89 protein-coding genes and 2 pseudogenes are annotated in these 109,368 nt (G+C 61.5%); 17 read left to right on the top strand and 74 right to left on the bottom strand.

What is annotated here, in order from left to right; genetic code table 11:
- Positions 1 to 254: 254 nt before the first annotated feature.
- Complete coding sequence (nrdR, locus tag IDH44_RS15010; RefSeq protein ID WP_190918995.1) at positions 255 to 737, bottom strand: transcriptional regulator NrdR; 483 nt, start codon at positions 735 to 737, stop codon at positions 255 to 257.
- A gap of 103 nt (positions 738 to 840) precedes the next feature.
- On the opposite strand from nrdR, the gene IDH44_RS15005 reads away from it, so the two are divergent.
- Entirely contained in the window at positions 841 to 1,059 is a 219-nt protein-coding gene (locus IDH44_RS15005) for an alpha/beta-type small acid-soluble spore protein (protein ID WP_190918994.1), read from the top strand.
- Between the two features lie 76 nt (positions 1,060 to 1,135).
- Here IDH44_RS15005 and IDH44_RS15000 read toward each other — a convergent pair whose 3' ends face one another.
- The 7 genes from IDH44_RS15000 to IDH44_RS27210 form a co-directional block, all read right to left on the bottom strand.
- Positions 1,136 to 1,705, bottom strand: coding sequence for a lytic transglycosylase domain-containing protein (locus IDH44_RS15000; RefSeq protein ID WP_190918992.1), 570 nt, complete (start codon positions 1,703 to 1,705; stop codon positions 1,136 to 1,138).
- Positions 1,702 to 2,301 carry a dephospho-CoA kinase gene (coaE, locus tag IDH44_RS14995; protein WP_190918991.1) on the bottom strand — a complete coding sequence of 200 codons (600 nt, stop codon included), beginning with the start codon at positions 2,299 to 2,301 and terminating at the stop codon, positions 1,702 to 1,704. The genes IDH44_RS15000 and coaE overlap by 4 nt, the downstream gene beginning before the upstream one ends.
- A gap of 179 nt (positions 2,302 to 2,480) precedes the next feature.
- On the bottom strand, positions 2,481 to 3,344 hold the full coding sequence (locus IDH44_RS14990) for a manganese efflux pump (RefSeq protein WP_317890192.1): 864 nt from the start codon (positions 3,342 to 3,344) through the stop codon (positions 2,481 to 2,483).
- Positions 3,345 to 3,549: 205 nt separating this feature from the next.
- Positions 3,550 to 4,455 carry a DNA-formamidopyrimidine glycosylase gene (gene mutM / locus IDH44_RS14985; RefSeq protein ID WP_190918987.1) on the bottom strand — a complete coding sequence of 302 codons (906 nt, stop codon included), beginning with the start codon at positions 4,453 to 4,455 and terminating at the stop codon, positions 3,550 to 3,552.
- Between the two features lie 107 nt (positions 4,456 to 4,562).
- Positions 4,563 to 7,214, bottom strand: coding sequence for a DNA polymerase I (polA, locus tag IDH44_RS14980; RefSeq protein WP_190918985.1), 2,652 nt, complete (start codon positions 7,212 to 7,214; stop codon positions 4,563 to 4,565).
- A gap of 126 nt (positions 7,215 to 7,340) precedes the next feature.
- Positions 7,341 to 8,522 (bottom strand): EAL domain-containing protein, encoded by a 1,182-nt coding sequence (locus tag IDH44_RS14975; RefSeq protein ID WP_190918983.1) that lies wholly within the window; start codon positions 8,520 to 8,522, stop codon positions 7,341 to 7,343.
- Entirely contained in the window at positions 8,519 to 10,003 is a 1,485-nt protein-coding gene (locus IDH44_RS27210; RefSeq protein ID WP_190918981.1) for a GGDEF domain-containing protein, read from the bottom strand. Before IDH44_RS27210 ends, IDH44_RS14975 begins: the two co-directional genes overlap by 4 nt.
- Before the next feature lie 201 nt (positions 10,004 to 10,204).
- Here IDH44_RS27210 and IDH44_RS14965 point away from each other — a divergent pair, with 201 nt between their 5' ends.
- Positions 10,205 to 10,987, top strand: coding sequence for an arylamine N-acetyltransferase family protein (locus IDH44_RS14965; RefSeq protein WP_190918979.1), 783 nt, complete (start codon positions 10,205 to 10,207; stop codon positions 10,985 to 10,987).
- Positions 10,988 to 11,116: 129 nt separating this feature from the next.
- Here the strand turns inward: IDH44_RS14965 and phoU are convergent, their stop codons facing one another.
- The 6 genes from phoU to IDH44_RS14935 all read right to left on the bottom strand — a co-directional run bounded on the left by phoU (position 11,117) and on the right by IDH44_RS14935 (position 16,238).
- Entirely contained in the window at positions 11,117 to 11,776 is a 660-nt protein-coding gene (phoU, locus tag IDH44_RS14960; protein ID WP_190919012.1) for a phosphate signaling complex protein PhoU, read from the bottom strand.
- A 37-nt stretch (positions 11,777 to 11,813) separates the two neighbouring features.
- Entirely contained in the window at positions 11,814 to 12,569 is a 756-nt protein-coding gene (gene pstB, locus IDH44_RS14955) for a phosphate ABC transporter ATP-binding protein PstB (RefSeq protein WP_190918977.1), read from the bottom strand.
- Between the two features lie 17 nt (positions 12,570 to 12,586).
- Entirely contained in the window at positions 12,587 to 13,345 is a 759-nt protein-coding gene (gene pstB / locus IDH44_RS14950) for a phosphate ABC transporter ATP-binding protein PstB (protein WP_190918975.1), read from the bottom strand.
- A 15-nt stretch (positions 13,346 to 13,360) separates the two neighbouring features.
- The gene (gene pstA / locus IDH44_RS14945) at positions 13,361 to 14,248 is read right to left on the bottom strand and encodes a phosphate ABC transporter permease PstA (protein ID WP_190918973.1); all 888 of its coding nucleotides are present in this window, start codon (positions 14,246 to 14,248) and stop codon (positions 13,361 to 13,363) included.
- Positions 14,245 to 15,147, bottom strand: coding sequence for a phosphate ABC transporter permease subunit PstC (pstC, locus tag IDH44_RS14940; protein ID WP_190918971.1), 903 nt, complete (start codon positions 15,145 to 15,147; stop codon positions 14,245 to 14,247). The genes pstA and pstC overlap by 4 nt, the downstream gene beginning before the upstream one ends.
- A 95-nt stretch (positions 15,148 to 15,242) precedes the next feature.
- Complete coding sequence (locus IDH44_RS14935; protein WP_190918970.1) at positions 15,243 to 16,238, bottom strand: phosphate ABC transporter substrate-binding protein; 996 nt, start codon at positions 16,236 to 16,238, stop codon at positions 15,243 to 15,245.
- A 181-nt stretch (positions 16,239 to 16,419) separates the two neighbouring features.
- On the opposite strand from IDH44_RS14935, the gene IDH44_RS14930 reads away from it, so the two are divergent.
- Positions 16,420 to 17,295, top strand: coding sequence for a LysR family transcriptional regulator (locus IDH44_RS14930; protein WP_190918968.1), 876 nt, complete (start codon positions 16,420 to 16,422; stop codon positions 17,293 to 17,295).
- Positions 17,296 to 18,797: 1,502 nt separating this feature from the next.
- Here the strand turns inward: IDH44_RS14930 and IDH44_RS27205 are convergent.
- Positions 18,798 to 19,994 (bottom strand): methyl-accepting chemotaxis protein, encoded by a 1,197-nt coding sequence (locus IDH44_RS27205; protein WP_317890191.1) that lies wholly within the window; start codon positions 19,992 to 19,994, stop codon positions 18,798 to 18,800.
- A gap of 87 nt (positions 19,995 to 20,081) precedes the next feature.
- The gene (locus tag IDH44_RS14920; RefSeq protein WP_190918966.1) at positions 20,082 to 20,939 is read right to left on the bottom strand and encodes a sugar phosphate isomerase/epimerase family protein; all 858 of its coding nucleotides are present in this window, start codon (positions 20,937 to 20,939) and stop codon (positions 20,082 to 20,084) included.
- Between the two features lie 124 nt (positions 20,940 to 21,063).
- Here IDH44_RS14920 and IDH44_RS14915 point away from each other — a divergent pair, with 124 nt between their 5' ends.
- The gene (locus tag IDH44_RS14915; RefSeq protein ID WP_190918964.1) at positions 21,064 to 21,936 is read left to right on the top strand and encodes an AraC family transcriptional regulator; all 873 of its coding nucleotides are present in this window, start codon (positions 21,064 to 21,066) and stop codon (positions 21,934 to 21,936) included.
- Positions 21,937 to 22,135: 199 nt separating this feature from the next.
- Here the strand turns inward: IDH44_RS14915 and IDH44_RS14910 are convergent, their stop codons facing one another.
- From IDH44_RS14910 to IDH44_RS14875, 8 genes are all read right to left on the bottom strand, one after another.
- Entirely contained in the window at positions 22,136 to 22,660 is a 525-nt protein-coding gene (locus IDH44_RS14910; RefSeq protein WP_190918962.1) for a DUF420 domain-containing protein, read from the bottom strand.
- Positions 22,661 to 23,127: 467 nt separating this feature from the next.
- Complete coding sequence (locus IDH44_RS14905) at positions 23,128 to 24,216, bottom strand: NAD(P)-dependent alcohol dehydrogenase (protein WP_223869693.1); 1,089 nt, start codon at positions 24,214 to 24,216, stop codon at positions 23,128 to 23,130.
- Positions 24,217 to 24,367: 151 nt separating this feature from the next.
- Positions 24,368 to 24,865: a cation:proton antiporter regulatory subunit gene (locus tag IDH44_RS14900; protein ID WP_190918960.1), complete on the bottom strand. Its 498-nt coding sequence runs from the start codon at positions 24,863 to 24,865 to the stop codon at positions 24,368 to 24,370.
- Positions 24,866 to 24,893: 28 nt separating this feature from the next.
- Positions 24,894 to 25,781, bottom strand: a complete 888-nt coding sequence (locus IDH44_RS14895; protein WP_223869702.1) for a YitT family protein — start codon at positions 25,779 to 25,781, stop codon at positions 24,894 to 24,896.
- Positions 25,782 to 25,840: 59 nt separating this feature from the next.
- Positions 25,841 to 27,076, bottom strand: coding sequence for a cation:proton antiporter (locus tag IDH44_RS14890; RefSeq protein ID WP_190918956.1), 1,236 nt, complete (start codon positions 27,074 to 27,076; stop codon positions 25,841 to 25,843).
- Between the two features lie 3 nt (positions 27,077 to 27,079).
- Positions 27,080 to 27,571, bottom strand: coding sequence for a cation:proton antiporter regulatory subunit (locus IDH44_RS14885; RefSeq protein ID WP_190918954.1), 492 nt, complete (start codon positions 27,569 to 27,571; stop codon positions 27,080 to 27,082).
- 160 nt (positions 27,572 to 27,731) lie between these two features.
- Complete coding sequence (locus tag IDH44_RS14880) at positions 27,732 to 28,037, bottom strand: hypothetical protein (protein ID WP_190918952.1); 306 nt, start codon at positions 28,035 to 28,037, stop codon at positions 27,732 to 27,734.
- A gap of 123 nt (positions 28,038 to 28,160) precedes the next feature.
- Positions 28,161 to 28,994 (bottom strand): helix-turn-helix transcriptional regulator, encoded by an 834-nt coding sequence (locus IDH44_RS14875; protein WP_190918949.1) that lies wholly within the window; start codon positions 28,992 to 28,994, stop codon positions 28,161 to 28,163.
- Positions 28,995 to 29,193: 199 nt separating this feature from the next.
- Here IDH44_RS14875 and IDH44_RS14870 point away from each other — a divergent pair, with 199 nt between their 5' ends.
- Complete coding sequence (locus IDH44_RS14870) at positions 29,194 to 30,615, top strand: family 4 glycosyl hydrolase (RefSeq protein ID WP_190918947.1); 1,422 nt, start codon at positions 29,194 to 29,196, stop codon at positions 30,613 to 30,615.
- Between the two features lie 231 nt (positions 30,616 to 30,846).
- Here IDH44_RS14870 and IDH44_RS14865 read toward each other — a convergent pair whose 3' ends face one another.
- The 8 genes from IDH44_RS14865 to IDH44_RS14830 form a co-directional block, all read right to left on the bottom strand.
- Entirely contained in the window at positions 30,847 to 32,430 is a 1,584-nt protein-coding gene (locus IDH44_RS14865; RefSeq protein ID WP_190918945.1) for an FGGY family carbohydrate kinase, read from the bottom strand.
- A complete protein-coding gene (locus IDH44_RS14860; RefSeq protein ID WP_190918943.1) occupies positions 32,427 to 33,374 on the bottom strand; it encodes a transketolase family protein in 948 nt (315 codons plus the stop codon). The genes IDH44_RS14865 and IDH44_RS14860 overlap by 4 nt, the downstream gene beginning before the upstream one ends.
- Complete coding sequence (locus IDH44_RS14855) at positions 33,371 to 34,222, bottom strand: transketolase (protein ID WP_190918941.1); 852 nt, start codon at positions 34,220 to 34,222, stop codon at positions 33,371 to 33,373. Before IDH44_RS14855 ends, IDH44_RS14860 begins: the two co-directional genes overlap by 4 nt.
- Positions 34,223 to 34,235: 13 nt before the next feature.
- On the bottom strand, positions 34,236 to 35,669 hold the full coding sequence (locus tag IDH44_RS14850; RefSeq protein ID WP_190918939.1) for an L-fucose/L-arabinose isomerase family protein: 1,434 nt from the start codon (positions 35,667 to 35,669) through the stop codon (positions 34,236 to 34,238).
- 843 nt (positions 35,670 to 36,512) lie between these two features.
- Positions 36,513 to 38,408 carry an ABC transporter permease gene (locus tag IDH44_RS14845; protein ID WP_190918937.1) on the bottom strand — a complete coding sequence of 632 codons (1,896 nt, stop codon included), beginning with the start codon at positions 38,406 to 38,408 and terminating at the stop codon, positions 36,513 to 36,515.
- A complete protein-coding gene (locus IDH44_RS14840; protein WP_190918935.1) occupies positions 38,383 to 39,153 on the bottom strand; it encodes an ABC transporter ATP-binding protein in 771 nt (256 codons plus the stop codon). The genes IDH44_RS14845 and IDH44_RS14840 overlap by 26 nt, the downstream gene beginning before the upstream one ends.
- A gap of 142 nt (positions 39,154 to 39,295) precedes the next feature.
- The gene (locus IDH44_RS14835) at positions 39,296 to 40,294 is read right to left on the bottom strand and encodes a sensor histidine kinase (RefSeq protein ID WP_190918934.1); all 999 of its coding nucleotides are present in this window, start codon (positions 40,292 to 40,294) and stop codon (positions 39,296 to 39,298) included.
- Positions 40,291 to 40,998: a response regulator transcription factor gene (locus IDH44_RS14830; protein WP_190918932.1), complete on the bottom strand. Its 708-nt coding sequence runs from the start codon at positions 40,996 to 40,998 to the stop codon at positions 40,291 to 40,293. The genes IDH44_RS14835 and IDH44_RS14830 overlap by 4 nt, the downstream gene beginning before the upstream one ends.
- Before the next feature lie 245 nt (positions 40,999 to 41,243).
- Here IDH44_RS14830 and IDH44_RS14825 point away from each other — a divergent pair, with 245 nt between their 5' ends.
- Positions 41,244 to 42,710, top strand: a complete 1,467-nt coding sequence (locus IDH44_RS14825) for a DUF5605 domain-containing protein (RefSeq protein WP_190918930.1) — start codon at positions 41,244 to 41,246, stop codon at positions 42,708 to 42,710.
- 321 nt (positions 42,711 to 43,031) lie between these two features.
- Here the strand turns inward: IDH44_RS14825 and IDH44_RS14820 are convergent, their stop codons facing one another.
- From IDH44_RS14820 to IDH44_RS14805, 4 genes are all read right to left on the bottom strand, one after another.
- On the bottom strand, positions 43,032 to 43,751 hold the full coding sequence (locus IDH44_RS14820) for a response regulator transcription factor (RefSeq protein ID WP_190918927.1): 720 nt from the start codon (positions 43,749 to 43,751) through the stop codon (positions 43,032 to 43,034).
- Between the two features lie 112 nt (positions 43,752 to 43,863).
- Complete coding sequence (pnpS, locus tag IDH44_RS14815) at positions 43,864 to 45,669, bottom strand: two-component system histidine kinase PnpS (protein ID WP_190918926.1); 1,806 nt, start codon at positions 45,667 to 45,669, stop codon at positions 43,864 to 43,866.
- A gap of 4 nt (positions 45,670 to 45,673) precedes the next feature.
- Positions 45,674 to 46,651, bottom strand: coding sequence for a bile acid:sodium symporter family protein (locus tag IDH44_RS14810; RefSeq protein WP_190918924.1), 978 nt, complete (start codon positions 46,649 to 46,651; stop codon positions 45,674 to 45,676).
- A gap of 1 nt (position 46,652) precedes the next feature.
- On the bottom strand, positions 46,653 to 48,194 hold the full coding sequence (locus IDH44_RS14805) for a FumA C-terminus/TtdB family hydratase beta subunit (RefSeq protein WP_190918922.1): 1,542 nt from the start codon (positions 48,192 to 48,194) through the stop codon (positions 46,653 to 46,655).
- A 114-nt stretch (positions 48,195 to 48,308) separates the two neighbouring features.
- On the opposite strand from IDH44_RS14805, the gene IDH44_RS14800 reads away from it, so the two are divergent.
- The gene (locus IDH44_RS14800; RefSeq protein WP_190918919.1) at positions 48,309 to 49,445 is read left to right on the top strand and encodes a YfbR-like 5'-deoxynucleotidase; all 1,137 of its coding nucleotides are present in this window, start codon (positions 48,309 to 48,311) and stop codon (positions 49,443 to 49,445) included.
- A 122-nt stretch (positions 49,446 to 49,567) separates the two neighbouring features.
- On the opposite strand, the gene IDH44_RS14795 is transcribed toward IDH44_RS14800, so the two are convergent.
- The 5 genes from IDH44_RS14795 to IDH44_RS14775 form a co-directional block, all read right to left on the bottom strand.
- The gene (locus tag IDH44_RS14795; RefSeq protein ID WP_190918917.1) at positions 49,568 to 49,924 is read right to left on the bottom strand and encodes a hypothetical protein; all 357 of its coding nucleotides are present in this window, start codon (positions 49,922 to 49,924) and stop codon (positions 49,568 to 49,570) included.
- A 311-nt stretch (positions 49,925 to 50,235) separates the two neighbouring features.
- Entirely contained in the window at positions 50,236 to 53,130 is a 2,895-nt protein-coding gene (locus IDH44_RS14790; RefSeq protein ID WP_190918915.1) for a DEAD/DEAH box helicase, read from the bottom strand.
- Complete coding sequence (locus tag IDH44_RS14785; protein ID WP_190918913.1) at positions 53,127 to 54,698, bottom strand: SWIM zinc finger family protein; 1,572 nt, start codon at positions 54,696 to 54,698, stop codon at positions 53,127 to 53,129. Before IDH44_RS14785 ends, IDH44_RS14790 begins: the two co-directional genes overlap by 4 nt.
- Positions 54,699 to 54,902: 204 nt before the next feature.
- Positions 54,903 to 55,988: a hypothetical protein gene (locus IDH44_RS14780; RefSeq protein WP_190918911.1), complete on the bottom strand. Its 1,086-nt coding sequence runs from the start codon at positions 55,986 to 55,988 to the stop codon at positions 54,903 to 54,905.
- Positions 55,989 to 56,024: 36 nt separating this feature from the next.
- Positions 56,025 to 56,696, bottom strand: coding sequence for a tetratricopeptide repeat protein (locus tag IDH44_RS14775; protein ID WP_190918909.1), 672 nt, complete (start codon positions 56,694 to 56,696; stop codon positions 56,025 to 56,027).
- A 138-nt stretch (positions 56,697 to 56,834) separates the two neighbouring features.
- Between IDH44_RS14775 and glsA the strand changes: the two genes are divergently transcribed.
- Both glsA and IDH44_RS14765 read left to right on the top strand, forming a co-directional pair.
- On the top strand, positions 56,835 to 57,785 hold the full coding sequence (gene glsA / locus IDH44_RS14770; protein ID WP_190918907.1) for a glutaminase A: 951 nt from the start codon (positions 56,835 to 56,837) through the stop codon (positions 57,783 to 57,785).
- Positions 57,786 to 57,959: 174 nt separating this feature from the next.
- Positions 57,960 to 58,502, top strand: a pseudogene (locus IDH44_RS14765) (SDR family NAD(P)-dependent oxidoreductase); the annotation flags it as partial.
- A 20-nt stretch (positions 58,503 to 58,522) separates the two neighbouring features.
- Here IDH44_RS14765 and IDH44_RS14760 read toward each other — a convergent pair.
- From IDH44_RS14760 to yicI, 7 genes are all read right to left on the bottom strand, one after another.
- Positions 58,523 to 59,035, bottom strand: a complete 513-nt coding sequence (locus IDH44_RS14760) for a thiol-disulfide oxidoreductase DCC family protein (RefSeq protein ID WP_190918906.1) — start codon at positions 59,033 to 59,035, stop codon at positions 58,523 to 58,525.
- A gap of 157 nt (positions 59,036 to 59,192) precedes the next feature.
- Positions 59,193 to 60,944 carry an ABC transporter substrate-binding protein gene (locus IDH44_RS14755; protein WP_190918904.1) on the bottom strand — a complete coding sequence of 584 codons (1,752 nt, stop codon included), beginning with the start codon at positions 60,942 to 60,944 and terminating at the stop codon, positions 59,193 to 59,195.
- Between the two features lie 85 nt (positions 60,945 to 61,029).
- Positions 61,030 to 61,863 (bottom strand): carbohydrate ABC transporter permease, encoded by an 834-nt coding sequence (locus IDH44_RS14750; RefSeq protein WP_190919005.1) that lies wholly within the window; start codon positions 61,861 to 61,863, stop codon positions 61,030 to 61,032.
- A gap of 87 nt (positions 61,864 to 61,950) precedes the next feature.
- Positions 61,951 to 62,814, bottom strand: coding sequence for an ABC transporter permease (locus IDH44_RS14745; protein ID WP_190919003.1), 864 nt, complete (start codon positions 62,812 to 62,814; stop codon positions 61,951 to 61,953).
- A gap of 249 nt (positions 62,815 to 63,063) precedes the next feature.
- Positions 63,064 to 63,963, bottom strand: coding sequence for a response regulator transcription factor (locus IDH44_RS14740; RefSeq protein WP_317890190.1), 900 nt, complete (start codon positions 63,961 to 63,963; stop codon positions 63,064 to 63,066).
- Positions 63,956 to 65,749 carry a sensor histidine kinase gene (locus IDH44_RS14735; RefSeq protein ID WP_190918902.1) on the bottom strand — a complete coding sequence of 598 codons (1,794 nt, stop codon included), beginning with the start codon at positions 65,747 to 65,749 and terminating at the stop codon, positions 63,956 to 63,958. The genes IDH44_RS14740 and IDH44_RS14735 overlap by 8 nt, the downstream gene beginning before the upstream one ends.
- A 379-nt stretch (positions 65,750 to 66,128) precedes the next feature.
- A complete protein-coding gene (gene yicI, locus IDH44_RS14730; RefSeq protein ID WP_190918901.1) occupies positions 66,129 to 68,441 on the bottom strand; it encodes an alpha-xylosidase in 2,313 nt (770 codons plus the stop codon).
- 132 nt (positions 68,442 to 68,573) lie between these two features.
- Here yicI and IDH44_RS14725 point away from each other — a divergent pair, with 132 nt between their 5' ends.
- The gene (locus IDH44_RS14725; protein WP_190918899.1) at positions 68,574 to 69,443 is read left to right on the top strand and encodes an AraC family transcriptional regulator; all 870 of its coding nucleotides are present in this window, start codon (positions 68,574 to 68,576) and stop codon (positions 69,441 to 69,443) included.
- A gap of 66 nt (positions 69,444 to 69,509) precedes the next feature.
- Here the strand turns inward: IDH44_RS14725 and IDH44_RS14720 are convergent, their stop codons facing one another.
- Positions 69,510 to 72,218, bottom strand: coding sequence for an alpha-L-rhamnosidase (locus IDH44_RS14720; RefSeq protein ID WP_190918898.1), 2,709 nt, complete (start codon positions 72,216 to 72,218; stop codon positions 69,510 to 69,512).
- Positions 72,219 to 72,384: 166 nt separating this feature from the next.
- Here IDH44_RS14720 and IDH44_RS14715 point away from each other — a divergent pair, with 166 nt between their 5' ends.
- The 3 genes from IDH44_RS14715 to IDH44_RS14705 all read left to right on the top strand — a co-directional run bounded on the left by IDH44_RS14715 (position 72,385) and on the right by IDH44_RS14705 (position 74,299).
- Positions 72,385 to 73,251: an AraC family transcriptional regulator gene (locus IDH44_RS14715; RefSeq protein WP_223869698.1), complete on the top strand. Its 867-nt coding sequence runs from the start codon at positions 72,385 to 72,387 to the stop codon at positions 73,249 to 73,251.
- A gap of 66 nt (positions 73,252 to 73,317) precedes the next feature.
- Positions 73,318 to 73,470: a hypothetical protein gene (locus IDH44_RS14710; RefSeq protein WP_190918895.1), complete on the top strand. Its 153-nt coding sequence runs from the start codon at positions 73,318 to 73,320 to the stop codon at positions 73,468 to 73,470.
- 604 nt (positions 73,471 to 74,074) lie between these two features.
- On the top strand, positions 74,075 to 74,299 hold the full coding sequence (locus IDH44_RS14705; RefSeq protein ID WP_190918893.1) for a helix-turn-helix domain-containing protein: 225 nt from the start codon (positions 74,075 to 74,077) through the stop codon (positions 74,297 to 74,299).
- Positions 74,300 to 74,391: 92 nt separating this feature from the next.
- On the opposite strand, the gene IDH44_RS14700 is transcribed toward IDH44_RS14705, so the two are convergent.
- The 17 genes and pseudogenes from IDH44_RS14700 to IDH44_RS14630 form a co-directional block, all read right to left on the bottom strand.
- Positions 74,392 to 75,225 carry an N-acetylmuramoyl-L-alanine amidase gene (locus IDH44_RS14700; RefSeq protein WP_190918892.1) on the bottom strand — a complete coding sequence of 278 codons (834 nt, stop codon included), beginning with the start codon at positions 75,223 to 75,225 and terminating at the stop codon, positions 74,392 to 74,394.
- 40 nt (positions 75,226 to 75,265) lie between these two features.
- Positions 75,266 to 75,730, bottom strand: a complete 465-nt coding sequence (locus tag IDH44_RS14695) for a phage holin family protein (protein WP_223869697.1) — start codon at positions 75,728 to 75,730, stop codon at positions 75,266 to 75,268.
- Between the two features lie 112 nt (positions 75,731 to 75,842).
- Positions 75,843 to 75,968 (bottom strand): CD1375 family protein, encoded by a 126-nt coding sequence (locus tag IDH44_RS26975; RefSeq protein WP_263364390.1) that lies wholly within the window; start codon positions 75,966 to 75,968, stop codon positions 75,843 to 75,845.
- On the bottom strand, positions 75,965 to 76,258 hold the full coding sequence (locus IDH44_RS14690; protein WP_190918888.1) for a hypothetical protein: 294 nt from the start codon (positions 76,256 to 76,258) through the stop codon (positions 75,965 to 75,967). Before IDH44_RS14690 ends, IDH44_RS26975 begins: the two co-directional genes overlap by 4 nt.
- 17 nt (positions 76,259 to 76,275) lie before the next feature.
- Positions 76,276 to 80,748, bottom strand: coding sequence for a hypothetical protein (locus tag IDH44_RS14685; RefSeq protein WP_190918886.1), 4,473 nt, complete (start codon positions 80,746 to 80,748; stop codon positions 76,276 to 76,278).
- Positions 80,749 to 80,891: 143 nt separating this feature from the next.
- Entirely contained in the window at positions 80,892 to 81,455 is a 564-nt protein-coding gene (locus tag IDH44_RS14680) for a hypothetical protein (RefSeq protein ID WP_190918884.1), read from the bottom strand.
- Between the two features lie 61 nt (positions 81,456 to 81,516).
- On the bottom strand, positions 81,517 to 84,138 hold the full coding sequence (locus IDH44_RS14675) for a phage tail protein (RefSeq protein ID WP_223869692.1): 2,622 nt from the start codon (positions 84,136 to 84,138) through the stop codon (positions 81,517 to 81,519).
- A 69-nt stretch (positions 84,139 to 84,207) separates the two neighbouring features.
- Positions 84,208 to 84,504: pseudogene (locus IDH44_RS27535) on the bottom strand (hypothetical protein); the annotation flags it as partial.
- 17 nt (positions 84,505 to 84,521) lie between these two features.
- Positions 84,522 to 85,301: a distal tail protein Dit gene (locus IDH44_RS14670; RefSeq protein ID WP_190918881.1), complete on the bottom strand. Its 780-nt coding sequence runs from the start codon at positions 85,299 to 85,301 to the stop codon at positions 84,522 to 84,524.
- Positions 85,302 to 85,337: 36 nt separating this feature from the next.
- On the bottom strand, positions 85,338 to 90,227 hold the full coding sequence (locus IDH44_RS14665; RefSeq protein WP_190918880.1) for a YlbF family regulator: 4,890 nt from the start codon (positions 90,225 to 90,227) through the stop codon (positions 85,338 to 85,340).
- Positions 90,228 to 90,309: 82 nt separating this feature from the next.
- On the bottom strand, positions 90,310 to 90,744 hold the full coding sequence (locus IDH44_RS14660; protein ID WP_190918878.1) for a DUF1617 family protein: 435 nt from the start codon (positions 90,742 to 90,744) through the stop codon (positions 90,310 to 90,312).
- Positions 90,741 to 91,274, bottom strand: coding sequence for a hypothetical protein (locus IDH44_RS14655; RefSeq protein WP_190918877.1), 534 nt, complete (start codon positions 91,272 to 91,274; stop codon positions 90,741 to 90,743). The genes IDH44_RS14660 and IDH44_RS14655 overlap by 4 nt, the downstream gene beginning before the upstream one ends.
- A gap of 495 nt (positions 91,275 to 91,769) precedes the next feature.
- Entirely contained in the window at positions 91,770 to 92,540 is a 771-nt protein-coding gene (locus tag IDH44_RS14650; RefSeq protein WP_223869691.1) for a hypothetical protein, read from the bottom strand.
- Positions 92,541 to 92,574: 34 nt separating this feature from the next.
- Positions 92,575 to 93,138, bottom strand: coding sequence for a hypothetical protein (locus IDH44_RS14645; protein ID WP_190918875.1), 564 nt, complete (start codon positions 93,136 to 93,138; stop codon positions 92,575 to 92,577).
- A 328-nt stretch (positions 93,139 to 93,466) separates the two neighbouring features.
- Positions 93,467 to 93,745, bottom strand: coding sequence for an HU family DNA-binding protein (locus IDH44_RS14640; protein WP_190918874.1), 279 nt, complete (start codon positions 93,743 to 93,745; stop codon positions 93,467 to 93,469).
- A 203-nt stretch (positions 93,746 to 93,948) separates the two neighbouring features.
- A complete protein-coding gene (locus tag IDH44_RS14635; RefSeq protein ID WP_223869690.1) occupies positions 93,949 to 96,510 on the bottom strand; it encodes an RNA dependent RNA polymerase in 2,562 nt (853 codons plus the stop codon).
- 137 nt (positions 96,511 to 96,647) lie between these two features.
- On the bottom strand, positions 96,648 to 97,283 hold the full coding sequence (locus IDH44_RS14630; protein WP_190918872.1) for a YhcN/YlaJ family sporulation lipoprotein: 636 nt from the start codon (positions 97,281 to 97,283) through the stop codon (positions 96,648 to 96,650).
- Positions 97,284 to 97,405: 122 nt separating this feature from the next.
- Between IDH44_RS14630 and IDH44_RS14625 the strand changes: the two genes are divergently transcribed.
- On the top strand, positions 97,406 to 98,179 hold the full coding sequence (locus tag IDH44_RS14625; RefSeq protein WP_190918870.1) for an alpha/beta hydrolase: 774 nt from the start codon (positions 97,406 to 97,408) through the stop codon (positions 98,177 to 98,179).
- A 919-nt stretch (positions 98,180 to 99,098) separates the two neighbouring features.
- Positions 99,099 to 100,106 (top strand): ketoacyl-ACP synthase III, encoded by a 1,008-nt coding sequence (locus IDH44_RS14620; RefSeq protein ID WP_190918868.1) that lies wholly within the window; start codon positions 99,099 to 99,101, stop codon positions 100,104 to 100,106.
- A gap of 6 nt (positions 100,107 to 100,112) precedes the next feature.
- Here IDH44_RS14620 and IDH44_RS14615 read toward each other — a convergent pair whose 3' ends face one another.
- Entirely contained in the window at positions 100,113 to 100,820 is a 708-nt protein-coding gene (locus IDH44_RS14615) for a glycosyltransferase family 2 protein (RefSeq protein WP_190918866.1), read from the bottom strand.
- A gap of 199 nt (positions 100,821 to 101,019) precedes the next feature.
- Between IDH44_RS14615 and IDH44_RS14610 the strand changes: the two genes are divergently transcribed.
- Entirely contained in the window at positions 101,020 to 102,093 is a 1,074-nt protein-coding gene (locus IDH44_RS14610; RefSeq protein ID WP_317890189.1) for a glycosyltransferase family 4 protein, read from the top strand.
- A 112-nt stretch (positions 102,094 to 102,205) separates the two neighbouring features.
- Positions 102,206 to 102,964 (top strand): sulfotransferase domain-containing protein, encoded by a 759-nt coding sequence (locus IDH44_RS14605; RefSeq protein ID WP_190918864.1) that lies wholly within the window; start codon positions 102,206 to 102,208, stop codon positions 102,962 to 102,964.
- 95 nt (positions 102,965 to 103,059) lie between these two features.
- Here the strand turns inward: IDH44_RS14605 and cysC are convergent, their stop codons facing one another.
- Genes cysC through wecB form a run of 7 tightly spaced genes read right to left on the bottom strand, consistent with a single transcriptional unit; the run spans position 103,060 to position 109,181 of the window.
- Positions 103,060 to 103,584, bottom strand: a complete 525-nt coding sequence (gene cysC, locus IDH44_RS14600; RefSeq protein ID WP_190918862.1) for an adenylyl-sulfate kinase — start codon at positions 103,582 to 103,584, stop codon at positions 103,060 to 103,062.
- A gap of 25 nt (positions 103,585 to 103,609) precedes the next feature.
- Positions 103,610 to 104,629, bottom strand: a complete 1,020-nt coding sequence (locus IDH44_RS14595; protein WP_190918860.1) for a glycosyltransferase family 4 protein — start codon at positions 104,627 to 104,629, stop codon at positions 103,610 to 103,612.
- The gene (locus IDH44_RS14590; RefSeq protein WP_190918858.1) at positions 104,626 to 105,354 is read right to left on the bottom strand and encodes a glycosyltransferase; all 729 of its coding nucleotides are present in this window, start codon (positions 105,352 to 105,354) and stop codon (positions 104,626 to 104,628) included. Before IDH44_RS14590 ends, IDH44_RS14595 begins: the two co-directional genes overlap by 4 nt.
- 33 nt (positions 105,355 to 105,387) lie before the next feature.
- A complete protein-coding gene (locus IDH44_RS14585) occupies positions 105,388 to 106,293 on the bottom strand; it encodes an NAD-dependent epimerase/dehydratase family protein (protein ID WP_190918854.1) in 906 nt (301 codons plus the stop codon).
- Complete coding sequence (locus IDH44_RS14580) at positions 106,290 to 107,117, bottom strand: SDR family oxidoreductase (RefSeq protein ID WP_190918852.1); 828 nt, start codon at positions 107,115 to 107,117, stop codon at positions 106,290 to 106,292. Before IDH44_RS14580 ends, IDH44_RS14585 begins: the two co-directional genes overlap by 4 nt.
- Positions 107,114 to 108,100, bottom strand: coding sequence for a polysaccharide biosynthesis protein (locus IDH44_RS14575; protein ID WP_190918850.1), 987 nt, complete (start codon positions 108,098 to 108,100; stop codon positions 107,114 to 107,116). The genes IDH44_RS14580 and IDH44_RS14575 overlap by 4 nt, the downstream gene beginning before the upstream one ends.
- Positions 108,093 to 109,181 carry a non-hydrolyzing UDP-N-acetylglucosamine 2-epimerase gene (wecB, locus tag IDH44_RS14570; RefSeq protein WP_190918847.1) on the bottom strand — a complete coding sequence of 363 codons (1,089 nt, stop codon included), beginning with the start codon at positions 109,179 to 109,181 and terminating at the stop codon, positions 108,093 to 108,095. Before wecB ends, IDH44_RS14575 begins: the two co-directional genes overlap by 8 nt.
- Positions 109,182 to 109,368 lie beyond the last annotated feature (187 nt).

Genomic DNA, 109,368 nt, shown 5'->3' with positions numbered 1-109,368 from the left:
CATTTCACCGTGTAGCCTCACTTTTTGCGCTTATTTCCGCCTCCGGAGCTCATTTCGCCGTGTAGCCTCACTTTTTGCGCTTATTTCCGCCTTCGGAGCTCATTTCGCCGTGTAGCCTCACTTTTTGCGCTTATTTCCGCCTCCGGAGCTCATTTCACCGTGTAGCCTCACTTTTTGCGCTTATTTCCGCCTCCGGAGCTCATTTCGCCGTGTAGCATCACATTTTGCGCTTATTTCCGTCCCGACTGGCTGGTTCAGCTCGGGCTGTCTCCGCCCGACATCGGATGCCTGGACAGGAGCGTATTCAGCTCCTTCATGAACATGTTGATGTCCTTGAATTGCCGGTACACCGATGCGAAGCGCACGTAGGCGACCTCGTCCAGCGGATAGAGATGCTTCATGACGAGCTCGCCGATTTCGTTGCTTTCGACTTCGGCCTGGGCCGTCGTGCGCAGCTCCTTCTCGACATCGGAGACGACCACCTCGAGCTGCTCGACCGAGATCGGCCGCTTCTCGCAAGCGCGGATCAGCCCGCGCAGCATTTTATCGCGGCTGAATTCCTCGCGGCTGCCGTCTTTTTTGACGACCATCAGCGGCGCTTCCTCGATCATCTCGAACGTCGTGAAGCGGCGGCTGCAGCGCTCGCATTCCCGTCTGCGCCGGATCGACTTGTTTTCGTTGGCCGGTCGGGAATCCAGCACTTTCGTTCCTCCGTGATCGCAATACGGACATTTCATCGCTATCTACGCCTTTCCGCAAAAAAGTTTCCATACCTTACCTGTCATAGCCTAATGAATAACGCACATAATACAGTTACCAACCGCGAGGAGGTGAACGACAATGGCTCAAAATCGCAGCAGCAATCAACTGGTTGTACCCCAAGCGAACGCAGCCCTCGACCAAATGAAATACGAGGTTGCACAAGAACTGGGTATCGCGATCCCGCAAGACGGGTACTATGGCAACATGGCAACTCGCGACGCTGGCTCCCTGGGTGGTTACATCACTCGGAAGCTGGTCCAAATCGGCGAGCAATCCCTGGCCGGTCAATTCAAATAATACGCATTAATTACAGAAAGCTTTGGCATTCGCTTCGGCGAAGGCCAAAGCTTTCTTCAACCTGCCAACGCTTTTTTCAAAAGCTCGGATACAAGTCCTTGTACTTATTATAATAGAACATTACCCGTCGTACATAATGCCGGGTCTCGCCGTACGGCACCTCGTCAAGCGAGTCGAGCTGCCCGTCCCAGACGCCGTCCGAGAGCCAGGAGCTGACCTTGCCCGGACCGGCGTTGTAGGCGGCGACGACGGCGACGCGATTTTCGCCGAACTGCTTTTGCAGCGATTGAATGTACCAGGCGCCCATCTCGATGGCCACATCCGGCCGATGATGCACGTCGTCGAGCGTGACCGTAAAATCGGCCTGCTCGGCGATCCAATTGGCCGTCTCCGGCATTATTTGCATCATCCCGAGCGCGCCCTTGCGCGATTCGCGTCCGGTCTGGTAATTCGACTCGGACCGGATGATCGCAGCGACCAAGTGCGGCTCGACCTCGTAATTCTGAGCGCTGATGCGGATGTCGTCGCGGTAGTAGACCGGGTACATCCACCGGCCGATCCACTCCGAATTGATGAGCAGGACGACGACCAGGCCGACGACCAGGAGCAGCAGGATTCTTCTTCCTTTGCGCCGGCGCTTCTTCATAGCTCCATCATCTCGCGCCACAGCGCGTCGAGCTGCCGCCGGGTCTCCTCGCGCGTGCCGCTGTTGTCGACCACCCAGTCGGCCCGGCGGCGCTTCTCCTCAATATCCATCTGCAGATCGACGCGCGCCGCCGCTTGCTCCGCGGTCAGCTCCGGGCTGCGCGCCGCGAGCCGCTGCACCTGCACCTCGCGCGGCACGTAGACGACGAGCACGCGGCCGTAGGCGGCGGCTTGTCCCGTCTCATACAGCAGCGGCACATCCGCGATGTGCAACCGGCCCGGGTCCTCCGCCTCGAGCTGATCCAGCCGCTCCCGCATCCGCTGCCGGATCGCCGGATGCAAGATGCCCTCGAGCTCCGTCAGTCTGACGCGATCTCCAAACACGATGGCGCCGAGCGCCTTGCGATCGAGCGTCCCGTCCTCGTGCAGCACCGATGCCCCGAAGCGCCGCGCGACCTCGGCCAGCGCGGGCTCGCCGGGCAGCACGACCTCCCGGGCGAGTTGATCCGCATCGACGACGACCGCGCCGCGCTCGGTCAGCAGCGCGCCTACCGTGCTTTTGCCGCTGGCGATCCCGCCGGTCAGTCCGATCTTCATCGGTTCACCTCACTATTCGCCTTGCCCCGCCCGCGCCGCGTCGGACGCAGGCCAGGCTGTGGCCTTGGTATGTGTTCTATCGTAGCCTATGCGGCATGTCCTTATCCCTATACCGCCTGTCGTCGCCGTCAATAGTCTCCCGCTCCGGAGCCGTCCGCAGTATACGCCGAGTCGAGCGATCACGTGAGCAGCCGGCTGATCCCCATCGCCACCAGGATGAGTCCGGGCACCAGCGTCAGACCCCGCATCGCTCGCGAAGCGGACAGCCGGCGCCCGATCTGCAGACCGAGCAGCAGGAAGGTCGCGCTGGCGACCGTGATCAGCAGCGCCGTGCCAAATGGCGACAAGCCGAGCAGCGCCGCCCCCAGCCCCGCGCCGAACGCGTCGAGCGACAGCGCGCAGCCGAGCAGCACCGCCTCCGCGGCCGAGATCGTGCCCGAGCGGTCCATATCCGCCGCCTGCGGCGTGCGCAGGATCTCGATGACCAGCCCGATCCGCTTCAGCTCCAGCCGCAGCATCTGGCGCGGCGCGGCGACCTGCCCCGTCGCCGTCGCCGCTCCGTCGCCCTGCTCCTCGCCCTCGCGCCTCGCCGCTCCGTCGGCGCCTTCGACTGCGAGGCGCGCAGCCCCAGCATCCGCGGGAGTACCGCTCGCCGTGTACGGGCTGTCAGGACGACCGCTCGCCGCCAGCGCCTCGGCCTCGTTCGCATCCGGCCCCAAGCCGGCCTCCATCTCACCGCTCCGCTCCGTCGCGCCGCGCGACTCCTGGCGGGCGCGACTGCGCCAGAACTGTGCGATGGCGTAGCCGCCGATGCCGATCAGCAGCACAGCCCCGATCGCATTGGCCGCTACCGGCTGCAGCACGCCCGACAGCACCGCCCCCGCCGCCATCGACAGCCCGATGACGACGCCCGAGCAGCAGGCGATGATCACGACCGACAGCAGCGGGATGCGAATCTTGCGCAGCCCGTACGTCACGCCGACGCCGAGTCCGTCCAGACTGACGGCCAGCGCCAGCAGCAGCAGCGTTCCCAGATGTACCACACGCACGACCTCCCTCCGATAGCCCATATGAGAGTATCATATGCGCGGGCGGCGGAAGATTGTGCATAGGCAGATCATAGACAGTCCGGCGCTTGTCGGCCGGCTCGGCTTGGACGTGTAGGTCAATTTGCCCGTCAAGGGTCAATGTTCGCCGCCTTTTCGGCTCCCTGCTGTCATGCTTCTATTTGGCTTGACTGGGCACGGTCTACTCCCCCGCCGACCCGGTCTTCTTCGCGCTCCGCCTGCCGCCTGCAGATGCCGTGCGCGAAGGCTTGCGCGAGCGCTTGAGCGGCTGGCAGCGCAGGCACAGATGGGTGCCCCGGCCGACGACGACCGTCTTGACGATCGACTCGCCGCAGCTCGGACACGCCTGCTGCTGACGGCCGTAGACGGCAAGGCTGTGCTGGAACATGCCCATTTCGCCTTGTCCGTTGACGTAGGACTTGATCGACGAGCCTCCGGCCTCGACCGCGCGCGCCAGCGTCGCCACGATCGCCTCGTGCAGCCGCTCCCACTCCGCCTTGCGCAGGCTGTCCGCTGTACGCTCGGGATGAAGGCCGGCCAGGAACAGCGCCTCGTCGACGTAGATATTGCCCAATCCCGTCACATAGGCCTGGTTGAGCAGCAGCGGCTTGAGCCGCGACGACCTGCGACCGAGCAGCGCCCGCAGCGCTTCCGCGGTGAACGCCTCCGACAGCGGCTCGATGCCGAGCTTGTTCAGCGGCGGCGCCGTCAGCTCCTCGCCCGGCAGGAACAGGTGCATCGTGCCGAATTGGCGCACGTCCTTGTAGCGCAGCTCTGTGCCGTCCGTGAAGGCGAATACGACATGCGTATGCGGCTCGACCGCTTCTCCCGCTTCGTAGACGCCGTACCTTCCTTCCATGCGCAGATGCGAGACGAGCGTCAGCCCGTCCAGCAGGATACGCAGGAACTTGCCGCGCCGCTCTACGCGCTCGATCGTATGCCCGACCAGCATCGCTTCAAAGTGGCGCGAATCGTCCGGCCGCTGGATGATGCGCGGCAGCGTCACTTGCACGCGCGCGATGGTTCGACCTGCGACAAGCGTATTCAGTGTCCGTCTGACCGTCTCGACCTCCGGCAGTTCCGGCATGGCTGATCCCTCCCTGGTGATGAATGACCCCGGGCGCCCTCGCAGCTGCCCGTCGAATTCTTCTTGCTATGCGTGAGCCTGAGCTCACGAGCCGCATCTAGCGACATTCACTTCGCCTCGTACCAGTTGGCGCCGCCGCTGACGTCCGCGCGCAGCGGCACGTCCAGCTCGATCGCCGAGGCCATCACCTGCGGCACCAGCTCGCGCATCGTCTCCAGCTCCTCCTGCGGCACCTCGAAGACCAGTTCGTCATGCACCTGCAGCAGCATCCGGCTCTGCAGGCCGCGCTCGCGCAGCTGCCCGTCCATCTGCACCATCGCCAGCTTGATGATATCCGCCGCGGTCCCCTGGATCGGCGTATTCATCGCCGTGCGCTCGGCGAACGAGCGCAGATTGTAGTTCGACGCCTTGATCTCCGGCAGATAGCGCCGGCGGCCGAGCAGCGTCGTCACGTAGCCGTCCTGCCGGGCCTGGGCGACGATGTCGTCCATATACTTGCGCACGCCTTGGAAGGCCTGGAAATACTGCTCGATGAACGAGGCCGCTTCCTTGCGCGTGATCTTGAGATTCTGCGACAGGCCAAAGTCGCTGATGCCGTAGACGATCCCGAAGTTGACCGCCTTCGCCTGGCGGCGCATGTTCGCGTCCACCTCGCCCTCGCCGACGCCGAACACATCCATCGCCGTCTTGGTGTGAATGTCCATCTCGCCGAGGAAGGCTTCCTTGAGCCCCTCGTCCCCGGAAATATGCGCCAGCACGCGCAGCTCGATCTGCGAATAATCCGCCGCCAGGATCGACCAGCCGTCCTCGGACGGCACGAACGCCTTGCGGATCTTGCGCCCTTCCTCGAGCCGGATCGGGATATTCTGCAGATTGGGGTACTGACTGCTGAGCCTGCCCGTCGCCGCGATCGTCTGCCGGAAGTACGTGTGAATCTTGCTCGTCTCGGGGCGAATCTCCTTGAGCAGCCCTTCGACATACGTGGACTGCAGCTTGGTCAATTGCCGATAATGCAGGATCGACGGAATAATCTCGTGATACGGCTCGAGCCGGTCGAGCACGTCGGCGTCGGTCGAGTAGCCGGTCTTGGTCTTCTTGATGACCGGGAGGCCGAGCTTCTCGAAGAGCACCTCGCCGAGCTGCTTGGGCGAATGAATGTTGAACTCAGCCCCCGCATGATGGTACACCTCGTTCATCGCCGCCGTGATCCGCCCCTCGATCTCGCTGCCCAGCTCCCGCAGCGTCTCGGCGCGCACGACGATGCCCTGGCTCTCCATGCCGGCCAGCACCGTCGACAGCGGCAGCTCGAGATCGTCGAACAGGCTGCGCATGCCGCTCTCCTCCAGCTGCGCATGCAGCAGCGGCGTCAGACGCAGCACGGCGTCCGCCTTGCGCGCCAGATGCGGATGGAGCGTCTCGTCCTCCGGCACCTTGAACTTGGCCCCCTTGCCGTAGACGTCCTCGTCGGCCGCCAGACCGCCGGCGCCGTAGCGGCGCGTCACGCCCGCCAGCGTCGGCGAGGCGTCGGTCGGGTCGAGCAGGTACGCCGCCAGCTGCGCGTCGAAGGCGCAGCCGCGCAGCGCGATGCCCTGCCAGGACAGCACGAGCGCCGTCTTGTGCATATCGTAGCCGGACTTGGGCGCTGCCGCGTCCTCGAGCCACGCCCGCAGCGGCGCGCCCGCCTCGCCGAGCAGCGTCTGCGGCGACAGCGCGTACACCGCGTCCGCCGTTGCGAACGCCGCGCCCATCAGCTCGGCATGATGCGGATTGTCGCCTGCCGCCTCGATATAGATCGCCTCGATGTCGCCGAGCTTGTCCGTCAGCAGTGCGATCGAGTCCGCGTCCACGCTCACCGTCTCCAGATCCGCCGCCTCGGCCTCTTCTTCGCCGGCGCCCTCGCCGGGCAGCTCCAGCCGCTCCAGCAGCGACTTGAATTCCAGCTTGCGGAAGGCGTCCGCCAGCGCGGCCGGCTCGTACCCGTCGTACTTCATCTCCTCGGCTCCGCGCTCCAGCGGCACCTCGCGCAGGATCGTCGCCAGCTCCTTGCTCATCGCGGCGTCTTCCTTGTGCTGCTCGACCCGCTCCTTGAGCTTGCCCTTGAGCTGCTCGGTCGCGGCCAGCACCTGCTCCACCGAGCCGTATTCGTGCAGCAGCTTGAGCGCCGTCTTCTCGCCGACGCCTGGGATGCCCGGAATGTTGTCCGACGAGTCGCCCATCAGCCCCTTGAGGTCGATGATCTGCAGCGGCTTCAGACCGTAGCGCTCCTCGATCTCCGGCGGCGCATAGCGCTCCAGCTCGCTGACGCCCTTGCGCGTCAGCGCGATCGTCACATGCGACGAGGCGAGCTGCAGCATGTCCTTGTCGCCGCTGACGACGAGTGTCTCCACGCCGGCCTCGTCCGCCTGCCGGGTCAGTGTGCCGATGATATCGTCGGCCTCGTAGCCGCTCAGCTCATACTGCGCGATGCCGAAGGCCCCCAGCAGCTCCTTGATCAGCGGGAATTGCTCGGACAGCTCCGGCGGCGTCTTGGCGCGCGTGCCCTTGTAATCCTTGTAGCTCTCCGTGCGGAAGGTCACCTTGCCCGCGTCGAACGCGACGAGCATATGCGTCGGCTTCTCCTCCTCGAGCAGCTTGAGCAGCATCGTCGTGAAGCCGTATACGGCATGGGTATGTAAGCCGGCCGCGTTCGTGAGCGGCGGCATGGCATAAAAAGCCCGGTTGGCAATACTGTTGCCGTCGATCAAAATCCACTTGTCCATACGACACCTCACCTTGTTCTACTATCTTCTATCATAGCACAAAAGCAGGGCCGCTTGGTAACGGCCCTGCCCGATTCCCGCGCCTTGGCGGCATTTACCTGATCGCGATTCCGCCCCCTGGCGAATCTAGCCCGGCATGCGCGCCGGCCGGCCGAGCAGGTAGCCTTGCGCATACGCGATGCCCATCTCCCGCACCTGCTCGAGCTCCGCCGGCTCCTCGATCCCCTCGGCGATGACCTCGATCCCCATCTTGTCCGCGAATTGCACGAACGTGCCCAGCACATGGCGCTTCATCTCGTCGCGATGCAGCTGCCGCACGAGCGAGCGATCAACCTTGATGTAGTCGGGGCGCAGCTCCACGATCGACTCCAGCGACGAGTAGCCCGCCCCGGCATCATCGATGGCGATCTGGTAGCCTTGGCGGCGATAATGGGCGAGCAGCCGCTTCGCGCCGGCGAAGTCCTCGATCGAGCTGCGCTCGGTAATCTCGAACACGACATCCGTCGGTGACAGGCCGTACCGCTCCAGCAGCGGCAGCGTGCGCCCGGGCGTGAAGTGCGGGTCGTTGATGATGCTCGCCGTAATGTTGAGGAAGAGCTTCTGGCCCGGCTGGAGCGCCCCGCAGCCCGCCAGCGCCTTCTCCCGCGCCAGGCGATCGAGCGAGTAGATCGCCCCCTCCTGCTCGGCGAAGGAAAACAGCGCCAGCGGTCCGTCGAACCAGCGGTCGTCGGCGCACCGGGTCAGCGATTCGTAGCCGAGCGGCCGCTGCTCGCGCAGACTGATAATCGGCTGATACACCGCGTAGATCGAGCCTTGGCGCAGCAATGCCTCGAAGGCGCGGCGCCGCAGGGTGCGCTCGACGCTGCCGGCCGCCTGCCCGTGCAGCAGCGCCCGCTTGAGGCCCTCGTACCAGCGGCTGCCCGTCTCCTGCCCGTCGAGCAGCGATACGCCCGCACGCAGACTGCCGCTCCCCAGCCCGTCGATATGCGGCTGCAGGAGGCGCTGGAAGCGCAGCGACGTCTCCAGCAGCCACTCCTCGTGCCGTGCCTCCTCGAGCTCCCCCGGAAGACGCAGGAACAGATAGACGTCGTCGGCGAGCCACTGGGTATGGAGATGGCCAGCCTTGGCCGCTGCGACGCTCCCCGCCGCTCCGCCAAGGGCCCGCTGCACAGCGCTTCGCCAGCTCAAGCTCACCTTGGACCGGACGTCGCTGTCCCTGTCCCCCTCCGCGCCTTGCCAGGCATAGTACAAGATGCCGATCGACGGATCGTCGCGATCGTCCCCGAGCCTCATCTGCTGTCTGTTCATAATCGTCCCTCTCCATGTTGATTCCCGCCGACCCGCCCAGCTACATAGACACTGCCGTGCTCCGCCTTGGCCCGCTTCTTGAGCGCCGCCGCCTCGCGCGAGATGCGCTCCGGCGTGGGCCTCTCGCTCCCGCCTCCGCCGCATGCGAGCAGGGAGAGCGATAGCGCCACGCCATTGCGGTCCAGCGCCCGCCCCTCCCGATCGGTGGTCTGGGGCAACGGTCCAGCGCCGTAATAAGCCCCCACTCCCGCTTCGAAGCGTCGGATCGCCTCGCGGCACGCCGCCTCGCCGTCCGCCGCCGCGAGCACTGCGATGAAGTCGTCGCCTCCGATGTGGCCGAGGAAGGCGCCGCTCTCCGCCGGCAGCGCCGCCTGCAGCACCCGGGCGGTGAAGCGGATGAGCTCGTCTCCGGCGTGGAAGCCGAAGCCATCGTTGTACCACTTGAAGCAATCCAGGTCGGCGTAGATGACTGCGAACGACTCCGCGCCGCGAATGCGCCGCTCCAGCTCCATGCGAATCGGCCCATTGCCGGGCAGTCCGGTCAGCGGGCTCGCAGTGCGCGCCGCCTCGGTGCGAAGGCTCGTGATGCTCTCCAGGATCGCACGAATGGAGGCTGCGCCGATCAGGCGCTCCGCCCGGGTGATGAGCACGATATCATACAGACGCCCATAATCCCGATCCATCGCCAGCTGCGACACCTGCTCCACCGGCGCAGACGCCTCCACGATCAGCGGCTGCTTGTCCATGATGCGCGACACCGGACGGTCCCAATATAGCGACAGTCCGTACTGCCCCGCGAGCAGCTGATGAAGCTTCTCCTTCATGACCAGTCCGATCGGGCGCCTGTGCTCGGCGATGACCGCGCCCTGAATGCGCGCATTGCCCTCGAACAGCCGCGCCAGCTCGGACACGCGCGCTTGCGGCCCGAAGGTGGGCACTACCGCAGCGAGCGAGCCGATCTGGGCGCCGCCCGGCGCGGCGCTCCGATCCGGCCACAGACGGCTGCTGTCAAGCGCTTCGCCTTCGGCCGCTTCGCTGCCCGAAGCGCCGCCCCCTGCCGCTTCCTTCGCCGACTCGGCCGTCCGCAGCGCCCGGGCACGGGCCCGAATGATGCCCTCCAGCACCTCGCGCTCCGGCGAATGCCCGCGGCCCGCATGGGCGATTACCGTATCGCCGAGCAGCGGCGGCGCATCGAGCGCCTGCAGCCGCGTGCCCAGCGTCAGGCGCGAAGCCTGCAGCAGCGCAGTCAGCGCGCGGTTGTCCCGGCCGGGTACATGGAGCAGCAGACAAGCGTCCGCCCCCATATCGCCCCACCAGAACAACTGCGGCTGCTCCCGCGCCCATTCGCGAATGATCGTGCGGCCGTTGTCGCCACCACCGGCCAGCTGCACATACAGCAGACCGACCGTGCCGCTCGATTGCCGCAGCGCCAGCTCGCGCAGCAGCTTGCGGTCGAGCAAGCCGTTTCCGTATTTTTTCACGCCTATCCCCTCGCTGCGGCCAATCGTCATGTTTCTATCGTAGCAAGCAATTGTGAAGGCGGATGTCAGACTTTGTAAAACAGATGTAAAGCGTGTAAAACGTGACCCTGCTGCCCCACCACGACCCGTCTGCTGTATGGTAGAATGATGAAAAACGGCAGGCTCAGTCAAAGCCTGAATGGGAGATGGACTTGAGTGGAAATGAAAACCAAACCCTTCGACCCGGAAATCCGGGCTTATCTCGACCGAATCGGCTTCGAGGACGAGCCGGACGGCAGCGTCGGGGACTTGTTCCGACTGCAGGATGCCCATCTGCATGCGGTGCCGTACGAGAATCTGGATATCCTGAATGGCATCCCGCTGTCGCTGGAGATCCGCGACCTCTACGACAAGATCGTGACCCGCCGGCGCGGCGGTTTTTGCTTCGAGACCAACGCCTTGTTCGGCTGGCTGTTGCAACGGCTCGGATACCCCACCCGGCACTATTTCGCCCGCTTCTGGCGCGACGAACCGAACCCGCCGCCCAAACGCCGGCATCAGGTGCTGTGCGCGGAAGCGGAGGGCAAGCGCTATCTGTGCGATGTAGGGGTGGGCGGGATCGTTCCCCGCACACCGCTGCTGTTGCAGCCGGGGCTGGAGCAGGTGCAAGGGGACGAATGCTACAAGCTGGAGGAAGATTCCGACTACGGATGGATGCTGCTGGAACGCAAGCACGGCCAATGGCACCGGATCTACTCGTTCACCGAAGAGCCACAGCTCGCCAAGGACTACCTCATGGCCAGCTACTGGTGCGAGCATGCTCCGGACTCCATCTTCCGCGCCGGCGCGATGGTCGCGATCCGCACCAGAGAAGGGCGCCATACGCTGGCGGGCGAAGAGTTTCGCCTCTTCACCTCGGACGGCGTGGAGACCTTCACGCCTCAGACGCCCGAGCGGTATCGTCAAGCGCTGCGCACCTACTTCGGCATTGAGCTGGAGCGCTAGACCGCGCCCCCGCTTGCGCTGCGAGGACAAGGCGGCAAAACACGGGCAAGCCGTCTTTTGCGGCGTGGCAAGTTAACGGCAAAAAACCGGCCAAATGGCCGGTTCTCCCCTTCCTGTGCCGCCGCCGTATTACTGATTGAGGTCCGGCCGCTTCGCCGTCACGAGATAGACGACGCTCTCGCCGATGTTGGTCGCGTGATCGGCGATCCGCTCGATATAGCGGCCGACGAAGCTGAGCAGCGACGCCTGCGAGATCGTCGCCGGCTTCTCGACCATCAGCGCGAACAGCTCGCGGATGATCTGGCCGTAGAGCGCATCGACCTGATCGTCGTCCTTGCCGACCTTGTACGCCAGATCGACATTCTCCTGAATGAAGGCCTGGATCGACTCGTACGTCATCGTCAGCGCCGTCTCCGCCATCCGCGGCAGATCGAGCAGCGGCTTGATCAGCTCCTGGCCCTCCATGCGCAGCACGACCTTGGCGATGTCGACCGACAGGTCCCCCATCCGCTCCAGGTCGCTCGCGATCCGAAAGGCCGCCAGGATGCGCCGCAGATCCTTCGCTACCGGCTGCTGCGTCGCGATCAGCTTGGCGCCGATCTCGGTAATCCGCTCCTCCAGCGCGTTGAGCTGCGGATCCTCCGCAATGATCACGCGCGCCGATTCCGTATCGATGCGCTCCAGCGCCTGCATCGCGTTGCGCAGCGCCGATTCCACATGTTCCCCCATGTTGACGAGCAGCTCATCCATTTGCTGCAAGCCCTGATCGAATTCCTTGCGAATGGTCATCATCGTCAGCCCCCCATTGACTGCCGGACGCCGGCTGCTAGCCGAAGCGTCCGCTGATATAATCCTCGGTGCGGCGATCGCTCGGCGTGGAGAACAACGTCTCCGTGTCGGCGTACTCCACCACTTCCCCGTTCAAAAAAAACACCGTCTGATTCGAAACGCGCGCCGCCTGATGCATGTTGTGCGTCACCATGACGATCGTGTATTCGTTTTTCAGCTCCTGGACCAGCTCTTCGATCTTCAGCGTCGAGATCGGATCGAGCGCCGAGGTCGATTCGTCCATCAGCAGCACATCCGGATTGACCGCGAGCGCGCGCGCGATGCACAGCCGCTGCTGCTGGCCGCCGGAGATGCCGAGCGCCGAGCGCTTCAGGTGATCCTTGACCTCGTCCCACAGCGCCGCCGAGCGCAGGCTTTTTTCGACGAGCTCGTCCAGCTTCTTGCGCTGGTTTATGCCGTACAGGCGCGGACCGTACGCCACATTTTCATAGATCGATTTCGGAAACGGATTCGGCTGCTGGAACACCATCCCCACCCGCTTGCGCAGATGCTCCACATCCATCCCGGACGTATTGATTTCCTCGCCTGCGATTTTGATCGAGCCTTCGATGCGCGTGCCCGCGATCAGGTCGTTCATCCGATTAAGCGAGCGCAGCAGCGTCGATTTGCCGCAGCCGGACGGTCCGATGAAGGCGGTGACCGCCTTTTCCGGGACGTCCATCGAGATGCTTTTGAGCGCCTGGAAGTCGCCGTAATACAGGTCCAGGTTTTCGATTTCAATTAATGCCGTCATCTGACCCTCTCCTCACGCTAACCGAACCTGCCGGAGATGTAATCGCTCGTTTCCTTCTTCTCCGGATCCGTGAACATCTTGTCCGTCTCGTCGTATTCGATCAGGTCGCCCATCAGGAAAAACGCCGTCTTTTCCGAAATGCGCGCCGCCTGGTGCATGTTGTGCGTCACAATGATGATGCAGTATTCCTGCTTGAGCTCGGTGATCAGCTCCTCGATCTTGGCCGTGGATACCGGATCGAGCGCCGAGGCCGGTTCGTCCATCAGGATGATGCTCGGCTTGACCGCGATCGAACGGGCGATGCAGAGCCGCTGCTGCTGGCCGCCGGAGAGCGACAGGCCGGACTTGTGCAGCCGGTCCTTCGTCTCCTCCCAGAGCGCCGCCTTGCGCAGCGACTGCTCGACAATTTCGTCGAGCTGCTTTTTGTTCTTCACGCCATGATAGCGCGGGCCGAAGGCAATATTTTCATAGATCGATTTGTGGAATGGGTTCGGCCGCTGCCACACCATGCCGATCCGTTGGCGCAGCGAGACGACGTCCGTCTTCGGATGGTTGATATTCTCCTCGCCGATCCAGATCTCGCCCGTGACCTTGGCGCCGTCGATCAGATCGTTCATGCGATTGAGACTGCGCAGGAACGTCGACTTGCCGCACCCGGAGGGACCGATCAGCGCCGTGACCTGCTTGTTGGCAAAATCGAGCGATACGTTTTTGACGGCCTGTTTCGGGCCGTAGTAGACACTCAGGTCTTTTGCGGATAATCCGTATTGTTGCACGCTGTGCCCTCCTTATCACTTGGTCGCGGTGAACTTGCGGTACATGAACCGGCCCAGCCAGCGGGCCGCGAGATTGAACAGCAGCACCGTCAGCACGAGCACCGCGGATGCGCCGGCCGCGATCTCCGCCGCGTCGGGCGCCAGCCCCTCCGCATTGACCTTCCAGATATGCACCGCCAGCGTCTCGGCCGGACGCATCGGATTGAGCGGCGAGAACGGGCTGAGCGGATTCCAGTCGGTGAAGTCCAGCCGCGGCGAGCTCATCCCCGCCGTGAACAGCAGGGCTGCGGCCTCGCCGAACACGCGCCCGGCGGCCAGGATCGTCCCGGTCAGGATGACCGGGATCGCCACCGGCAGCATGATCGAGCGGATCGTCTTCCACTTGGACAGGCCCAGCGCCAGTCCCGCTTCTTTTTGCTCCCGCGGCACGCTCTTCAGCCCCTGCTCGGTGATCCGCACCATGAGCGGCAGGTTGAAGACGGTGAGCGCCAGCGCGCCGGCGAGCAGCGAGAAGCCCAGGTCAAATGCATTGACCAGCACCAGCAGGCCGAACAGGCCGACGACGATGGACGGGAACGAGGACAGCACTTCCACGAGCAGTCGGATAAAATCGGTGAACTTGCCCGGACGGGCGTATTCGCTCATATAGATCCCCGCGCCGAGCCCGAGCGGGATCGTGATGAGCATCGTCAAGACGAGCAAAAAGATTGAATTGAACAGCTGCGGTCCAATGCCGCCGCCGGCGCGGATCGTCTCCGGCGGCGAAGTCAGGAAGTCGTAGCTGAAATGACCGAGCCCGCGCACCATGATATACCCGAGCAGACCGGCCAGCAGCAGCACGATGAAGCCCGAGACCGCGACGATGATCGCCGTAGCGATGCGGTCCGCCAATTTGGCATTCATATTTTGGACCTCCCCTCAAGCCAGCGCACGATGAAGACGAAGACGAACGTCATCAGCATCAGGATCAGCGCGAGCGACCAGAGCGCGTTGTTGTGCGCCGAGCCCATCACCGTATTGCCCATGCTCTGCGTGATCGCGCTGGTCAGCGTCGAGGTCGACTCGAACAGCGAGCGCGGAATATGCGGCGCATTGCCGATGACCATCTGCACGGCCAGCGCCTCGCCGAAGGCGCGGGCGATGCCGAGCACGATGCCGGTCAGCAGCGCCGGCAGCATCGTCGGCAGCACGATGCGATAGATCGTCTGCCAGCGGGTAGCGCCGAGCGCATAAGAGCCCTCCTTGAGTCCGGACGGCAACGCGGCGAGCGCGTCGGTGGCGATCGTCGTGATCGTCGGCAGGATCATGACGGACAGCACGAGCGCGCCCGCTGCGATCCCGATGCCCTGCCCAGGGAAGATGTCCCGGAACAGCGGCACGATGACGCTCAGGCCGACGAAGCCGTAGACGACCGACGGAATGCCGGCCAGCAGCTCGATGACCGGCTGCAGGAACTTGCGGCCGAAGCCCGGCATGATCTCGACCATGAAGACGGCGGCGCAAAAGCCGAGCGGACCGGCGATGAGCGCCGCCAGGATCGAAGTGCTGAACGAGCCGAAAATGAACGGCAGCGCGCCGAACAGCGCCGGCTCGCCGCCGGGGTTCCATTTCAAGCCGGTCAACAGCTCGAGCGGATTGACGCCGTCCCCGATGAAGGTCCGCAAGCCGCGCGAGGCGACGAAATAAACCATCGAAAAAATGGCCACAATCAAAATGAAGATACATATTCCGGTATATACGCGCCCGACCCATTCTTCGGCGATATGCGGTTTTGGTTGCTGGACTTTTGTTGACTGAGCCATAGACCTCTCCCTCTTGAAACTGCCAACAAGAGGCAGATTATCTGCCCCTTGCTCGCGTAGAATCATTCGTCACGCTGCATCACGTTGCTTCGCGTTTATTTTTCGGTTACGTTACCGCCTTGATCGCGCTCGATTTGCATCAAGCTCGAAGGAATATAGCCCAGTTCGACGACGTCGTCCTCCTGCACGTCCGGGCTCATCATGAATTCGAGGAATGCGGCTACGACTTCGTTCGGTTCGCCGTTCGTGTACATGTGCTCGTACGCCCAGATCGGATACGTGCCGTTTGCGACGTTTTCCTCGGTCGCGTCTACGCCGTCGTATTGCAGCGTCTTGACCGAATCGTCGAGGTAGGACAGCGCCAGGTAGCCGATTGCGCCCGGCGTCTCGCCGACTAGCTTGCGCACCGTACCGGAGGAATCCTCTTGGATCGAGCCTTGCAGATCCTCGGTCTTCATGCCCAGCGCGTAGGTCTCGAAGGTGGCGCGGGTGCCGGAGCTGGACGGGCGGTTGACGATCTGGATCGCTTGATCCTGTCCGCCGACTTCGCTCCAGTTCGTCACATTGCCGCTGAAGATGTCGATCAATTGCTGCTTCGTCAGGTTGTCTACCGTCACTTCCGGATTGACGACAGCCGCCATCGCCACGACTGCGACTTGATGGTCGACCAGCTCGGCCGCTTTGTCGGCATCCAGCTTCTCCTCGGCGTATACGTCGGAGTTGCCGATGTCGACTTGTTTTTCGGATACTTGCGCCAGGCCCGTACCGCTGCCTCCGCCTTGTACTTGAATCGTGACGCCGGGGTTCTCATCCATGAACTTCCTGGACGCCTGGTCGACGAGCGGCTGCAGCGCCGAGGAGCCGGACGCGATGATCGAGCCGCTCAGCTCGCTTGCTGCGTTGCCTTCGTTCGCCCCTGCATTGCCTTCGTTCTCCGCGTTGCCGCCAGCATTGCCGCTGCCCTGCGTCGCGTTATTTGTCGTGTTGCCCCCGTTGCCTCCGTTATTGGTTCCGTTGTTGTTGCTTTGACCGCACGCCGCCAGTACGAACGTGAGGACCAAGGCCATCATGACGATTGCTGCCTTCTTCATTGCTTGGTTTCCCCTTCCTCATCCACATATTTTTGTTTACATGTCCTATTCTAGAAGGCGGGGATTAATGGGATGTTTTCTTTATGTAAATTACGCGCTAAATATGTATAGACATCACGAATAATGGTGTTATATTTATAGATAATAACTATACTCAGACAGAAGGAGCGGCGAATCTGTTATGCGATTATTAAAACTGCGCATTCTGGTCCTGATCGACCGTCTCCATCAGGTGACTGCGGTGGCGCAGGCGCTGCAGATGAAGCAGCCGACCATCAGTGTGCATATGAAGAAAATGGAGCAGGAATGGGGCGTGAAGCTGTTCGCAGCGCGGCCGGGGCGCATCGTGCTGACCGAGGCCGGACGGGCGTTGCTGCCGTATGCCGCCTCGATCGTCGCGCTCTATGAAGAAGCGGAGGAAAAGGTCGTAGCGCTTCGCGACAGCGGGCGCCAGCGTGTGGCGATCGGTCTCACGGATGCGGCTGCGGTCTGGCTCGCCGGCTCGGACTGGCTGCAGCGCTGCGCGCCGGAGGAAGCGCTGCTGCTCGCCGTCGAGTCGGGCGCGGAGGAGGAGCTGCTGCCGGCGCAGCAGCAGGGGCGGCTCGATCTGATCGTATATGGCGTCGCCCCTGCAGAGTCGGCCACCGCCGAGGCGCAGCACCGGCTGCGGCTGGTCGAGTCGCCGCTGACCTTGGCAGTGCCGGCCGATCAACCGCTGGCTGCAGCGCCCCCCGCAGCGGCAGCCGAGCTGGCCGGCCTGGCGGTCGTGCGCTATGGAGCGCCGTCGGTGGCGCGCATCGTGCGCGACTGGGAGGGGCAGCTGAGCGAGCCGCTCGCGGTGCGGGCATCGTTCGCGACGCTCGAGCTGACGCTGCAGGCCGCGCTGCAGCTCGGCTGCGCGGCGATCGTGCCGGAGGCGTTGCTCGGCGAGGGCGATGCCCGCTTCGGCCGGCTGCCGCTGCCGGACTGCACGCAGCGCTGGCGTCTCGAGGCCGCTTGGCGCGCTGCGCCCGGCACCGGCGAGCAGCTCGCCCGCATCGCCTCGTGGATGGCCTAAGGCGAAACGGCGAGACCATCTTTTTCGGTCGAGTCCGTTTCTGCGAGGCCGTCATTCTCGGTCGAGTCCGTTTCGTTCCGAAAAATCTAGACAAGTATACGGGAAATCCTATACTTTCTATGAATTTAAGGCGGCACAGCGAGCCCGTCCTGTGGCGAGCGGCATCGTGCGCGCCGGGGCTGCGTCGGGCCTCTGATCGCACCCATTGTGATGCGTGCTGCTTATTTCCGCCGCTGATGCAGATCTCGCCCTGTAGGCTCACATTTTGCGCTTATTTCCCCCGCTCATGCAGATTCCGCCCTGTAAGCTCACATTTTGCGCTTATTTCCGCCGCTCATGCAGATCTCGCCCTGTAAGCTCACATTTTGCGCTTATTTCCGCCGCTCATGCAGATTCCGCCCTGTAAGCTCACATTTTGCGCTTATTTCCGCCGCTCATGCAGATTCCGCCCTGTAAGCTCACATTTTGCGCTTATTTCCACCGCTGATGCAGATCTCGCCCTGTAGGCTCACATTTTGCGCTTATTTCCCCCGCTCATGCAGATTCCGCCCTGTAAGCTCACATTTTGCGCTTATTTCCGCCGCTTATGCAGATTGCGCCCTGTAAGCTCACATTTTGCGCTTATTTCCCCCGCTCATGCAGATTCCGCCCTGTAAGCTCACATTTTGCGCTTATTTCCGCCGCTCATGCAGATTCCGCCCTGTAAGCTCACATTTTGCGCTTATTTCCACCGCTCATGCAGATTCCGCCCTGTAAGCTCACATTTTGCGCTTATTTCCGCCGCTCATGCAGATTCCATCCAGTAAGATCACATTTTGCGCTTATTTCCGCCGCTCATGCAGATCTCGCCCTGTAAGCTCACATTTTGCGCTTATTTCCGCCGCTGATGCAGATTCCGCCCTATAAGCTCACATTTTGCGCTTATTTCCCCCGCTCATGCAGATTCCGCCCTGTAAGCTCACATTTTGCGCTTATTTCCGCCGCTTATGCAGATTGCGCCCTGTAAGCTCACATTTTGCGCTTATTTCCGCCGCTGATGCAGATTCCGCCCTATAAGCTCACATTTTGCGCTTATTTCCGCCGCTCATGCAGATCTCGCCCTGTAAGCTCACATTTTGCGCTTATTTCCGCCGCTCATGCAGATTCCGCCCTGTAAGCTCACATTTTGCGCTTATTTCCGCCGCTCATGCAGATTCCGCCCTGTAAGCTCACATTTTGCGCTTATTTCCGCCGCTCATGCAGATTCCGCCCTGTAAGCTCACATTTTGCGCTTATCTCTTGTCCAGCTCCTAACTCGACAGCCTCTCTCTTCATTAGTTCAAAAAAAGCCCTCAATCCCGACGTTATAGCGGGCTTGAGGGCTTTAGGCTATTTTGAGATATTCGAGCTATTTTGAGCTAGTTCTAGATAATTCGAGCTAATTCAAAATATTTTGAGCTAATTCAAGCTATTTTGAGCTAATTCAAGCTATTTTGATTTTTTAAAGCTTGTCGAACCTTTCTTCAGCTTGCGGACTCCTCGCGCCGGGACTCGGCGCGCTGCAGCTCGGTCAGCAGCCGCTCGATCTCCAGCTTGACTTGTCCGGTATTCGTGTAGGCGTCGCCGGAGGACCTGGCGATCTGCTCGCTGCTGACGCGATTGTCTGCGGCGGCGTGGAACAGCTTGCCGAATAGCGAACTGGCCTCCTGAATATGCGTCTCGGCTGCCAACGTCTCCTCGCGTCCGTGCCGGACGAGCTCGGCCGTGCCTTCCACCGCTTCCAGGATCGCGCTGATCGAGTGCCGGATCTCGTCGGCGGAGCGCTTCGTTTGCGCCGCGAGCTTGCGCACCTCGTCGGCGACGACCGCGAAGCCTCTGCCATGCTCGCCCGCACGCGCCGCCTCGATCGCCGCATTGACCGCCAGCAGGCCCGACTGCTCCGCCAGCTCGCGGATCAAGCCGGTCACGCTGCCGATGGCGCTCGCGCGCGCCTGCAGGTCTCGAGTCTGCCCATCCTGCCTGTCGGTGCGCGCCACCATCCGGCCGAACGCCTCGCCGACCTTGTCCAGTTCGTTTTTGCCCTGCAGCGTCAGCTCGACCATCGTCTCCGAGAGCCGCTCACCCTGCTCGGTCGAGGCTCTGGCCTCTGCGACCGATCGATCGATCTGCTGCAGCATGGCTTGTGTGCCGCGGATCGTCCGCATCTGCGCGGCCGCCGCCTGCCGCTGCAGCAGCCTGGAGATGCCGAGCAGATCGGCTACCGTCAGCACGCCCGCATAGCGCTCAGCCTCCGTCACGACGACGCAGTCATAGAGCGTCTCCTCCGAGCGGCCGAGGGCGCGATCGATCAGCGATTGGGCCGCGTCGCCGATATCGATGAGGAGCGGCGAGGCGTCCATCAGTCTCGTCACGGATCGCGTATCGTACAGCTCCGCTCCGTAGCGGCGGCTCAGGGCGCGGGCGAACTTGTCCCGCATGATCAGGCCGAGCGGGCGGCCGTCGTCGCTGCACACGACGAGACACTCGCCGCCCTCCTGACGCTCGAATAGCCGCGCCGCTTCTCTGCATCTGCACGCCGGCGCGACGGCCTGTGCGCGCCGCACGAACTCCCCCACAATCGCTTCCGGCGTCTCTCGCAGCTGACGAGCAGCCGTGCTCGTCGCGCTCGCCGACCGCGCTGTTGTCTGCGTCTCAGGCCGTACTTTCGTCCCGGTTGACACTCCGCATCACTCCCCTAATGACCTATACCTCTATCATAGGGCAGCTAAGTCAACGGCAGCACATCGCAGTGTAAGCGAAATGTAAAATCACACCTCGTCCCAGATCCGCTTCACGTTCTCCAGCGCCAGACGCGCGCCGAGCTTGCATTCCTCCATGCCCTCGAATTCGATCGAGAGATAGCCGTCGTATCCCGCGTGCTTGATCGTACGCAGCACCTCGTGCATATCGATATCTCCATGGCCGGCGATGGCGCCGCGCAGCGCGTTGCCGCTGGCCGTCTTGAACCAGCCCTCGCCGAGCCCGCGGCTGCCCGGACGCAGATAGAAGTCCTTGATATGCACCATGGAGGCGATGCCGATGTTCTTCTTGACGGCCGCCACCGAATCTTCGTCGACGACCATGAAGTTGCCGATATCGAGCGTCGTCTTGAAGTTCGCGCGATCCGTCGCCGCTACAAGCGCCTGCACGCGGTCGCTCGCCTGCACGAAGTAGCCGTGGTTCTCCACGCTCGTCGTAATGCCCGCCTCGGCGGCATAGTCCGCGACTTGGCGGCAAGCGTCGGCCAGCTTGTCCAGCCGCGCGTTGAATGCCTGGATCGACGTATCGGGCGCGCTTGCGACATCGTGGCGCATCAGCTTCACGCCCAGCTGCCTGGCAATCTCGACCTCGCCCTTGACGCGCTCGATCTCCTGCTGCCGCGCCTCCTCCGTCTCGGTGTAGAAGTTCGCGCCGATCGCGTAATTCGAGACCTCCAGTCCCAGCTCCTGCGCCTTGTCGCGAATCTGACCGATCAGCTCGGGCCGCTCCGTCAGCGAGAAGCCGATCGGCACCACCTCTACGTGCTCGCCGCCCATTGCGGCGATTTCCTCGACGACCTGCACCGGCGACAGCTCGCCGGCAGCGATGGCCTTGTACAGGCTATATGTGCTTACGCCCAATTTCATTTTGCTTTTCCTCCCTTGCTCACACTTTGACACGTTTCTATTGTATTATAGTATGTATCGCGCGCGATTCCTTGTATGCGTGTGCTGACAATTTGTACGATTATGCGATATTGAGGTGAATTCCATGACGCGCCAGCCCGTCTCGCTGCGCGAGGAGATGAGCATGCCCGACCCGCAGTTTCCCGTGAAGCTCCACCATACCCGGTTCAGCGGTCAAGGCGTTACCTTATTCCCGCCGCACTGGCACCGGCACTTCGAGCTGCTGCGCTTCGTCACCGGCGAGGCGCGCATCGAGTGCAATTCGAAGCCCTGCCACGTCCGCGCAGGCGATATCGTCGCCATCAACAGCAACGATCTGCATCACGGCGTCTGTCTGTCCGAGGACCTGCGCTATGAGGTGCTGATCGTCGATCTCGAGCTGCTCCAGAGCCGCAGCCTCGATGCCGCGCAGACCAAGTACCTGGCCCCGGTCGCACACAATCAGATCCTGTTCCGCAACCATATCGCCGCGGACGAGGCGCTGCACGAGACGGTGACGGCACTGGCGCGCGAGCTGCAGGATCGACCGTACGGCTATGAGCTGTCCGTCAAGTCCTTGCTGTACCGCCTGTTCGCGCAGTTGCTGCGCGGCTATGTCGCGACGTGGCTGACCGAATCGCAGTCGCGGCAGCGGCTCCGCAATCTGGAGCGCTTTGCGCCGGTCTTTGGCCATATCGAGGCGCACTATGCCGACACGATCTCCATCGAGACGCTGGCGGGACTCGCGGGACTGAGCCGCTATCACTTCAGCCGGCTGTTCAAGGAGCTTACCGGGCGCACCGTGTCGGACTACATCACCCGTACCCGCCTGCTGGAGGCGGACCATCTGCTGCGCAACAGCGACCTGAGCATTACCGAGATCGCGCTGGCGACCGGCTTTGGCGATCTTTCTTACTTCAGCCGCGCTTACAAGCGCTACAACCACGCCGCTCCCTCCGACATCCGACGGCGCAGCTAGCCGCTGGGACCGGCCCGCCTGCGTCGACGCTTCGAGACGGAGGAGGACGAGCCGAGTCGGCAATAGAGCGAAAAAGTAACGTTATCGCGTCCGAGGCTGGTCGGCGACACCGCAATAGAGCGAAAAAGCCACGCCTTCAAAAGAAGACGTGGCCAGTCTCGCCTTGCATGCAGCGCTCATGCCTGCATCATGCGATTCCTTAATAATACGGGCTAATCAACAGGTACACGATGACGCCCGTGCTGCTGACGTACAGCCAGACCGGCATCGTCCACCGGGCGATTCGACGATGCTTCTCGATCTTCATATTGAAGCCGTGCGCGATTGAGATCAGCGCCAGCGGGACATTGACGATCGCCATCATCACATGCGAGATCAGCACGAAATAATAAATATAGCGCAGCCAGTCAGGCCCGCCGAACAGCGTCGGCTCCGTCAGGTAGTGATACGTAACGTAGGAGACAAGAAAGAAAAACGTCGACACAAACGCGGCCATAATGAAGTTGCGATGCAGCGGAATGTTGCGGCGCTTGACCGCCAGCAACGCAATCACCAGAAAGCTGAAAGTGAACAAGTTAAAAATGGCGTTGAGCAGTGGAAAAATCGTGACGTCAAAGCCAAGCTCCCCGTCGTGCCCGGGCAAAAAGAACAACAGTGCGATAATCCCGATCAATATAATGGAAAATACGGCGATGGCCGGTGTAAAATTACGCGTTTTTTGCATGACTTGCCTCCCTAGACGCTTCTCCTACTAGAATAGACAAAACCCGGCTGCTTCGCAAGGCGAAATGCCGGGCAGATGTCACAAAATTATGAAACCTAGAAGGCAGTAGCTGTAACGGACACCAGAGACGCTTAGCGCCCAAATTCGACGCGAGCCCGACTGTAACGGTCATCAGCGACGCTTAGCAGGAGATTGAGCCACTTTAGAGAGCCATGAATCCCGCTAAGCGGCGCTCTTGTCCGTTACGCGCCAAAGGAAGCCAAAAAATGGCGCTAAGCGGCTCCCTTGTCCATTAGAGCCGATTCAAGCCTAAACCCGCTCCCCTGTTCTTTGCCAAAACGACCGGACGCCCACACGATTCGCCGCATGACGGCGACTCTACTCCCATACCTGCTCGCCACACGATTCGCTGCTTGACAGCGCCCCGACTCCCGCACCTGCTCGCCGCATCCGAAGGGCTCGGTTGTTCAGACGGGTCCGTTCGGATAAACAACGACCTTGAGCGAGCCCGACTTGTTGGTGCGGGCGCGCTCCATCGCTTGCTGCGCCTGCTCGAGCGGATAGCGGTCCGTGATCATGACGCCGTCCGTATCCGCCAGGCCCGCAGCCAGCAGCGCCAGGCCCTGCGGGTACGTGTTGGCGTATCGGAACACGCCGTAAATGTCCGCTTCGTTGTCGGCGATGAACGGCACGTTGAGCGGAATCTCGTCCTGCGGCGGCAGGCCGACGATCGCCAGGCGTCCGCCGCGGCGCAGACTGCCAAGCGCCGTCTGCAGTGCGGCGGGATGCCCGGCCGTCTCCAGCGCGACATGGACACCGCTGCCGTCGGCCCCGCCCCGGAGCTGCGCAAGTCCATCGGCGGCAGACGCGTCCACCGCCGCATCCGCTCCGAGCCGCAGCGCCGCCTCCAGACGCAGCGGCTCGCGGTCGCTGACGACGATCCGCCCGGCGCCAAAGGCGCGCGCCGCGACGACCGCCATCAGGCCGACCGGCCCCATGCCGATAATCGCTACCGTCTCCCCGGGCTGCAGACGGGCCCGGCGCACCGCGTGCACGCCGACGGAGAACGGCTCGCACAGCGCCGCCGTCTCGTACGACATCGTATCCGGGATGCGATACAGGAAGTCTTCGCGATGCTTGATGTATTGCACGAAGGCGCCGTCGTACGGCGGCGTCGCCAGGAATTGCACCTCCGGACAGAGGTTGTAGCGCCCTTCCTTGCAAAATGCGCAGTAGCCGCACGTCACGCCGGGCTCGACCGCCACGCGGTCGCCGGGCTGCAGCGTCCTCACCTGCTCGCCGACCGCGACGACGACGCCGGCACATTCGTGACCGAGTATGATCGGTCCCTTCACGACATACGGACCGATCCGACCGTGCTCATAATAGTGAATATCCGAGCCGCAGATGCCGACGGCCATAACCTTGACGAGCACGTCGCGTCCCGTCGCCTCGGGCACCGGGCGCGCCTGGATTTCGATCCGGGTCGGCGCCGTCAGGACGGCCGCCTGCATCGTCGCCGGTCCCGCCGTTGCTGCACGCTGGTTTTCATTCATGCTTTTCCACTCCCCATATACGATTTTATTTGTCCGCCGCAATCTGGTGCCGTTGCGTCCCGACATCGGGCAGCGACGGCACGACATCGGGGCGCGACGGCACGACAGACCCGCATCCCATAGTGAGATGCGGGTCTGTGTGCTTTTCCGTCTAGTCGTCCAGGGTGCCGGCCTGCAGCAGCTTTTTGAGCTGCTTGAGATGCTGCCGCTCGCCCGCCACCACCAGGGTCGAATCCGGCTTGAAGCGGTATTCCGGCCCCGGGTTGATTTGCTTGAATTCATCCTCGACGACGGCCAATAAGGTCGCGCCGGTTTTTTGCCGAATGTCCATCTCGCCGATCGTATGACCGACGCAACGGAAATTCACCTCGATTTTATACCATTCGATGGTCAGGTCGTCGAGCGCCACCTCGATCGTCTCCAGCGCCTTCGGCTTGTACGTCATACCGCCGACAATGCTGGCGATCGTGCGGGCTTCGTCGTCGTCCATCGAGATCATTGATACGCTCTCATCGGGATCGTCATAGGCGAAATGGAACATTTCGCGCCGTCCGTCATCGTGGATCACGACGACAAGACGATCGCCTCCCCGCGTGTCCAGCAAATACTTTCGGCCGATTCCCGGTAAATCCGTTTCACGAATATTCAAAGCCTGCCCCTCCCAAGTAGGATAAAAATTAACGTGGAATGCGCCCGCGAGATCCATATTTGGGAGCAGCTCCGATCCATGCTTGACGGTCCGCTCCGGTGACCAATTCCCGCACGAGTCGTTCTTCGCGGCGGGCGACAATACAGACGATCACTTGCAACGGCTCCCCGGTCGCAGCGTCGGACCCGCGCAGGATCGTCGGCCGGCGTTGCAGCCGAGCGCTTAGCACTTGCACTAGCATATCATACTTGTCACTGATAACCCAAATGGTTTTGGTGCGCACAAACCCATTGGCAGCGGCCTGTACGCAGCGATAAGCCAGATAATAGGCAATAATGGAATATAGCGCCTGATCGACCCCGAACAGGAAGCCGGCGAGCAGCAGCACCGCGCAGTTGAACAGCATCATCCAGCGGCCGCTGCGCAGCGGCGTCCCGTCGGGACGCCGGGGCACGCCGATCGTACCGTCCAAATACCCGCCGTACCGAATGACGATACCGATCCCGGTCCCCATCAGCGTGCCGCCGAGCACGGAGGCCAGCAGCGGATGGACGACCAGCGGCGGGACCGAGTGCAGCAGCAGCGCTGTGACGGAGAACAGCAGCAGACCGGATGCCGCCAGCGCCGAGAACGCGCGGACGAGCGAGGCCGCGCCCCAGAAGACAAACGGCAGGTTCAGCAGAAATAAAAAGAGGCCAAGGCGCATCTCCGTCATATGGGAAAATAAAATCGAGACGCCCGCGACGCCGCCCGCAATCAGTTGATTGGGCAAGAGGAACAGCTCCAGACCGATGGCCGCCATGAGCGACCCGAGCAGCACGACCAAAGTGCGCGCCGTACCGCCGGTTTCGGGTTTTTTGAGCTCATCCCGCCCCGCTTGCTTCAGCTCTCCGCGCTTAACGGTCAGTATGCGCATCACCTGCGCCCCTCCTTTCGGTGCCTTTTGACGCCGCGCGCGCAGCGCCCGCCGTGAAATCAGGAATTGTCCGATGGGACCGGCTGCCGGCGCTTGCGGCGGTCGCGTCGATCCAGCTTGAATACTTTGTTCAAGGCGTTGAACACATGCTTGGATTCCTTCGTAAGCAGCGGTCCGAGGATCGCCAGGATGAGCACGTACAGCGCGGCGAAGGGCTGAATGATGGCGAGCAGTCCGCCCGCCTTGCCCAGATTGGCCATGATGATCGAGAACTCGCCGCGCGAGACGATCGTGAGCCCGATATTCGAGGAGGCCTTGGCCGACAGTCCGGCTGCCCGGCCGGCCAGCATGCCTGCCGCAAAATTGCCGATCAGCGTAATGACGACGGCGCCGAGCGACAACCACACCGCACCGCCCAGCTCCGAGGGCACGATGGTCAAGCCGAAGCTGAAGAAAAACAAGGCGCCGAAGAAATCCCGGAACGGCAGGATCAGATGCTCAATTCGCTTCATGTGCTCGGTCTCCGCCAGCACGAGCCCGACGAGCAGCGCGCCTATTGCCTCGGCCACGTGAATCGTCTCGGAAAAGCCGGCCACGAGGAACAAAAAGCCGAAGATGACCAGCAGAAATAACTCGTTGGACCGAATATTGAGCGCCTTGTTCAGCAAGGGAACGACTCTGCGGCCGATAATCAGGAACAGTAGCATGAAGCCGAGCGCGTACAAGGCCGAAAGCAGAACGCCGCCGAGCGAGGTCGCGCCGCTGAGCACCAGCCCCGAGAGGATGGAGATGTAGACGGCGAGGAACACGTCCTCGAACATAATAATGCCGAGGATCATCTCGGTCTCGGGATTGGCCGTGCGCTTCAGGTCGATCAGCACCTTGGCGACGATTGCACTGGAGGAGATGGTCGTGATGCCGGCCATGATCAGCACTTCATTGAGCGGAAAGCCCGTCAGGAAGCCATAGGCGAGCCCCAGCGTAAAGTTGATCGCAATGTAAATCGTGCCGCCGACCGCAATCGACCGTCCGGACTTGATCAGCCTTCCCACCGAAAATTCAAGTCCCAGATAGAAGAGCAAAAATAAAACACCGATTCTTCCCAGAAATTCAATAAACGGCCCGCTTTCGATGAAGCGAAAATCGAATACGCCAAGCTTGGGCGCATGCGGTCCGACAGCCATGCCAATCAGAATGTAGAACGGAATGACGGAAAAACGCAGCTTGGCCGAAAGCAAGCCCACAAGTGCCAGGAGCAAGATCGCCAAGCCGACTTCGAGCACTAAATGATCCATGGCTTACTCACTCCCGTTCTGCAAAATATGCTTTAACGCCTTTAAATGCTTGCGTTCGCCCGCTACGATAAGGGTGGTTTCGGGCTTAAAGACGTAATCCGGACCGGGATTGATATGCTTGGCTTCCTTCTCCACTACTGCAATGATCGTGGCGCCCGTTCTCTGGCGAATACTGCAGCCGCCTATTGATTGTCCGATGCATTTGGCGCTCGAATCGATTTTAAACCACTCAATTGTTAGATCGTCGAGCGCAATTTCGATCGTTTCCAGCGCCTTCGGCTTGAAAGTCATGCCGCCGACGATGGCGGCGACCTGCCTCGCCTCATCATCCTCCATTGAGATCATCGAGACGCTGTCATCCAGGTCGTCGTAGTCGAAGTGATACATTTCACGGCGGCCGTCGTCATGAATGACAATGACCAGCTTGTCGCCGCCGCGCGTTTCAATCTGATATTTTCTGCCGATGCCCGGCAGATCGGATTCGCGAATGTCCATATTGAAATTGTCCTCCCTGATGTCATCTTTTCCTTCGCTGCGTCCATTTATGAACCGCGGCAGCCAATGTTATTCCGGAAGGCGGCAGTATGGCGCTTCTTCGTCGGCCAAAAGCGGCATACGGAATAAACGTCGGCTAGACGCGGATTAATACGCGGTTCTAGGCCACGAAATGCGAAGTGAATTTAATGGGCATCAGAAAGAGTCGTTTGAGTTGAACAGGAATGTATGCGCTAAGCAGCGCGGCGAAGATGAAAAACACGAATAATAAATCCGGGGGCGGAAAAACGGATACCGGGGCCACGACCATACTCGGCAAATGACCGACAGCCAGCATGACGGTGCGCGCGCCGACCGTAAAATCATTGTCGGACTGCACGGAAAGCTGCGGCTTCTCAACGTAAGGGAGCTCGTGGTTGACGGAGTAGAACGGCACCATCAGGGTTAAGATCAGCAACGCAAACACTACGATTTTCCCGAGCCTTGACGTGCAATACGTATGCATATGCGCTGTCCCCCCTTTGGCGATAACTCGGCCGCAACCGTGCCCTTTATAATAAGTATACCGAATTCTACTCTGCCTGTCACTTCACAAAAACCGAGAGGGCGGTTTGTTGTAAAATTTTTTAAACGCTTTGGAGAAGCTGTACGGGTCGGGGTACCCGAGCTTCGCGGCGATCTCCTTGACCGACCAGCGGCGCTGGTAGATCAGATCGCGTGCGCGGTGCATTTTCAGATGATACACGTACTGCATCGGAGTGGTGCCGAGCGCCTGACGGAAGTAGGTAATGAAATACTTCTCCGACATGCCCGCCACGCCGGCCAGCTCCGCGGTACGCTGCGCGCGATGCAGATTGGCATGAATGTGCTCAAAAACGGGCTGCAGTTGCGCCACGCCGGCCGATCGGCCCGGATGCGCCGGCGACAGCTCGAAGGCCCCCTCGTAGCTGCCGTCCCCGAAGCGGCCGATGATGCCCGCCAGCAGGAGCAAAAAAGCGCCCCGCAGCTTCATCTCCGAGAGTGGCTCGCGACGCTTGTAGCCGCCGAATGTCCCCAGGAACAACGCCGTCTCCTCCCGAATCAGGCGGCCGGGCACGATGCCGGCGAGCGGGTACTGCTGCAGCATCTGCTGCTGCTCTCCGAGGCCGAGGTCGAAGTGCGAATAGACGAACCGGCAGCCGTCGGTTCCGGTCGTAGCCCGATACGCCAGCTCCGGATAGAACAACACCGCATCGCCCGGAAAAGCCCGCTGCTCGCGACTGCCGGTGCGGATTCGCACCTCGCCGCGCTCAACGATCCACAGATCGTAGTCGCTGTGCTGCTTGCTCTCGATCCAGTCTCCGCCATGCTCGTGATCGTTGCACGACCGAATCCGCACCGAGAGCTGTTCCGCCAGCGCATCGAACAGTTCCACACCGCGCATACGCGCCCTCCTTCCTGTTACGAATCGACATTCCACTATAATTATCTATATTGTGCCTCAAGGAATCGAATAATTCAATCTTACGATATGACATGCTTCTCATACTGCGACCTATGTGCGCCTCTGGCTCAAGCTGGTAGGATGAGAGTGTATTCGTTTCCACTATCGCTACGACAACCCTTTCAGGAGGATGATGAACATGACAGCAACCCCTACGGAACAGGCAAACAAAAAAGGCCCGAAAGTGGTCGTGCTCGGCGCGGGGAGCCTGTTCTTCGGCCGGCAATCGATCTGGCAGATGGTGCACTCCGCACACCTCAACACAGGCACGCTCGCGCTGGTCGACACCGACGAGAACAAGCTCGCGAAGCTGGTCAAGATGGCCAGGATGGTCGCCTCGCACGCCGGAGTCGCGCTCAAGATCGAAGGCTCCACCGATCGGCGCGACGTCCTGCCCGGCGCGGACTTCGTCGTACTCAGCTTCGCCCGCGACACGGTCAAGTATCGCGGCATCGATTGCGCCGTCTCGGAGAAATACGGCATCCGCATGTGCTCCGGCGACACGATCGGGCCGGGCGGGATCTTCCGCGCGATGCGCGAGCTGCCGGTCATCATGGACTGCGCGCGCGACATCGAGTCGCTGTGTCCGCAGGCGTGGGTTATCAACTATATCAATCCGTCCGCGATCGGCGGCATCGCACTCTCGCGCTACGCGCCGAAGCTGCGCAGCTTCGCGCTGTGCGACGGCCTGCACATGCCGCATGTGAAGCAGAACTATGCCGTGCGCGCCGGACTGATCGGCAGCAAGGCGGACTACACCGACGCGATCGACCGCGCCTTCGACTTCCGCATCTCGGGCGTCAACCACTTCACCTGGCTGCTCAAGGCCGAGTACGAGGGGCGCGATGTGGCGCCCGCGATTGCCCAGTCGCTGCGCGACGAGGCCGAGCGCGCCACCGACGGCGGGGACAAGGGCGCCAAGGCGCTGCATAATGCCGCTATCGGCTATCAGCTCTACGAGGTGTTCGGCTACGTGCCGACCTGCGTCGCCCATACCAAGGAATACGTGCGCTACTGGCAAGGGCTCGGCAAGCTCGAGGAGAAAATCCCGGCGCTGGCGATCTGGGAGACCGAAGCGCGCTACGAGCGGCACGCCCAGATGTGGAAGGAAGTCGACGGCTTCGTGAGCGGCCAGGTGCCAATCGGCGACTACATGACGATGTACGGACCCGATCACGCCACCGACATCATCGAGAGCATGGTCGGCGGCCTCGGCAAGACGTTCTTCATCAACACGACGAACGGCGGCGCCGTCTCGAACATGAACGACGACGCCTTCCTCGAAATGCGCTGCGAGGTGTCGATGGACGGCATCAAGCCGCTGCCCGTCGGCGAAATGCCGCGCGGCCTGCGCGGCATGCAGGAGCTCATCCTCGACACGCATGAGCTGACCGCCGAGGCTGTGGTCGAGCAGGATTACGGCAAGCTGCGCCGCGCCATGATGACCGACCCGCTCGTCAATTCGATTGCCGACGCCGACCAGATCATCCGCGAGCTGCTGGAAGCCGAGCGCGAGATTATCCCGGCCGCGTGGTACAAGGACGACATGGTTCGCGCGTGACGCGCACGGATCAAGCGCAGCAAGCGAACATGCCGTACGTGTATTTCGGCCATTATATGATTCAAGCTACAACGGACTCGACCCTATACGGTCGAGTCCGTTTCGTTCCATTTACCAGCTCTGACGGACACAGGAGGAGCTTAGCGCCTAATTTGCACGTCTCGCCAGCTGTAACGGTCAGGAGCGACGCTTAGAAGCTCCTACTCGACGAAAATGCTCAGGATCGAGGCGCTAAGCGTCGCTGGTGTCCATTAGCCCGGTCGCCCCGCTCCACGATGCGGTACCTTGCGACGGCACGCTCCCGCCACGCGGCGCCCCGGAGGAGCGGCCTACCACCGCGGCCACAGCGTCCACCCAGCCGCCGAGCTTGCGCGCGCGCAGACCCGCCTCCATCGCCGGCGCGAATCGGGTGTACGGCTTTTGCAAGGCCGCCAGCTCCTCCGTGTCCGACCACAGCCCCGACGCCAGTCCGCCGAGATAAGCCGCCCCCAGCGCCGACAGCTCGGCAATCTCGGCGCGCGCGACCGGGCGATTCAGCAGATCGGCCTGTACTTGCATCAGCCGCGCGTTGGGTGTCGCCCCGCCATCGGCGCGCAGCTCGAGCAGCGGCGTGCCCGACTCGCCTTGCAGCAGCCGGATCGCATCGTGTACCTGATAAGCCGTGCTCTCCAGCGCAGCCAGCGCGATGTGGGCGCGGCCGCTCGTCCGGCTCAGTCCGCTGATCGCCGCGCGCGCGTAGGGGTCCCAGTACGGCGCGCCCATCCCGACGAAGGCCGGCACGAGATAGACGCCCTCATTGTCCTCTATCCCCGCCAGCAGCCGCTCCAGCTCCTCGAAGTCGCGGAACAAGCCGAGCTCGTCGCGCACCCAGCGCATCGTATCGCCGGTCGTGCGAATGACCGCCTCCAGCGCATAGGTGACGCGGCCGCCGCGGCTCCAGGCGAGCGCCTGCACGAGACCGCCTCCGGACTGCGCGGCCGGCCGCTCGCCGGTCGTCATCAGCACCGACGTGCCGGTCCCGTACGTCGCCTTGGCCATACCCGGCTCCAGGCACAGATGGCCGAGCAGCGCGCCCTGCGAGTCCCCGATCACACCGCGGATCGGCACCGGGGTGTCGAACAGCTCCGGGTCCGCGGTCATGCCGTACTCCCCGTCCGAGTCGCGCACCTCGGGCAGCGCGGCGAGCGGCACGCCGAACAGCTCGCACATCGCCTCGTCCCACTGCAGCGTATGAATATTGAACAGCGAGGTGCGGCTCGCATTGGTATAATCGGTCGCATGCATCCGGCCGGCCGACATCTGCCAGACGAGCCAGCTATCGACCGTGCCGAGCCGCAGACGCCCCGCAACCAGCAGCTCCGCCGCCTGCGGAACCTGCTCCAGCATCCACCCCCACTTCGTCGCCGAGAAATACGGATCGAGCATCAGCCCCGTCGACGCGCGCACCGCCTCGGCGTGACCGGCGGCCGCCAGCTCGGCGCAGCGGTCCGCCGTACGCCGGCACTGCCACACGATCGCCGGACAGAGCGGCCGGCCCGTGGCGCTGTCCCACATGACGGCGGTCTCGCGCTGGTTCGTAATCGAGAGCGCAGCCAGCTGTGTCGACGCCAGACCGGCCCGGCTCATCGCTTCGCGCAGCGCGCGCTTCACATTGGCATAGATCTCCAGCGGATCGTGCTCGACCCAGCCCGGCTGCGGATCGTACTGGCGATGCGTTGCCGAAGCGCGCGCCACGACCCGGCCGTCCCGGCCGACGATCAGCGCCTTGGTGCCCGATGTGCTCTGGTCGACGACGGCGAGGTAGGCTGCGCTCATCGGGCGGATCGGGCGCCGAGCAGCGCCAGTGCAGTCTGCTTGAGCTGCTCCGCGGCGAGCCCGTAATGCGCAAACACCTCCGCGGTCTTGCCTGCAATGGCCGGCTCGTCGGGAATGCCGACGATGCGCATCGGCACCGGCTGGTGCTGCACGACAGTCTCAGCCACTGCCGCGCCAAGACCGCCGTGCACGCTGTGCTCCTCGACCGTGACGATCGCCCCGGTCTCGCGCGCCGCGCGCAGCACTGCGGCCTCGTCCAGCGGCTTGATCGTGTGCATGTTGAGCACCCGGCAGCCGACGCCTGCAGCCTGCAGCAGCTCCGCCGCGTCCAGCGCGGGACGGACCGTCTCGCCGGCGGCAATGATCGTCATGTCGCCGCCGTCCCGCATCGTCACCGCCTTGCCGATCTCGAAGTCGTAATCGGCCGACGAGTAGACGTCAGCGACCGGATTGCGGCCGATCCGCATATAGACGCCGCCTTCATGCCCGACCAGCGCCTCGGTCATCCGCCTCGTCTCGTGGCGATCCGCCGGCAGCAGCACCGTCAGGCCGGGGATGGCCCGCGTCACCGCCAGATCCTGCACGGAATGATGCGACATGCCGAGCGCGCCGTAGCTGACGCCGCCGCTGATCCCGATCAGCTTCACATTGGTCGCCGAGTACGCGACGTCGACCTTGACCTGTTCGATCGCGCGCATGCTGAGGAAGCACGCCGGCGATGCGACGAACGGCTTGCGACCGCTGTGCGCCAGCCCGGCGGCGATGCCGACGATATTCTGCTCCGCAATGCCAACCTCGACGAACTGCTGCGGATACGCCTCGGCAAACGGCGCCATCGCCGCCGAGCCCCGCGAGTCGCTCGCCAGCACCATAATGCTGCGGTCCGCCTCAGCCATCTCCACCAGCGTCTCGCAGATGACCTGCCGATTGGCAATCGTATTCATCGCGCTCCTCCTCCCGTCTTCTGCATATGTCGCGCCTGCTCCGCACGCAGCTCCTCCAGCGCCTGCGCCAGCTGCTCGTCACTCGGCACATGATGATGCCACTTGGCCTGATTCTCTGCGAACGATACGCCCTTGCCCTTGACGGTGTCGGCGAGCACCAGCGTCGGCCGCCCTGCCGCCTGCGGCGCCTCGCGCAGCGCCTGCAACAGCGCATCCATATCGTTGCCATCGATCTGCACGACGTGCCAGCCGAATGCCGACCACTTCGCCTCCAGCGGCTCCAGCCCCATCACGTCCTCGGTCGAGCCGCTGATCTGCAGCCGGTTGCGGTCGATGATGCCGACGAGCCGGTCCAGCCCATAGTGCGCGCCCGCCATCGCCGCCTCCCACACCGAGCCCTCGGCCTGCTCGCCGTCGCCCATCAGACAATAGACGCGGTAGTCCTCGCCGCCGCGGTGCGCCGCCAGCGCCATGCCGACCGCGATCGCCAGGCCGTGACCGAGCGCGCCGGTATTCATCTCGATGCCGGGCACCTTGTTGTTCGGATGGCCGATCAGCCGGGTGCCGAATTGGCTGAACGTCTCCAGCTCCGCCTTTGGAAAAAAGCCGCGATCCGCCAGGACGCACCACAGCGACTCGACCGAGTGGCCCTTGCTGGCGACGAAGCGGTCGCGCGCCGCCCAGTCCGGCCGCTGCGGATCGATGCGCATGATTTCATAATATAAGGCCGTGAGAATATCCGTATTGCTAAGCGAGCCGCCGGTATGGCCGGTCTTGGCGCGATGAATCATCGTCAGCAGGTCCATCCGGATCTGCGCCGCCTTTGCTTTCAGTTCTGCTATTTCCATGGCTCCTCCTCAGTTACAGACCGGCGCCGCGCAGCCAGGCCTGAATTTCGCTTGCGGTCGGATCGACCGGGTCCGGCGTCAAGCCGGGAATGTAGCTGCACGCCTCGTACAACGCCGGAATTGCATTGGCATGAATGCCGACCGAATGATGCACATACGGCCCCTTGACGAGCTTCTCCTCCCAGAGCGGCCAGTCGTTCACCTCGACCCAGACATACGAGCCGCGCGTATACGGCCCCTTGATCCCGTTGGCGCGGCCCAGGAACAGCTGGTACTCGCCATGATCGCCGTCGAAGCGAGCCAGCGTCATGCCGCCGCCGCGAATCTCGCCCTCGTGCGTGCCCGGCGCGTGGTCCGCGAACAGGAAGTGCTTGCGCAGCTTGGGGCGCTCCTCCACACTGAGCGAGACCGGGAAGTTGCCGCAGTGGAACAGCAGCTCGCCGTTGGGATTGTCGGGATGACGAATCGTCAGATCCGCAAAAAACGTCGGGGCGGTATTCATCGTCGCCGCCTGCACCATCACCGAGGTAATCGCGCCGTGGATGTCGGTCTCGCAGGTGACCGGGATCTGCTCGTCGGTGAGGATCGCATTGGCCAGACACGGCATGATGCCCATCGCATCCTGCAGCGACGACCAGCACTGGATCGCAACCGCGCCGCTGCCGGTCTGCTCGGCATATTGCCGCATCGCGACCTTGAGCGAGGCAATGCGAATCACGTCCTCCTCGGTCACCTCCGACCAATCCAGCTTCGCCTTGATCCAGTCCACCGCCGCTGCCAGCTCCGAGCCGCCCGTCTTGGCCACGCGCGCCGACGTCCGCTGAATATCGACGAGGGTGATCGGGTGCACCTCGATGCCGAAGCGCTCCAGCAGCTCGCCCTCGTTGCAGATCATCGTCCAGAACGAAGCCGGGCGCGGCCCGATCTGCAGGATGCGCAGGCTGCGGAACTGGCGCACGACGTTGGCGGCGGCTGCGAAGTTCGTGAAACCGCGTTCAAAAACCGGATCGTCGACGCGCGTATTCGGCACATAGGTGAACGGAACGTTAAAGCGCCGCAGCACCTTGCCGGTCGCAAAGAGCCCGCACTGCGTATCGCGCAGCCGCGTGCCGTCCTCGAGCGGCGCCTCGTCGCGCGGTCCCCACAGCAGCACCGGCTTGCCGAGCGCCTTGCCGACACGGGCGACCGTGTCCTCGGTACCGAAGTTGCAATGCGGGAAAAACACGGCGTCCACCTGTTCCTGGCGGAAGCGCTCGATGATTTTGTCGGCGTCGATGTTGTCTCCGAACAGCAGACCTTCGTCGTTGATGCCCTCCAGATCGACGATGTCCATATCGAGTCCGAAGCTGTCGAGCTTCTCCCGGATGGTCACCTTGTAGCGGTGCGCGTCCTCCGCACTGAAGACGAACCGGCGGGTGGGCGCGTAGCCGAGCTTCATCTTTTTCATTTGTTCACTCTCCTTTTTATGCCTCGCTTTTTTTGCTCTTGGTTTGTCCAACACCAAATGGATTTCGGTAAAAAAATACTAAAATTAAATATTAGTTTATATAAAGTTTAGTTCCTTAATTGCTATGCTATCATTGCTCAAATTGTTCTGTCAATGCATTAAAACCGTAAATCCAGATTTTTAGTTAAATTTAGTTGGGAGAGTGCTGAATTTTTTAAAAAAATGTTCAAGTTGCTGGGGATAGAGAAGCTAATCCAGTAGTGGATACAATGGTGATGAAGTCGTCATGCAGTGGTGATATGTAGTGGTGGATGCAATCGGAAAGCACCTGTGTAGGGAAGCGCGCAGGGAGTCGCGTTCACTGGCTTATTTCGTCGCCGGAGCCGATTCCGTCCCTGTAACCTCACAATTTGCGCTTATTTCGTCGCCGGGGCCGATTCCGCCCCTGTAACCTCACAATTTGCGCTTATTTCGTCGCCGGAGCCGATTCCGTCCCTGTAACCTCGCAATTTGCGCTTATTTCGTCGCCGGGGCCGATTCCGTCCCTGTAACCTCGCAATTTGCGCTTATTTCGTCGCCGGGGCCGATTCCGTCCCTGTAACCTCGCAATTTGCGCTTATTTCATCGCCGGAGCCAATTCCGTCCCTGTAACCTCGCAATTTGCGCTTATTTCGTCGCCGGGGCCGATTCCGATCGCATTCCGGTGCGCGCAACTTATAAAATGCACAAACTCAAAAATCCCCTTCCCGATGGGGGAAGGGGATTACGGGGCATTCGCAATGCCGCCCAAGTCGCCGCTCTGCGTCCGAGCCGGACTTCCACTCGCACGACTCCCACTCGCACTCAGGCGCGCATCTCCTCGCGCACCTGCCGGATATAACGCCAGCGGATGAGCACGAAGTAGAGCGTCTGCACCAGGAAGAAGGCGCCCAGCACGAGCGCGGATTCGCGAACGAGCGAGTAATTGAACATTCGTTGCAGCGAAGTGAGCGCCACTGCCCCGTGGACGAGCGCCACCCCGATCGGCAGGAAGAAGAGTAGCACCAGCTGCCAGGTCAGGACGCGGGACAGCTCGCGGTCCTCCAGACCGAGCTTGCGGATAGCGGTGAATTTGGCTTTGTCCTCGTCCAGATCGGTGTACAAGCGAAAGTACAAAAAACTGCCCGAGGCCACGAAGAAGACCGCACCGATGAACAGGCCGACGAACAGCACTGCGCCGTAGCCCTGATTCATCTGCTGGAGCTGGTACGCCTGCGCGAACAGATAGGTGTCGCCGTCGCTGTGCTCCTCCCAATAAGCGCGCATGGCCGCACCTGCGGCCGCGCTCCCGCGGTGCTCAGGTGTATCATACACATAGTAGTACTGCGTCCGGATCGGCTCGCGCGACCAGCCCGTCCAATCGTCGGCCGCGACCGCATACGCCTCGAAATAGGAGACCGCGCTGGACGTGACGACACGCTGCACCTGCAGGCGGCTGCCGTCCTCCAGCGTAAAGGACGACCTCGGCGCCCTGATCTCCTGCATCGTATCGCTCACCGGCAGAACGACCGCCACGTTGTCTCCCTCCGGCTCCACCTGCGTCTGACCCGCCGCCCGAGCCATCGCATTGTAGTCGGAGGCGCGCACGACGGTAAGCTGTCCTTGCTCGGTATTGAAGCTCGGCAGCGCGATCGCGTAGCGGTCATAGGCGATGCCTTCCCTCTCTAGCACCTCTTGCATATAGTCCAACTGCCGGGCCACCTGCCGGCCCGTCGGATCTTCCCCTTCGTAGACCCGCAGGCTGTACGCGAACGGATTGCTCTCGACCAGTTGGCCGGTGAACATCGCCTTGAACCCGACCAGCGTGCCGATCGCGGAGAAGGCGACGGTCGACACGATCGCCACCATGAAGAAAGTCCGTGCATTGTCCTTCATCCGGTAGGCCAGATCGGAGAACAGCAGCAGATTGGTGCGTCGCCAAAAAAAAGGACGATTGCGCTTCGCCGCGCCGATCAGAAATACACTGAGCTGCGTGAACAGGAAGTAGGTGCCGACGATGACGACCAGCGTCACCGGAATCAATGCCGCCACGACCGCCATTCCCTTGACGCTCAGCGCCACGCTGTAGCCGACCATCAGCAGCAATGCGGCCAGTACGGAGAGCAGCTTCGAAGCGCGCGGTTCGGGCCGCGGCCGCGAGCCGCCCTTGAGCAGGTCGATCAGCCGGCTGCTGCGGAGGATGACCACCGTCAACAGCGAGATGACGACGAACAGCACGACAAAGGCGGCCAGCGTCAAGCCGATGGCATACACCGGAAGATAGAAGGCCAGCGTCTCCTCCAGACCCAGCATATTCTCGGCCCCCAGCAGAATCCCCTTCGCTCCGATCAAGCCGAGGCCGATGCCGGCCAACGTCGCCAGCACGCCGATAATGACGTTCTCCAGGAAGACCATCATGCGAAGCTGCAGGCTCGTCATGCCGTGCAGCATGAGCAAGCCGAATTCTTTTTTGCGCCGCTTGAGGAACGCGCTCATCGAGTACAGCACGAAGAAGAAGGAGAACACATAGATGATGCCCTCCGCAAAGTGAAGGCCGGTGGCCACCTCGCTGCGCAGCGCGTCGCCGCCCAGCGCCGGATGAAAGGCAAAGATCGCATACACAAAAAACACCATGACCGCGAAGGCGCTGCTCAGGAAATAGGCGGCATACATGCGCTTGTTGCGCATCACATTGTTAAACGCGAATCGACGAAAGGTCATGGGCGCCCCCTCCCATCAGCGAGAGCACGTCAATGATGCTCTGGAAGAACGCCTGCCGCGATTCGCCGCGATGCAGCTCGTTGAACAGCTCCCCGTCCTTGATGAAGATGACGCGCTGGCAATAGCTCGCGGCGAGCGCATCGTGCGTCACGAGCATCATCGTGGCGGCTTCCTCGGCATTGAGACGCGCCAGCAGCTCCATCACGGCCCGCGCCGACTTCGAGTCCAGATTGCCCGTGGGCTCGTCCGCGCAGAGCAGACTCGGCTCGTGAATGATCGCACGCGCGATCGCCGCGCGCTGCGCTTGGCCGCCCGAAATTTCGTAGGTGCGCTTGTTCAGCACTTCGGCGATGCCGAGCTTTTCCGCGATGGCCTCCGCCTTCTTCGTCATCACGTCGGCGCGCTCGCCGTCGAGCGTGAGCGGCAGCACGATATTTTCCAGCACGGTCAGCGTATTCAGCAGATTGAAGTCCTGAAAAACAAAGCCCAGCTCGCGCCGGCGAAAACGGGCCAGCTTGTTTTTGCCGAGCAAATGCGGATTGCTGCCGTTGATCAGAATCTCGCCCGTCGTGGGCGAATCGATGGTGGCCACGAGCTGCAGCAGCGTCGTCTTGCCGCTCCCCGACGGCCCCATGATGCCGACGAACTCGCCTTTTTCGATCGACAGCGAAATGTCGGTGAGCGCGCGGTAGGCCAGCTTGCCGCCATATACCTTGCTCAGCTGCTTGATGCGCAGCAGTTCCATAGTGAATCGGCTCCCTTCTATCGCCGAGGCGAAGCCCGTCGCCGCTGTCCACTGGCAGTGGTCCGGCCGGCCTCGCTTCCGTTATGCTCCCAGTGTACCCTGGACGGCAAGGAAGCTTCTATCGCGCTGCCTTTCACACGCCTTACATCGCTGTAAGGTTCGCCGAGGACAAAAAATGGAGCCGCACGGTCGTGCCGACGCCGACCTCGGAGCGCAGCTCGATGCGGTGGCCCAGACGCTCGCAGATCTGCGCCGCCAGATACAGGCCCATTCCCGTCGATTCGCGATGCGTGCGCCCGTTGTCCCCTGTATAAAAGGGCTGAAGCACGCGTCGCAGGTCGCGCTGGGGGATGCCCACGCCGCGGTCGCGCACCTCGAGTACGATCGCGTCGGGCTCTCGCGCTGCGGCATACACCACCCGGGTCTCGGTGCCCGCGGAATACTTGACGGCGTTGCTCGTCAGCTGGCCCAGCACGAACAGCAGCCACTTCGCGTCGGTCTCGACGCGCACCTCCCCGGGCACCTGCACCTCGGGATAGACCCGGCTGCGAATGAACAGCCGCTTATGCTCGTGGATGGCGCGCTCGACAATCGTGCGCAGCGGCAGCGACTCGACCTGAAAGTCCTGCTCGAACGCCTCCAGCCGAGCGGCATAGAGGACGGTCTCCAGCCCCCGCTCGATCCGCTCCGCCTCCTCGGCGATGCTGGCATAGCCGTCCCCCTCGTGCTCTTGCACGGTCAGATGAATGACCGAGAGCGGCGTCTTCATCTGATGCACCCACTGATTCATGAAGGTCAGATGCTCCTGCTGGCGCTTCTCCCAGCGGATCAGCCGCTCCTGGTAATGATCGTACTGCGTGCGCAGCAGCCGATCCATCGCTTCGGCCAGCGGGGCGCGGCCGTGCGTCAGCACGGAGGCGTCCAGCGTCGGCAGCGGCTCGCTCAGCCTGCGGTACAGCGCGCGCCGCGTGATATAGCGGTATGTCAAATAGCCGGAGAGCAGTACCAGTCCCAAAAAAACCGCGTACAGCACAGTCATCGCATTGCGGTAGCCGTCCAGCCAAAAAATCAGCACCAGCGTCGCGAGCGTGAGCAGTTGCAAGCCAATCAAGGGCAGATGCTCGCGCCAAAACAGCTTCACGGCGCCTCCTTGGCGGACCAGGTCGCCAGCAGACGGTACCCGGCGCCCCGCACCGTCTCGATCGCATTGTCCGCGCCCAGCTCCTGGAGCTTTTTGCGCACGCGCGCGATATTCACATTGAGCGTATTTTCATCGACGAAGTGCTGGTCGTCCCACAGCCGCTCCAGCAGCGTATCGCGCGAGACGACGCGCGGCGACTGCGTCACCAGCAGCTCCAGCAGCTCGGCCTCCTTCTTCGTCAGCGCAGCTGCTTGGCCAGCCAGCTGCAGCTCCATGCGCTCCGGGTAGAGGGCCAGCTCGTCCAGCCGCACGACGCGCTCCGTCTTGTCGGCCGCATACTCGCCGTAGACACGCCGCAGATGGCTGCGAATCTTGGCCATGACCACCTCGTAATGGAATGGCTTGGTGATGTAATCGTCGCCGCCGTATTCCAGCGCCATGACCTGATCCATCTCGCCGGCTCGGGCCGAGATGAACAGGATCGGGCAGGTCGTCATCGTCCGCAGCTGGCGGCACCAATAGAAGCCGTCGAAGCGCGGTAGATTGACGTCGAGCAGCACCAGATGCGGGCGATGCATTCGGAAGGCGCCCGTCACATCGTCGAAATCCGTCACCGCCGTTGCTTCATAGCCGTATTTTTCGATCCAGGCGCACAGCAGCGCCGCGAGCTTGGGATCGTCCTCGCACAGCAGAATACGCTGCATCCGCTCACTTCCTTCCGTTGCTTGCCGCAGATCGGCTCAAGCCGATTATAGCAAGCCCCCGTCGCCAGCCGCAACGCTTGTCGCTTCCCCAATTTTTGAATCCCGTGCTTCTTATCCATTGCGAACAGCATTGACTAATGAGAGCGTTTCAACTAAATTTATATTTAATTAAAGTAAAAAATGTTTGTAATTTAGTTCTCTATCACAATTTTTTTACTTTTTTTTAGTTAGGAGGACATTTTCTTATGGTCAATCTTCAAAATGTGGAGCGATGGGGACGCTTTGAGCTTGCGCTCAGCGGACCAACTGGCGGTAATCCTTATGTAGATCAGTCGCTGCAAGGCGAATTTCGCTGCGGCGAGCATGTCGTCAAGGCGCCCGGTTTTTATGACGGGGACGGCATATACCGGGTCCGCTTCATGCCGGACCGAGAGGGCGAATGGTCGTATACGATAAGCGGCAGCGTCCCCGAGCTGAGCGCTACTGGATATTTCAATTGCTTGCCGCCGACCGGCGGCAATCGCGGTCCGGTCGGCGTCAGCTGCGCCGCGCAGTTCGCCTATGCCGACGGCACGCCGTACTATCCGTTCGGGACGACCTGCTATGCCTGGATCCATGTCGACGAAGCGCTGCAGACACAGACGCTGGAGACGCTGGCGCAGTCGCCGTTCAACAAAGTGCGCATGTGCGTGTTCCCGAAGCATTACGCCTTTAATTCCGCCGATCCGGACCACTTTCCGTTTGCTGCCCGCCAAGGCGGCGGCTTCGATCTCGAGCGCTTTGACCCGCGCTTTTTTGCCAAGCTCGAGAGGCGCGTTGCCGACCTGGAGGCGCTCGGCATTGAAGCAGACCTCATTCTTTTTCATCCCTACGACAAGGGGCGCTGGGGCTTCGACGCACTCGGCGCCGAGACGGATGCCCGCTATCTGCGCTATGTGATCGCCAGGCTCGCCGCCTTCCGCAACGTGTGGTGGGCGCTCGCCAACGAATACGACTTCGTCAAGGGGAAATCCATTCAAGATTGGGAGCGCTTGCTCGAAATAACCGCCGCGTCCGATCCGTACGGTCGGCTGCGCTCCATACACAACGGCACCAAGATGTACGATCATGCCAGCGTCAAGCTGTTCGACCACAATCATCCCGCCATTACGCATATGAGCGCACAGCATTGGGACGTGACGCTGCCGCCGATCTGGCACACCGCCTACGGCAAGCCGATCGTCGTCGACGAATGCTGCTACGAGGGGAACCTGCCGCAGCGCTGGGGCAATATTACAGGGCAAGAGATGACTCGCCGTTTTTGGGATGTGGTGGCCCGCGGCGGCTACTGCACGCATGGCGAGACGTTCGTGCACGAGCACGACGTGATCTGGTGGGCCAAGGGCGGGGTACTGCACGGAGAGAGTCCGGCGCGCATCGCCTTCCTGCGTCGCATTCTGGAGGAGGCGCCTGAGAGCGCGAGACGCATTCCCGAGGTGAACGATGTGCCGACGCTAGGTGTCGAGGGCGTTTATTATTTGCAGTATTTCGGCATTCACCGGCCGGCGTACCGCGTCCTGGAGCTGCCGGAGGGCGTCTATTTCAAAGCCGAAGTGATTGATACGTGGGCGATGACGATCCGTCCGGTAGAAGGCCTGCTCCATGGCTCGGTCCGCGTGGACCTGCCGGGACGCGAGTATATCGCGCTGCGGCTGACGCGGGTGCGGGCTTAGGCCCGGCCGTTGCCGACGCTGGCCCGCACCAAGACGAGCCCGACTCGGATCGTCCTTCGGCGGCCGTCACACGATCGACCCGTTTTCCCCGCACCTTACGGACATTTCTGTCCGTTGCAGATGACGAAACCCCGCGGATCGTCTTCTTGCGCCGCAATCGGGAGGCACGCCGGAGCGCGCGAACCGAATGCTCGAGAGGCGCGGCATTTCGGAGCCGGGTGTCGAGTGCGCGGGTCGTTTGCAGTATTTCGACCTGCGCCGGCCGCCGGTCCGTGTCCTGGATCTGCTCAGGCGAGCGGTAATTAAAAAAACTCGGATCCCTTAAAGCTGGGAACCGAGTCTTTTAGGCATGACCAGCTTGTAGCCGACGCCGCGGATCGATTCGATCTGCACCGATTGCTGACCGAGCTCGAGTTTTTTGCGCAGCGAGCTGACGTGCACATCGACGGTACGTTGACCGCCGATGTAATCGAAGCCCCAGACGACGTTCATCAGATCGTCGCGCGTGATGACGACGCCCGGACGCTGCACGAGGTAGAGCAGCACCTCGAATTCCTTGGGACGCAGCGGCACGGTCTCGCCGGCCAGCACGACCTCGTACTTCTCCGGATAGATCGAGAGCACCCCGGCGGTGATGACCTTATCCGGCTGGTCCGCCTCGCGCGCCTCCTCCGACTGCGAGCGCCGCAGCACTGCAGAGACCCGGGCCAGCAGCTCGGCCACGCCGAACGGCTTGGTGATATAGTCGTCCGCGCCGTGCTTGAGTCCCTGGACGACCTCCTCCTCCGCATTGCGCGCGGTCAAGATGATGACCGGCGTGCGGACGCCGCTCTGGCGCAGCTTCGTCAGAATTTCAAATCCGTTCATACCGGGCAGCATAATATCGAGCACGATCAGTTCGAATGCTTGTCCCAGCGCCGTCTGCAAGCCCTCGGCCCCGTGGTCGACGACCTTGACCTCGTACCCTTCCTGCGTCAGATTGTACGACAGCAGGCGAGCCAGCGTCGGTTCATCCTCTATGACGAGCACCTTTTGCGACATGTGAACCCCCAGACTCGCGATTCTTGCTGGATCGCGTGATTACGACTCCTGTGCGCTCCCCCTATTGTACCACGAAGCGCCATCCTCCAGCCAATGCGTCGCTGCCGCGCGGCTAGTGCAGCACCGGCAGCTCGAGGATGAAGGTCGAGCCGACCCCGACCTCGCTCTCGACCGCGATCGTGCCCTTGTGCAGCTCGACGAGATGCTTGACGATCGACAGGCCCAGACCCGTCCCGCCGGAGCTGCGCGAGCGCGCCTTGTCGACGCGGTAGAAGCGCTCGAAGATGCGCGGCAGGTCCTTCTTCGGTATGCCGATCCCGGTATCGGTGATGCGGATGCGGATCTGCTCGTAGTCGTCGCCTTCCTCTGCCGCGCGACCGCCGGTCCAGAGCGGCTCCGCCGTAATCGACACCTTGCCGCCCTCGGGCGTGTAATTGATGCCGTTGGTTAGCAAGTTCATCAGAATCTGCCGCAGCCGATCCTCGTCCGCTTCGACGTAGAGCCCCGGCGAGGCCTCCACCGAGAGCGCGATGCCCTTGCGCGCGGCCTCGGGTGCCACCAGCTCCACCGTGCGCGCGACGAACGTCGACAGCTCGATCGGCGAGAACTGCAGCGGCACGCGCCGCGACTCGACCTTGGACAGCTCGAGAATATCGCCGATGAGGCGATTGAGACGGTCGCTCTCGTCGTAGATGATCTGCAGGAAGGCGCGCGCGTGCTCGGGATCGTCGACCGCTCCGCCCAGCAGCGTCTCGGCGAAGCCCTTGACCGCCGCGACCGGCGTCTTCAGCTCATGCGACACATTGGCGACGAACTCGCTGCGCATCCGCTCCAGGCGGCGGATCGCCGACACGTCCTGCAGCACGAGCAGCACGCCGCCGAAGTCGTCCTTGCCGTGGAAGATCGGCACCAGGTTGAGCTCCAGCAGGCGCTCCTCCGGATAATAGAGTGTCATCTCGTCGCGGATGTGCTCCCGCGAGGCGAGCCCTTCCTCGATCAGCTGCGCCAGCTCGTACTGCTGCTTGGCCTCGCCGTAGTGGCGGCCCTCCAGCTCGCGCGCGGCGATGCCGAGCACCTCTTCGGCGCGGCGGTTCATGAGCACGACGACGCCGCTGCGGTCGATCATGACGATGCCGTTGATCATGTTGTCCAGCACGCTCTCCAGTTGATTCTCGTTCTGCCGGATGCGCTGCATCTGCTGCTGCAGACTGTCCGCCATCGCATTGATCGATTGGCCGAGCTCGCCGACCTCGTCCGACTTGATGACCGGGACCCGCGCCTGGTAGTCCATGTTTTTGATCCGCTTGGCCACGCGCGAGATCTGCTCCAGCGGTCGCGTCAGGCCGCGCGCGATCTGATAGCTGACGAGCGCCGCCACCGCGAACAGCACGAGCAGTCCGCCGATCAGCACCGCCCACAGTCGGCGAATGCTCGCATCGACCTCGCTGAGGCTCATCGCCACCCGCAGCACGGCCGAATCGGCGCTGGCGGGGTCGAGCGGGATCGCGACGTACATCAAGTTCTCGCTCGTCGTCTCGCTGCGCCGGATCGCCCGGCCGATCCCCGACCGCTTGGCTTCGACGATCTCCTCGCGCAGCGCGTGATTCTCCATCGTCTCGGGGGCATGGTCCGAATCCCCGAGCACGACGCCGTCGCCGCGCACGAACGTCACGCGCTCGCCGGTGATCGCCCGGAGCCGGTCTGCCCGCTCGGTATAATAATCGAACAATTGCTCCGGCTGACCGGTGCGCCACTGGATCGTCGACAGGATAATGTTCATCTCGCGCACCATGCTGTCCTGCAGCGCATCCAGATGATTATCGCGAAACGTCTTGGCCATAAACAGACCGGCCGTCAGCACCGACAAGCCGATCAACCCGACAAAAATTAGCGTCAAGCGTACACGGAAGCTGTTCATAAGGTTATCGTACCTGCCCCGATGTCATTTTGCCAGACCTCGAAATGTTAAGTTTTCGTAAAATGTAATGATGCAGCGTCGCCGCCGGCTGCTGGATCAAAATGCCGAGCACGACCGGCACGGCGGTGAGCGGACTGAAATAGCCAAGCGCCAGCACGATGCCGAGCGAGATGTTGCGCATGCCGGCCGCGTACGAGATCGTCACGGTCAGCTCGCGGCTCCTCGAGCGCCACACCCCCGCCATCCCGACCGCGTAGCAGAGCCCGACCAGCACGAGCACGACCGGCACGAGCCGCAGCATGTCGCTGCGCAGCTCCTCCACATACGGCGCAATCGCCGCCGCATTGAGCGCTACGACCGAGGCGAAGCACAGCTTGGAGATCGGCGCCGCCACCGGCTTGACCGCGCCGGCGATGCGGCCGCGGCTCGCCTGATGGAGAAGAACACCGAGCGCGGTCGGAGCGACGACGATCAGCACCAGATCGGACATGATGCGCGACGTGTCGACCTCCACCCCGGTGCCGAACAGCAGATGGATGCCGGCCGGCACCACGAGCGGACTGAGCGCCGAGTCCAGCACGACGAGCGCCAGCATGAGCGGCACGCTGCCCCCGGAGAGCCCGACCCAGATGACGGAGGAGACGCCGAGCGGGATGATCGTGAACAGAACGAAGCCGACGACATACGGCGAATCGGCGCCGAAGATGGCGGCGCCGAGGCCGTAGGCCGCCAGCGGCAGGACGATATGGGCGAGCACCAGCGTCCACAGCATCGGCAGCGGACGGGCTACGACCTGGCGGAGCTGCTTGAGTCCGCAGTCGAGCGCCATCGTCAGAGTGACGAAGGCGAACAGGTACGGCACCGCATCTACGAGCCGCACGAGCGGCCGGTGCAGCACGAAGCCGAGCACGAGCACGGCGGGGATGATCAGGAACATCCACTGCTCGAAGCGCCGGTTGAAGGCCAGTCCCAGCTCGCGCATGCTACGCGAAGACCGGGTCCTTGAATTGCGCCAGCTTCGCCTTGGAATCGCGCTCCACCTCGGCATGCAGGCTGTTGCCGTGCGCATCCATCGTCACGATGGCCGCGAAGTCCCGGGTCTGCAGATGCCACATCGCTTCGGGAATGCCGAATTCCATAAAATCGACGCTGTTGACATGGGTGAAGCACTCTGCGTAATACTGCGCCGCTCCGCCGATGGCGTTGAGGTAGACGGCGCCGTGCTCCTGCAGCGCGGCCAGCGTCTTGGCGCCCATGCCGCCCTTGCCGATGACGGCGCGAATGCCGAATTTCTTGAGAATATCGCCTTGATACGGCTCCTCGCGGATGCTCGTCGTCGGACCCGCCGCCTTCACCTGCCAGGTGTCGCCGTCCTTCATCATGACCGGGCCGCAGTGATAGATGACCGCGCCATTCAGGTCAACAGGCGAATCGTGGTCCATCAGATGCTTGTGCAAGGCGTCGCGGCCGGTATGCATCTCCCCGCTCAGGATGACGATGTCGCCGACGCGCAGGTCGCGCACCTGCTCCTCGGTCAGCGGCATCGTCAGCCGCACCTCGCGGCGCTCGCTCTGCTGCGCATCGGCAGCGGCGGCCGCGCCCTGCTCCTCGGCCATCGACACCTCGGTGCCCTCGGGATAGAGCCACGCCTTCAGATCGCCCGTCTGCGCGTTCAGCAGCACGCCCTGGCGGCGATACGCCCAGCAATTGTAGGCGACCGAGACGAAAAAGCTCGCCGGCAGCCGGTTCATGACGCCGATCTTGCAGCCGAGCAGCGTCACCTCGCCGCCGAAGCCCATCGTGCCGATGCCGAGCCGGTTCGCCTTGTCCATGACGTAGTCCTCCAGCTTGCGCAAGTCCTCGTGCGGATTGACGTCGTCGACGCGGCGGAAGAGCTGCTGCTTGGCGAGCTCATAGCCGGTCGTGCGGTCGCCGCCGATGCCGACGCCGATGAAGCCGGCGCTGCAGCCCTGCCCCTGCGCCTGATAGACCGCATGGAGGATGCATTTTCGGATGCCGTCGAGGTCGCGTCCGGCCTTGCCCAGTCCTTCCAGCTCGGCCGGCAGGCTGTATTGAATGTTTTTGTTCTCGCAGCCGCCGCCCTTGAGGATGAGCCGGATGTCGATGTCCGGCTTGTCCCATTGCTCGAAGTGGATGACCGGCGTGCCGGGACCGAGATTGTCGCCGCTGTTGGCGCCGGTGAGCGAATCGACCGAATTGGTGCGCAGCTTGCCGTCCTTGGTGGCCCGCGCGATTGCGGCACGTATCTGGTCTTTCATGATGAGCTGGTTGGCGCCGACCGGCGTATGCACGACGAAGGTCGGCATGCCCGTATCCTGACAGATCGGCGAGACGTTGCACTCCGCCATCTCGATGTTGCGCCCGATGGTCGACAGCGACAGGCCGGCGCGCGTCGCCGCATCCTCCGAGGCCCGCGCCGCCTTGATGGTCTGACGGACGTCGCCGGGCAGATTGGTCGACGTTTCGACGATTAACCGGTATACACTTTCTTCGAATTGCTGCATCGCGTTATGCTTCCTCTCTGCTATGATTTTATTATGAATCGCATTGCCTATATAATAGCATAGAACCCGTCCTGCGCACCTGCATGCGCGCGGCGTAAGGAGGAGATTGCGGACATGAACAACGGACAATTCACCAAAACGATCATCCAGATGCAATACGTGCCGCGCTGGAGCGAGCACGCGCCGCGCTATCGCGACAGCGCCGCCAGCCACAGCTTCCGGTGCGCCGCGCTGGCCGTGCTCGTCGGCCTCATCCACGAGCGGGTGCTGCAGCAGCCGCTCGACCGGCTCGAGCTGACCGCCAAGGCGCTGCTGCACGATCTCAACGAGACCGAGACCGGCTCGATCAAGCACGTCACCAAAAAAGACGCGCGCGTGAGCGATCATATCCGCGCCTTCGAGCGCGACGTCAATACGCGTCTGGTCACCTATTTGTCGAATTCGGTAAGGCCGTTTTTTCGCGTCTACATCGAGCAGGCCGAGGACGCTTCCCCGACCGGACGGCTGGTGGACGCGATCGATTCGTTCGACGCGATGATGTTCTGTCACCGCGAGTCGATGCACGACACGAATCCCTATTTTCATCGCCGCTACGAGCAGCTGCGCGAGGAGATGCGCGGCTGCCCGCTGCCGGCGATCGCCTGGCTGGCCGAGGAATACGACAAGCGCGAGGGCGTGTTCGAATTTTGCGGCCATCTGCTCAATCTGGACAACATCGAGCGCTGGAACGGCAATTTCAACCTCGTCCCCGACAACGACGCCACCCATTCGTTCCGCGTGGCGGCGCTGGCGCTGTTCAACGGCCTGCTCGAGCGCGAGCGCTTCGGCCGCGAAGGGCTCGACGTCGATCGCCTGCTGAGCAAGGCGATCCTGCACGACGTCAGCGAGTCGCTGAGCGGGGACGTGAAGGGCACCTTCAAGCACTCGCAGCCCGCGGTCAAGCAGGCGTTCGAAGCGTACGAGCATGAGCTCGCCCTGCGCATCGTCCACCGGCTCCCGGAGGCGCTGCGCACGGACATGGAAGGCTATATGGTCGCCAAGGACGGCACGTACGAGGGCGACCTCGTCGACGTCACGGACAAGCTGGACGCGCTGATCAAGGCCAACCTGGAAATGCGCAACAACCCGCACTATGCCAAGACGTACTACGAGCAGCTGACGATGATCCAGCGCCGCTTCGAGCAGCCTTGCGTCATCTTCTTCCTCGCTTATATCCTGCACGATCTGACCTACGCCAGCTTCGTGCGCTGACCGGGCGTGCCGGCGCGGTGTCGAGGGCCGCGGGGTCCGAAGCGCGTTTGCTTATGCTCGACCGCATTTTCGGACACGCCGGCCTGTTCACCTGGCCTTCTGTCTTGCCTGGCCCCCGCGCGTCATTCGCCCGGGGTACCAGGCCCCGGGCGCAGCTCCAGCACCGCCTCGCGCACCGCGCGGTACAGCGCCTCCCACTCCGGGGCCGAGGCGCCCTCCGCCGGCGCCTGATCTGCCGGCGCGCCCGCCTGCGGCTCGGGATGCGTCTCCACATGCGTCTGTCGGGACGCGTCCGCCTGCCGCTCGGCATCCGTCCGGCCGTGCGTCTCGCGGGACGCTCCTGCCCCGGATTGCCGGAGTGCACCAGCGCCGGATTGCCGGGATGCGGAGGCCGCCGCCAACGGGCGGCGGCCCGGCGGCTGCGCGGCTGACGTTGGGGCTGACGACGCGGCTGACGGTTGTTGCTCCTGCTCGGACATGGCTGTCAGTTCTCCCTTCCTCTGAACCTTTTCCATCCTGTGGGCTAGAGATTACTACTGGGCTACCGATCGCTACGGGACTACCGATCATTAAGGACTAACGGTTGCCAGCGCGCTTATTTCGATCCATTTCAGGCAATTCCCAGGCTAGCGGTTGCCACGGCGCTTATTTGCTCAAATTATGCCTTTTTCTATTGATTTTACGAACATAAGCCCTGTGGCAACCGTTAGGTTCGTTGGCGAATGGTAGAGGGACGGATAGGATCGGTTTCAATCGCATCCACGCATCCAATTATTCTGTAATACACGCCTTAGCGATCTGCCCAGCTGCGGCGCAGGGTGAAGAGCTCGCTCAGCTCGTCGCGCGAGAGCTCGGTAATCCAGTTCTCCGACCGGCCGACGACCTGCTCGCTCAGCGACTGCTTGCCGGCGATCATCTCGTCAATCTTCTCCTCCAGCGTCCCCAGGGTGACGAACTTGTGCACCTGCACGTCGCGGGTCTGGCCGATGCGGAAGGCGCGGTCGGTCGCCTGATTCTCCACGGCCGGATTCCACCAGCGGTCGTAGTGGAAGACATGATTGGCCGCGGTCAGATTGAGCCCGGTGCCGCCGGCCTTGAGCGACAGCACAAACGCGCAGGCCGGCTGATCGGGATCCTGGAACGCCTCGATCATCGTATCGCGATCGGCCTTGGGCACGCCGCCGTGCAGGTAAGGGACCGGGATCCCGAGCTGCTCGGCAAGCCGGCGCTGCAGCGTCCGGCCCATGCCGACGAACTGGGTGAAGATCAGGCAGCGCTCGCCGCGCTGGGCAATCTCCTCCACCATCTCAAGCAGCCGCGAGAGCTTGTTGGAGCGCGCCTCCGACCATTGCGACGCCGCGCCGGCCGGTTCCTTGCGCATCAGCGCCGGATGGTCGCAGAGCTGCTTGAGCCGCGTCAGCGTGGCCAGGATCAGGCCGCGCCGCCGCAGCGGCGACAGCGTATCGAGCTGCTCCATCAGCCCCGCGACCGTCGATTCGTAGAGCGAGCCTTGCTCGGCGGTCAGCGACACATAGACGCGGGCCTCCTGCTTATCCGGCAGCGACAGCCGGATCGCCGGGTCCTGCTTGACGCGCCGCAGCATGAACGGCTCGACCCACTTGCGCAGCCTGGCGATCGTCTGGTCGTCGCGCAAGCGCTCGATCGGCTGCACGACCTCGCGCCGGAATTCGGGCAGCGAGCCCAGATAGCCCGGATTCATGAAGTCGTGGATCGACCACAGCTCGGTGAGCCGATTCTCCATCGGCGTCCCGGTGAGCGCGATGCGGTGACGGGCGCGCAGCTTGCGCACCGCCGCCGACTGCTTGGTGTACACATTCTTGATGTTCTGCGCCTCGTCCAGGCAGAGCGCGTCCCATCGCATCCCGCCGAGCTCCTCTTCGTCGAGCGGTGCGAGCGCGTACGAGGTGATGACCAGATCCGCCTGGCGTGCCTCCTCTGCGAAGTCCTCGCCGCGCGTGCGCCGCGGGCCGTAGTGCACCATGACCCGCAGCGTAGGGGCGAAGCGCTGCAGCTCCTTCTCCCAGTTGCCGATGACCGAGGTCGGGCAGATCAGCAGCGACGGCGAAGCGGGCTCCTCCGACTCGCGCTGGCCGATGACATGCAGCAGGTAGGCGGTGAATTGCACCGTCTTGCCCAGTCCCATATCGTCGGCCAGGCATCCCCCGAGGCCGAAGCGGCGCAGAAAGGCGAGCCACGAGACACCCTCGAGCTGGTACGGCCGCAGCTCGCCGCGCAGCGTCTGCGGCGCGTCCACGAGCGGCAGCTCATTCAACGATTGCAACTGGTCGAGCCAACTGCGCAGGTGACTGTTGAGCTCGACCTCGGCGGCGATGCGCTGCTGCGCATCCGGATCCAAGTCTTCTTCCTGCGACGCCGCGCCGCGCAGATGCAGCTCCATCACCTCGCCGAGCGTCAGCTCGCCCCCGCTCCGACGGCGCTGCATCCACTCGCGCAGCCGCTCCAGGTCGCGCGGATCGAGATGGACCCATTCATTGCCGAAGCGCGCCAGACGTTGATCGCGCTCGACCATATCCCGGAATTGCGCCTCGCTCAGATCGAGGTCGCCGATCGCCAGCTTCCAGTCGAACTGGATGATCGCATCCAGGCCGAAAACCGGGGCTTCGGCGGAGCCGACCGACGACTTGACCTTGGCCTTGAGCCGCAGCTTGCGCCGGCGCGCCGCCTCCCACCAACCCGGCAGCAGGATCGAGCAGCCGGCCTCGAGCAGCAACCGGCTGCCGCGCTCGAGGAAGGTCCACGCCTGCCGCTCCTCGAGCTGCTCGCGGGGCAGGCCGTCGTCTTGCAGCAGCTCCGGCTCGCTCGCCAGCGCCTGCTGCCACTTGCGGCCTTCCTTGGCCATTCGCGCGGCGACATCGCGTGTCCAGCTTTTGGGCAGCGGCTCCTCCGCCTCCCAGCTGCCGCCCGCTTCGCGCAGCGCATACAGTCGGTCCGGCGCCTCTCTGTCCTGCAGCACGACCCGCAGACGCCAGCCCTGCGCCTCCTCCGGCTCCAGCAGCTGGAGCATGACCCGGAACGGCGTCTCGTCGCGCTTCCAGCCGAGCGCGACCCACCAGTCCTCCTCGTCGCGGTAGCTCTGCGCTCCGCGGCCGGCAGCCGGCAGCGCCGCCACGCGCCGCTGCGCGCGCTCGCCCTCGAGGCTCCGTCCGAGCGCCTCCTCGACCGCCAGCGCGAGCCACTGCTCGGCCAAGGCCGGCTCCAGCCCGCTCTCGGCCGCCGCCGCTTGCCATTGCCGGTAGCGCGCGCCGGCGGCGTCCTCCAGATGCAGCTGCCAGCGGCCCGCCCGGCGCGACCAGCCCGCCATGCTCGGTGCAAAAGCGCCGGCGACGAGCGCCTCCCGGATCAAGCGCGCCGCCTCGCACAACTGCCGGAGCTGCGGCGACCACTCGGCGCGCAGCAGCAGCGACGAGGCCGGATCGGCCAGATAATCGGCCGCCAGCAGCGGCGTCAGCAAGAGCCCGCTCTGACCGCCGATCGCATGCTCCTCGACCTCGGCGCCGTACCAGGAGCCGCTATGCCAAGCGAAGAGCACATGCTTGAGCCGCTGGATCGGCCCGTTCCACTGCGGCGCATGCAGCCATACGCCTTCGCCCGCGAGCCAGCCGCCCTCCAGCCGCTGCGCCGCGGCAGCTTCCGCTTCCTTCATTGCAGCACCTTCCCCTTCCACAGCTCTTCCTGCAGCGCCCGCAGCCGCGCGTAGCGCTGCGCCAGCGCGTCCACATACCGCTCCCAGCGCTCCGCCGCGCCGTGCGCCCGGTACAGCTTCTCCAGACGCTTGAGCAGCTTGGCCGCGGTGCGGTAGCCTTGACGATTGCGCGCGTGGATCGCCTCGTCGACCGCCTGATGATAGAGCGGGATCAGCACCTCGCCCGCGGCTCGGCTCACGGCCCGCAGCTCCTGCACATCCAGCTCGTCTGGCCGCACGCCCACGTACATCTGGAGATCAGCCCACTCCCGATACTGTCTCGTCTCCAGCCAATGCGCCGCCAGCTCCTGATAGGCAACCGGCAGGAAATGCACCATCCGGGCGCACCAGTCGGTCTCGCCCGGCTCGCGCAGGTCGGCCTTGCGGCAGAGCTGAAAATACGGCCGCAGGATGACCGCGTTGCGGCAGGCCGCGAGCTGCTCGTGCAAATAATCCATCCACAGCCCGAAGCGCGGCCAGTCCCGCACCTCGAGCCGCTGCTCGGCAAAGCCGTAAACCAGCTCGGTGCAACGGTCGAAATCGGCATCGGCCAGGCGCGCGACCGCCGCTTCGTCCCGCTGCGCGGCCACGTCGAGCGCGGCCAGAGCGGCCTGCACGAAGGTATATCCCTTGCTTCCTCGCTCCGCGCCGACCGCTGCCCGCTCCAGCTCCGCCTGCTCGCGGATCCGCCACTCGTCCTGTCCGGCCAGACGCTCCCACAGCACATGATAGAGCAGATCCCACCGCAGCAGCGAAGGACCGCTCAGCAGCGCCCGCCGCCGCAGCGCCGCCAGCAGCGCCTCGACCCATGCCTCGTCGTCCGCAGGAAGCACCCGGGAATCAACCTCGACGGCCAATTCGTTGAATTGCAGAATCCAGGGATCGACCGTGCGGGTAAACGACATTTCATAATAGTAACGGCTATACGGGTCGGTCGCTGCGTAAGCCAATTCCACCTGCTCGAGCACAAATTCGATCGCATGCAGCCAGTGCAGCCGCTGCCGCCGCTTCTCCCAATCCCGCGCCGTGCCCTTGAGCTCCGTAAGCACCGCAGACATCGGATGCACCGACTGGCGGCATTGCTTCCAGGCCGCGCCGAAGGCCGCCTCGAACCAGGCTCGCCACGCCTCCGGTCCGTCTGCCCGATCCGGACGGTTCGGATCGCTCGCGGCCGGCGCCGGCGGTGCGGGCGTCACGTCGCCGGTCGCACGCAGATAGATCGTCTCCGCGTCCTCGCCCGCATTTGCCGCATAGGCGAAAAATACGGCCGCCATGTGCTTGCAGTAGCCTTCGTAGGGACAGGAGCAGCGGCTGTACGGATAATGGTCCGCATCCAGCACTACCCCGTACACCTTGCTGCCGTCCACCGCACCATATACGGTGCGGTCGTCGACGACCTCGAAGGTCAGCACCTTGCGAGCCCGGTAATACTCCCATCCGCGCGATATAATATGGCGAGGCAGATGCACGGCCATCTGCTCCTCCAAATAGACCAACCGCTCGTCGGCCAATCGAATCGGCGTATCCACCTTGACCCACTCCGTTCATTTTGAGGCATCTTATTATTATATCAATCCCGGGGCATGAACGCCAAGTCCGAAGCCGCAAGCCAAATAATCGGCTGCCGAAAGGGAGAAGCGCACCAGCCGGCCGGAGTGGCCGAACGCAAAAGAGGACAGCCTTCAAAGCTGTCCTGGTGTGGTGTACGGCGGCTTTCCTTTTGTACCGCTGTGTTACGCACGCTGGCGAAAAGCCAGATAAACGGCGGTGCCGGCAAGGGCCGCGACCACCGCGGTGGCGAGCGCATACCACGCGCCGAGCCCGCCTGCGGCAGCCTCCTCCTCGGTGACAAGCGCCAGGATATAGCGGTCGATCGGCTGTCCCGCGGCGTCAACCATGCTGGCCACAGGATCGATCGAGACGGGGATGAAGGTCTTGCGGAGCTTCTCGCCGCCGACGTCGATGCTCGCCTCGGCCGGCTCGCCTTCCGTATAGACCGTGCGCACCAGCTCCGCGTCGAATGCGCTCGTATACGTATAGCTGCCGTAGATCACAGGCTGCGTCGTGATATGCCCCAGCTCTTCGCCCGCTTCGGTGCGCGTCATCACTTCGCCGCTCTCGAAGGTGGCCGGATTGAGGACGGCGATCTCGCGCAGCCCCTCGTGCCCGGCGATCGTCTGCTCGATGATGCGGTCGACGCCGGTCAGCGCCTCGTACTCGGCCTGAATATCATAGCTCACGTACGGATCGATGATGTAGTTGGTCGAGCCGTCGTAGTAGTAGCCCCACTTCCGCACCTTGCTCGTGTCGGAGGTCGCCAGTTCGAACGGGCCGGTCCAAAAATTGGGCAGCGACTGCCCCCAGTCGATCGTGACCTCGCGCCGTTCGAACAATTGCACGAATGCGTCGTGCCACGGGTCCCAAGATTTGGTGCTGACGCCGAGCTGCTTCGGATCGGACGAGCGGTACAGCACGATATCGTCCTTGGTCCGCTTGAGCAGCGTGATATGCAGCACGCCTAGCTTGGCGCTGAGCTCCACGAGCTGCTCGTTGGTCACCATCTCGATGTCGGGATCGAGCGCATATTGCGCCGCGATCGCCGCAGTGCGCAGCTGCCGGCCGATCATATCCTGATGCTTCTCGGCGCCTTGGCGCGCTTGTTCGATCGACAGCTCCAGCTGCCGGGCGACCGCGCCTAGCTCATGCGACCGCCCCTGCTCCAGCGCGCGGCTCGCAATCGCGTACGTCCATGCATTGTTGAGCCCGAGCAGCACAAGGACGGCCGCGCCAAGCGCAGCCAGGGTGCGATAGCGGATCATCTATGCATCTCTCCCTGATGTTGATTCGCGGGCGCTTCACGCCAGCTTGCGCAAGCGGCTGCGCAGCGCCCATCTCCGTTCCTGGCGCCGCTTGTACTTGGGCAGCGCGCGATACAGCTCGACCGCTTCGTCGTAGGCGCGCGCCGCCTCCTCGCGGCGTCCGAGCTGCCGGTACAGCTCGCCCATCCGGTAGTAGGCCTCGCACGAGGACGACTGGATCTCCCGGAATTCGTCCAGCGCCGCCAGCGCCCGATCCGGGTCCTGCTTCGCATAGTGCGCCGCCAGCCTCAGGTAAGGCCGACCGTACTTGACGCGCGGATTGAGCGCCAGCGCGCGCCGAATCGATGCCTCGCCTTCTTGCGGACGGCCGGTGTGCAGCTGCACGGTCCCGAGATCGTCCCAATACTCCGCCGAATGCGCCATCGCTTCGCCGATCTCGTCCATATAGACCTGCGCCTCGCGGTATCGCTTGCGCTCGATCAGCAGCCGCGCCGCGTCCAGACGCGCGCTCACGTCGCTTGCATTGAGCAGGATCTGCTGCTTCAGCCGGGCCAGCTGCCGGCGGCGCCGCAGCGGGCGCAGCAGGCTGGGCGAGAGCCCGATATAGCGGCGGTCGATGATGTACAGGATGACCAGCAGCACGATGATCGCGATGAACGGATTGCCGAATATCCACCATAACAACGGAAACAGCAAAAATTTTCCCATTGATTCCTCCTAAGCCCCGATCCGGTTCTTGCAAGTTTCTTTATCATACCATAATTCGCTGCGCGCGTCCTCTGCCGAAGTGGAAGCGCGCGGCGCAAAAGCGTAAAATAAGGCCATATCGCTGTCCAAGGAAGGAAGATGTCTATGAAATCGCAATGGCAAATCATCGAAGAACAGCTCGACGAGCTCGTGCAGGCCAGCCGCCGGCATGCGGCCTTCGGCGCCGTGCCCCGATACATCCCCGAGCTGGCCAGCGCCCCGGCCGAAGCGCTGGGCATCACGATCTGCGATCTGGAGGGCCGCACGGTCAGCAGCGGCGACTGCGGGCTCTCGTTCACCATGCAGAGCATCTCCAAGGTGTTCACGCTGCTGCTCGCCTTGATGGACAACGGCGAAGACGGCGTATTCGCCCGCGTCGGCATGGAGCCGAGCGGCGACGATTTCAATTCCATGCTGAAGCTCGAGCTCGTCGAGCCCGGCAAGCCGTTCAATCCGCTCATCAACGCCGGCGCCATCGCGGTCACTGCTCTGATTCACGGCGATACGCCCGAGGCCAAGAGCGCGCGCATCGCCGCGTTTTTTCGCACGCTGGCAGGCGGCTCGGATCTGACGTGCAACGAAAGCGTCTATCTCTCGGAGAAACGCACGGCCCATCGCAATCGCTCGCTGGCGTATTTCCTGATGGACAACGACGTGCTCGACCCGAGCACCGACGTCGAGGAGCTGCTGGATGTCTACTTCCGCCATTGCGCCATCGAAGCGACCTGCGCGGACCTGGCGCGGATGGCGCTCGTGCTCGCCTCGGGCGGCATCGACCCGGACAGCGGCGCCCAGCTCGTGCCGCGGCGCTACGTGCAGATTGCCAAGACGTTCATGAGCTCTTGCGGCATGTACAACGCCTCCGGCGAGTTCGCGATCCAGGCCGGCATCCCCGCCAAGAGCGGCGTCGCCGGCGGCATCCTCGCGCTCGTGCCCGGCCGCTACGGCATCGGGGTGATCGGGCCCGCCCTCAACCGCAAAGGCAACAGCACGGCCGGCGTCCATCTGCTCGAACGCTTGTCGCAGGCACATGAATGGAGCATGTTCTGAACCCATAACGCCGCCAAGGCTTTGCGTTGCGTGGCGGTGCTGGCGGCGTGATGGCGCCGGGAGGCGGGCGCGGGCGGGGCGCAGGCAGCGCAAGGGACGGCGCGAGGGTGAGGGCGGGGCCTTCGTGTGGGCGGCGCGAGGGTGGGCCCAGTGCATCACGATGGCAGCATGAGGGCGATCATCACCGGCGGCGACAGCGGCATCGGCCGCGCCGTAGCAATCGCCTACGCCAAGGAAGGTGCCAGCGTAGCCATCGTCTACCTGGACGAGCACGACGCCGCCGCCGAGACGAAGCGACTCGTCGAGCAGAGCGGCGCACAGGCCAGTGCGCCGAACGGGCCGCGCTGCCTGCTGATCGCCGGCGACATCGGCGACGAAGCATTCTGCGGCAAGGTCGTTCAGGACACCGTAGCCGCCTTAGGCGGGCTCGACATCGTCGTCAACAACGCGGCGGAGCAGCATCCGCAGGACAAGCTCGAGGACATCAGCGCCGAGCAGCTCGTGCGCACCTTTCAGACCAACGTATTCGGCATGTTCCATCTCGCCAAAGCGGCCCTGCCGCATCTGCAGCAGGGCGCTTCGATCATCAATACGACGTCGGTGACGGCCTACCGCGGCAGCGCCAATCTGCTCGACTATTCGTCGACCAAAGGCGCCATCGTCGCCTTCACGCGCTCGCTGGCCGTCAACAAGGCCGCCGAGGGCGTCCGCGTCAACGGCGGCGAGATCATCAACGGCTAGCCGCCCCTCCTAGCGTCGCCGCTGCCAGTCTCCGCAGCGCGCGCCGCGGCGGAGGAGACCGGGCGAGCCGCTATGCGAGCCTCCATTCGATCCGCCATGCGGTCCGCCCCCTCCAGGAACCGGCCGCGCTGCTCCGGCGTCGGCAGCATGCAGGAGGCGCGGGCGCCGAACCAGCGGTCGCGGCGGCGGGCGATCGCGTCGTAGACGGCGTCGCGCAGCGGACGCGGCACGATCCGCAGCAGCGCCAGCAGCTTCCAGAGGCCGGGCAGACTGCGGCATACTCGCAGCGCGGCTTCGGACTTGACATAGGCGCGACCGCCCTCGATCAGCACGAAGCTGTCGATGCCGGAGATGCCGTGCTCCCGCAGCAGGCGCGCGCCCGGCTCGCTCTGCAGCGGCGCGTAGCGAAAGCGCCCCTCGGGGTCGCGCTTCAGCACGAATTGCACGCTGCTATTGCAGAAGTTGCATACGCCGTCGAACAGCACGATTTTCACGTCCACGATGCTCACCGCCCTTTGCCGCCTGTTTCCCACATCATAACACACCGAAGGGCCGCCTGCGCAAATGCAACAGGCGGCCCTTCGGAACGCATTTCGGGCACGGCGGCCCTACTTTTTCACCCTACTTTTCGGACCAGTGCACCATACGATCAAGCGCAGCGAGCCATTAGTCCGACCACAGCTCCACGCGCTCCTTGACGAGCGCCTCGTAGCCGTCCTCCATGCGCTCGACGCCGGCCTTCTCCAGATCGGCCATGTAGGCGTCCCAGATGCGGTCGAAGTCGGCCGGATCGGCGAGGATCGCCTCCGGCACCCGTTTCCAGGTGATCTCCTTCATCTTCTCAGCCAGGATATTGGTCTCGCTCGTCGCCGGCACGGTAATGTTCCACGCCGCGCCCCACGGACGCACCGGGAATTCCTTCTCCGACGGGAACAGATCCTTCCACACCGTCGCATCATACGCGGCGAGCGTCTCCTTCTCGGCATCGGTGTAGCCCTCGACGATCTGCTCGGGGAAGTTCTTGGTGTAATAATTGTCCGTCTCATCCTTCACGCCGTCGCCGTAGTGGCCGCCCATGTTGTGATAGAATCCGATGCCGCTCTCCTTCTGGAAGCCGGTCGGATCGTTCTTGGCGAACTCCTGCACTTCTTGCGGCACGACGCGCTTCCCGTCCTCGATCACGTATTGTTCGCCTTCCACGCCCCAGTTGTCCAGGATCTGGCCTTCGTCAGAGGCGAGGAAGTCGAGGAATTGGATCGCGCGCACCGGGTCCTCGGCGCCGGTCGTGATGCCTACGCCCCATCCCGGGCTGAAGCCCGTCGGCCAGAACGACGTTTCCTTGAATTCTTCTCTGAGCGTGACCGGATAATGCCCGTAGGTATAGTCCATCTTGCCCTCGGTCTTGAGCGCATTCTCGCCGTCGGCGTATCCCCAGCCCTGGTCGATCAGGCCGAGCACGCGGCCGGAGGCGATCTTGGCCTTGTACTGGTCGGTCTTCTGCACGAAGCTCTCCTTGTCCAGCAGCCCCTCCGCATTCATGTGATTGAGCCAGCGGAAGTATTCCTTCTCCACGTCGCGGCGGAAATGGTACGTCACCTCGAGCGTGTCGATGTCGATGTGGTACTCGCCGTCATCCGGAGCGCCGGTCGTGAAGAACGCCGGATTCGTCACGGTGATGTACGTGCGCCAGTCGTCCGAGTCGAGCGTCAGGCCGATATTCGGATTGCCGTTCTCGTCGACCGGGTGCTTCTCCAGATACATGCGGATTGCATTCTCGAAGTCCTCGACCGTCCGGATCTCGGGATAGCCCAGCTCCTTCACCACCCGGTGCTGCAAGCCGAAGCCGCCGCCGGCGTCGAGCAGCCCGCCGCCGACCTCGGCATAGGTCGGGATGACGTAGATCGACGGGTCGTCCGTGCTGTAGCGCAGCCGGCTCATTTGATCGCCGAACAGTTTTTTGATATTCGGCGCGTGCTCTTCGATCAAGTCGGTCAGATCGAGCATCGCCCCGGCGTCGACGAGTTTGCTCAGCTCGCCCTTGGGGCTGATCAGATCGGGATATTCGCCGCTGGCGGCGATCAGGGCGATTTTTTGCGTCGAGTCGCCTACCGCGAATTCGGCATCGAGCGTGACGCCCGTAGCGGCGGTGATGGCGCGTCCGGCGGCATCCTGCATCTTTTGCCAGTTCGGACTGGAGTCCGAGCCGTAGAATGTCAGCGTGATCGGCTCGAGCTCGTCGCCGCCCGCCTCGCCGCTGTTTGCGCCCCCGTTATTCGCCGTGTCGCCGTTGTTCGCACTGCCGTTCGATGCGGCATTGCCGGCGTTGTCGTTGCCGCCGTTGCCGCCGCTGCAGCCGGCCAGCAGACCGGTCAGCAGCACGACGGCTACGGCCGGCTGGATCCATTTTTTGTTACGCATGCGCGTATCCCCCTCAGGTGGTGATTGTGATAATGAAGCGAATGGCTGGCTATCGTATGAACAGGCTCCCCTGCTGATACCGCTGTTAACTTTTGACTGCGCCGAGCGTCATGCCCTTCACGAAGTACTTCTGCAGGAACGGGTAGACGGCCAGGATCGGCACGGTCACGACCATCGTGATCGCCATCTTCACCGACTCCGGCGAGACCTGATTCATCACCTCGTTCATGTTCTGCCCGCGATAGTCGGACATGCCGCGGTCGGTGCTCTGCAGCACCTTCATGAGCTCGTACTGCAGCGTTGTCAGCGCCTCCTTGGAGGCATTATACAGATACGTGTCGAACCACGAGTTCCACTGCCCGACCGCCAGGAAGAGCGCGATCGTCGCCAGCGCGGGCTTGCACAGCGGCAGGATGATCCTCCAGAAGATGACGAAATCGTTGGCGCCGTCCAGCTTGGCCGACTCCTGCAGCGCCTCGGGCAGTCCGTCCATGAAGGAGCGGATGACGAAGACATTGAAGGCCGTCACGACGCCCGGCAAGATATAGACCGCGAACGTATTGAGCAGGCCCAGGTCGCGGATCAGGATGTAGATCGGAATCAAGCCGCCCGATACGTACATCGTGAGCGCCAGATAGAACGAGATGAAGCGGCGGCCCTGAAAGTCTCTGCGGCTCAGCGCAAAGGCGAGCATCGAAGCGCTGGCGATGCCGATGACCGTGCCGATCACGGTGCGCAGCACCGAATTGCGGAAGCCCGTCACCAGCGTCTCATAAGCAAAAATGACCTTGTAATTCTCCAGCGTGAACTCGCGTGGATAGACGGTCAGTCCGCCGCGTACGCTGTCGGTCGAATCGTTGAACGAAATCGCCAGCACATTCAGGAACGGATAGAGCGTCACCACCGTGACGAAGAGCATGGCAACGGTGACGAAGAGGTCGAATACCCGGTCGCCGGGCGGTCTGCGAGACAGCGAAGCTTGCGTGGACACGGATGCCGCCCTCCTTTACATGATGCTTTCGTTGGTGAAGCGTTTGAACAAGCCGTTGGCGACGAGCAGCAGGATGACGCTGACGAGCGAGTTGAACATGTTGATCGCCGTGCCGAACGAGAACCGCCCCATGCCAAGCCCGTAGTTAAGCGCATACAAATCCAGCACTTGGGAATATTCGCGCACCAGATTGTTGCCGAGCAGGAACTGCTTCTCGAAGCCGATGCTGATCAGATGACCGATCGACATGATGAGCAAGATGATAATCGTCGTCCGGATGCCCGGCAGCGTGATGTGCCAGATCTGACGCACCCGGCTGGCGCCGTCGACACGCGCCGCCTCGTACAGCTCGGGCCCGATGCCGGCGATCGCAGCGAGATAGATGATCGTGTTCCAGCCGGTCTCCTTCCACACGTCGGCTGCGGTGACGATGCCCCAGAACCATTCGCCCTTGGCCATGAATTGCACCGGCTCGTGGATGAGGCCCGTCCATAGCAGGACGTCGTTGACGATGCCGTTCTGGGTGGACAGCATCTTCGTGACGAGACCGGCCACGACGACCCAGGAGACGAAGTGCGGCAAGTACGAAACCGTTTGCACGAAGCGCTTGAAGACGATATTGCGCACCTCGTTGAGCAGCACGGCGAATACAATCGGCACCGTGAAGCCGGCGATCAGGCCCATCAGGCTCATCGCCAGCGTATTGCGCAGCACGAGGTAGAACATATCGTCCTGCAGCAGCATGCGAAAATGCGTCAGACCGGCCCACTCCTGATCGAAAAGGCCGCGTCCTGGACGGAAATTCTGGAACGCCATCGTCCAGCCCCACAGGGGCAAATAATTAAACACGAACACCCATGCCACAAACGGCAGCGACATGGCGTACAGGTACTTGCTGCGTGCCGCATTGCGCCAGAATCGTCCTGCGCGCGCGGCGGATGTCGGCGCCCCGTACGGCGCTGTATCCGATTTCAATGCGCCCCCTCCTTTTTCTTTCTGTTCGCTTGCGACATCTTCATCGTACTACGCTCCGGTCTTCGGCAATACCGGGTAGATTCGGCATCTATTACCTTCATAATCAGACAAAAACACCCCCAAAATCCGAGGACGGGGGCGCCAAATGCATGCCTATTCTTCCTTGCGGAACTCGCCGGGCGGAATGCCGACATATTTGCGGAACTTGCCATGGAAATAATCGACGTTCGGGTAACCGACCCGCTCCGCCACCTCGTACACCTTCCAGCCGTGCTTGAGCAGCCGCTTCGCCTGTTCGATTCGCACCTTGTCGAGGTAGGTATTGAAGTAATCGCCGGTCTCCTTGCGAAACAACCGTCCCAGATGCGAGCTGGAGTAGTGGAAGTCCGCCGCCAGCGTCTCCAGCCGCAGATTGTCCCGATACTCACGCTCGATCCGCGCCTTGACCCGGGCGATCAGCTCGCGCCCCTCCGGCCTCCTCGCCTCCGGCAGCCCGTCAGCCGCCGTGATCGGCGAGTCGATGCTCAGCTGCGGTGCAGGAGGCGGCGCGCCCTCCGGCGCATACGATGTGAATGCGTCTCTGCCATGTAGCTCCGGCCGCGCCCGGAAGGCTTCGCCTCGGTGTAGATCGAGCTGCGCCTGACCGGCGTCTTCTCGATACGAATCGGGCCGCGCCCGGCCGTCCAGCTCGCGCCGCAGCCGCTTCAGCATGAGCGCGAGCTCATCCTCGTCGATCGGCTTCAGCAGGTAGCCGCAGGTACGATGTGCGATCGCCTTCTGCGCATAGGCGAACTCGGCGTGGCCGCTCAGGATCATCAGCTGCACCTGCGGGTCGAGCTTGCGGATGCGTCCGATCAGCTCCAGCCCGTTCATCCCCGGCATGCGAATGTCGACGATCATCAGATCGGGCGCATGCCGATCGTACAGCTCCAGCGCCCGGTTGCCGTTGTCCGCGGTCGCCGCCACACGATAGCCGAGCTGCTCCCAGTCGACAATCGATCGCAGGCCCTCGCGAATGAGCGGCTCGTCGTCGACGATCATGACCTTATACACGTCTCATCCCCCCTGTCGGAATTCGAAATCGTACGCGCGTCCCGCGACCCGGCGCGCTATGCACGCGGAGGCCGCTCGGCTCGCCGTAGGTCATCTTGAGCCGCTGGTCGACATTGCGCAGCCCGATCCGTCCGCCCGGCTCCCGTTCCTCCGGCTGACGCAGCGCCCAGCGCAGCCGGTGGAGCCGGTCTGCGTCCATACCGGCGCCGTCGTCGACGACGAGCACGCTCAGGCCGGTCGCGTCGGCTCGCACATGGACCTCGATCCGCGCCCCTTGCTCGTCGTTCTCCAGCCCGTGGATGACGGCATTCTCCACGAGCGGCTGGATGACGAGCGGCGGGATCGGCAGCCCCATCGTCTCCGGTGCCGCGATCAGCCGGAACAGCAGCCGGTCGTTGTAGCGGAAGTTCTGAATCTGCAGGTAGCTGCGCACCAGATCGAGCTCGGCCCCGACGGTCGTCATGCGCTCGTCCGCCTCCAGATTGCGCCGGATCAGCTTGCCCAGCAGCCGCACGATGCGTGCGATCTCGCGCTCGCCCCGCATGTGGGCCTTCATGCGGATCGATTCGAGCGCATTGAACAGGAAGTGCGGATTGATCTGACTAGCCATCATCTTGAATCGAATCTCGCTCTGCTTCGCCTCCAGCTCGCGCTTCTGCCGATTGGACTCGCCGACCGCGTCGACCAGCTCGTGGATGCTCGCCACCATCGCATTGAATTGCCGCGAGAGCTGCGCAATCTCGTCCTTGCCGTCCATGACGACGACCGTGTTGAGATTGCCGGTGGCGACGCGGTTGATATGCTTGCTGAGATGGCGCATCCGCTTGGTGACGAGATTGGAGACGGTGACGATCATGACCGTAGCCGCCAGCAGCGCGGCGCCGATGACCGCCAGCGCGAGTCCGTTGGTCCGCGTGATGTCGCCGGTGATGGCATCAATGGCGAAGATCGACACGATGCGCAGCCCGCCCAGACTCGCATCCGGCGCGAGCGGCGCGACGCGAATCTGATACGGCGTGCCGCCGATGGCGGCCTGATGGACGCCGCTGCCCAGCGCATCGTCCGCCTCGATCAGCTCCAGCTCGCGGAGGGTGCGGCCGACTTGCTCGGGCTTGTTGGACGCGACGATCGCCCCCGCTTCGTCCACGAGCATCGTATCGAACGACTCCTGACGCAGAATCTGGCCAAGCAAGTCCATATTGGCATTGACGACGAGCACGGCGCTCTGCGCGCTGTCGAGGAAGTGCACCTTGCGCACCAGGCTCAAATAAAATTGACCGTCGCGCTCATCCTGCAGATACTGCCAGGTGACCGCGTCATTTGGGCCTTGCAGCGCCTGCTCGTACCACCCGGCCCGCACGATCTCCCGGGTCGGCTGCAGGAACTCCCAGTTGTTGAGCAGCGTCGGATTGTCCATGTACAAGCGAATGTTGGCGATCTCCTTGTACAGCCGGATGTACTGCTCAATATCGCGGTAGCTGCGATACGCCTCTACGACCGCATACGTCGTCGTATAGCGCTCGCTGGCCACCTGCGCCATACGCTCGTCGTTGGCCAGCCGATAGGCGATGTCGCGGGAGACGTGCAGCACCTCGAGCGTGCGCTGCCGGACGCGCTCGACATTCGTGCGCGTCTGCTCGGCCGCATTGTCGAGCGCCATGCTCTGCAGCTCCTCGCCCAGCAGCACGCCGACGACCAGCACCGGCGCGAAGACGACGATCACGAAGGAGAAGATCAGCTTCGTCCGCAGCTTCATCTGATTCGCCATTCGGAATAGCGCTTTCATTTGGCGTCAATCTCCTCTCCGTGCCGTGGAATCGGCCGCCGTCGCAAGGCCTAGGCCCTCGTTGCGGGGCCAAGGGCGAGCAGTACAAAAGCGAGCAGTGCAGAAGTGTGCAGGGCAGCCGCGTGCAGGGCAGGCCATGCTGACGGGCATTGACGGGACTGGCTGCGCGCACTGCGACGCAGGACGCAGCGCCCAAGGCGCATTTTCTTCAGTCTAGCTCCACTCGCCAAAGTCCGCAACCTTTTTTTGGAAGCTGCTTTTTCTACCTCTATTTACATATCCAATCAAAGAAAGCCGCCTTCGACGCGATGGTCAAAGACGGCCGCTTACCAGCAACTCGAAGGCTCGCCGCGCCGCGCTGCGAGCATGCCCAATCGCGCTACAATCGGATCATGAGCGTCGCGCCGCTGCTCGGCACGATCACGGCACCGTGCTCGCCGCTCTGCGCCGTACCGCCCTCGACGCCGGCGACCTCGGCGATGCCGCGCAGCACGAGCGTCCACGGCTTGCCGGCTCCCTCGTGCGCCACCTCGATCCGATCGCCGCGTCGCGCGGTGCGTACCGTGAGCTGTGCCGCTCCGGCGGTATCGCAGACGACCGTCTTCGCCTCAGCGCCGTCCGCCAGCTCGAACAGATGCAGCGCCACGCCGTCGGCATAGTCATAGTCCGGGCGCTGATCCTCCGCGCCCAGCGCGATCAGACTGCCCGGCGCCACCAGCAGCGGCAGGCTCATGTAGTCGTGGCGCTCGCGGTGCCAGCGCCCGCCCTCGACGACCTCGCCGCTTAGCAGACGCGTCCAGCGTCCCGCCGGCACGTAGTAGCGCACCTCGCCGTCGGTGCGGAAGATCGGCGCCACCAGCAGCCGTCCGCCGAGCATGTACTGCAGGTCGAGCGGATGGCAGGTCGGATCCTCGGGGAATTCCAGCACCATCGCCCGCATCATCGGCACGCCCCATTCCGCCGACTCCGCCGCCGCGCTGTACAGGTACGGCATCAGACGGCTCTTGAGCTGCGTGAAGTGGCGCAGCACGTCGACCGCTTCCTCGTCGAACAGCCACGGCACGCGGTACGAGCTGTTGCCATGCAGGCGGCTATGCGACGACAGCAGGCCGAAGGCGACCCAGCGCTTGTAGATATCCGGCGGCGCCGTGCTCTCGAAGCCGCTGATGTCATGGCTCCAGAAGCCGAAGCCGGACAAGCCGAGCGAGAGCCCCCCGCGCAGCGATTCGGCCATCGAATCGTAGGTCGCCGAGCAGTCGCCGCCCCAATGTACGGGGAACTGCTGGCCCCCGGCCGTCGCCGAGCGTGCGAACAGCATCGCCTCGCCGCGTCCGAGCTTTTCCTCGAGCACCTCGAAGACCGCCTTGTTGTACAGGTACGTGTAATAGTTGTGCATCTTGTGCGGATCGGAGCCGTCGTGGTAGACGACATCCGTCGGAATGCGCTCGCCGAAGTCGGTCTTGAACGAATCGACGCCCATGTCAACGAGCCGGCGCAGCTTCGACTTGTACCACTCGGTCGCCTCCGGATTGGTGAAGTCGACGAGGCCCATGCCCGCCTGCCACATGTCCCACTGCCAGACATCGCCGCTCGGCCGCTTGACGAGATAGCCCTTCTCCATACCTTCGCGGAACAGCGGCGACTTCTGGGCGATGTACGAGTTGATCCAGACGCAGATCTTGAGCCCGCGCGCCTTGAGCCGGCTCAGCATGCCCACCGGGTCGGGGAAGACCGCCGGATCCCACTCGAAGTCGCACCACTGGTATTCCTTCATCCAGTAGCAGTCGAAGTGGAACACATGCAGCGGCAGATTGCGCTCGAACATGCCGTCGATGAAGCGGTTGACCGTGGCCTCGTCATAATCGGTCGTGAACGATGTCGTCAGCCACAGGCCGAACGACCAGGCCGGCGGCAGCGCCGGCTTGCCGGTGAGCGCCGTGTAGTTGCGCAGCACCTCCTTCAGCGTCGCGCCGCCGACGATGAAGTACTCCAGACCTTCGCCCGGCACGCTGAATTGGACGCGCGAGACGACCTCCGAGGCGATCTCGAAGGAGACGCGCTCCGGATGATTGACGAACACGCCATAGCCCTCGCTCGAGAGATAGAAGGGCACGTTTTTGTACGCCTGCTCGCTGCTCGTGCCGCCGTCCTCGTTCCAGACGTCGACGCTCTGGCCGTTCTTCACGAACGGGGTGAAGCGCTCGCCCAGTCCGTAGATCTGCTCGCCGACGCCGAGCTCGAGCTGCTCGCGGAAAAAGCCGCCCTCCGGCGTGCTCAGATGCCCTGCGCCGCGCGCACGGCTGCCTGTGAGATGCCGTCCGTCGTAGTCGAAGCGGACGCCCCAGCTGCCGGAGGCGGACATGCGCGCCCGCAGCTTGCCGCTCTGCAGTACGAGCTCGTCGTCCGCCTGCGCGGTCGAGACGGGCCCGCTCTCCTCGGCAATGCCGAATGCCGGGCCGCGCTCCGCCCCACCGGCATGACGCGTCCAGCGCACGCGGATAACGTCCTCGCGCGGCGCGCTGAATTCGGCCTGCAGCAGGCCTGAATTGAGCGTGTCGCCCTTGCGCTGCACCGTCCGCACGGCGGTATAGGCCGTCACCTTGTCCGCCTCTACCCGGCTGTCTCTTACCTCGATTGCCCCGTTCAAGCTTACGCCCTCGCGCAGCTGCCAATATCCGTCGCTAAATTTCATCGGGTGCTCCTCCTCGTGGCCTGTTGGAATGAATGCGGTTACTATACTATAATAATATTGACCATAACCTCAAAATTCTTTCTCAATTTTGCTATTTGCTATCACAATTTTGACATCTTGGAGGTTCGCACGATGAATCGGACGATGCTGAAGGAAAATCGCATGCACGGGGATTCGCGTTATCCGGTGAGCGTGTATCGGATGGACATCGCGCCGGACGAGCCGCTGCTGGATCTGCATTGGCACGACGAGTTGGAGCTGCTGCAGGTCACGTCGGGCGGCGGCCATTTTCGCGTGGGGATCACCGATTATGAGCTGGAGGAGGGGCAAGCGCTGTTCATCGGCGCGGGAGAGCTGCACTGCGGGTGGACGGACGGCGTGCGGGGCTGCGCGTTCGAGGCGCTCGTGTTCCACCCCGAATTCCTGTACAGCCGCACGTATGACGCGATCCAGGACCGCTACGTGCAGCCGCTGGCCGAGCCGGACAGCCGGTTGCCCGTCCGGCTCGGCGCCCCGCACACGACGTCGCGCCCTACCGCGCTGATCGGCGAGCTGTGCGCCATCGGCGAGAGGCAGGCGCCGGGCTACGAGCTGCAGGTCAAGGGGCTGCTCTATCTGCTGCTCGCCGAGCTGTGGGCTGCTGCCGGGGAGCCTTCCGCACAGCGCGGCGTGCAGCCCGATCAGTACAAGACCGACCGGCTCAAGACGGTGCTGCAGTACATGCACACGCATTACGGTCAGCCGCTGCGACTGCGCGATCTGGCCGCTTCGGTCTCGATGAGCGAGGCGTACTTTTGCCGCTTTTTCAAAGAAATGACCCGCCGCAATCCGATTGATTACCTGAATCAATACCGGATGCAGCAGGCCGCTTCGATGATGCGCGCCACCGACCGCAAGCTGACCGAGATCGCGCTCGATGTCGGCTTTGGCAGCCTCAGCTACTTCATTACAATGTTCAAGCGCCACTTCGGCTGCACGCCGACGCAGTATCGCAGCCGCTGAGCGGGCGCGGGACGAAGACCTGCTTGGCGGCTGCAACTACGGCGACGGCTAGACAGCGCCCCTTCCCTAATCGACGCCTCCGGATATCGCACGCAGATACTCGAATCGGTACGCGCCCGAGCCCGCGTCGATCAGTACGCCTTCCGCCGTCTGCTCGACGGCCGTCACACCGGACGTCTCGGCCAGCGGCGCGCCGCTCTCGCGCACATCCTCCAGACGGGCGTCCGGCAGCAGGATGCGGGCCGTCGCATTCGGCGGCACTTCCGCCGAGAGCTGCACCCGGCCCTCCTCGATCCGCCAAGCCGAGACTGCGCGGCCATACGGCGTCTCCAGCGACGCACGGGCATGCGTCAGTGCGCCCTCGCCCAGCCGCGGCGCGATGCGCAGTCTGCGCCATGCCGGCTCGGCCGCTTCGTCGTCCATGTCGAGTCCGGCCAGTATCCGGTACATCCAGTCGCCGATCGCCCCGTATGCATAATGATTGTACGAGTTCATCGCATCGCTCCAGAACGTGCCGTCCTCCTTGATGCCGTCCCAATGCTCCCAGATCGTGGTCGCGCCCTTGACGACCGAATACAGCCAAGAGGGGTAAGACTCCTGCAGCAGCAGCTTCTCCGCCGTCGCATGATAGCCATGCGCCGACAGGACGAGGCAGAGATACGGCGTGCCGACGAAGCCGGTCGTCAGGTGGTCCTTGTTCGCCTCGACGAGCGCATTGAGCTCGCGGGCGACGCGTGTCCGCCCCTCGCCTTCGACCAGCTCGAACATCAGGGCCAGCACATGCGCGGTCTGCGTCGGCGCGGCCAGCCGACCGCTCGGCGTGACGAATTCGTTGCGAAAGGCGGCAACGACGCGGTGGTGCAGTTCGCCGTAGGTCCGCACGTCCTCGGCCTTGCAGAGGACGACGGCCGCGTCGCGCACCAGACGGGCGGAATGCGCGTAGAACGCCGTCGCGATCAGATCCCGCGGCGTAGCGCCGACGTAGCTGTTCTCCTTGGCATCGAGGCCGAGCCAATCGCCGAAGTGGGAGCCGGTATTCCACAGCGTCTCCGATTCACCCTGCGCCCGCATGTAGGCGACCCAGGCCCGCATGCTGTCGTACTGCTCCTCCAGCAGGGAGGTGTCGCCATAGGCGCGGTACATCTCCCACGGACAGATCGTGGCCGCGTCGCCCCATGCCGCCGAGGAATGCCCCTTGATGACGCTCGGAATGACATGCGGCACGCCCCCGTCCGGCAGCTGATCGGCGCGCAGGTCGCGCAGCCACTTGGTGAAGAACGGCCCGATCTGGTAGTTGAAGACCGCCGTCCGGATGAACACCTGCGCATCGCCCGTCCAGCCGAGCCGCTCGTCGCGCTGCGGACAGTCCGTCGGCACGTCGAGGAAGTTGCCGCGCTGGCCCCAGACGATGTTGCGCTGCAGCTGATTGACCAGCGGATGCGAGCATTCGAACTCGCCGGTCGGCGGCATGTCGGAGTGCATGACCTCGCCGATGAAGGCGTCCAGCGGCACATCCGCGCCGCGCTCCTGCCCTGGGTAGCCCTCGACCTTGACGTAGCGGAAGCCCTGGAATGTGAAATACGGGGCATACGACTCCGGTTCGCCCTGCTCGCTGCCGCGCGCGATATATTCCACCGTCTGGCGCGCCTTGCGCAGATTGCCGATATAGAAGTTACCCTCCCGGTCCAGCACCTCCGCATGCTGCAGACGGATGCGCGTGCCCGCGGGCGCATTCACCCGCATGCGGATGCGTCCGACCATATTCTGGCCCATGTCCAGCACCGTCTCTCCGGACGGCGTGCGCAGCAGCTCGATTGGCCGGAGACGCTCGGTGATGCGGGTCGCCCAGTTCTCCTGTGCCGTGAGCGGATCATACGGGAGATCCAGGCGCTCCGTCCCGCACCAGGCGCTGTCGTCATAGCCGGCCTCGCTCCAGCCCGGACGCTCCAGCCGGGCGTCGTATGTCTCGCCGTGATAGATCTCCGCGTACTGGATCGGTCCGGTCTCGCTCTTCCATTGCTCGTCGGAGACGATCACGGTCTCCGAGCCGTCCGCATGCTCCACGTGCAGCTGCAGGAGCGCGGCTCGCCGGTCGCCGTACAGATTGCGATTGTCCTGCCAGGCCAGATTGCCCTTGTACCAGCCGTCCGCCAGCTGCAGCCCGAGCGCATTGGGACCGCTGACCAGCAGGTCGGTGACCTCGTAGGTCTGATACTGGTGGCGCTTGTTATAGCTGGTCCAGCCCGGCGACATCCACTCCTCGCCGACGCGCCGGCCGTTCACATACGCCTCGTAGACGCCTGCGGCCGTCGCATACAAGCGCGCGCGCCACACCGGCCCTTTGAGCTCGAATCCCCGTCGCAGCAGGAAGGCCGGCTCGCCTTGCGGATCGATCCGCTCCGGGTCCGGCGTGATCCAGACGGCTCGCCACGGCTCGCCCAGCAGGGCGGTCTCCCACCACTGCGACGCGCTCCACGGAGATTCCTCGCCTTGCTCGTCCCACGCCTTCACCTCATAGGCATACCTGGTGCGCGGCTCCAGCGGCGGCCCCGCGTACGGGATATGCAGCGACTGGGAGGACGTCACCTTCCCGCTGTCCCACAGCGGTCCAGCCGCCGAGGGATCGTCTGCCCGCGTCACGCGGATCCGGTAGGCCCCCTGCATCGTCCCGCGCCGGTCCGACTCCAGCTTCCAGCTCAGCTTGGGCGTGCTCGCATCGGTACCGAGCAGCTCGCTGCGATAATCACACGTAAGGGCTTTCACAGTTAATGTCATTGCCTGTATCCTCCTTGGCCATTCCCCCGCCTTGTACCGGGATTCGAATCGCGTTCGTTTTCCCTTTCATCTTAAGCCGAACGGCTCCCAAAAAAATGGGGCGATTCTGACATTTATGCATGGTATAGTAGACTTATTCATTTGGAGGGAGGTGCGGCGTGTGACGATGCGTCCGCATGTGCATCTGTATCGCAGCCGGGACTTCATGTCGGAGGAGCTGCCCATCTATGTGAACCGGGCCATCGAATCGTTCGATCTGAGGCAGCATGCGCATGAATTTTTGGAGATCTGCTATGTAGGGGAAGGCAAGGGTTACCACTACGTCGGAGAGACCGGCATCGCCGTCGCGCGCGGCGATATTTTCCTGCTGCCGCGCGGGGTGACGCATGTGTTTCGACCGTCGTCCGCGACTGCCTCCGTGCCGCTGGTCGTCTACAATTGTGTGATCGGCGTCGACGCGCTGGACCATTTTCTCGCGGCCTTTCCCGGCGGCGATGCGCTGCGCGGGCTGGCGCAGAGCACGGCCCATCGCCAGTACCGGGACCGCCACGGCGAGTTCCACAGCCTGTTCCAGCAGCTGCACTATGAATACATGGCGCGCCGCCCGGGCCGAACTGCGGCCTTGTACAGCACAGTCATGCTGCTGCTCCTGTATCTGCTGCGCGAGGACGCGCAGGACCAAGCGGATGCGCAGCCGGCTTCGGCCGCGGTCGAGGCCGGCATGGCCGAGGTGCTGCATCATCTGCATGCGCATGCCAGGGAGCCGGTGCGCCTCTCCGATCTGGCTGCCCGGCTCGGGGTCGGCGCGCGGCAATTCCACCGCTTGTTCACGCGCCAGACCGGCATGACGCTGCGCCAATACGTCCAGACTGTGCGCATCGACGAGGCTTGCCGCCTGCTCGTGCAGACGCATCGCAGCATCGGCGAGATCGCCGCAGCCGTCGGCTACCAGGACATGCCCCACTTCAACCGCCTGTTCAAGCGCATGACCGGCGACTCGCCGCGCGATTATCGCAAGCGCAGCCGGTCCTAGATTTACACCTTCTGGGCGGCGCTCACATACGATGTGGGAGCCCCGTTTTTTGAAGGAGGAAGCCGCATGCCGTATGTGCTCGTTCAGATTGCGCTCGTCGTGATCGTCATCCGCTCGGTGGTTGCATTGATCCGCCTCGGCAATCAATCGAATCGCGACTGGCTGGACGTGCTGTTCCAAGCGTCCGTGGCCGTCGTCGCCCTGCATTTTCTACTATGAGGCAAATCATAGGACCGGCTCTAGTTCAAGGCGAAACGGCGAGGCGCTTTTTGAATGCCGAATTAGCTTCGTTCCGCGAAATAGAGCCCCTTGTCCTACGTTTGTATCGTAGGCTGGCTCTAGTTCAAGCTTGCTTTCAAGACTGCGACTTTGCGAGCTACTTTAGAATTTAACGGTTGTGACAGCGGCTAATCGGCCTAAAAGTACGGCGTTCTCATCTTAACGGTTGCCACAGCGCTTATTTTACCAAAAACGATCAAAATAACGGTAAGTGGGGTAAATGGGCTAAATAAGCACGCTCACAACCATTAGAATTAAAATGGCTCAATATTCGCTTCATTAGCCTCGCTCACAACCGTTAGCTCACGTGGAACAAACCAAAGAACACTTCCTTTGGATGCCGAGTCCGTTTCGTGCCACGGTATACGTTGGACAAAACGGGGCGGGGCTCTCCCTGTCTGGCAGCGCGGCTTGCTTCGCCTTGCCAGTGCCCAAATTTCCAGCGTATCGCACCTTATGTCCCGCCTCCTCATACTATAAGTTGACTGTATCCCTTAACCTTGTTGACAACCATAAAAACCCGAGCAAGGAGGGGTGACACACTTTGAAGGGTAGCGAGCATAATAGCAAGTTTTTGTTGACGCATCGGGAACGCGAGGTCTTTGAACTGCTCGTGCAGGATAAAACGACCAGAGATATCGCGCAGCAGCTGTTCATCAGCGAAAAAACCGTCCGGAACCACATCTCCAACGTGATGCAGAAACTCAACGTCAAAGGCCGTTCGCAAGCAGTCGTCGAGCTGATCAAGCTCGGGGAATTACAAATCTGACGCTCTCTTCTTGATAAACCTTTCAGCGCCTGCTGAAAGGTTTTTTGATGCGCAAGGACCGGGCGAAGCACGTTGGTGCACGCCGGACGCAGTTACGATTTGACGACGGTCGCCCGCTTGGCGGCGTTGTCCCAGCCGACCCCCGCGCCGAGGTACGCCGCCAGCGTGCGCAGCTCGACATACGCCGTATCGTCCTTCAGCAGCCCCTTGATCGCTCGCTTGGCGCCTAGTCGCGTATCAATCAGATCGATCGTGATCTCCTGCACCTCATCGCCTCCCCTCGCTTGCTCGTGGTCCGCCGCTGGCTCGGCGGCAGCCGGCTGGTCCTCATCGTCGGTATCCGCCGCGACCCCGAAATAGCTGCGGATGCCAGCGGCTAGCGCCTCCGCGCAGGTCCGGCGATACGTCTCGCTGAGCAGCAATTCCGCATCATTCACATTCGTCATGAAGCCGCACTCCACCAGCACGGCCGGCATGGCCGTGTAGCGCAGCACGTAAAAATTGGCCGTCTTCACGCCGCGATCCGTCTGACGCGTCCGACTGACGAGCGCGCGGTGCATGCAGGTAGCCGCCCGCCGCCCCTCCGCGCTGGACGGATGATGGTAGGTCTCGATGCCGCGCGTATGATTCCAGGCGTCGCTGCCGATCGCATTCGCATGGATCGACACATACAGGTCCGCCCTCGCCCGATTGGCCGCCGCTGTGCGCGCGGCGAGCGGCGTGTCCGCATCCGTCGGCGCCACCAGCATCGTCCGCAAGCCCGCTGCCTCCAGCTGCTCCTTCAGCAGTGCCGCAACACGACGGTTGAATTCATTCTCGTGCATGAAGCCGCCCGTCTCGCCAGTCATCCCGGCTGGCAGGACGGGGGTTCGCTTCCCCGCCGTAGCCATGCCGTGGCCGTCGTCGATGGCTATACAGTAGCTCATTGCAGCTCCCCCTTTTTTTCTCCGGATTCTTTTCTGTTCGTCATTTTTCTTCTGTCCATGTTGTTTCTTCCGACCTTGTTTTCTCTTCCATTTTCAGCTTTTCCTCCACCTTTTCTTCCACCTTGTTTTTGAGCAGCGCCACCAGCTTTTTCAGTTGCTCAGGCAGCGGGACGCCGAGGCGCCCGCCGTTCTCGAGGATCGAGACGAATTCCATCAGGCAGAACGCGCCCGAGATGCCATCGGTAATGATGCCGTGACTTTGCAGCACCGCCAGTTCGATCAGGAACACCGAGCCGATCAGCAGCATCGTATACAGCTTTTTGAATAGTCCTCTGTAGCCGCGGCTGCTGCTGAGGCCCTCGGTATACGCGCCGGCCAGCACACCGGTCAGCAGATCAATCGCCATCAAGCCGAGCAGCACCGTGAACATCATCCCGAACAAGCCGGTGAACAGCGACACCATCGCTGTTATGAGCCCCATTGCGGCCTTGACCGCCACATCCATCCTGTCCACATGTCTCGTTCTCCTCGCTTCGTAAAAGTAAAAAGCCAGGCACAAGGCCCGGCTTTTCGTATTGTGCATCGAGTCAAGTTTCCGAGCCGGCCGCCTTTTTCATTCACTCCTGTTCCTGCTCCGCCTGCAGCAGCTGCTCCACATCGGCCTGCAAGGCGGGCGGCACCGACGTCAGCGTTCGCCGTCCCGCTTGAATCAGCTTCACATAGATAAGCACCATAGCGGTCATGCCGCCCCGCCTCCTTCATTGGCGAGCAGCAGCTCGTACAGCTCCGCCATCGCCTCCATCAGGCTAAGATTTTCCTGCTCCAGCTGCTCAAGTCTCTCCGCGGTAGAAGGGATCGGCGGCACCACCGGCGGCTCCGGCCGGGTCCATGTGCCGTCCGGATTGCGAATATCTCGCGGCTGCACATCGTCTCCCTCAGCCAGCAACACCATATGGGCTGCCGTGACTTCGCCGGACAGCCGCGACACCGCGACGACGACATGGGCTTCGTCTAGCTGTGCATACGTATACATTTGGCTTCTCCTTTCGATCAGTAGAATTCTACGACTTCCCAGGCGACCAGATATCCGCTGCCTGCGTTTACCTGGTTGACAATTTGAAGATTGGTGGACGAAGTCAATTCTGCATAGATTTCCGCTTCGGTTCGTCCGCCGCCGTAATTGACCAGATTCACAAAGGCTTTGTCTTTGTTTACGGTGGAGATTGACACATTTAACGTCATATAATAGGCGATGGACGCCGTTCCCCGTTGCACATGTTTGATGCCTCCCACGTTTTTCCACCCCCCGTCATAATATTGGAAGGCGCCGCTGCTGATTCGCGTTTGAGGCGTGTTGCCGGCATGCAGCACCTTGCTGGATCCGACATACAGATCGCGGCTGGCCTCCACGCGATCTGATTTTAAGGTGAGCTGGGATTGGGTACTATTTGAGGCATTGTAGAGCCGCAAGCGCATTTCGTCAGTGTCAGGACTGTAATACAAGATCCCTTCGTTTGCACTTCCATCGCTTGACTGGAACCATACTTTCCCGCCGCTTCCGTTGTCTTGCACATATACATCACCGCCTTTGACTCTTATGTCTCCATCGGATATCACGTCATCGGCGTATACATCCTGGACATACACATTCCCCGCGCTTGTCCGCTGCACAATCGTGTTCCCGCTAGCCGACGTCGAAGGCGCGCTGCCGCGCACGGTATCGGCATCCAGCCCGCTGCCTTGTCCGTCATTGCCGGCATGCCACAATTCCTGACCGTTCGCATACACCTTCCCGCTGCTCGTATCGATGCGCACATCGCCGCCGGCGATCTGATTGCGAATATGCAGATGCTCACCGCCGGTGTTCGAATACCCGATATAACCGGACCGCGTCTGCGGCGCGGCGTCGCGCGCGTAGAAGTTCATATAGACATGGTCGGAGCCCGACGCCGATTTCAAGGTCAATGCGTTGCCCCCGCTCTGCACCTCGAGTGGTCCGGTCAAGGTGCCGCCTTGCTGACTGAGCAGCTCGGTCCAGTCCGACCACGTCTCAGCATTGCAATAGCGGATGAACATCCGGTTGCTCCCGCTGTACGATTGCGCGCTCTGGGAGCGATTCCCGGTCTCGGAGTGGTAGAAGTAGGTCCGAATATGATAAAAGCTGCCGCCGCCTCCCGGGGCGTTGGCATGCTGGGTCAGAATATACGGCGCTGTAGTTGTGTTCGGATCGAGCTGCCCGCCGCTGCCGTACAGCGCGATTTTGTTAACGCCGTCAGCCTTGGCCCCTTCGACCGCCGTCTCGATCTTGTCCCACACCGCCGCCCTGCTCTTGTCCGTCCACACCGCGTGATAGCGAAACACAAACGTCCCGGAGCTGAGCGGATTGTGATCTTCACCGCCCGTCTGAACACTGGCCATAAGCGGATCGTCAGCAAAGTCGACAAGATGGCCGCTAATGGCCGCTACCACCTGGTCACTGTACATGAGCCCGTCTGTCTGGTTCGCCAAAAGATGAACGCTGCCGCCGGTTCCGTCCTGACGGACGTATCGAATGCGCTCCAGATCCACGTAATCCGGCAGCCTGATCTTCGTCCCGGTCGTGGAGCTGATCGTCTGTCCCGTGAACCGCCACACGGCCAGCTTGGAGGAGGAAGGCGCATTGTCCTGGACGACGAGGTTGTGTACGCTCAGATCGGGCAGCCGCAGCTCGGGCCGCGGGGTATTCTCGCCAAGCACGTACGAGCAGCGCACCACAGACACATCGAAGTCGGCCTTGATCACCGTGACGCGATCAATCGCGATCGAGCCGGCGAACAGGAGGCCGTAGCTATGATTCAGACTGACGATCGTGCGCCCGCCTATATCCGGCTCCTCGTAGAACACAAAATTCGTATCGCGGATCGTCAGCGCGCCGACGCCGTAGCCGACATTGACGCCCCAGTCGTACAGGGTCGAATTGGAGATCGTCAGATCGCGGAAATAATCGTGCACGTCGATCCGGTTCATGACACAATTGTCCACGGTCCATTCCTTGATGCCGGTCGCCGCCGTTGCCCCCCAGTAGCCGTTCAGGTTGCAATCCCGCATCGTGACGCGCAGGCAGGTGACGAAGCGCACGACATAGCCCGACGAGCTCGTCCCGTTGATCGGTTTGCCCGCGATATTGCTGCCGTTGATCTTGGATACTTCCAGATCGTAGCAATCGTATGCGGTGATGATCGAGCCTTTGAACGAGACGTTGGCAAGCGAATTGTTGAGCGGATCGATCGTGAAGCCGGTCAGGTGCGTGTTGTGCCGGCGGCACTTGATGAAGCCCATCGTAATATTCGGCGTCGTCTCGACCCGGATCCGGCAGCCGCGGAACGTCAGCCGATGCTTGTTCATTCTCGTGTAGTCAAAGTTGGTCAGATTCGTATCCGGGCCCTCGTAGCCGTGAATCAGCGGTCCTGTGCACAGCCCCTCCTGATGATGCACCATCAATTCTTCCCGGAATTGCTCGTACACGTCGCCCGCGTCATAGCGGGTCGTCCACGTATTGCCGTCGACCAGCTTCAGCACGACGTTGCGAGGCAGCGAATTGTCGGTCATCGGGAAGTAGGAGGTGTCCTTCTTGAGGTACGAACGGTCGACGTCATGCACATAGGTGTAGACAATGCTATCGTCGTTGGCGATATCGTACCACGCCCAGAAGTTGTCATTAGTAATGCGGACCTCTGCTCCGTTGAGATCCACATCGTAGCGCACGGTCACACCGGTCTGCGAGGTCTTGTAGATCGTGCCGAACGATTGCCTGAGCAGCACGCGGTTCGCGTTGCCGTAGGCGTGCGCGAGCGCCATAGCCGGCAGATCGTCGTCAGCGCCATTAAGCGGCGCGCCGAACATGCGGTAGTTGATGCTCGCCGTCTCGCGGCAGTTCAAGTAAAGACCTGCGGTGTGCGGAATCGACCACTCCCGGGCTTCCTCTTCCACTGCGTAAAGCGCCGCGCCGCCATCTCCGGGTGCATCATAGCCTTCCGTCTGGACGACATCCCCCGCTCGCAGCGTGAGGTCTGCGAGGACGTCCGTCATCGCGGCATACCTGCGGTTGCGGTGCAATTGCGCATACACATCGAGCAGGTCGGGGATGCGTCCCTCGCCGTCTCGTCGTACGAGCCGATTGGCGCCCGCGCCGGCATTCACGGACAAGTCCGGCTGCGCCGGATCGGCCGCATCGATCAGGACATCCCCGTTCGCCGAGGTCAACGTCGTGACCGTGCCGAGCCCGTCGCTGCCTTTGCGTGCCAGCAGCCGCCAATACTGCGTATCGGTTGGCGCGTGTCCGGTGCTGTCTTGTATGCAAATGTACGTCGAGCCATTGTAAGCCACTGTATTGTTGACGGCATACGCGGTCTCGTGGTCGTAGTCCTCCAGGTACCGCCAGCTATCCCGCAACGCCTCGGCAGCGGCGAGCGCGTCTGCCGTGTCGCTCTGGCGCACCTGCTCTTGCGCCTCACGCGTCAGCTCCGCCTGCGCTCTCGCAGCCTCCGCGTCGCTTCGTAGCTGCTCCGCTGCGGCCCGGTCCGATTCGGCCGAGACGCGGGTGCCTTCCGCATGGCTGCGCTGAACCTCCGCACTCGCTCTGGCGCCTTCCGCCGCATCGCGAGCCGCTTCCTCCTGGGCGCGCTCCGCTTCCTCAGTCACCCGCGCGGCCTCTTGCGCATCGCGCAACAGCTCGGCCAGCTCCCGCTCCGCTTCGGCTGCGGCGCGCAACGTTTCTGCCGATTGGCGCTCGCTTTCCTGCGATTCACGCTGCGCTTCCGCGTCGAGCCGCTCCGACTCTTGGCCGATTCGCTGCGTCTCGCCGGATGCGCGCGCCGATTCTGCCGTCTCGCGAGCCAGCTCCGCGCTTTGCCGTGCGGATTCCGTGTCGATGCGGTCCGCTTCCGCCGCTTGTCGCTGCGACTCCTCGGCCTGGCGCTGCGTCTCGGCGCTCTGGCGCTGCGTCTCCTTGGCGGCTCGCACTTGCTCGGCTTGCTGGACGGCCTCGTTCGTCGCATTGGCGGTCGCAGCCGCGGCGTTGGCGTCATCCGCGGCTTCATGGGCCGACGCGGTCGCGGCTTCGGCCGCTGCGATCGTGTCGTTCAGCCGGAGCAGCGCCTCCAGCGCCTCCTCGCCCTGATCCAGGATATGCTGCAGCGTCTCGACGACCTCGCCGTTGCTGCGCTTGGTCCAGATCCGGGAGGCCGGCATGTACGCGATGCCGGTGCCATAGTAACGGCACGGCAGAATAGCGCCCTCCCGAGACGGGTGGACATGAATCAGGCCGACCAAGTAGTTGACGACATACTCGTTCGGCCCGATTCCGTCATCGGCATGTTCGATTTCGTTGAGCCCGTCGATCCGGACACGCCGGCCTCGATCCGGCAGCTCGGCAAGCAGCATTCGTGCGTGAATGACCTTGTGCGATTCGATGACTTCGACGAATTCGTCGCCCGCCTGCCCGCTGCGGCGCTCGTAAATCAAAGGGTCTTGAGGATAGATCATCGTATGAACTCCTTTCGTGGTTAATCGATGGCGTTGAGCTTGTTTTCAACCAAAAAAAGGATGCAAGTAGGTGCACCCTTTTTTTTAACGTTCTGTTGATTAAATTATTAATTTCCATATCCATTCTAAGTCGAATGTACCATCTAAAATTCTTCTTTTTGTTCTTCTAAATCTTTTATTTCCTGTTCAAGTGTCGCAATTTCAGTTTCAAGTTGCTCAATTTCCGCCATCTCTTCAAAATATCTTTGGGTGTCTTTAAAATGCTGGATTTCAATCGGACCTTCGTGCATTTGCAGTATCAAATCACTATCTTTAATACTCTGCTGAATAAGATATTCTTTGGACTGAAGCTCGCTTTTTAATGCATTAAGTTCTCTTCGCTTTGAATCAATTACTAAATCGACCATATCGGAACTTGCGGAATTAAATCCTGGTTCTTCCATAACATCACCCTCGGCTTTGTTTATCGTTACAGTTTTGTTTCGATAAGTAATAGAGAAGTTCAGTATTTCAGACAATTCTCGTATCGGGAGGTAAGACACACCATTAATTACGATACCATCATTCATAAGATATTGGTTTTGAAATTCTACACGAACTTCTCCTTGAATTTTCTTTCCCACAAGCGACTTGATTTCTTCTGCCGAGACAGAGAATGCTGTAAACAAAATTGCACCAAGCACAAGTCCTAAGATAAATTGCTTCAATAAAACCACACCTCAACTTTTAGAAATATTATATTACTAAAAACGAGATGTGAAAAGTGTATTACTCCATGGGAGTAGTTGTTTCGTATGTCCTTCCTCCACTCGTAGCATTATTCGAATTTCCATGATTGTGATCTTTTGTTGTTACTTCATGATAGTGATTGATTGAGGCTTTAGAAGAAACTGTTGATTCCAAATCAATCAAGCTTTCTTGTAAATCATTAATATCATTTTCAATGTTGGTTAGCTTTTCCTGCAAAGCGCCGATATGTGAAATTTTTAAACCACTTATAGAGTCGACGCTATTAAAATTGACCATTGATGCGTAAAGATAAATTCCTAATCCTGAAATGCTAATTTTATCAGTACTAGATAGATTAAAGCTTCTGTTCAACTGATTTCCACCTGCATTTACAGTTCCGGTCAAAGATTCGTCTTGTCCATAAAAGCAAAGCGTTTGATAACTTCCTAAAACATCTTGGTCCCCCTCAATTGAAATTCGCTTTATGCTATAGTAATAGGATTCAAAACCCTGCTGAGATAATTCCACTCGACTAGACTGTCCAGTTGTTTTAATATGATTGCCTACCAAACTACCACCTACAATCGTTCCACCTGTAATATACCCGCCAGAGATTGAAGGGGCCTGAATCGTGGTGCTATCAATATACGTACTCTTGATATAGCTCGGATTCTGCCATTGACTGACGGGCGCATCATCAATCGTACTCCAACGAATACTTCCGTTTTTAATGACAACATTGCCACCAGTACTAACCGTAAACGCGCCGTTGCCAACATTAATGGAACTGCCCACAATCGAACCGTTTTTAAACTCGACACCATTAAAGGTGCCGCCGGTAATGGTGCCGCTTGCCGTTATGTTTCCGCTAAAAGAACCAGACGTAGCATTGATTTCACCGGTCATCTTCAAATTACCATTCTCGTCCGCACTGATTCGATCGAGCCAGACCGAGCCAGATCTGGCTTGTAAGCGCAAGCCTTCAGTAGCATTTAAGATTGCTCTGAATCGATTGTCATTCCTCGTAATCACCAGCCCATTCGCCGTATCGATCTGCACCCCGTTGTAGAGCTGCCCTTTCTGCACAGCATTGTTCAGCTTGCCCGCGACGCCGACGTTCAGCTCGCTCTCGGGCAGCCCTCCGCCGATCGTCAGCGCGGCCCCGGCGATTTCCACGCCGTTTTCGCTGACGCGGAACGTGCTGCCCTGGTTCGTAATGGTCAGGTCATTGCCCGCAATGATCTGACCATAGATCGACTGCCCGACGACGCCGTCGGGGGTGAGCGCGGTTTGCCAGTTCTCTCCGCCGTTTTTGGACAGGCCGATGACCGAATTTTGCACAATGGTCATGCGCTTCGGGTCCTCGGTGTCCGTCGTGATGATGCCGCGTCGACTGATCGAGATGCTGTTGTTGAGCCCGCCCTCTATCTCCCGGTCAATCGCAGACCACGTATTCGCCAGCAGCTGCGACACCTCGTCGGTCCGCTCGACCGTATTGTCGTAGGCATACTTGCGCATCGCGAAGGTGCGGGCGCTGCCTATCGACGTATTCAGCTGCTTCAACCACTGCTCGCCGTCCGTCGGGGCTTGCTCGATATTGCTGATGGTCAGGCTGATCGTGCCCTGCTCGTAATCCGTCCGGATCTCCACCATGCGAGCGGTCACTTCGATGCCCGATTCCTCATATGCAATAGTAATGCGGTCGCCAAGCACGATCTTGTGCACGTCCGGGTGCTCCTGCATCTCTACCAGCTCCAGCAGGTTGACCAGCTCGATGGACACGACGAGCTTCGGGACGAGCAGCGTCTCAAAAAAAGCCTGCGCGGCCTCCCGCAGCTCCACCGGATCGGAAATATAATCGTTCGCGTATTCCGTTTCGTAAATAAATTCGTCCAGCTCCAGCAGCTCGTTCGCGCTCAGATGGTTCTCGATCGCCAGCAGCTCGTGCAAATCCGCGATCTCGCCTTGCACAGCCGCGATCGCCGCCTCCATTTGCGCCAGCGCATCGCTTTTCGTCGCAAGCGCCTGCTCCTTGGCTTGCTTTTGCTGCCGCGCTTGCTCAGCCTGCGTCTCCTCGTTTCTCGAGTTGTGCCCGTCGAGCGTGTCCAGGATGAGATCCAGCTCGCTTTTCAGATCGGACCATTCGCCTCTTGCGACAGTCAGCGCCGCACGCTGCTCGCCCAGCTCCTCCAGCAGTTCAGCGAATTCGTTCTCCTTTGCCTGCTTGAACGCTTCATAAGCTTGCAGCGCTTGAACGAGATTGTCGCTCATCGCCGCGTAGCCATACGCATAATTCTCCAGGTATGGCGAGCCGGTGCTGCTCACGCCCGAGATGCCCAGACCGTCCTTGCCCCGCACGCGCAGGCGCGTGTACTGCTCCTGCGCGCTGGATTCATGGACGACATTTTTGAGCAGCTTGTCCCGCGATACGTAGAGCCCCTTGTTCTGCCCGTAGGTCTCGGGGTCGTACAGATGCACCTGCTTGTGCAGCGTGTCGTATATCGGCAGCGCGCCGAATGTCTCCGCAATCCCGCCGATGGCGTCCGCTACCGATCCGGAATGCTCAAAGCTGCGATAGCGCACGTTGAAGACGCCGTCGATGCTCCCCGGACTCCAGGACGTATCCGACAGGACGTCCGAGAGCAGCTGCAGCGCATTCACACTGGTCGCCGCATACTGCGAGATGTGCCGGTCCGCCAATTGAATCGGCAGGCCCGAGCACTCCACCTCTACGGCGTCGGCTGCATCGTCGTGGCGCGTAATGATTTTTTGGATAATGGCGTATTCTGTGAAGCTTCCTGACTGAAACTTGACCAGCTGACGCTCTCGCAGCAGACCGATATGGTCGTTGACCTTCCACTGCTGACGGACCAGCCGGCGCAGCGGCAGACTGAACGACAGCAGCGTGATGCTGCCCAGTTTGGCGTGATGCTTGATCTGATACGCTTCCTCGAGAATCGCGATTTCCGTACGGTCCGGCTTGCAGAGCACAAGCTCCGGCTTCAACGGTTCGATCGAATCGTCCATCATATTGGTTGCCCCTCCTATCCAAGCAACGGCGCTTGACACGTCATCGTCAATTGGATGTGCCCGTAGATTTTAAGATGATTGGCACCGGGCAGCATGCGCATAAAACGACTGCCCGCCGTACGATTGCGGTAGCGATATACCTGCGGCAGATCGCTCCGAATATCCTTGGTCTCATGATCGATCACCAGCTTCTCATCCGGCGCAAGGTCCTGCAGCTCGAAATATTCACCCTTGTTGGACGTATTCACCAGCTTGAACCCGCTGCCTTCGAGGAGATGAACCGCCATGATCGGAAATACCGCCGCATCGCCGTTGTTCTCAAACACGTAGTCCGTCCCTTGCACCGTATTGTCCGCAAACTGTCTGGCCTGTGTGTAGACCGGTGTAAACGCCCAAGGCGCATTGCAGCGAAACGATACCGTGACATAGCCGCTCCCCCTGCCGTTGTGCTGAAAAGCAGCATCCTTGACCGGCTGGCACCAGTACACATGCGTCGGCTTGTCCTCAAAAACAAGCGGGGCGTAGCGGCTCGAACGGAGCCAGGCCGCCAGACGGCGCAAGCGTTCGGGGCTCGCTTCCTCCTCAAAGGCCAGAGAGAGCGTAAATTCCAATGGATCGTAGGCGGTCCCCGTCGGATAGACGTGATGCCGCCCTCGAATGCGCTCCTCCAGCAGCGACGTATTCGGCAAAAACGGCTCGGATAACAGGCCCCCGCCGATCGTCGCGAGCACGACGCCGTATTGACGGCTGGATTCCCCGTTGAATGTAAAATGCAAGCTGCCATGCATCGACATTCGATTTCCTCCTTTCTCTTTAACGATCAGCCTGCGCTAGTGTTCCTTTCGTTTAATCGTATCGAAAATGGTATTCACGAAACGCACCGCATCGGATTCCCGTCCGTCCGATAGCGTAACTGGTGCGCTAAGGTAATAGTTCGTCGCGCCAGGCTCGGCCCGCTGCAGCTCGGGAAGACGGAACTGAGCCGTCACAGCGCTGATTAGCGACGAGACCAGCTGGCTTCCAATTTCGATAGGCTTGTCTTTCAACTGGCTCCAGACGCCGCTTGCTCCGGCTGCTGTCGGCACACCGGCTTCACCCATTCCGTACAACCCGAGCTCCAGCATCGATTGATAGTCCAGATCCGGGAAGTTGTATTTCGCGCGCAGGCTGTCGTTCTCGGCTTTAAGCGACTGAAAGCGCGGATGCTTGGCATTTCCGAGCGCTTCCGCCTCCTGCTTGTTGCGCAGGTACCTGGCGTAATCCGCTTGCACCTCCGAGGCATCCTCCCCTCGCAAGGGCACGCCCCAGATGTCCACGGCCTTCGGGTTCTCTGCCGGCAGCTCATAGTCGGCCGGCTTCTCGCGCAGCAATTGCTCGATCGATCCCCCGAAGCCCTGCAGGTCTTCCACGAGCTTGAGCTTCGCGATCAGATTGGCATCGATGCTCTGCCCGACCTGATCCATATACCCCTGCACATGGACTGAGAATTGCTGCAAGATTCCAGCCATTCGGTCGGCATTGTTTTGCAGCAGCGCTTCCTTCAATCCGCTATAGTAGACATCGCGCTCCAGGTCCTGCTGCCACTTTTGTTCGGCGGCCGCCTTTTCCGCTTCCACTTCCTTTTCCTTGGCTTCCAGCAGATCGTCGTAATTGTCCCGACGCAGCTGCCGATTGCGCTGCAGCTCCAGCTCCGCCAGCTCCTCTTTTTTGGCTGCCAGCTCTTTTTCCAATTGCTCGCGCTCGGCCTTGCCCTGCCAGCTGTCGTCGAGCATGCGCGCGTCGATCTTCTGCTGCAGCTCCAACTCGTCCGCTTGCAATCGCTCGCGTTGCTTGTGGAAGTCCTCCTGCTCGCTCGTACGATCCAGCAGCTTGCGCCTGGCGCCCACCCACTGGCGATACGCATCCAGTTCCTCATCCAGGGCTTCCCGGGCCAGCTCGCCCTGGCGCCGGTAGTAGTCCTCCAGCAGCGTCATCGCTTCTTTGGCCGAGTCGGCCACATTCTTTTTCCAGGCGTTGCTGGTGTCCTCCAGCGTCCGGACGGTGCCCTGCATCGAGCGATCCACATCCAGGATCGCCTTGCGATTGGACTGCAGCACCGCCGTATAGGCCTCGCGCTGCTCGTTCGTCAGATTCTGCCGGGTCAGCATCATCTCCGCCCACCAGACCATCTCCTGCAGCATCCGTTTTTGCTCGGCATACAGCTCGAGCTGACGCCCGGCCTCCTGATTGTAGGCCGCTGTTCCTTTTTCGTGCAGCGCCTGCCTGGCGATGGACATGTCCAACTGATGGTCGACTTCTTCCATTCCCTTATGCTTCTGCTCGATCGCGCGATTGGTTTCGGCCAGCAAGCGCGCTTCCAGCGCTTCCAGGTTGTTTCGTTCTTCGCTTAGCTTGGCGTCCACACGAGCAGCTTCTACGGCGTCGTTGTCCAGCGTCTTTTTTCGCTCCAGCTCGGTGATGACGCGCTTCGTTTTCGTAATCGCCGCTTCCGTGTCATGGCTTATCGCATTGGAGAGCAGCAGATCTTGCTCCCGATCTTGCGGCGTCAGCCCGAGCTCCGAGCGGGCGCGGACGTTCTCGTCGTAGGCTTCTTGGAAGCCGATAGCGGACGCTTCGCCCTGCAGCCTTCCGAGGGAATAGGCTTGGTCGATAATCTCTGCATTTATGACATTGTAGGCGTCCGCCGCCGCCTTGTATGCACGCTCATAGCTCTGACGCAATGCCTCCGACAGATCCGCCTTGCCCAGTTCGGCACGCATCTCCTTCATCATTCGAAAATATTGATTTTGCTCTGCGCGCAACGAATGTCCGATCGCTTCCGCATACCGCGCCTTTTTGCCGGCCTCTTCAGCCGTATCGATTTCGCCCATATACCCGACCTGACGATTCAGCTTATCCCGCTGGGAAGCACCCTGCTCGCTCAGCGCCTCGCGCATATCTCGATAGGCTTCTTCAATTGCTCCGGCGCTTTCGATGATTTCTTCCGCCAGCGCTTGCTGCGCTTCCCGGTTGTCGGCGATTGCCTCGTTATAGAGCTTTAGTTTGTCCAGCAGGCCGCCGAGATTTTTTTGCGCTTCGGGTCCAAGGCGGTTGTACAAGGCCAGATACGTCTCCGTCTCTTCCCCTTGACTGTCGAACCAGCTCTCCATTTGAGCGATGCTGTACCCGCTATTTTGCAAGGCGCTGTTTCGTTCCGCTTCCAACCTGGCGTTGGCTTTTCCGAGCAAGTCAATCTCCTTCGTTTGCCCGGCAACTTGCTTCGTCGTCTGGTTAATCGCCTCGGCATATTCCTTTTCAGACCGAGCTTTTTCCAGCAGTCTTGCATGCACTTCGTTAGCGATGCGCTGTTCTTGCGCCGCTTCGTTGATCGCTCGGATACGCGCCTCGGTTGGATCGATATGGTCCCGTTCGGGGTCGCTTCCGCCCCCACCGCCATTCGAGCCTCCGCCTGTGCTGCCTCCGCTCCCAATTGTAAATACAATCGGTTTTTTTAAAGCAGCAACTTGAGCTTCAAGCGCTTCATTTTGTGCGATGAGCCTATCTCTTTCCTTCTGCTCTTCATCTGTCAGCCCGTCGATGCCCATTAGATTAAGCTTTTCTTGTACGAAATTAGGCATTTTTTCGTAGAATTGCCGATACAGATCTCGCTTGGCATTCAAAGCTTCGAGCGTTGCCTTATTTTCATCAAGCAGATTCTGTTTCGTTTTAAGCAAGTTTAATCGTTCAATATTTGCGATCGTTTCGAGCAATTCACCCTTATCCCTGATGATGCCGTTATTTTCCGCCAAATATTTTGCGAAAAGCGGATGTTGATCGATCAGCTTCAGCATCGTCTCCAACGATAATTGTTCGCCATTTTGCAGTTTGCGGTAGGCCGCCCCAAGCTCGTCCACTTCGGAGATGAAGGCGTTGCTTTCTTCCTGCAGAGCGGCAAATGCATCTACGGTTTTTTGGGCGTCTTCGTCTGCCTTTAAATTCGCGAATGCATGTTTTAACACCTGAACCTCGTCGGCAGTAAGCGAGAGTTGTACCGGCAAACGCTTTAATGCCGCCTCTGCATCCTCCAACGAATCGATTTTGGCATCGTTCAGGATTTCAAAGACTTCGCTTAACTGCGAGCGATCAATACCAAGATTGTCGCGCGCATCTGCCATGGCCAGCACTTCAAACAGCTTTCGTGTGACCGGTTCGAGCTCGGCTCCCCCGTCCTCCATCTCGCTCACATAATTTTGAAACCTGCCGTTGATGCTTTCGGAGGCGTATGCAATGGAAGCTTCCAGCTTGGAGCTGCCTTCTTCGAATTCTTTTTGCGTATAGCTCCAGTAATCCGCAAGCTGTTCGCGCATATGCTGTAAGGATTGCCCGTTGCTCGTATCGATTTCAAAGTGCCAGTCATCAAAGTCAATGATCGCAGTTTCGCCTGTCTTGGCCTTGCGCTCCAGTTCGTCAAGGGCGGCCTGCGCTTCTTCAAAATCTTTTCTCGCTTTCTCGGCTTTTTTGGACTGCGAGGCAATGTCTTCCCGCGTATCCGTCTCGTCGGCGGCAAACGCATAATATTGCTTTTCGCGCTGCAAACGCAGTTCTTCTTGCATCTGCCGGTTTTTCTCTTCCAGCATCGCTGCATTTTTTTCGTAAGCGCCCGTCTCGTCGTTCAAACTCTGCAAAGAAAGGCCATACTTCGCCTGCAGCTCCGACTCTACGCGCGAGAGCTCGAGCTTTTGCTCCGTTGTCAACGACGCGGCGCTGGCTAGCGTTTGGTAGGTCTGCGTCAGCTCGTCCAAGCGCTGCGCGCTGGCAGTCGTCTCATTCAGCATTTGCAACGATTCTGCCGTCTCGTCTACCTTATCCTTTGATTTGGCAAAGGCGTTCCATAGCAGCTCGGCTGCGACGCTTACGCCTGCGATCGCCAGGCCGATCCCGGTCGAGGCGACGAGTCCGCGCAGCGCGGTGCTAAATGCGATCGTGCCGGCACGGGCAGTCCGCATGGCCTGGGACATGCCGTCGACTGCCGCAATAACCGTGACGGCATTGGTCACGATCGCCAGCCACTCGCCATTGAAGCCTTCCGTCTCGCGCTGCGACTCCCGCAGCTGTGCCGCGACCTCCGTCAGCGAGGCGGACAGCTCCCGATTCGTCTGGCTGAGCTGCATCAGCCAGCTCGTGCCGGCCGCGCTTTCCGCCGCCATCGCGCGAATCGCCGCAGCGATGCCCCGCAGCGTCGCTTCCGGACTCGCAGCCTCGATGTCCTGCAGCGCCGCGCCCGCTGCGATCAGGCTGCTCGTGTCCCATTGACGCAGCTCGACCTCGCCGACCTCCTGCATTTCCACTCCGACCTCGGCGGCGGCCTGGCTCATCGCCTTCAGCCGGTCGATGCCGTCGGCGAGCTGGCCCGGCAACTTCCCGACAATCGCGGACAGATCGATCGACGTGCCGCTTGCAGGCTGCGCCAATTCCCCCCCGCCTGCAGCGCGGCCTCCAGCAATCAGACCTCCAGCCGCCGCCGCGCCGGACGACACCTTGCCGGATTGCGGCAGCAGCACCTCCAGCGGATCACGCGCCTCCACCTTGACCCGCTCCGGTCCGATTACGCCCCTGAGCGCCAGCAATTCCAGCGCGCCGGAGCGCTCCAGTTGCTTAATGCTCTCGTTAATACGGACAACCGAGTCCGCTTGGTCCATATCTACGCTAATGTAAAGTGTCTGTTGGTCGCGCCTGGGCATCGTATCCTCCGCTCCTTTCCCTCCATCCATTCCATCAATACCAAATCAGCTGACATCTGATCGCCAGCTGTCAGCTCGTTCGCTATTGATCGCAAGCGTCTGCCAGTTGCTCCACAATCTCCGCCCAGCGGTCGTACTGCACGGCCGCCGCTCCTTCGAAGGCGATGCCGCAGCCGAGCACCGCGTCGCGCACGCTCTCCAGCATCGCCAGCCGCTCGGCGCTCGCATCGATCACCAGCTCCTCCTCCAGCAGCTCGCGGTACGCCTGTTCAAAGGCCGCCGGATCCTGCAGGCGGCAGCCCTTGCCGCCGTCCTCCGTCTCGACCTCCAGGATGCGGCCGTCCGCGTCCTTGTCCGCATAGTGCCCGAGCAGATCCGCGTAATCCTGCTGCAGCTCATGCTGGCGTTCGCCGAGCAACCGCAAGAGACGTGTGCGCATCCGGCTTTGACGATCCATCAGCTTCAGGCCATAGAGGAATTCCATGAACGGCTCCAGCTCATATCCGTACAGCTTCATCTGCGCACCTTCCTTTTGGCGTTCTGGACGTCCGTCGCGTCGTCTTCAGCGCCTGCTGTTTGCGCGGTCCTTGTACCGCCTTCGTCTCTCCGATAGGCGACCGCCTTTTCCAGCTCCTCGGTCAGCAGCTCGTTCGCCCGTTGAATCTGCCGGTTCATCTGCTCCAGCTCCTCAGGATCAAAAGCCGCCAGAATCGGCTCCAGATATCCGCTGTCCTGCAGCTTCGCCAGCAGTGTCGCCAGCTCGGCATAACCGGTCGCATTGGTGCGCAGCGAAGTGAAATGCTTGATGATCAGCGCCGCAGCCACAGCCAGCAGCCCGCGCTCGCTGAGCGGCAGCCCGCGCTGCGCAGCGTCTTGAATAGCCGCCAGGTAGTCCGCGACGACGTCGTCGCGAACCGACGGCTTGAACCGCCGGGCGATATCGAGCTTAACCTCGTCATTCAGGTTCAGCCGCCTGTGTTCACGATATTCGCTATCGTTCCGGCGTTCAATATAGCCGAGCGTCAGATTTTTTTGCGTTTTTGTCATTCGTCCATTCCCTCCTGATTGTGTGAACTTTCGCGCCGAAGACTAATCCATGCGGTCCTCCAGTAATGGATCCGTCTCAAATGGACATGAGCGCCGCTTAGCGCAGTTTTTTGGCTCTCTTCAACGTGTAACGGACCAGGAGAACGCTTAGCGAGGATTTTGCTCCTTCTGAGGAGTGCAAACGCCCGCTAAGCGTCGCTGGTGACCGTTACAACCGCACAGGTGTCCAATTTCGGCGCTAAGCGCCGCTGGTGACCGTTACAGTTCCCACCTTCGCTAAGCCGCCCCGTGTCAGCTGCCGGCAGACGCCGATCCAGCGAGCGGCACGTGCTGTGCCACTTACCGGAAAGCGGCGCACTAGCCTTCGCCTTGCACTGAGCCTTCATAGCCGTTCAACAGCCCTCGCCCTGCTTACAGCCCTTGTAGCCGTGCACTCTCCCTCTCGGCGCACACTGGCCCTCGGCACAGGCGGCTCCGTTTGCACGCCGGGCCTTTTTATTCTTCGTACAACACGAGCTCGCTCGTCACATCGACGCCGTCCAGCTTGTGGGCGAACAGATCGAAGACGAGCGATACCGAGGCCGGGTCGCCGCTCGAGCTCATCGCAAGCGTGAAGTTCGGCTGCAGCTTCGCCTTGTAGTAGGTAATCTGCGCGGCCACCGCCTCGCCCGACACCTCGTCCTGATACAACGTGTCGCCGACGAGCTTGACATATTTCGGGAAGCCCTTGGCTGTGAATTGCAGCGTATGCGAGGCCGCGGATTGGAACTGGTAGTATACCTCGACCTCGTCGCCGATCGCGACGGTTGCAGAGGTCGCCAGCTCCACATCCGAGCCCGTCACGGTCTCGATGTCCTGCGGCTCGGCCAGCACGCCGTTCACATACGCGAACACGCTTACCGCTTCCGCGCCGCCGATCGCCGGCTTCGACAGCTGCACCGTTTTGGCGCCGCTGCCCCCATCGATGACCGTGAGGATTTCGGAGCGGTAGATGTTGGCCGCGCCGCTTTTGATCTCCTCGCCCGCCAAGAGTGCCAGATGCTGCATCGTGAACACCTGCGTTTCCACCGTCAGCGTCTCCTGCTTGTCGCCGTCCCACGCCATCCGGCGAGCGCCCGCACCATTCGCATAGACACGCGTCGCGGCCCATGCCTGCGACACCGTGTTGGCATAATCGAAGTACATCAGCGGCTTCTCCGTCGTCGCGTCGAACATTTGGAGCTTCAATACTTCCCTCGAGCCGTAACGTCCCAAATCCATTGCCATATTGTTTTCCTCCCTGTACTTGTTCAAATTTTTGTTATAGCTTTGTGCGACTGATCCACTCCGGCAGCTTGTCGTGCTCGCGCAGATGACCGTTCGCCCATACAGGCAATACCCGGTTGTGCGATTCCTTCAGCTTCAACCGCTCGAAGTGCTCATACACCTGATAGATCGTCAGCTCCGCGACATTAAAAACGTCGATGCCGTTGCCGTTCATTGCGCATAAAATGGAGAGCAAATCCTTAAGCTCCAGTGTATCGCCCGCCGTTTTGCCGCGCGTCTCACGCAGCCGCGCCAATTTGTCGAACAGCTCGCGCGCACGGGCGTTTTTAAGCTTCGGTGCGGCGCTCGGCTGCTCCACCCCGCACAGCGTGGCGATCAGGGCCGCGACCTTGGAGTAGTTGTCCGCTGTCGCCAGCGGCCGATCTCGCACCGTGAACGAGCGTTTGACCGGATCGAAATCGACCGCCTCCCGCGCAAAAAACGACAGCGCCGTGCACAGATGGCCCCGGATGGCCGGATGCCCGGTCAGCACCTCGTAATCCGCGACGTCGTCCAGACGAGCATAGTCCTCGCCTGGGAGCTGGAATAGCCGCAGCAAGATTTTCTCCTTATCGAATGAGGCCAGCGTCAAGTATACGTAATAAGTCGTCTCGCCTACCTCCGCAATCTGCGCGATGGTCGGAGAATGAAGCTGAATATCGGAACCATGTCTATGAGGGCGACCTAAAAACAGTGAAAGGCGATTGATTTCCATCGCAGGCTCCCCGCCCTTTATTAAAATTTCGCCTAAGCTTCGCCTTGAGCGTCGTTGCTGCCGGACAGCACATGTCCCGGCGTCTGAATCGGACTTGCCGCGCACACCTCTGCCGAGCTTGCGGTTACATTGCAGTTGCCATGGCGATCACCTCCTCGTTGGCGCTTGAGCCCTACTGCTTGAATCGCGATTTGACCGATTTCGCGAATTTGAAGATCGGCACGGTATGGGCCGGTACGAGTACCTTTTGCGAAGGCGCCTGCGGATTGTGCCGATGCCGGGCGGCGCGCTGCGCAGGCTCGTAGGTTCCGAAATGAACGAGCTTGATTTTCTCGCCTTTTTTCAAAGTCTCCAGGATAAGCGATTGATACGAATCGAGAAAGGCCCCCGCATGTCGCTTAGACAAGCCTGTTCGCGCGGCCAACTCCCCGATCATTTCCTGTTTGTTCATGTTCCGCTCCCCCTTATTTGATCCGTATCATCCGCCAGTGACGACGAACGATGCGTTCCCTTAAACAACATTTAGTAGAATTACGTAAAAATCGTTTGTAGTAAATATTATTTACTTTAAACCGGAACAAATGTTCTGTAAATTAATATTTCAATCTTCTCCAAATCGTTGCTGCACAAGCATCTCCCCACTTTTCAACCTGTCTACGCATCTCCCATGCGTTTCTTGGCTTGTTCTGCCCGGTACTGCCTCGCTTTCTCCGCCTTATATCGCCGACGCGCCTCAGCTGCGCAGGCCGTGCAGTGCCGTTTATTGTTGCTTGTATGCGGCGTGCGTTTGCCGCATACGATGCAAGCCATGTAACCTTCGGTCAGTTTTTGCTTGACGTTGCGCTGCAGGTTGCGTACCAGCACATCGCCAAAGCTGGACCAGAGCGTCGTTTTGAAGCTGCTGTTTTGATGCTTGTACAAATGATCCACGAGCATGTCCGTCACGATGTCCAGATCCGGCTGTACCTCCAGCAACTGGCGGCGAATCTCTTTGTACACATAGAGGTGATCGCCGCTGCTGTCCTGCTCGAGCGGCTCCATTGTCATGAAGCGCTTGTGCCGGTCGAGCTCGGCATAGCGGTCGACGACCCGCGGATCGACTCGGGCAGGGGCGGACGGCTTGTACTTGAGCAGACGATAATCAAATGTCCCCAAATTGGCGGCGCTGAAATTGAGTCTCGCATTGACGATCGTGCGGCGCAGCCGATCCACAATGCGATCCCCGGCCGGCTCCACCTCTTGCTCGCGCTTGTCCTTGGCATACACAAAAAAGTGCGGCGGCCGTGCCCTCGTGCAGGCTTTGACCCGTTCATCGATCCGTGGCGGACGAACCGGCTTGTACAACGTCTTCGCATAATCAATGGTGAAGTTATTTTCCATGCACAGCCATTTGATGACGTCGAGATCCGGCGCGGCACTGTTCCATATTTTTGTTATGTCGTTGCTGATTTTGCCGATATTCCCGCCTGAATACGCGGCAATCAGACCTTCGTAGATCGTTTTGGGCTCCAGCCTGGACGGCTGGGCCTTGCCCATCGGGTAGTGCAGCGGGACGATATCCTGCATCTGCCGCTCGGCAGCCCGGATCAAGGTCTCTTCCGCACAGACGAGGCTCTTATCGCCGTCCGCATCGAACATGAGCAGCAGGCTGATCGAATCGTGGCAGCTGGTGTACAGCCCCCGGGTGATGAACCAGCGCTTCTTCTCCTGATCGACCACATTGCGACGCACCGCATGCTCGCGGTATAGATGTGGGCTGCGCAAGCAGTCCAGCTTGGGCTTGTCGGGATACAGACTGCAGGACACTTCGCCGTCCGCGAGCAGCCCGCGCGGCGCTTCGATCCCGAGCAGCAGACGCTCGCAGAAGGCGTACAGATCGGGACAAATGAAGGTGTGCTTGCCGTCAATGCGAATTTTCCCGCCCCATGCCCGCTTCACGAGCCCCCGTTTCACCTGCTTCAGCACCTCGCGGCTGTAGGTGTCCGCCAGCAGCTCGGGATAGATCGTGAGTGCCTGCTGGTAGTAGTTCTTGCGGGCGCGATGACGGTCGGCGCCCAGCACGCGCAGCATCGTTTCGCGACTGCTCCCGATTTGGCGAATTCTTGTATTGGTGGCGGCGCACATTTGGCGCAGCTCCTCTTCCCCGAGACCGTCCAGCGTCTGCAGCATCTGATAATTAAAATGTGCATCGCGCCCGGCCTCTTCCTCTTCGTTGCCAATTGCGGCTTGGCAGCCGTAGCGCTTGAAGGCTTGCTTGTAGGCGTCCCAAGAGGGGTAGAATGGCCACATTTTGAACTGGCTGCGCGTAAATACGATCTCGATTCGATCCGCAATCAGATCGTAGGTTCTCCCGTAAATATCCTTTACTTTAGAATCGGCCTGAGGATGATTCTGAAGGAAACGGTCGAACGCGAAAGGCACCAGCAGTCCCTTGATCCACGGCATACGCACCATCCGGCTCGTTGCGGCGCAGCCGGGCAGGATCATGCCGCAGCCGTCGGTATGATTAATTGAAATACGCCGCCGCTCTCGCGTCACCTTATAAGTCCCTTCGTCAATGGCGTCGACCGTGGCTTCGACTGCGGTCTCAAAATCGTCGACGACGATCGCCCGGTCAATATCAAAGTCCGCCCACCGATCGGTGGCGCTGTTGCATAGCGCCAGATAGGCTAAATATTTATTGACATTTACACCGCCTTGCGCATTGATGTCCTCCACTGTCAGCCCGCACATCAAAGCCGCCCGATGCCGCTTCAGCAGCGCTTCTTTAATAAACATTGTTTTTTTGGTGCGAATCTGCCCGGCGCTGGCCGTGAAGCAAACATAATGTTCGCCGAGATAGTCAAAGCCGTGAAAAACCAAATCTCTCAAAACAGCGTAGTAATACGTCTGCACGATGAGTAGATCCGTAGTCAGCGCATCAATCTCCAATTGCAGCGTGCGCGTGAGCGTCGATTCAAATAACGAGACGACATGACGCGGCGTCAGTTGTTCGGGGCGAAGCGCACGAACGCCGCTCCCCTTGTCCAGAGTTTGCTTTAGCAGCGCGGTCGCCTTTTTGATGCGCTCCCCGGCGCGCCTTGCGGAGCCGGCGATACGCTCCGGATCCTCGCGGCGTTTCTCCAGCGCAGCTTTGAAGCGCTTGTTTTTGGTCACCCGGCGCTGCAGTCGCGCCTCTTCTTCCGAAAAAAACGCGCCTGTATCGACGCTATACATGTGAACTTGCTTCTCCAAACGCATATCTTGCCCCCATTCCAAAAATAAGAGTAAACAAAAAAAAGTATAAAAAAGAGAACAAACGTTCTCTTTTTTATACCAAATATTACCCTATTCGTCAAGGTGCGCTCATCGCTTTAACGCTCGAAATTTTGCGGAAAAATGCGCTCCGCCATAGCATTGAATTCCGTGAGCAGCCCTTGAACCGGATGTCCGGCGCGCGCCTCGTCCATGTAGCCAGTCATGCGGTCCACGAATTCCGGATTGGCAGAGACGTATACATTTTCAATCGAAGGCTTCAGCTTTTTCACTTGGCCGGCGATGCGGCTTTTCAGACGATCGTTCATCGCCAGTTGATCCTCCGAAGCGCTCGTATCGGATTTGCTCATGCTTTTCATGCCGCCTGTTTTCTCCTTCATCATCACAGCCACGTATGCATTTCGGTCGCCCATCATGACGTATGCCCCGTCGACATCCGGCATGGCCGCAATTTGATCGGCGACTTTTTCATCCATATCAATGCGATAGTTCTCGTGGGTACCGACGACGTTGTTACCGTTTTGCGGACGGCCGTCGATCCGGTTCATTTCGTTGCGCTTGTCGTCGGCGAAGCGCTTGTCGATGACCGTGTTGCCGTTCGCATCCTTCTTCACGCTGTTGTTTGTGATATTCTTGTTGCCTTCTCCGCCTTGCGTTTCGGCCGCACATCCGAGCGCACCGACCGACAGCAGCGTTGCGAGCAGGCACAGCAAGACCAGCTTCTGTTTTTTCATTTCGTAGCCACCCTTTCCAACATTTCGTGTGATTCGTTTTCTAGGGTGCTTCAAGGCTCGCGAACTTATGCAACAGAATATGGTACAATGCAAGTGCTTGTTTAATTAAGGAGGTAATTACGATGGCTTTATTGCAATGCGCCTTCTATTCGCATGTGCTTGAATTTCAGACGGAGTTTACGGCGATCGTCCCTCAGCCGGCAGCCGATCAAGAAGGTCGCGACGACAACGCAGGCGCGCCTGTACTGTTTTTGCTGCACGGCTTGTCCGACAACCACACCATCTGGCTGCGACGCACCTCGATCGAGCGTTATGCGGAAGAGCTCGGGCTCGCGGTCGTCATGCCTCAGGTCCACCGCAGCTTCTATACCGATATGGCGTACGGCGGCCGGTACTGGACATTCCTGAGCGAGGAGCTGCCCCAGGTTGCCTCTGCCATGCTCCGCATCGCGACCGATCCCGCGCGCCGTTATGTGGCCGGCCTCTCCATGGGCGGATACGGCGCGATGAAATGGGCCTTGCGCCAGCCGGACAAGTTCGCCGCGGCAGCCTCCTTGTCCGGAGCGCTGAACGTTGCAGGGCCCCGTCTGCAAGAGGTATTTCCAGCCGATCACCGGCTCATCTTCGGCGAGCGCTCGGTCGCCGGTTCGGAGGACGACCTGATGGCCCTGCTTGCGCGCAGAGCGGAGGAGGGCGTGCAGTTGCCCAGACTCTATCAGTGCTGCGGCACCGAGGATTATCTGTATGCGGACAACCAGCTCTTTCGCACCCGCGCGTCCGAGCTCGGCATTGCGCTGACTTACGAAGAGGGACCGGGAGCGCATGAATGGAGCTATTGGGACGCCAGCATCCAGGACGTGCTGCGCTGGCTCCCACTGCCAGATCGCGAGGCGTAATTCTGATGACTAAGCCCCGTCCAAGGGGCATATCAACCCATGGTCTGCGCCGGCACAGAGGCAGGCCGCCCGGCTCCTCTGCAAAGGCATTCTCGCCCGTGTGCGGGTCCACGCTTGCCTTCCCTGCGACGATGCGATAGCCGGCCTCCGTCTCGTCTCCCAGACAGGCCAGCAGGACCAGCATCGGATCCCATGAGCTTCGGCCTGCGGCAGAGCCGTGGTCCCGCAGCGCTTGTCCGACCATGTCGCCTGTGGCGGGGAGCGTGCCGCCAGTTCGAATGTTGTCGCCGACCTCCCAGCCGAGGAACGTAATGGGCGTCGGCCAGTCCGCGCAGACACGAGCGCCCGCGACACGCGATCGCGGATTGCGGGCTAAAGTTGTTTTCCACCCCGCGTCCGCCGTTTTCCCAATTCCCGGCCATCATCCACAGCTTGTTGACGTGCCGGCTTACCAACTCCCGTCCGGTCAGCGGCGAGAGGTCGTCGCCCGGACTGCTCAGCAGATTGGCCAGCACCTGCGGATACCCGATTTCAATGATGTCGAGCTTGTCCCGGCATGAACCAGGCATCTCCGATAGACACGTACGGCATCCTCGCAGTCGTCGTTGCTCCGCACGCCCTTTGCTCCTGCCGCCATGTTGTGCTGGTACGGCGGGCGGCCCGGTCCCGACCAAAACCCTTCTTCTGTCCATTATTTCCACCCTCTGTACCCCGGCATCGAATCTACTATCCCAGAATGTGCCTCTTACTTTGCAACAGAGAAAAGGGAGCCATTGACACTCACGAAAAGAGGCCATTGACACCCGCAAACGGTTGCTATAAACTTCAATTAGTACCTGATACTAATACCTGATACCATCACTTTATACTATTGCTTGATATTATTACTGATGCCCATACCCAAATTGGAGGGATCCCTGTGCATACAGACGCACCGCAACCGCTCGATGTCCGCATCACTGCTATTGGCACGTATGTGCCGTCTCGCATTCTGACCAATGATGAGCTGAGCCGCATCGTCGACACCAGCGACGAATGGATCATCAAGCGCACCGGTATCCGGGAACGCCGGATTGCAGCGGTGGATGAATATTGCAGCGATCTGTGCTTCGGCGCGGTGCGCGACCTGCTCGCTCGCTATCCCGGGGCGTTGGAGGAGGTTGAACATATCCTCGTCGCCACCTCCACGCCGGATACGGTATTTCCGAGCATGGCCGCCCGTGTCCAGGGCGAATTCGGCATTCAGGGCTGCGGCGCCGCCGACCTTCAGGCCGCCTGCGCCGGCTTCGAGTCCGGCATCCAGCTCGCCTCCGGTCTGATCGCTGCGGGTCTGCACCGCAAAATCCTTGTCATCGGCGCCGAGACCTTGTCCAAAATTACCGATTACACCGACCGCACGACGTGCATCCTGTTCGGCGACGGAGCAGGCGCCGTCCTGATGGAGGCCGGATCTCCCGGGGCGATGCTCGGCACGCTCGCACGCAGCGAGGGCGCCGGAGCGCACCTGCTCTATCGCTCGGCGCTGGCGCCCGCAATCGCCGGGCTTCCGGTCACGCCCAGCGGCTGCATCGTCCAGGAAGGCCGCGAGGTATACAAATGGGCGCTGACCCGGGTGCCGAAGGGAATCGGCCAACTGCTCGGCCGCACGGGCTTGTCCGAGGCCGATATCGACTGGTTCGTGCCGCACAGCGCCAATCTGCGCATGATCGAAGCGATCTGCGAGCGCTCCGGCCTATCGCCGGAGCGGACGCTGACCAGCGCCGAATACTGCGGCAATACCTCCGCCGCCTCGATTCCGCTGGCGCTGGACGCAGGGGTCCGCGACGGGCGCGTACGACCCGGCCATACCCTGCTGCTGTACGGCTTCGGCGGGGGTCTGACAGAGGCCGCCGTCGTGCTGCGCTGGACACTCGAGTCTGTGCGCTGAGCCCGGCTAAGCGCCCAGACGCAGCAGCAGCCTCGTCCGGTGGCGCGCCATCGTCGCCTTTGTCTCCAACTCGGCATCGGCGCGATGGCGGATCGACCCCATGCCCGGATGATGCCGGTAGGCCGTCAGCGGCTCGTGCAGATAGTGCAGCGCGTAGCCCGAGATGAGCGCGCGCAGCCACATATCGTAGTCATGCGTATAGGGCAGTTGAGTATCAAAAGCGCCAATGCGATCGAACAGCTCCCTGCGACAGACGACCGTACAACCGTTGACCGGATTGCCCTCCAAAAGAAATTCATGCAGATGCGCCTGGCTGTGGAAGCGCGGCGTTGCCGTCGAATGGAGCTGTTCGCCGTCAACGTTGATGATGCTGTAATCGGTAAAGCTGATTGAAGCGCCGCAGGCCTGCATAAAACGAACCTGGTTTTGCAACTTCGCGGGATGAAACCGGTCGTCGGAGCTCAGCCAGGCCACGTACGCACCGGTCGCCACAGCCAATCCTGCATTTAGCGCGCTTGCCGTGCCGCCGTTCGGCTTTTGTACTACGTGTACGCTGCCCCGCCAAGGGTCCAGCTTGTCAAGCGCATGCTCCGAGCCGTCATCAATGACAATGATCTCCTTGTTGCTCCAGGTCTGAGCCACTGCGCTTGCGATGGCTTCCCCGACATACGGGTCGTTATAGAACGGAATCAGTACCGACACCTTTTCTTCCATGCCCGAAGCCTCCTTGAACTGAATTTCCTATGACCAGTCTATGACCGTTTTTGCAAATGGTCTGGACGACCGCCTCGCTGCGCGCCGCACATTTGCACTGCAATTCGAGCTGCTGCCGCCCGCGCGCACGGCGAACGAACAAGCAAATCGCCTTGCTTTCGCATACGGTATCGTAATCCAGTTCGGAAGAGGTGAGACTGTGAAGCTCTTGTTCATCTATTACGTCCCGAGCGGCGGGATGGAGACCCTGAATCGAGAGCGCTGCAAAGCGCTTCAGGTACGCGGCGTCCACTGCCATCAGCTCTATCTGCAAAGCGGAACCGGCCTGCAAAACATCCAGAAAATCCCCACCTACGTGACCAATGCCGATGCCGGCATTCGCACTTTGCTGACCCGGGAAAACTACGACGCCATCATCGTCTCCTCCCACCATGCCATGCTCCCCCGCTTAAGAGAGCTCGGCTATGCCAAGCTGCTGATTTACGAAGCGCAGGGATTGGGTGGCTACAACGTCGCCCGGGAATACTTGCTCAGAGCCCGACCCGCTATTTCCGCTCATGCCAACGGATTGCTTTACCCGAACACGCGGCATTTGATTTCACTGTTTCGGGAGATCTACCCGGCCAAAAAGCATTTTTGCTTCGACAACTGTCTGGATACCGAGCGATTCACCTATCGCCCTGGTAAAACGCAGCCTGCGCCAATCATGGCATGGGTCGGACGCATCGAACCGAATAAAAACTGGCGCATGTTTTTGAATATCGCCTCCTGCCTGACGACCACTGTCAAGAATCTTGACATATGGCTGTTCGAAGACGACACGATATCGCTTGAGAAGGCCGACTTTAACGCTCGTGTCAAGCAGCTCCGTCTGGATGCCCGGCTCGTGCGACACGCCAATATTCCGCATGAGCGCATGGCCCATTACTACTCTCGCATCGGCGATTCGGGCGGCTTCCTCTGCTCCACCTCCGTAATGGAAGGATTCGGTTATGCGGTGCTCGAAGCGATGAGCTGCCGTTGTCCGGTGGCGGCCTCCGATTCGGACGGGGTCCGCTGCTTCATTACCCACAATGAGACCGGCAAGCTGTTCGCGCAGGACGATCTGATGGGTGCAGTACGCGAAGCGCGCGAGCTGTTGATCCGAGCAGAGCTGCGCAAGCGTATTCGGGACAATGCGGAAATACGGGCCATGTCGCAGTTCTCCCCCCGTTTGTACGCGCATCGCTTCATGAATATGCTGGCGGAGCTTGGTTTGAATACGTCCCTGTAAGTTTTTTTCGAGACATTCGAAAAAAAGCGGCGCGCGCTGCCTCCCGGCGCGCGGCATGCGCATAAGCGAGAACGGCCAAGCTTTCATACAGTATGATAAAGGGGGTGAGAACATGCAGACGCTTCCTCCGCTGCTGCTGAATTCTATACCGAAGAGCGGCACACACTTGATGAAGCAAGCGCTAACCGGCATCCCGAACATTTCGACCGAAGCCAAAAATGAATTTTACGAGGGCTACCGCAAGGACGACGCAGCCAACTATGCGCGGCTGGCGCAGCTGCCCCCGGGCCAATTTGCAACCGGCCACGTCTACTATTCGCCGGAATGGCGCAGCATGTTGGGGACGCTCGGCATCAAGCAGGTGTTTGTCATTCGCGACCCGCGTGATATCGTCGTGTCGTACGTGCATTTTATTGTGTACAAGTATCCGTATCATCCGCTCGTGCACCATCTGCGCCAGGAACTCAAAACGCCGAAGCAACGCTACCTCGCCATAATCAACGGCGTCAAGAACGGACGGTACAATTATCCCAACTTCGGCCAGTGGCTCGACCCGTTCCTCGGCTGGGCGTGGGAGCAGCATACGCTGCGCATCGCATACGAGCAGCTCGTCCGCTCGCCGCAGTCCCGGCGCCAGACCCTCTCCGCCGTGCTCGATTATTGGACAAACAACCGGCTCGAGCCGCATGTCCAGGCAGAATGGCTGAATCGAATGGAGCAAAACATCGACCCGCGCCGCTCGCTGACATTCCGTTCCGGTCAGATCGGCGACTGGCGCAGCGCGTTTGACCCCGAGGTAAAAGCCGCCTTCAAGCGCGTCGCCGGCTTGCGCCTCATTCAGCTCGGATACGAGCGAAATCTCAACTGGTAGCAAGCCGTATTCCCGGCGACTTGCAAGCCAAATACGGGCTGTGGCGCCATCGGCGCCGCAGCCCGTATTTTATCGTTCATTTTCACTTTTTTCCGTTACACGTATCCGCGCTGCTCCAAATATGCAATGACCTTGTCCGCACTCTCTTCGACGCTCTCACGCTCGGTATCCAGCACCAGCTCCGGCGCAAGCGGCGCCTCGTACGGATCGGAGATGCCGGTGAAGGCCTGCAGGCTGCCATCCAGCGCCTTGCGATACAGCCCCTTGACGTCACGCCGAATACAAACGTCCAGCGAGCAGCGCACATAGATCTCGACGAATTGCGAGATGCTTTGCCGGCACGCGTCGCGGTCTGCGCGATAGGGTGAGATAAATGAGGCCAGCACGAGCACGCCGTGCCGATTAAGCATGCCGGCCAAGTAAGCCGCAATGCGGACATTCAATCCGCGGTCCGCACGCGCGAAGCCGGCTCCGGCAGTGACATGCGCGCGCAGCTCGTCGCCGTCCAGCACTTCGAATGCAACGCCGCCGCGCGCCCTGAGCTTTTGGGCCACGAGCCGGCTGACGGTCGTCTTGCCCGCGCCGGACAGCCCCGTGAACCATAGGGTAGCCCCCTTCATACGAACCCCCCTCTCCAGTCTTCGACTACAGCTGACGCACGGCCTGCTCGAACTGGGCCAGGCTGCGCTCCCATGTCCACTTGGCAGCCTCGCGCTCCCCTTCTCTGGCAAGTCTGTGCCGCAGCTCGGTGTTGCGGATGAGCAGCGCCAATTGGGAGAACAGCAGATGTTGATGCCGATACGACATCAGGCAATTTTGCATATGCCGGGCATAATCGGTGTTGCCTCCCGCATACGTCGCGACCAAGGCGCATCCGCAGCGCATCGCCTCCAGTCCGGGGAGATTCGCCGTTTCAATAAAGGAAGAGGTCACGAAAATATCGGCATGATTGTAGCAGTGGCACAGCTCTTCGTCGCCCGCAGGCGTGAACAGGCGAAATTTTCCTTCCGCTTGAATACGCTGAAGCTGCGGAGAGGCCGCCAGCTCGCCCGGCGGCGTAATGAGATGAATATCGACATGCGCGAACAGTTGTCGAATGCGCTCCAGCTGCGCCAGGAGATAATGCTGATCGCGATGGCTCGCGAAGCCCTCCGGCATCCGCACGATCGCCCCGATTACCAGCCGCCTGCGTCCGATTCGGATATTCAGATTGCGGAATATCGGTCGAATGCCGACCTGCACAATGCGCGGCTGGATGCCGTGCAAGAGCTGCAACAACTGCTGCTGCCAGCTCGAGAGCACGAGCAGCTTGTCGGTCATATGGTAGGTGGGCAGCGAGATGTGATTGTCCGCCAGGAAGACGGGCTCATAGCACAGGCTTAGCCGAATATGCTTGCCTTTTTTTTGGGCACTCGCGATTTTGGCGGACGGTACAGTCAGATAGTAATTCGAGATGATGTAATCCGCCACCGGATAATCCGACGCCCGCAGCTCGTGGCGACGGATGGAGACGAGGCGCGCGTGCAACGGATATTCGACGACGCCGCCCAGCGGCATCAATACGACTACCTCGTGCCCTCTCTGCGTCAAGCCGTTGACGATCTCGGCGAGCATGCGCTGCGCGCCTCCCTTGCACAACGTCAAGATCGGAAACGTAAACTTCACCTAATCCCCTCCTTTTCGAGCGACGCAATCAGCGCTTCCAGCCGCGAGGCATAGCGCCGCTGCGTCAAGCGAGCCTCTTTCTGAATGCGGAACTGATGCTTGACGCTTCCGGCGCCGCCATGCTTGCGGTACTGGACGGTGCGATGATTCAGGAAGTAAAAATCCTCGCGCTGCAGGATGATCCGCAGCCACAGGTCGTAATCATGGGTGAACGGCAGGCGTTCGTTGAAGAGACCGGCCTGCCCGAGCAGCCGCTTCGAGAGGATGACCGTACAGCCGTTGATCGGGCATCCGCTGAGCAAGTAGCGATAGAACGCCGTGACCGTGCCGAACTTGGGCGAGGCCGAAATGCGAGTAATCCGATTATGTCCATCGACGAGATCGTAATCGGTGAAGGAAACATTCGCGCCGTGCGTCAGCATGAAACCCATCTGGCGGGCCAGCTTATCCGCATAGAATCGATCGTCCGAGCTCAGCCAGGCGATATACTCGCCATTCGCCCTGCGAATGCCGGCGTTCAGCGCGCTCGCGGTGCCGCCGTTGCCCTTGCGTATGATGCGCACCCGATCGCTGTACGGCAGCAGCAGATGCCGGTACTTCCACGAGCCGTCGTCCACGACGATGATCTCCACATGGGGATAGGTCTGCGCCAGGGCGCTCTCGATCGCTAGCTGCACATACGGGCAGTTATAGAACGGAATCACAATCGTAACAAGAGGCAGCACCGATATTCACCCCCTTCCTTGGTTCGGCTATCTTCAGACGACACGACGCGCATATTCAAGCGTATCTGCAATGGATCGTTCAAACGGGATCTCCGGGCGCCAGCCCAGCGCGCGCAGCTGTGTCAGATCGGGGCGGCGCGCCGGCTGTGTCTGGCTAGTGGTGCCGGTAATCCGGATCGGCAGCGGGACCCTTGCGAGCCGCTCCACCGTGTCGCAGACCTCGCCGAGCGAGCGCATCGCGCCGCTCCCTATCGGATAAGCCAGACCGGGACGTCCCTCTCGCAACAAACGCGCACACGCGCGTACCGCATCGCGCACGTCCAGATAGTCGCGGGGCTCGCCGCGCGAGGAAAGCCGAAACGGCGGCAGCGCCTCGCCCCGCTCCAGTCCCGCGGCATAACGGGCCAGTAGCGCGCATATTCCGGCCGACTCGCCCGGCCCGATCAGATTGGAGGGCTGCGCGAGCAGCACCTCCTGCTCAAACAAGCCGCCCCAGGCCAGCGACACGCCGGCCTGGACCGTCTTGCTGAGGCTGTACGGATGCGCCGCGGCGCCGGGATCCCCCGATGGCGCATCGAGCAGCGAACCGACGACCAGCACCCGGCAGGCGCGGCCGCTCCTGCGCACCGCATCCAGCAGGTGAAGCGTGCCCATCAGATTCGTCCGAAAATAGGCGAGCGGCTCCTCCCACGACCGCCGCACCGCATTGGCGCCGGCCAGATGCAGCGCGTAATCGGGCCGCGCTGCGCGGACGAGCGCGCGCACTGCGAGCGGGTCGTCCAGATCGCCGCGCAGCTCGCTCGTCCCCTGCGGCGCGCTGCCTGCACGGCGCACAAGGGCGGCTACCTCGTAGCCTTGCGCCGCGAACCAAGCACACGCATGACGGCCCACGAAGCCAGCCGCTCCGGTAATCAGCACGACCGGACGCCGCCCGCTCATGGTGCGGTCATCCAGGTATGCAGCGCCTCCAGCATCTCGTCGTAGCCCGGAGCGGCATACGGCAGGTCGCGGCGCGTATTGACAAGGGTGCGATCCAGTCGCACCTCGTCATCCGGCACCAGCCGCACCTCGCCCCGCTTCCAGATATGTGCCATTTTTTGCAGCAGCTCATGCTTGCTGAGCGTTTCGGGCGCCGTCAGGTGGACGAGTCCGCCCAGGCCGGCCTCGAGATAGCGATGAACGGCCTGGGCCAGCTCCAGCGTCGTGACGCCGTTCCACATCACCTGTGTATAACCACGCACTTCCCCTCGCTGCGCCATGAACCAGCGCATCAGGCCGATCCCCTCCGGACGAATCTCGGGGCCGATGATCGAGGTGCGGATCGTCAGGTGGCGGCTATCGTGGCTTTCGCCCAGCGCCTTGGAGCGGGCATAGACCGACGTGCCGTCCGGATCGTCGTGCTCGGCATACCCGCCGCGCTGCCCGGAGAATACGCAGTCCGTGCTGATATGCACGACCTTGCCGCCGCTGCGACTCATACGCTCGCGCAGCAAGTGAGGCAGTAGCCCGTTGATCCGATACGCCTGCGGCGGATCGTCCGCCGCCGCCGCATTCAGCACGCCGACCGTATTGACGACCACGTCCGGCGCCGCCGCATCCAGCAGATGCAGCACACGCTCCGGATCGGCGACGTCCAGTTGCAGAGCGTCTCGATCGTGCGGATCGCGCGAGGTCCACAGCACGCGGTGCGCCGTACGCGTCCGGAGGTAACGCACGAGCACATGGCCCGCCATCCCGTTGCCGCCGAGTACGAGCAGCTTCATGAGAGGAAGCCTCCCTTGACGAGCAGCTGCCGGATCTCCGCCTTGGTCATCAGCGACTCGCTGGAGCAATAGCGGGTCATCGGGACGGACGGACAGCCGGCATAGGCCGCCTTCAGGCCCGGGATCTCCGTCGGCGGCAGAATGACAATGTAGCGATTTTCGTACATGACCGCATATTGACTCTCATAGTCGGAGAGCAGGATCTCGTGTATTTTTTCGCCGGGACGGACGCCCAGCTCCTTGAACGCCACATTTGTTTTGCCCAGCGCCTCTACCAGTACCTGCGCCAGATCGACGATCTTGCAGGTCGGCATCGGCATGACGATCGTTTCGCCGCCGCGTCCTTCCTCCGTCGCCTGCAGCAGCAGTGCCACCGCCTCCTCCATGGTCAGGAAAAAGCGGGTCATCGACAGATCGGTGATGCCGACGTGATTGTCTTCCTGAATCTGCTTCATGAACAAGTGAATGACGCTGCCGTTCGTTCCGAGCACATTGCCGCCGCGCACGCAGACGAATTTGGTCCATTCGCTTTGCAGATTGGCGTAGACGATCAGCTTCTCGCCGATCGCTTTGGTCATACCGTAGAAGTTGGACGGATTGGCGGCCTTGTCGGTCGAGATATAGACCACCTTGCGCACCCGATTCACGATGGCGGCGTCGATGACGTTTTGCGTGCCGATGACGTTCGTCTTGAGCGCCTCCAGCGGCTGGTCCTCGCACACCGGCACATGCTTGAGCGCCGCCAGATGGAAGACAAAGTCAACCCCGCGGCAAGCGTCGATCAACGCCTCCTTATCACGGATATCGCCGATGCAGAAGGTGAGGCGGTGGTTCTCGAACGAGCGCTTCATGGCCACCTGGGAGGACTCGTTTCGCGAGAAGACAATGATTTTTTTCGGCTGTTGGGGAAGCAGCTGCTTCACGAGCTCGTTGCCCCAGGAGCCGGTGCCGCCCGTCACCAGTATCGTCTTGTTCCTAAACATGCGCGTTTCCCCCTAACAAATATCGTACCACGCGATCGGACACGTCCGGCACCGCATAGCCTTCCGGCCAGGACCAATCGGCGGCCGTCGCCGTCATGAGCGCCACGCCGTCGGCAATGCGCCGCGCCGCAACGCCGGTGACAATGTTGCTGCCGCAATCGACTGTCTCCGGGCGCTCGGTCGTATGGCGCACCGTCACCGTCGGGACGCGCAGCAAGCAGCATTCCTCCTGGACCGTGCCGCTGTCGGTCAGCACGCAGCGCGCCTCACCCTCCAGCTTCACGAAGTCGAAAAACCCGAACGGCTCGTGGAATTCGACGAGCGGATGCATTTCGATCCCCATAGCGGCGAGCTTGGAGCGGGTGCGCGGGTGCGTGCTGCAGATCAGCCGCAGTCCGAAGCGCGCCGCCGTCAGATTCAAGCCCTCCAGAATCTCGCGCAGATGTGCCGGGCGGTCGACATTCTCCGCCCGATGGATCGTGACCAGCAGATAATCCTTGGGCTGCAGCCGCAGCCGCCGCAGGATGGGGCTGGCCGCAATCGCCGGCTTGAAGTGCTCCAGCACCTCGTAGATCGGATTGCCGGAGACGACGATCCGATGCACCGGCACACCCTCGCGCAGCAGGTTTTCCTTGCTCTGCCGCGTGTAGGGCATATTGATGCTCGAGATCGCGTCGATGACGCGCCGATTCTTCTCCTCCGGCACAGCCAGATCGAAGCAGCGGTTGCCCGCCTCCATATGCACGACGGGGATGCCCATGCGCTCCGCGAGCACGGCGCTGAGCGCACTGTTCGTATCCCCGAGCACGAGCACCTTGTCGGGCCGCTCCCGCTCGAGAATCGGTTCGATGTGGCGCATCATCGCCGCCAGCTGCTTGCCCAGCGTTTGTTCTCTTCCTTTAGCCGAATAATCGGGCAGCCTTACGCCCAGCTCGTCGAAGAAAATGCGGCTGAGCGTGGTCGTGAAATTTTGGCCGGTATGCACCAGCACGTGGCGGTGCGCCAGCTGATCGAGCTTGCGGATGATGAGGCTGAGCCGAATGATTTCAGGGCGCGTTCCAAGGATCGTCAGCACGTTCATAATCAGAGGTCACCTTCCACAGGTCAGTATTTTACGCAGCGCGCTTGCGCTCGCGCGGCAGACCGCGTCGCAGCACCTGTCTGCGGGCTCCGGTGCGGCTTCGGCGCCCCTTGCCCGCAGCGCGGCGCCCCTTGCGTGCCCGAAGGGCGGTGCCGCGCCTCCGTCCTCGGCCGCTGCGTCGCTTGCC

This window comes from Paenibacillus sabuli, assembly GCF_014705605.1.
Lineage (GTDB): Bacteria > Bacillota > Bacilli > Paenibacillales > Paenibacillaceae > Paenibacillus_D > Paenibacillus_D sabuli.
This window is presented reverse-complemented; position numbering and strand designations above follow the sequence as displayed.

Coding starts and splice junctions, on each gene's coding strand:
- nrdR (WP_190918995.1), bottom strand. CDS start 737: ATGAAATGTCCGTATTGCGATCACGGAGGAACGAAAGTGCTGGATTCC.
- IDH44_RS15005 (WP_190918994.1), top strand. CDS start 841: ATGGCTCAAAATCGCAGCAGCAATCAACTGGTTGTACCCCAAGCGAAC.
- IDH44_RS15000 (WP_190918992.1), bottom strand. CDS start 1,705: ATGAAGAAGCGCCGGCGCAAAGGAAGAAGAATCCTGCTGCTCCTGGTC.
- coaE (WP_190918991.1), bottom strand. CDS start 2,301: ATGAAGATCGGACTGACCGGCGGGATCGCCAGCGGCAAAAGCACGGTA.
- mutM (WP_190918987.1), bottom strand. CDS start 4,455: ATGCCGGAACTGCCGGAGGTCGAGACGGTCAGACGGACACTGAATACG.
- polA (WP_190918985.1), bottom strand. CDS start 7,214: ATGGACAAGTGGATTTTGATCGACGGCAACAGTATTGCCAACCGGGCT.
- IDH44_RS14975 (WP_190918983.1), bottom strand. CDS start 8,522: ATGAACAGACAGCAGATGAGGCTCGGGGACGATCGCGACGATCCGTCG.
- IDH44_RS14965 (WP_190918979.1), top strand. CDS start 10,205: ATGAAAACCAAACCCTTCGACCCGGAAATCCGGGCTTATCTCGACCGA.
- phoU (WP_190919012.1), bottom strand. CDS start 11,776: ATGACCATTCGCAAGGAATTCGATCAGGGCTTGCAGCAAATGGATGAG.
- pstB (WP_190918977.1), bottom strand. CDS start 12,569: ATGACGGCATTAATTGAAATCGAAAACCTGGACCTGTATTACGGCGAC.
- pstA (WP_190918973.1), bottom strand. CDS start 14,248: ATGAATGCCAAATTGGCGGACCGCATCGCTACGGCGATCATCGTCGCG.
- pstC (WP_190918971.1), bottom strand. CDS start 15,147: ATGGCTCAGTCAACAAAAGTCCAGCAACCAAAACCGCATATCGCCGAA.
- IDH44_RS14935 (WP_190918970.1), bottom strand. CDS start 16,238: ATGAAGAAGGCAGCAATCGTCATGATGGCCTTGGTCCTCACGTTCGTA.
- IDH44_RS14930 (WP_190918968.1), top strand. CDS start 16,420: ATGCGATTATTAAAACTGCGCATTCTGGTCCTGATCGACCGTCTCCAT.
- IDH44_RS14920 (WP_190918966.1), bottom strand. CDS start 20,939: ATGAAATTGGGCGTAAGCACATATAGCCTGTACAAGGCCATCGCTGCC.
- IDH44_RS14915 (WP_190918964.1), top strand. CDS start 21,064: ATGACGCGCCAGCCCGTCTCGCTGCGCGAGGAGATGAGCATGCCCGAC.
- IDH44_RS14910 (WP_190918962.1), bottom strand. CDS start 22,660: ATGCAAAAAACGCGTAATTTTACACCGGCCATCGCCGTATTTTCCATT.
- IDH44_RS14905 (WP_223869693.1), bottom strand. CDS start 24,216: ATGAATGAAAACCAGCGTGCAGCAACGGCGGGACCGGCGACGATGCAG.
- IDH44_RS14895 (WP_223869702.1), bottom strand. CDS start 25,781: ATGCGCATACTGACCGTTAAGCGCGGAGAGCTGAAGCAAGCGGGGCGG.
- IDH44_RS14890 (WP_190918956.1), bottom strand. CDS start 27,076: ATGGATCATTTAGTGCTCGAAGTCGGCTTGGCGATCTTGCTCCTGGCA.
- IDH44_RS14885 (WP_190918954.1), bottom strand. CDS start 27,571: ATGGACATTCGCGAATCCGATCTGCCGGGCATCGGCAGAAAATATCAG.
- IDH44_RS14875 (WP_190918949.1), bottom strand. CDS start 28,994: ATGCGCGGTGTGGAACTGTTCGATGCGCTGGCGGAACAGCTCTCGGTG.
- IDH44_RS14870 (WP_190918947.1), top strand. CDS start 29,194: ATGACAGCAACCCCTACGGAACAGGCAAACAAAAAAGGCCCGAAAGTG.
- IDH44_RS14865 (WP_190918945.1), bottom strand. CDS start 32,430: ATGAGCGCAGCCTACCTCGCCGTCGTCGACCAGAGCACATCGGGCACC.
- IDH44_RS14860 (WP_190918943.1), bottom strand. CDS start 33,374: ATGAATACGATTGCCAATCGGCAGGTCATCTGCGAGACGCTGGTGGAG.
- IDH44_RS14855 (WP_190918941.1), bottom strand. CDS start 34,222: ATGGAAATAGCAGAACTGAAAGCAAAGGCGGCGCAGATCCGGATGGAC.
- IDH44_RS14850 (WP_190918939.1), bottom strand. CDS start 35,669: ATGAAAAAGATGAAGCTCGGCTACGCGCCCACCCGCCGGTTCGTCTTC.
- IDH44_RS14845 (WP_190918937.1), bottom strand. CDS start 38,408: ATGACCTTTCGTCGATTCGCGTTTAACAATGTGATGCGCAACAAGCGC.
- IDH44_RS14840 (WP_190918935.1), bottom strand. CDS start 39,153: ATGGAACTGCTGCGCATCAAGCAGCTGAGCAAGGTATATGGCGGCAAG.
- IDH44_RS14830 (WP_190918932.1), bottom strand. CDS start 40,998: ATGCAGCGTATTCTGCTGTGCGAGGACGATCCCAAGCTCGCGGCGCTG.
- IDH44_RS14825 (WP_190918930.1), top strand. CDS start 41,244: ATGGTCAATCTTCAAAATGTGGAGCGATGGGGACGCTTTGAGCTTGCG.
- IDH44_RS14820 (WP_190918927.1), bottom strand. CDS start 43,751: ATGTCGCAAAAGGTGCTCGTCATAGAGGATGAACCGACGCTGGCTCGC.
- pnpS (WP_190918926.1), bottom strand. CDS start 45,669: ATGAACAGCTTCCGTGTACGCTTGACGCTAATTTTTGTCGGGTTGATC.
- IDH44_RS14810 (WP_190918924.1), bottom strand. CDS start 46,651: ATGCGCGAGCTGGGACTGGCCTTCAACCGGCGCTTCGAGCAGTGGATG.
- IDH44_RS14805 (WP_190918922.1), bottom strand. CDS start 48,194: ATGCAGCAATTCGAAGAAAGTGTATACCGGTTAATCGTCGAAACGTCG.
- IDH44_RS14800 (WP_190918919.1), top strand. CDS start 48,309: ATGAACAACGGACAATTCACCAAAACGATCATCCAGATGCAATACGTG.
- IDH44_RS14795 (WP_190918917.1), bottom strand. CDS start 49,924: ATGTCCGAGCAGGAGCAACAACCGTCAGCCGCGTCGTCAGCCCCAACG.
- IDH44_RS14790 (WP_190918915.1), bottom strand. CDS start 53,130: ATGAAGGAAGCGGAAGCTGCCGCGGCGCAGCGGCTGGAGGGCGGCTGG.
- IDH44_RS14780 (WP_190918911.1), bottom strand. CDS start 55,988: ATGATCCGCTATCGCACCCTGGCTGCGCTTGGCGCGGCCGTCCTTGTG.
- IDH44_RS14775 (WP_190918909.1), bottom strand. CDS start 56,696: ATGGGAAAATTTTTGCTGTTTCCGTTGTTATGGTGGATATTCGGCAAT.
- glsA (WP_190918907.1), top strand. CDS start 56,835: ATGTCTATGAAATCGCAATGGCAAATCATCGAAGAACAGCTCGACGAG.
- IDH44_RS14755 (WP_190918904.1), bottom strand. CDS start 60,944: ATGCGTAACAAAAAATGGATCCAGCCGGCCGTAGCCGTCGTGCTGCTG.
- IDH44_RS14750 (WP_190919005.1), bottom strand. CDS start 61,863: ATGCTCTTCGTCACGGTGGTGACGCTCTATCCGTTCCTGAATGTGCTG.
- IDH44_RS14745 (WP_190919003.1), bottom strand. CDS start 62,814: ATGTCGCTGCCGTTTGTGGCATGGGTGTTCGTGTTTAATTATTTGCCC.
- IDH44_RS14735 (WP_190918902.1), bottom strand. CDS start 65,749: ATGAAAGCGCTATTCCGAATGGCGAATCAGATGAAGCTGCGGACGAAG.
- yicI (WP_190918901.1), bottom strand. CDS start 68,441: ATGAAATTTAGCGACGGATATTGGCAGCTGCGCGAGGGCGTAAGCTTG.
- IDH44_RS14725 (WP_190918899.1), top strand. CDS start 68,574: ATGAATCGGACGATGCTGAAGGAAAATCGCATGCACGGGGATTCGCGT.
- IDH44_RS14720 (WP_190918898.1), bottom strand. CDS start 72,218: ATGACATTAACTGTGAAAGCCCTTACGTGTGATTATCGCAGCGAGCTG.
- IDH44_RS14715 (WP_223869698.1), top strand. CDS start 72,385: ATGCGTCCGCATGTGCATCTGTATCGCAGCCGGGACTTCATGTCGGAG.
- IDH44_RS14710 (WP_190918895.1), top strand. CDS start 73,318: ATGCCGTATGTGCTCGTTCAGATTGCGCTCGTCGTGATCGTCATCCGC.
- IDH44_RS14700 (WP_190918892.1), bottom strand. CDS start 75,225: ATGAGCTACTGTATAGCCATCGACGACGGCCACGGCATGGCTACGGCG.
- IDH44_RS14695 (WP_223869697.1), bottom strand. CDS start 75,730: ATGGATGTGGCGGTCAAGGCCGCAATGGGGCTCATAACAGCGATGGTG.
- IDH44_RS26975 (WP_263364390.1), bottom strand. CDS start 75,968: ATGACCGCTATGGTGCTTATCTATGTGAAGCTGATTCAAGCGGGACGG.
- IDH44_RS14690 (WP_190918888.1), bottom strand. CDS start 76,258: ATGTATACGTATGCACAGCTAGACGAAGCCCATGTCGTCGTCGCGGTG.
- IDH44_RS14685 (WP_190918886.1), bottom strand. CDS start 80,748: ATGATCTATCCTCAAGACCCTTTGATTTACGAGCGCCGCAGCGGGCAG.
- IDH44_RS14670 (WP_190918881.1), bottom strand. CDS start 85,301: ATGTCGATGCATGGCAGCTTGCATTTTACATTCAACGGGGAATCCAGC.
- IDH44_RS14665 (WP_190918880.1), bottom strand. CDS start 90,227: ATGCCCAGGCGCGACCAACAGACACTTTACATTAGCGTAGATATGGAC.
- IDH44_RS14660 (WP_190918878.1), bottom strand. CDS start 90,744: ATGAAGCTGTACGGATATGAGCTGGAGCCGTTCATGGAATTCCTCTAT.
- IDH44_RS14655 (WP_190918877.1), bottom strand. CDS start 91,274: ATGACAAAAACGCAAAAAAATCTGACGCTCGGCTATATTGAACGCCGG.
- IDH44_RS14650 (WP_223869691.1), bottom strand. CDS start 92,540: ATGGCAATGGATTTGGGACGTTACGGCTCGAGGGAAGTATTGAAGCTC.
- IDH44_RS14640 (WP_190918874.1), bottom strand. CDS start 93,745: ATGAACAAACAGGAAATGATCGGGGAGTTGGCCGCGCGAACAGGCTTG.
- IDH44_RS14635 (WP_223869690.1), bottom strand. CDS start 96,510: ATGTATAGCGTCGATACAGGCGCGTTTTTTTCGGAAGAAGAGGCGCGA.
- IDH44_RS14630 (WP_190918872.1), bottom strand. CDS start 97,283: ATGAAAAAACAGAAGCTGGTCTTGCTGTGCCTGCTCGCAACGCTGCTG.
- IDH44_RS14625 (WP_190918870.1), top strand. CDS start 97,406: ATGGCTTTATTGCAATGCGCCTTCTATTCGCATGTGCTTGAATTTCAG.
- IDH44_RS14615 (WP_190918866.1), bottom strand. CDS start 100,820: ATGGAAGAAAAGGTGTCGGTACTGATTCCGTTCTATAACGACCCGTAT.
- IDH44_RS14605 (WP_190918864.1), top strand. CDS start 102,206: ATGCAGACGCTTCCTCCGCTGCTGCTGAATTCTATACCGAAGAGCGGC.
- cysC (WP_190918862.1), bottom strand. CDS start 103,584: ATGAAGGGGGCTACCCTATGGTTCACGGGGCTGTCCGGCGCGGGCAAG.
- IDH44_RS14585 (WP_190918854.1), bottom strand. CDS start 106,293: ATGAGCGGGCGGCGTCCGGTCGTGCTGATTACCGGAGCGGCTGGCTTC.
- IDH44_RS14580 (WP_190918852.1), bottom strand. CDS start 107,117: ATGAAGCTGCTCGTACTCGGCGGCAACGGGATGGCGGGCCATGTGCTC.
- IDH44_RS14575 (WP_190918850.1), bottom strand. CDS start 108,100: ATGTTTAGGAACAAGACGATACTGGTGACGGGCGGCACCGGCTCCTGG.
- wecB (WP_190918847.1), bottom strand. CDS start 109,181: ATGAACGTGCTGACGATCCTTGGAACGCGCCCTGAAATCATTCGGCTC.